109 protein-coding genes, 1 tRNA gene and 2 riboswitches (2 of these 112 running past the window's edge) are annotated in these 114,674 nt (G+C 48.4%); of the genes, 77 read left to right on the top strand and 33 right to left on the bottom strand.

Going from position 1 to position 114,674, the window contains the following annotated elements; genetic code table 11:
* Positions 1-300, bottom strand: partial view of a cupin domain-containing protein gene (locus ACM5Q9_RS03335; protein ID WP_418143306.1) — the beginning only. 735 nt of this gene lie to the left of the window's left edge; the window shows 300 of its 1,035 coding nt (coding positions 1-300); the start codon lies at positions 298-300; the stop codon falls past the left edge of the window.
* A 134-nt stretch (positions 301-434) separates the two neighbouring features.
* Between ACM5Q9_RS03335 and ACM5Q9_RS03340 the strand changes: the two genes are divergently transcribed.
* Positions 435-1,367 carry a LysR family transcriptional regulator gene (locus ACM5Q9_RS03340; protein WP_418143307.1) on the top strand — a complete coding sequence of 311 codons (933 nt, stop codon included), beginning with the start codon at positions 435-437 and terminating at the stop codon, positions 1,365-1,367.
* Positions 1,368-1,536: 169 nt separating this feature from the next.
* Here ACM5Q9_RS03340 and ACM5Q9_RS03345 read toward each other — a convergent pair whose 3' ends face one another.
* On the bottom strand, positions 1,537-2,298 hold the full coding sequence (locus ACM5Q9_RS03345; protein ID WP_418143308.1) for a sulfite exporter TauE/SafE family protein: 762 nt from the start codon (positions 2,296-2,298) through the stop codon (positions 1,537-1,539).
* Positions 2,299-2,570: 272 nt separating this feature from the next.
* Positions 2,571-2,667, top strand: a riboswitch (glycine riboswitch).
* A gap of 34 nt (positions 2,668-2,701) precedes the next feature.
* Positions 2,702-2,800, top strand: a riboswitch (glycine riboswitch).
* 25 nt (positions 2,801-2,825) lie between these two features.
* On the opposite strand from ACM5Q9_RS03345, the gene ACM5Q9_RS03350 reads away from it, so the two are divergent.
* The 8 genes from ACM5Q9_RS03350 (at position 2,826) to ACM5Q9_RS03385 (ending at position 11,141) form a co-directional block, all read left to right on the top strand.
* The gene (locus tag ACM5Q9_RS03350; protein ID WP_418143309.1) at positions 2,826-3,443 is read left to right on the top strand and encodes a trimeric intracellular cation channel family protein; all 618 of its coding nucleotides are present in this window, start codon (positions 2,826-2,828) and stop codon (positions 3,441-3,443) included.
* 168 nt (positions 3,444-3,611) lie between these two features.
* Positions 3,612-4,604 (top strand): CHASE3 domain-containing protein, encoded by a 993-nt coding sequence (locus ACM5Q9_RS03355; protein WP_418143310.1) that lies wholly within the window; start codon positions 3,612-3,614, stop codon positions 4,602-4,604.
* A complete protein-coding gene (locus tag ACM5Q9_RS03360) occupies positions 4,520-5,395 on the top strand; it encodes a sensor histidine kinase (protein WP_418143311.1) in 876 nt (291 codons plus the stop codon). The genes ACM5Q9_RS03355 and ACM5Q9_RS03360 overlap by 85 nt, the downstream gene beginning before the upstream one ends.
* Positions 5,373-7,001, top strand: coding sequence for a hypothetical protein (locus ACM5Q9_RS03365; protein WP_418143312.1), 1,629 nt, complete (start codon positions 5,373-5,375; stop codon positions 6,999-7,001). The genes ACM5Q9_RS03360 and ACM5Q9_RS03365 overlap by 23 nt, the downstream gene beginning before the upstream one ends.
* A 222-nt stretch (positions 7,002-7,223) precedes the next feature.
* Complete coding sequence (locus ACM5Q9_RS03370; RefSeq protein ID WP_418143313.1) at positions 7,224-7,598, top strand: response regulator transcription factor; 375 nt, start codon at positions 7,224-7,226, stop codon at positions 7,596-7,598.
* A gap of 56 nt (positions 7,599-7,654) precedes the next feature.
* A complete protein-coding gene (locus ACM5Q9_RS03375; RefSeq protein ID WP_418143314.1) occupies positions 7,655-8,680 on the top strand; it encodes a YaiO family outer membrane beta-barrel protein in 1,026 nt (341 codons plus the stop codon).
* 8 nt (positions 8,681-8,688) lie between these two features.
* The gene (locus tag ACM5Q9_RS03380) at positions 8,689-9,726 is read left to right on the top strand and encodes a HEAT repeat domain-containing protein (RefSeq protein WP_418143315.1); all 1,038 of its coding nucleotides are present in this window, start codon (positions 8,689-8,691) and stop codon (positions 9,724-9,726) included.
* Entirely contained in the window at positions 9,723-11,141 is a 1,419-nt protein-coding gene (locus tag ACM5Q9_RS03385) for a glycosyltransferase family 2 protein (protein ID WP_418143316.1), read from the top strand. Before ACM5Q9_RS03380 ends, ACM5Q9_RS03385 begins: the two co-directional genes overlap by 4 nt.
* Here ACM5Q9_RS03385 and ACM5Q9_RS03390 read toward each other — a convergent pair.
* Both ACM5Q9_RS03390 and ACM5Q9_RS03395 read right to left on the bottom strand, forming a co-directional pair.
* A complete protein-coding gene (locus ACM5Q9_RS03390) occupies positions 11,128-11,457 on the bottom strand; it encodes an Hpt domain-containing protein (protein WP_418143317.1) in 330 nt (109 codons plus the stop codon). The two genes, ACM5Q9_RS03385 and ACM5Q9_RS03390, sit on opposite strands and share 14 nt — an antisense overlap.
* A 5-nt stretch (positions 11,458-11,462) precedes the next feature.
* A complete protein-coding gene (locus ACM5Q9_RS03395) occupies positions 11,463-11,843 on the bottom strand; it encodes a response regulator (protein WP_418143318.1) in 381 nt (126 codons plus the stop codon).
* Positions 11,844-12,166: 323 nt separating this feature from the next.
* On the opposite strand from ACM5Q9_RS03395, the gene ACM5Q9_RS03400 reads away from it, so the two are divergent.
* Both ACM5Q9_RS03400 and ACM5Q9_RS03405 read left to right on the top strand, forming a co-directional pair.
* Positions 12,167-13,141, top strand: a complete 975-nt coding sequence (locus ACM5Q9_RS03400; RefSeq protein ID WP_418143319.1) for a glutathione S-transferase family protein — start codon at positions 12,167-12,169, stop codon at positions 13,139-13,141.
* A 120-nt stretch (positions 13,142-13,261) separates the two neighbouring features.
* Positions 13,262-14,584, top strand: a complete 1,323-nt coding sequence (locus tag ACM5Q9_RS03405) for a hemolysin family protein (protein WP_418143320.1) — start codon at positions 13,262-13,264, stop codon at positions 14,582-14,584.
* Here ACM5Q9_RS03405 and ACM5Q9_RS03410 read toward each other — a convergent pair.
* Positions 14,558-15,805, bottom strand: coding sequence for an MFS transporter (locus tag ACM5Q9_RS03410; protein ID WP_418143321.1), 1,248 nt, complete (start codon positions 15,803-15,805; stop codon positions 14,558-14,560). The genes ACM5Q9_RS03405 and ACM5Q9_RS03410 overlap by 27 nt on opposite strands.
* A 304-nt stretch (positions 15,806-16,109) precedes the next feature.
* On the opposite strand from ACM5Q9_RS03410, the gene ACM5Q9_RS03415 reads away from it, so the two are divergent.
* From ACM5Q9_RS03415 to ACM5Q9_RS03450, 8 genes are all read left to right on the top strand, one after another.
* Entirely contained in the window at positions 16,110-17,159 is a 1,050-nt protein-coding gene (locus ACM5Q9_RS03415) for an ABC transporter substrate-binding protein (protein ID WP_418143322.1), read from the top strand.
* A gap of 10 nt (positions 17,160-17,169) precedes the next feature.
* On the top strand, positions 17,170-17,985 hold the full coding sequence (locus ACM5Q9_RS03420; protein WP_418143323.1) for an alkaline phosphatase family protein: 816 nt from the start codon (positions 17,170-17,172) through the stop codon (positions 17,983-17,985).
* Complete coding sequence (locus ACM5Q9_RS03425; protein ID WP_418143324.1) at positions 17,982-18,818, top strand: ABC transporter permease; 837 nt, start codon at positions 17,982-17,984, stop codon at positions 18,816-18,818. The genes ACM5Q9_RS03420 and ACM5Q9_RS03425 overlap by 4 nt, the downstream gene beginning before the upstream one ends.
* A complete protein-coding gene (locus tag ACM5Q9_RS03430; RefSeq protein WP_418143325.1) occupies positions 18,811-19,590 on the top strand; it encodes an ABC transporter permease in 780 nt (259 codons plus the stop codon). Before ACM5Q9_RS03425 ends, ACM5Q9_RS03430 begins: the two co-directional genes overlap by 8 nt.
* Positions 19,591-19,593: 3 nt before the next feature.
* Positions 19,594-20,613, top strand: coding sequence for an ABC transporter ATP-binding protein (locus ACM5Q9_RS03435; RefSeq protein WP_418143326.1), 1,020 nt, complete (start codon positions 19,594-19,596; stop codon positions 20,611-20,613).
* Positions 20,614-20,792: 179 nt separating this feature from the next.
* Complete coding sequence (locus ACM5Q9_RS03440; protein ID WP_418143327.1) at positions 20,793-21,077, top strand: tripartite tricarboxylate transporter substrate-binding protein; 285 nt, start codon at positions 20,793-20,795, stop codon at positions 21,075-21,077.
* Positions 21,064-22,287 (top strand): CaiB/BaiF CoA transferase family protein, encoded by a 1,224-nt coding sequence (locus ACM5Q9_RS03445; RefSeq protein WP_418143328.1) that lies wholly within the window; start codon positions 21,064-21,066, stop codon positions 22,285-22,287. The genes ACM5Q9_RS03440 and ACM5Q9_RS03445 overlap by 14 nt, the downstream gene beginning before the upstream one ends.
* Positions 22,284-23,450: an acyl-CoA dehydrogenase family protein gene (locus ACM5Q9_RS03450; protein WP_418143329.1), complete on the top strand. Its 1,167-nt coding sequence runs from the start codon at positions 22,284-22,286 to the stop codon at positions 23,448-23,450. Before ACM5Q9_RS03445 ends, ACM5Q9_RS03450 begins: the two co-directional genes overlap by 4 nt.
* A gap of 82 nt (positions 23,451-23,532) precedes the next feature.
* On the opposite strand, the gene ACM5Q9_RS03455 is transcribed toward ACM5Q9_RS03450, so the two are convergent.
* Entirely contained in the window at positions 23,533-24,309 is a 777-nt protein-coding gene (locus tag ACM5Q9_RS03455; RefSeq protein WP_418143330.1) for an IclR family transcriptional regulator, read from the bottom strand.
* Between the two features lie 170 nt (positions 24,310-24,479).
* On the opposite strand from ACM5Q9_RS03455, the gene ACM5Q9_RS03460 reads away from it, so the two are divergent.
* The 14 genes from ACM5Q9_RS03460 (at position 24,480) to ACM5Q9_RS03525 (ending at position 38,088) form a co-directional block, all read left to right on the top strand.
* Complete coding sequence (locus ACM5Q9_RS03460) at positions 24,480-24,749, top strand: Flp family type IVb pilin (protein WP_418143331.1); 270 nt, start codon at positions 24,480-24,482, stop codon at positions 24,747-24,749.
* 35 nt (positions 24,750-24,784) lie between these two features.
* The gene (locus tag ACM5Q9_RS03465; RefSeq protein WP_418143332.1) at positions 24,785-26,077 is read left to right on the top strand and encodes a hypothetical protein; all 1,293 of its coding nucleotides are present in this window, start codon (positions 24,785-24,787) and stop codon (positions 26,075-26,077) included.
* The gene (locus ACM5Q9_RS03470) at positions 26,074-26,808 is read left to right on the top strand and encodes a pilus assembly protein (protein WP_418143333.1); all 735 of its coding nucleotides are present in this window, start codon (positions 26,074-26,076) and stop codon (positions 26,806-26,808) included. The genes ACM5Q9_RS03465 and ACM5Q9_RS03470 overlap by 4 nt, the downstream gene beginning before the upstream one ends.
* Complete coding sequence (locus ACM5Q9_RS03475; RefSeq protein ID WP_418143334.1) at positions 26,809-27,513, top strand: hypothetical protein; 705 nt, start codon at positions 26,809-26,811, stop codon at positions 27,511-27,513.
* A complete protein-coding gene (cpaB, locus tag ACM5Q9_RS03480; protein ID WP_418143335.1) occupies positions 27,513-28,493 on the top strand; it encodes a Flp pilus assembly protein CpaB in 981 nt (326 codons plus the stop codon). Before ACM5Q9_RS03475 ends, cpaB begins: the two co-directional genes overlap by 1 nt.
* Before the next feature lie 12 nt (positions 28,494-28,505).
* Positions 28,506-29,975, top strand: coding sequence for a type II and III secretion system protein family protein (locus ACM5Q9_RS03485; RefSeq protein ID WP_418143336.1), 1,470 nt, complete (start codon positions 28,506-28,508; stop codon positions 29,973-29,975).
* A 28-nt stretch (positions 29,976-30,003) separates the two neighbouring features.
* Entirely contained in the window at positions 30,004-31,752 is a 1,749-nt protein-coding gene (locus tag ACM5Q9_RS03490; protein ID WP_418143337.1) for an ATPase, T2SS/T4P/T4SS family, read from the top strand.
* A 26-nt stretch (positions 31,753-31,778) separates the two neighbouring features.
* Positions 31,779-32,624 carry a type II secretion system F family protein gene (locus ACM5Q9_RS03495; RefSeq protein ID WP_418143338.1) on the top strand — a complete coding sequence of 282 codons (846 nt, stop codon included), beginning with the start codon at positions 31,779-31,781 and terminating at the stop codon, positions 32,622-32,624.
* 9 nt (positions 32,625-32,633) lie between these two features.
* Positions 32,634-33,512 (top strand): type II secretion system F family protein, encoded by an 879-nt coding sequence (locus ACM5Q9_RS03500; RefSeq protein ID WP_418143339.1) that lies wholly within the window; start codon positions 32,634-32,636, stop codon positions 33,510-33,512.
* Positions 33,512-33,871, top strand: coding sequence for a DUF192 domain-containing protein (locus ACM5Q9_RS03505; RefSeq protein WP_418143340.1), 360 nt, complete (start codon positions 33,512-33,514; stop codon positions 33,869-33,871). The genes ACM5Q9_RS03500 and ACM5Q9_RS03505 overlap by 1 nt, the downstream gene beginning before the upstream one ends.
* Before the next feature lie 259 nt (positions 33,872-34,130).
* Complete coding sequence (locus ACM5Q9_RS03510; RefSeq protein WP_418143341.1) at positions 34,131-35,927, top strand: acyl-CoA dehydrogenase; 1,797 nt, start codon at positions 34,131-34,133, stop codon at positions 35,925-35,927.
* 282 nt (positions 35,928-36,209) lie between these two features.
* Positions 36,210-36,443 (top strand): hypothetical protein, encoded by a 234-nt coding sequence (locus ACM5Q9_RS03515; protein ID WP_418143342.1) that lies wholly within the window; start codon positions 36,210-36,212, stop codon positions 36,441-36,443.
* Between the two features lie 459 nt (positions 36,444-36,902).
* Positions 36,903-37,280, top strand: coding sequence for a 50S ribosomal protein L19 (gene rplS, locus ACM5Q9_RS03520; protein WP_418143343.1), 378 nt, complete (start codon positions 36,903-36,905; stop codon positions 37,278-37,280).
* Between the two features lie 88 nt (positions 37,281-37,368).
* Entirely contained in the window at positions 37,369-38,088 is a 720-nt protein-coding gene (locus ACM5Q9_RS03525; RefSeq protein ID WP_418143344.1) for a CoA pyrophosphatase, read from the top strand.
* A 137-nt stretch (positions 38,089-38,225) separates the two neighbouring features.
* Here ACM5Q9_RS03525 and rsgA read toward each other — a convergent pair whose 3' ends face one another.
* Together rsgA and ACM5Q9_RS03535 are read right to left on the bottom strand one after the other, a co-directional pair.
* Positions 38,226-39,113, bottom strand: a complete 888-nt coding sequence (rsgA, locus tag ACM5Q9_RS03530; RefSeq protein WP_418143345.1) for a ribosome small subunit-dependent GTPase A — start codon at positions 39,111-39,113, stop codon at positions 38,226-38,228.
* A gap of 5 nt (positions 39,114-39,118) precedes the next feature.
* Positions 39,119-40,384: a M48 family metallopeptidase gene (locus ACM5Q9_RS03535; RefSeq protein ID WP_418143346.1), complete on the bottom strand. Its 1,266-nt coding sequence runs from the start codon at positions 40,382-40,384 to the stop codon at positions 39,119-39,121.
* 57 nt (positions 40,385-40,441) lie between these two features.
* Between ACM5Q9_RS03535 and orn the strand changes: the two genes are divergently transcribed.
* The 9 genes from orn (at position 40,442) to aceA (ending at position 49,239) form a co-directional block, all read left to right on the top strand.
* On the top strand, positions 40,442-40,987 hold the full coding sequence (orn, locus tag ACM5Q9_RS03540) for an oligoribonuclease (RefSeq protein WP_418143347.1): 546 nt from the start codon (positions 40,442-40,444) through the stop codon (positions 40,985-40,987).
* 24 nt (positions 40,988-41,011) lie between these two features.
* Complete coding sequence (gene acpS, locus ACM5Q9_RS03545; RefSeq protein ID WP_418143348.1) at positions 41,012-41,446, top strand: holo-ACP synthase; 435 nt, start codon at positions 41,012-41,014, stop codon at positions 41,444-41,446.
* Positions 41,447-41,448: 2 nt separating this feature from the next.
* Complete coding sequence (nagZ, locus tag ACM5Q9_RS03550; RefSeq protein WP_418143349.1) at positions 41,449-42,504, top strand: beta-N-acetylhexosaminidase; 1,056 nt, start codon at positions 41,449-41,451, stop codon at positions 42,502-42,504.
* Complete coding sequence (uvrC, locus tag ACM5Q9_RS03555) at positions 42,467-44,296, top strand: excinuclease ABC subunit UvrC (protein WP_418143350.1); 1,830 nt, start codon at positions 42,467-42,469, stop codon at positions 44,294-44,296. Before nagZ ends, uvrC begins: the two co-directional genes overlap by 38 nt.
* Positions 44,297-44,313: 17 nt before the next feature.
* Positions 44,314-44,886: a CDP-diacylglycerol--glycerol-3-phosphate 3-phosphatidyltransferase gene (gene pgsA, locus ACM5Q9_RS03560; RefSeq protein WP_418143351.1), complete on the top strand. Its 573-nt coding sequence runs from the start codon at positions 44,314-44,316 to the stop codon at positions 44,884-44,886.
* Positions 44,887-44,963: 77 nt separating this feature from the next.
* On the top strand, positions 44,964-46,223 hold the full coding sequence (locus ACM5Q9_RS03565; protein ID WP_418143352.1) for an MFS transporter: 1,260 nt from the start codon (positions 44,964-44,966) through the stop codon (positions 46,221-46,223).
* A gap of 8 nt (positions 46,224-46,231) precedes the next feature.
* Positions 46,232-47,449 carry an MFS transporter gene (locus ACM5Q9_RS03570; RefSeq protein WP_418143353.1) on the top strand — a complete coding sequence of 406 codons (1,218 nt, stop codon included), beginning with the start codon at positions 46,232-46,234 and terminating at the stop codon, positions 47,447-47,449.
* Positions 47,450-47,467: 18 nt separating this feature from the next.
* On the top strand, positions 47,468-47,596 hold the full coding sequence (locus tag ACM5Q9_RS03575) for a hypothetical protein (RefSeq protein ID WP_418143354.1): 129 nt from the start codon (positions 47,468-47,470) through the stop codon (positions 47,594-47,596).
* A 341-nt stretch (positions 47,597-47,937) separates the two neighbouring features.
* Positions 47,938-49,239: an isocitrate lyase gene (gene aceA, locus ACM5Q9_RS03580; RefSeq protein ID WP_418143355.1), complete on the top strand. Its 1,302-nt coding sequence runs from the start codon at positions 47,938-47,940 to the stop codon at positions 49,237-49,239.
* A gap of 168 nt (positions 49,240-49,407) precedes the next feature.
* On the opposite strand, the gene mltB is transcribed toward aceA, so the two are convergent.
* Positions 49,408-50,490, bottom strand: a complete 1,083-nt coding sequence (gene mltB, locus ACM5Q9_RS03585; protein ID WP_418143356.1) for a lytic murein transglycosylase B — start codon at positions 50,488-50,490, stop codon at positions 49,408-49,410.
* Positions 50,491-50,723: 233 nt separating this feature from the next.
* Between mltB and ACM5Q9_RS03590 the strand changes: the two genes are divergently transcribed.
* From ACM5Q9_RS03590 to ACM5Q9_RS03600, 3 genes are all read left to right on the top strand, one after another.
* The gene (locus ACM5Q9_RS03590) at positions 50,724-51,650 is read left to right on the top strand and encodes a histone deacetylase family protein (protein WP_418143357.1); all 927 of its coding nucleotides are present in this window, start codon (positions 50,724-50,726) and stop codon (positions 51,648-51,650) included.
* A 133-nt stretch (positions 51,651-51,783) separates the two neighbouring features.
* Positions 51,784-52,533 (top strand): electron transfer flavoprotein subunit beta/FixA family protein, encoded by a 750-nt coding sequence (locus tag ACM5Q9_RS03595; protein WP_418143358.1) that lies wholly within the window; start codon positions 51,784-51,786, stop codon positions 52,531-52,533.
* Between the two features lies 1 nt (position 52,534).
* Complete coding sequence (locus tag ACM5Q9_RS03600) at positions 52,535-53,464, top strand: electron transfer flavoprotein subunit alpha/FixB family protein (RefSeq protein WP_418143359.1); 930 nt, start codon at positions 52,535-52,537, stop codon at positions 53,462-53,464.
* Between the two features lie 102 nt (positions 53,465-53,566).
* On the opposite strand, the gene ACM5Q9_RS03605 is transcribed toward ACM5Q9_RS03600, so the two are convergent.
* Genes ACM5Q9_RS03605 through ACM5Q9_RS03615 form a run of 3 tightly spaced genes read right to left on the bottom strand, consistent with a single transcriptional unit; the run spans position 53,567 to position 56,112 of the window.
* Positions 53,567-54,289 carry a M48 family metallopeptidase gene (locus ACM5Q9_RS03605; RefSeq protein ID WP_418143360.1) on the bottom strand — a complete coding sequence of 241 codons (723 nt, stop codon included), beginning with the start codon at positions 54,287-54,289 and terminating at the stop codon, positions 53,567-53,569.
* Positions 54,290-54,321: 32 nt separating this feature from the next.
* The gene (locus ACM5Q9_RS03610) at positions 54,322-55,137 is read right to left on the bottom strand and encodes a BPSS1780 family membrane protein (protein ID WP_418143361.1); all 816 of its coding nucleotides are present in this window, start codon (positions 55,135-55,137) and stop codon (positions 54,322-54,324) included.
* 6 nt (positions 55,138-55,143) lie between these two features.
* On the bottom strand, positions 55,144-56,112 hold the full coding sequence (locus ACM5Q9_RS03615) for a homoserine kinase (protein WP_418143362.1): 969 nt from the start codon (positions 56,110-56,112) through the stop codon (positions 55,144-55,146).
* A gap of 176 nt (positions 56,113-56,288) precedes the next feature.
* Here ACM5Q9_RS03615 and ACM5Q9_RS03620 point away from each other — a divergent pair, with 176 nt between their 5' ends.
* From ACM5Q9_RS03620 to yfaE, 5 genes are all read left to right on the top strand, one after another.
* Positions 56,289-58,091: a ClcB-like voltage-gated chloride channel protein gene (locus ACM5Q9_RS03620; protein WP_418143363.1), complete on the top strand. Its 1,803-nt coding sequence runs from the start codon at positions 56,289-56,291 to the stop codon at positions 58,089-58,091.
* Positions 58,078-59,112, top strand: a complete 1,035-nt coding sequence (gene dusA / locus ACM5Q9_RS03625; protein ID WP_418143633.1) for a tRNA dihydrouridine(20/20a) synthase DusA — start codon at positions 58,078-58,080, stop codon at positions 59,110-59,112. The genes ACM5Q9_RS03620 and dusA overlap by 14 nt, the downstream gene beginning before the upstream one ends.
* 332 nt (positions 59,113-59,444) lie before the next feature.
* Positions 59,445-61,721, top strand: a complete 2,277-nt coding sequence (gene nrdA, locus ACM5Q9_RS03630) for a class 1a ribonucleoside-diphosphate reductase subunit alpha (protein WP_418143364.1) — start codon at positions 59,445-59,447, stop codon at positions 61,719-61,721.
* Positions 61,722-61,747: 26 nt separating this feature from the next.
* Positions 61,748-62,881, top strand: a complete 1,134-nt coding sequence (nrdB, locus tag ACM5Q9_RS03635) for a class Ia ribonucleoside-diphosphate reductase subunit beta (protein ID WP_418143365.1) — start codon at positions 61,748-61,750, stop codon at positions 62,879-62,881.
* Positions 62,878-63,201: a class I ribonucleotide reductase maintenance protein YfaE gene (gene yfaE / locus ACM5Q9_RS03640; RefSeq protein WP_418143366.1), complete on the top strand. Its 324-nt coding sequence runs from the start codon at positions 62,878-62,880 to the stop codon at positions 63,199-63,201. The genes nrdB and yfaE overlap by 4 nt, the downstream gene beginning before the upstream one ends.
* Before the next feature lie 112 nt (positions 63,202-63,313).
* Here yfaE and ACM5Q9_RS03645 read toward each other — a convergent pair whose 3' ends face one another.
* The gene (locus ACM5Q9_RS03645; RefSeq protein ID WP_418143367.1) at positions 63,314-64,294 is read right to left on the bottom strand and encodes a Bug family tripartite tricarboxylate transporter substrate binding protein; all 981 of its coding nucleotides are present in this window, start codon (positions 64,292-64,294) and stop codon (positions 63,314-63,316) included.
* Positions 64,295-64,443: 149 nt separating this feature from the next.
* Between ACM5Q9_RS03645 and ACM5Q9_RS03650 the strand changes: the two genes are divergently transcribed.
* The 5 genes from ACM5Q9_RS03650 (at position 64,444) to ACM5Q9_RS03670 (ending at position 70,032) form a co-directional block, all read left to right on the top strand.
* Positions 64,444-64,995 carry a VOC family protein gene (locus tag ACM5Q9_RS03650; protein WP_418143368.1) on the top strand — a complete coding sequence of 184 codons (552 nt, stop codon included), beginning with the start codon at positions 64,444-64,446 and terminating at the stop codon, positions 64,993-64,995.
* A gap of 1 nt (position 64,996) precedes the next feature.
* On the top strand, positions 64,997-66,478 hold the full coding sequence (locus ACM5Q9_RS03655; RefSeq protein ID WP_418143369.1) for a bifunctional 3-(3-hydroxy-phenyl)propionate/3-hydroxycinnamic acid hydroxylase: 1,482 nt from the start codon (positions 64,997-64,999) through the stop codon (positions 66,476-66,478).
* Positions 66,479-66,503: 25 nt separating this feature from the next.
* Positions 66,504-67,259 carry an IclR family transcriptional regulator gene (locus ACM5Q9_RS03660; RefSeq protein ID WP_418143370.1) on the top strand — a complete coding sequence of 252 codons (756 nt, stop codon included), beginning with the start codon at positions 66,504-66,506 and terminating at the stop codon, positions 67,257-67,259.
* 39 nt (positions 67,260-67,298) lie between these two features.
* A complete protein-coding gene (locus ACM5Q9_RS03665; protein WP_418143371.1) occupies positions 67,299-68,150 on the top strand; it encodes a fumarylacetoacetate hydrolase family protein in 852 nt (283 codons plus the stop codon).
* 358 nt (positions 68,151-68,508) lie between these two features.
* Positions 68,509-70,032 carry an aldehyde dehydrogenase family protein gene (locus ACM5Q9_RS03670; protein WP_418143372.1) on the top strand — a complete coding sequence of 508 codons (1,524 nt, stop codon included), beginning with the start codon at positions 68,509-68,511 and terminating at the stop codon, positions 70,030-70,032.
* 83 nt (positions 70,033-70,115) lie between these two features.
* Here the strand turns inward: ACM5Q9_RS03670 and ACM5Q9_RS03675 are convergent, their stop codons facing one another.
* The 3 genes from ACM5Q9_RS03675 to ACM5Q9_RS03685 form a co-directional block, all read right to left on the bottom strand.
* Positions 70,116-70,358 carry a hypothetical protein gene (locus ACM5Q9_RS03675; RefSeq protein WP_418143373.1) on the bottom strand — a complete coding sequence of 81 codons (243 nt, stop codon included), beginning with the start codon at positions 70,356-70,358 and terminating at the stop codon, positions 70,116-70,118.
* 118 nt (positions 70,359-70,476) lie between these two features.
* Positions 70,477-70,932 (bottom strand): CBS domain-containing protein, encoded by a 456-nt coding sequence (locus ACM5Q9_RS03680; RefSeq protein ID WP_418143374.1) that lies wholly within the window; start codon positions 70,930-70,932, stop codon positions 70,477-70,479.
* Between the two features lie 239 nt (positions 70,933-71,171).
* On the bottom strand, positions 71,172-72,482 hold the full coding sequence (locus ACM5Q9_RS03685; protein ID WP_418143375.1) for a YihY family inner membrane protein: 1,311 nt from the start codon (positions 72,480-72,482) through the stop codon (positions 71,172-71,174).
* A gap of 117 nt (positions 72,483-72,599) precedes the next feature.
* Here ACM5Q9_RS03685 and ACM5Q9_RS03690 point away from each other — a divergent pair, with 117 nt between their 5' ends.
* From ACM5Q9_RS03690 to aroC, 3 genes are read left to right on the top strand one after another with little or no spacing between them, the layout of a single operon-like run.
* Positions 72,600-73,043 carry a DUF2069 domain-containing protein gene (locus ACM5Q9_RS03690; protein WP_418143376.1) on the top strand — a complete coding sequence of 148 codons (444 nt, stop codon included), beginning with the start codon at positions 72,600-72,602 and terminating at the stop codon, positions 73,041-73,043.
* A gap of 1 nt (position 73,044) precedes the next feature.
* Positions 73,045-74,529 carry a protein adenylyltransferase SelO gene (locus tag ACM5Q9_RS03695; protein ID WP_418143377.1) on the top strand — a complete coding sequence of 495 codons (1,485 nt, stop codon included), beginning with the start codon at positions 73,045-73,047 and terminating at the stop codon, positions 74,527-74,529.
* A 48-nt stretch (positions 74,530-74,577) separates the two neighbouring features.
* A complete protein-coding gene (gene aroC, locus ACM5Q9_RS03700; protein ID WP_418143378.1) occupies positions 74,578-75,636 on the top strand; it encodes a chorismate synthase in 1,059 nt (352 codons plus the stop codon).
* 78 nt (positions 75,637-75,714) lie between these two features.
* Here the strand turns inward: aroC and fahA are convergent, their stop codons facing one another.
* A complete protein-coding gene (fahA, locus tag ACM5Q9_RS03705; protein WP_418143379.1) occupies positions 75,715-77,034 on the bottom strand; it encodes a fumarylacetoacetase in 1,320 nt (439 codons plus the stop codon).
* Between the two features lie 227 nt (positions 77,035-77,261).
* On the bottom strand, positions 77,262-78,545 hold the full coding sequence (locus ACM5Q9_RS03710) for an aspartate aminotransferase family protein (protein WP_418143634.1): 1,284 nt from the start codon (positions 78,543-78,545) through the stop codon (positions 77,262-77,264).
* A 393-nt stretch (positions 78,546-78,938) separates the two neighbouring features.
* Between ACM5Q9_RS03710 and leuC the strand changes: the two genes are divergently transcribed.
* The 9 genes from leuC (at position 78,939) to ACM5Q9_RS03755 (ending at position 87,743) form a co-directional block, all read left to right on the top strand.
* A complete protein-coding gene (leuC, locus tag ACM5Q9_RS03715) occupies positions 78,939-80,342 on the top strand; it encodes a 3-isopropylmalate dehydratase large subunit (RefSeq protein ID WP_418143380.1) in 1,404 nt (467 codons plus the stop codon).
* Between the two features lie 5 nt (positions 80,343-80,347).
* A complete protein-coding gene (gene leuD, locus ACM5Q9_RS03720) occupies positions 80,348-81,004 on the top strand; it encodes a 3-isopropylmalate dehydratase small subunit (RefSeq protein WP_418143381.1) in 657 nt (218 codons plus the stop codon).
* Positions 81,005-81,016: 12 nt separating this feature from the next.
* Positions 81,017-82,093: a 3-isopropylmalate dehydrogenase gene (gene leuB / locus ACM5Q9_RS03725; protein WP_418143382.1), complete on the top strand. Its 1,077-nt coding sequence runs from the start codon at positions 81,017-81,019 to the stop codon at positions 82,091-82,093.
* Between the two features lie 126 nt (positions 82,094-82,219).
* On the top strand, positions 82,220-83,350 hold the full coding sequence (gene asd, locus ACM5Q9_RS03730; protein ID WP_418143383.1) for an aspartate-semialdehyde dehydrogenase: 1,131 nt from the start codon (positions 82,220-82,222) through the stop codon (positions 83,348-83,350).
* Between the two features lie 2 nt (positions 83,351-83,352).
* A complete protein-coding gene (locus ACM5Q9_RS03735) occupies positions 83,353-83,553 on the top strand; it encodes a hypothetical protein (protein WP_418143384.1) in 201 nt (66 codons plus the stop codon).
* A gap of 8 nt (positions 83,554-83,561) precedes the next feature.
* Positions 83,562-84,392, top strand: coding sequence for a tRNA pseudouridine(38-40) synthase TruA (gene truA, locus ACM5Q9_RS03740; protein WP_418143385.1), 831 nt, complete (start codon positions 83,562-83,564; stop codon positions 84,390-84,392).
* Between the two features lie 242 nt (positions 84,393-84,634).
* A complete protein-coding gene (locus ACM5Q9_RS03745) occupies positions 84,635-85,243 on the top strand; it encodes a TRAP transporter small permease subunit (RefSeq protein WP_418143386.1) in 609 nt (202 codons plus the stop codon).
* Between the two features lie 2 nt (positions 85,244-85,245).
* Entirely contained in the window at positions 85,246-86,937 is a 1,692-nt protein-coding gene (locus ACM5Q9_RS03750) for a TRAP transporter large permease (protein ID WP_418143387.1), read from the top strand.
* A gap of 164 nt (positions 86,938-87,101) precedes the next feature.
* Positions 87,102-87,743, top strand: coding sequence for a phosphoribosylanthranilate isomerase (locus ACM5Q9_RS03755; RefSeq protein WP_418143388.1), 642 nt, complete (start codon positions 87,102-87,104; stop codon positions 87,741-87,743).
* Positions 87,744-87,775: 32 nt separating this feature from the next.
* On the opposite strand, the gene ACM5Q9_RS03760 is transcribed toward ACM5Q9_RS03755, so the two are convergent.
* The 7 genes from ACM5Q9_RS03760 to ACM5Q9_RS03790 all read right to left on the bottom strand — a co-directional run bounded on the left by ACM5Q9_RS03760 (position 87,776) and on the right by ACM5Q9_RS03790 (position 94,548).
* A complete protein-coding gene (locus ACM5Q9_RS03760; protein ID WP_418143389.1) occupies positions 87,776-89,707 on the bottom strand; it encodes an ATP-binding cassette domain-containing protein in 1,932 nt (643 codons plus the stop codon).
* Positions 89,708-89,733: 26 nt separating this feature from the next.
* Positions 89,734-90,633 (bottom strand): 50S ribosomal protein L3 N(5)-glutamine methyltransferase, encoded by a 900-nt coding sequence (gene prmB / locus ACM5Q9_RS03765; RefSeq protein WP_418143390.1) that lies wholly within the window; start codon positions 90,631-90,633, stop codon positions 89,734-89,736.
* Positions 90,634-90,660: 27 nt separating this feature from the next.
* Complete coding sequence (gene dapE, locus ACM5Q9_RS03770) at positions 90,661-91,791, bottom strand: succinyl-diaminopimelate desuccinylase (RefSeq protein WP_418143391.1); 1,131 nt, start codon at positions 91,789-91,791, stop codon at positions 90,661-90,663.
* A 5-nt stretch (positions 91,792-91,796) separates the two neighbouring features.
* Positions 91,797-92,618: a 2,3,4,5-tetrahydropyridine-2,6-dicarboxylate N-succinyltransferase gene (gene dapD / locus ACM5Q9_RS03775; protein ID WP_418143392.1), complete on the bottom strand. Its 822-nt coding sequence runs from the start codon at positions 92,616-92,618 to the stop codon at positions 91,797-91,799.
* Between the two features lie 76 nt (positions 92,619-92,694).
* A complete protein-coding gene (gene dapC / locus ACM5Q9_RS03780; protein WP_418143393.1) occupies positions 92,695-93,888 on the bottom strand; it encodes a succinyldiaminopimelate transaminase in 1,194 nt (397 codons plus the stop codon).
* A 192-nt stretch (positions 93,889-94,080) separates the two neighbouring features.
* A tRNA-Leu gene (locus ACM5Q9_RS03785) sits at positions 94,081-94,165 on the bottom strand.
* Positions 94,166-94,347: 182 nt separating this feature from the next.
* On the bottom strand, positions 94,348-94,548 hold the full coding sequence (locus tag ACM5Q9_RS03790) for a hypothetical protein (RefSeq protein ID WP_418143394.1): 201 nt from the start codon (positions 94,546-94,548) through the stop codon (positions 94,348-94,350).
* 252 nt (positions 94,549-94,800) lie between these two features.
* Here ACM5Q9_RS03790 and ACM5Q9_RS03795 point away from each other — a divergent pair, with 252 nt between their 5' ends.
* The gene (locus ACM5Q9_RS03795) at positions 94,801-95,007 is read left to right on the top strand and encodes a dodecin (RefSeq protein ID WP_418143395.1); all 207 of its coding nucleotides are present in this window, start codon (positions 94,801-94,803) and stop codon (positions 95,005-95,007) included.
* A 152-nt stretch (positions 95,008-95,159) separates the two neighbouring features.
* On the opposite strand, the gene ACM5Q9_RS03800 is transcribed toward ACM5Q9_RS03795, so the two are convergent.
* Entirely contained in the window at positions 95,160-95,402 is a 243-nt protein-coding gene (locus tag ACM5Q9_RS03800; protein WP_418143396.1) for a DUF2789 domain-containing protein, read from the bottom strand.
* A gap of 522 nt (positions 95,403-95,924) precedes the next feature.
* On the opposite strand from ACM5Q9_RS03800, the gene yegQ reads away from it, so the two are divergent.
* Positions 95,925-97,286, top strand: coding sequence for a tRNA 5-hydroxyuridine modification protein YegQ (gene yegQ, locus ACM5Q9_RS03805; RefSeq protein WP_418143397.1), 1,362 nt, complete (start codon positions 95,925-95,927; stop codon positions 97,284-97,286).
* Positions 97,287-97,374: 88 nt separating this feature from the next.
* Here yegQ and ACM5Q9_RS03810 read toward each other — a convergent pair whose 3' ends face one another.
* The 3 genes from ACM5Q9_RS03810 to ACM5Q9_RS03820 all read right to left on the bottom strand — a co-directional run bounded on the left by ACM5Q9_RS03810 (position 97,375) and on the right by ACM5Q9_RS03820 (position 100,490).
* On the bottom strand, positions 97,375-98,079 hold the full coding sequence (locus tag ACM5Q9_RS03810; RefSeq protein WP_418143398.1) for a fumarylacetoacetate hydrolase family protein: 705 nt from the start codon (positions 98,077-98,079) through the stop codon (positions 97,375-97,377).
* Between the two features lie 128 nt (positions 98,080-98,207).
* Positions 98,208-99,416 (bottom strand): 3-hydroxybenzoate 6-monooxygenase, encoded by a 1,209-nt coding sequence (locus tag ACM5Q9_RS03815; RefSeq protein WP_418143399.1) that lies wholly within the window; start codon positions 99,414-99,416, stop codon positions 98,208-98,210.
* Positions 99,417-99,446: 30 nt separating this feature from the next.
* Complete coding sequence (locus ACM5Q9_RS03820) at positions 99,447-100,490, bottom strand: cupin domain-containing protein (RefSeq protein WP_418143400.1); 1,044 nt, start codon at positions 100,488-100,490, stop codon at positions 99,447-99,449.
* A 186-nt stretch (positions 100,491-100,676) separates the two neighbouring features.
* Between ACM5Q9_RS03820 and ACM5Q9_RS03825 the strand changes: the two genes are divergently transcribed.
* On the top strand, positions 100,677-101,606 hold the full coding sequence (locus ACM5Q9_RS03825; protein ID WP_418143401.1) for a LysR family transcriptional regulator: 930 nt from the start codon (positions 100,677-100,679) through the stop codon (positions 101,604-101,606).
* Here the strand turns inward: ACM5Q9_RS03825 and ACM5Q9_RS03830 are convergent.
* Positions 101,592-103,535, bottom strand: a complete 1,944-nt coding sequence (locus tag ACM5Q9_RS03830) for an LTA synthase family protein (protein ID WP_418143402.1) — start codon at positions 103,533-103,535, stop codon at positions 101,592-101,594. The genes ACM5Q9_RS03825 and ACM5Q9_RS03830 overlap by 15 nt on opposite strands.
* Positions 103,536-103,794: 259 nt before the next feature.
* On the opposite strand from ACM5Q9_RS03830, the gene nadC reads away from it, so the two are divergent.
* Both nadC and ACM5Q9_RS03840 read left to right on the top strand, forming a co-directional pair.
* The gene (nadC, locus tag ACM5Q9_RS03835; RefSeq protein ID WP_418143403.1) at positions 103,795-104,694 is read left to right on the top strand and encodes a carboxylating nicotinate-nucleotide diphosphorylase; all 900 of its coding nucleotides are present in this window, start codon (positions 103,795-103,797) and stop codon (positions 104,692-104,694) included.
* A 23-nt stretch (positions 104,695-104,717) separates the two neighbouring features.
* Entirely contained in the window at positions 104,718-105,443 is a 726-nt protein-coding gene (locus ACM5Q9_RS03840; RefSeq protein WP_418143404.1) for a glutamine amidotransferase, read from the top strand.
* Between the two features lie 92 nt (positions 105,444-105,535).
* On the opposite strand, the gene ACM5Q9_RS03845 is transcribed toward ACM5Q9_RS03840, so the two are convergent.
* Both ACM5Q9_RS03845 and ACM5Q9_RS03850 read right to left on the bottom strand, forming a co-directional pair.
* Entirely contained in the window at positions 105,536-106,759 is a 1,224-nt protein-coding gene (locus ACM5Q9_RS03845) for a ferric reductase-like transmembrane domain-containing protein (protein ID WP_418143405.1), read from the bottom strand.
* Between the two features lie 154 nt (positions 106,760-106,913).
* Positions 106,914-107,228 carry a PepSY domain-containing protein gene (locus ACM5Q9_RS03850; RefSeq protein WP_418143406.1) on the bottom strand — a complete coding sequence of 105 codons (315 nt, stop codon included), beginning with the start codon at positions 107,226-107,228 and terminating at the stop codon, positions 106,914-106,916.
* Between the two features lie 154 nt (positions 107,229-107,382).
* On the opposite strand from ACM5Q9_RS03850, the gene ACM5Q9_RS03855 reads away from it, so the two are divergent.
* The 5 genes from ACM5Q9_RS03855 to ahpF all read left to right on the top strand — a co-directional run bounded on the left by ACM5Q9_RS03855 (position 107,383) and on the right by ahpF (position 112,243).
* Positions 107,383-107,742 carry a PepSY domain-containing protein gene (locus ACM5Q9_RS03855; protein WP_418143407.1) on the top strand — a complete coding sequence of 120 codons (360 nt, stop codon included), beginning with the start codon at positions 107,383-107,385 and terminating at the stop codon, positions 107,740-107,742.
* Entirely contained in the window at positions 107,742-108,395 is a 654-nt protein-coding gene (locus tag ACM5Q9_RS03860) for a response regulator transcription factor (RefSeq protein ID WP_418143408.1), read from the top strand. The genes ACM5Q9_RS03855 and ACM5Q9_RS03860 overlap by 1 nt, the downstream gene beginning before the upstream one ends.
* Positions 108,396-108,400: 5 nt before the next feature.
* Positions 108,401-109,798: an ATP-binding protein gene (locus tag ACM5Q9_RS03865; protein WP_418143409.1), complete on the top strand. Its 1,398-nt coding sequence runs from the start codon at positions 108,401-108,403 to the stop codon at positions 109,796-109,798.
* A gap of 169 nt (positions 109,799-109,967) precedes the next feature.
* Complete coding sequence (ahpC, locus tag ACM5Q9_RS03870; protein ID WP_418143410.1) at positions 109,968-110,531, top strand: alkyl hydroperoxide reductase subunit C; 564 nt, start codon at positions 109,968-109,970, stop codon at positions 110,529-110,531.
* 125 nt (positions 110,532-110,656) lie between these two features.
* The gene (gene ahpF, locus ACM5Q9_RS03875) at positions 110,657-112,243 is read left to right on the top strand and encodes an alkyl hydroperoxide reductase subunit F (RefSeq protein ID WP_418143411.1); all 1,587 of its coding nucleotides are present in this window, start codon (positions 110,657-110,659) and stop codon (positions 112,241-112,243) included.
* A gap of 61 nt (positions 112,244-112,304) precedes the next feature.
* On the opposite strand, the gene mdeB is transcribed toward ahpF, so the two are convergent.
* On the bottom strand, positions 112,305-114,674 hold the 3' portion of the coding sequence (gene mdeB / locus ACM5Q9_RS03880; RefSeq protein ID WP_418143412.1) for an alpha-ketoglutarate dehydrogenase. It continues 294 nt past the right edge of the window; 2,370 of the gene's 2,664 nt are visible here — the last part of the coding sequence; its start codon lies off the right edge, out of view; it ends in the stop codon at positions 112,305-112,307.

Consider the following 114,674-nt stretch of genomic DNA (forward strand, 5'->3'; position numbering starts at 1 on the left):
TAACAGCAATTGCATGCCCACGTACATGGCCGGACTGACTTTCATGGCATCCAGGCCATGTCCCGGATTGCTCATGACAAGTACGCGTCTTTCCGCTTTTTCAATCGGGGTCAGCTCACCGGCTTGCAGCAATAGCGGACGAATCGTGTTGTAAGACCAATGTGTGGGTTGGGTGTGTCTGGTCGGAATGTCTGCAGGTAAAACGGCCCCCAGGCTTGGCCATAACGGGACCAGGTTTTGCGCATTGAGAGCCTGCACGTATTCAGTTGGTAAGTCTTCCAGTGTTCCAAGATTATCCATAATTAATGTCTCATGTTTATGTTTTTATACGGTGTTCAAACAGATGAAGGGTAACTATAGAGCAGGCGCAATTATTCCTACAATAGATTATGATTAATACTTGTCATCGGTTTTGTTAATAATGGGGGGCTTTCTTGAACGAACTGGATATACGACATCTTCGGATCTTTTTGGCCTTATATGCAAGCAAAAACGTAACCCGTGCTGCTGATTCCGTTGGTCTGAGCCAGTCATCGGTCAGTGTGGTGCTGGCACAATTGCGTCAACATTATGGCGATCCGCTTTTTGTACGCACTTCGGGGGGCATGAAGGCCACACCCCGGGCAGAAGCACTGCGCCCGCTAGTATACCAGGCACTTAAACTGCTGGAGCAATGTCTGGAGCCGAGTACGGTGTTTGATCCTTTAACCTCGAATCGCTGTTTTCGGATTTGCATGCCCGACCTGGGTCAAACGATATTGCTGCCAAGGCTGTTATCGGTCATTGATAAACAGGCGCCCAATGTGAATATCGAGGTTTCTAATTTAAGCTATGAAACTGCACGAAAACTGGAAACCGGTGAGGCTGATATTGCTTTGGGATTTACTGAGGAAATGAAGGCGGGTTTTTACAAGCAGAAACTCAATAATGAAAGGTTTGTATTGATTGCCTCAAAAAATCATCCGGATATTGATGGAAAAATGTCCTTGGCCCAGTTGCAGCAACAAAAATTTGTGAAAGTGATGTTAACGGGCACATCCCATTCGATTATCGAGAAATTCCTGGAGCGTAAAGGGATTGTTTGCAATTATGTGGCTAATGTTCCCAATTTCATCGGTCTGGGACAAATTGTGGCCAGTTCAAGCCTTGTCGCTATTGTGCCGTTACGGCTTGGCATTATTTTTGAATCGGAAAATGCGGTGAAAATGGTGCAGTTGCCATTGAAATTCCCTTCCTATACCGTCAACCAGTTCTGGCATGAGCGGTTTCATCGCGACCCGGCCAACATGTGGCTGCGTTCCCTGATTCATGACACCTCAGAAACACTGGAAATGGAAAACAAAACCAATCAGGCTTATTTGTGGTGAACAGCCCGTTCCCATGCTCTGTGAACTGACCCTAATAAGTTGAAGAGGTGTCCAACTTTAGCGGGTCAGTTCACTCCTGCGTGGGAACGCCTATTTGACTAGGCTATACAGCCAGTAATATCCGCTACGCTTCAGCTTGCACTGGCAGGTGGGTATAGCAGGTGCGTTCTTACGCGCTTAAACGTTCCAGCAGTGATGGTACCGAAGAAAGCAAAAGCGCAATGCCCGAGCAGGTTAATAGGGTTAGTATGATTTTACGGAATGCCACATCATTTATTTTCGTGTAAAAACGGGTTCCCAATAAGGTGGGTATCAGCATGGCAGGCAGCACAATGGCAAACAAGGGCAGCATTTCTGTCGTAATCATACCTGTAGCCAGATAGGTGCACATGGTCACCAGCAGCATGGACAGGTTAAAGTTCTGGATAACCGCCCGCTGGGCATCCCTGTTATAGCCACGTATGGTGCACCACAGTGTGGGCAGGGTGCCGGTAAAACCGCCAATGCCACCCATGATGCCACCGGCAATACCAACTATGCCATCGGCAAGACGCCCGCCAATGGTAATGCGGGGAAGTTGTTGGGAAAATAACATGGCGGGGCACCACAGCACCAGCAATGCCCCCAGTATTACTTTGAACCAGTCCATATCCAAATAAGGCAAAACCGCCACGCCCATGGGAATGCCAGCCAGACCACCAAGAATGAAAGGCCATAATAAATTCAGATTGAAGCCACGCCTAACGGAAAATGCGGCAAGAATCTGGCCGGTAAGAGCACCAAAAACCGCTAGTGTGGCTGCCAGCCTGGGATCTAATACCCAGGCCCAAAATGACATGGATACCATACTGAAAGCGAAGCCGGATAAGCCCTGTATAAAACCGGCAACAATTGCGCCTATGGCGATAATATATATTGCGTCTGTTGCCATTTTGTCTCAGCTTAATTTTTAATAATAACAGTGCTGGGGTACTTGCATGCTTAGGCAGAATAACTATATGCCATAGTATACAAACAAACCATTCACTGTATGGTTTTGTAATGATAACAACACTTCTGTAATATCATCCATAAAACACCCGTATCAAAATCCTTCAAGCAGGAACCATTGCATGAATAAATACTCGTTCACACGCTCCCGCGTGGGAATGCATATTTAAATAACCACCATTTCACAAATCACGATCTGCTTGCAGTATAATCCCTCGCTTCGCAGGAGAGAGGGACCAGCATAAAGCGTGGTTCCCGCCGAAGGCGCAAACTCCCATAATCGCTCAGGCATAGTTACTGCGAACCGTACTCGGAATGCTGCTATTACCTTAAATAGCGCAACCGTAACGCCAGCTGGAGAGAGGTTGCTTTGCAACCCACCGAAGGGGCAAGCAGTTTTCATGACTGCGTAAACTCTCAGGTAAAAGGACAGGGGGAGAGGCAGCATAAAACAACAAGGATTCAAGTTTGCTTCTCTATATTTATATCGTGGCAATTACTGCCGAGGCCATGTCGGGCGCACTTGCCGCTGGCCGACGTAATATGGACATGTTTGGCGTGGCTTTTGTGGCCTTCATTACCGCTTTGGGTGGTGGCACGGTACGTGACATGTTGCTGGGGAATTACCCGGTTTCCTGGACCCAGCACCCTATGTATATTCACCTTACCATTCTGGCCGGCCTGTTTACCATGCTGGTTGCCCGTTACATGCATCGCCTGCATTCTATCTTCCTGGTGCTCGATGCCATGGGCCTGATTGCTTTTACCGTGATTGGTTGTAACGTAGCCCTGAAATTGGACTATAGCCCTACGGTGGTGATTATGGCAGGTATTACCACGGGTATTTTTGGCGGTATTTTGCGTGACCTGTTGTGCAATCGCACGCCTATGGTGCTACGAAAAGAATTGTACGCCAGCGTGTCGCTGCTAGTTGCCATTTTATATTTGTGTCTGCGGCACTGGGGTGTAAGCCATGACATTAATTTATTGGCTTCTTTCGGCTTTGGCCTGGCATTGCGCCTTGCGGCAATTCGCTGGGGCTGGTCTTTGCCGGTGTTTACTTATGCGCCTGGTCGCTGGAGTTAGTGTCGGCTGCCTGTAAACGACAACACTGAACAGAACAAGGCCCGGTGTAATATCGGGCTTTGTTTTACAGGTCTTCAAGGCTGTTTTTCAAAAATAAGTGAGTCTGTTTGCAGGATGTGGGTTTTGATTGCCATTCAGGGGTAAATAAGACAAAATCACTGGGTAAAAATGATTAAAAATTTTATTGCTGGAATGCCGTTTGATATGTCGCCTCGTCCTCCCAAAAAAAACAAACCTTTGTTTTTCATCTACTCCGCTGTTGTTGGTATTTGTATTCTTGTTCTTGGGTTGGCTGCCCTGGACTGGAAGCTAACCACCGACGAAGCAAAGATATCTGAGGAGCTTAACCAGGCATATGTTACAAGAGCGGTATTATCCAGATTGATGGCTGATCTGTCTTATGCTGAAACGGCTCAGCGCACTTATATCCTTACGAAAGATCATGCCTTTTTTAATACGTTTAAGTCGGTTCAACTTAGTCTTTTGCGTCAGTTAGAGGAGTTTGAGGTAGCCCGTTTTGATGATGACAAGATAAACGTTGAGAAGGCAAGGCAATTACTGGATTTGGTCTATCAGCGCTTGCAAACATTGGTTATTAGTATTCAACGTGCCAATCAGGAAATGAGGACTTCTTTTTATGACAGTTTAGTTTCAGGAACCGATCTTATGGAGCAGGTCCGTATGGTTTCTTCAGAGCTAAAAGTACGTCATGACCAGAATATTGAGGCATTAAGTCAGGAACACGCCCGGCAAATATTTCGTGGACGCATCATAATGCTTGTGCTTATGGCAGGCATTATTTTGCTGATTGTTGCGCTGGTTTGGCTTGTTTCGGTTAACTTGCGTCATCGAGACAAGATAGAGCGGCAATTACGATTGCAAATGACCCGTCAGCAGGCCATGTTTTATGGGTCTATTGATGCTTTGGTGATTGTTAATGCCGAGGGAATCATAGAAGCCATGAATCCGGCAGCTTTGCGGATGTTTAAAATAGAACGGGGTAACTTTTCTCAAAACCGTCACTTTGCTACCTTACTGGCTGATGATTGTCCCTGCGCAAAGCTGCACTTTTGGATATGCACAAGCTTGAATACGAGAAAGGTGGTGTTATTGAAGTTAATGCCGTTCAACAGGATGGACAGGTTTTTCCAGTTGAGTTAGCCATCAGTGAGGCTGAGCAAGGTGAGGATACTTTTTATCTGACTTCGTTCAGGGATATTACAGAGCGTCGGCGGGTGGAACAGATTAAAAATGAGTTTATTGCTACGGTCAGTCATGAGTTACGTACACCGCTAACGTCGATTGCAGGTGCACTTAAACTTTCGATTCATAATTTTAGCAAACATATGCCCGCAAAATGCCTGCAATTGATTGATATTGCCGAGCGTAATACGCAACGGCTGATCAAGCTGGTGAATGATATTCTGGATATCGAGAAGCTGGAAGCGGGAAAAATGGTCTTCAATAATGCTGATTTCATATTGAGAGATGTGGTTGTTGACGCCATAGATGGTATTTCTCCCATGGCCAAGGATAAAAAAGTGATTGTCCAGCTTGAGGATAAGACGGAGTCAGTGGCTTTACATACCGATGCCTTCCGTCTGGGCCAGGTTCTCAATAATTTGTTATCTAATGCCATTAAATTTTCTCCTGTAGATGCATCGGTTCTAGTCAGGATTTTGCCTGGTGAAATCGGCGTGCGGATTGAGGTTTCCGATAATGGCCCAGGTATTCCCGAGAACTTTATTCCCTTGGTGTTTTCCAAGTTTTCCCAGGCAACGGGAGTGGGTTTTGCAAATAAAGGGGGCACGGGCCTGGGCCTGAGTATTGTGAAGCAAATTATCGAGCAAATGGATGGTCGGATTGGTTTCACAACGTCATCTTCAGGGACTATATTTTATATTGAGTTGCCAATCATAGGTGGTAGAAGTGATGCTCCTGTCGAGGCTTGATTTTCCAGGTAGATGTACGGCATTTGTCGTCATGGTGTTTTTACTGGCGTGGGTGTTTTTTTCAACGACCCGTGCGGCTACTCTATCACCTATGTGGCAACTTGATATCCTCGAAATGCCGACAAGTCCCGGGCAGCGGATTCAGGTAAATGGTGTGATGAAAGACAATCAATTTGCTCCTTCTAGCGTAGAGTTCAACATACAAGAAAGTACAACAACGGTTCTTCCTGCTTTGCCCCTTGGGTCTTCTTTGCTTGAATTCTTGTCGGTACGCGCATTTGGGGTAGAAGAGCGTGTAGAGGTGGTACAGGGCAAGGATAATGAGTTAACGATTGATTGCCGGGCGGGTAGTCAGACCGCGGGGGTGTTATTTACGCCAGTGTCTGCCAGGATGCCATTTGGGGCAAAGGCGGCTTTGCGCGTGTTGGCACAAGGCGATGCCGGCTTTGAGTGGGGTGTTTCACCAGCGGGTAAAGATGCGCGGCTTCTGGTCCCTGTTGCGGTAGCTAATGGTAGCCTTGCGGCTGACATCTCGCTTGATCGCGTGGCTACACTAATGCCAGACTATAGGGTTGAAAAACCATCCCCAGATGTGTCACTGCTTTCATTTACCATAATCTGTCCATTGAATACGGCCAGTCTGCAAATTCGGTCCATTGAGCTGGTGCCTGCCCCGGTGGCACCTTCCGGCTTGCGGGCTGCCTGGGTCTGGAACGCCAAACGCTGGCTTGAGGCCCCTGGTAAGTTGGTGAATGAAGCCAGAAAACTTGGCTTGCAGCGTCTTTATATTGCCCTGGATGTTCCTGCCAGTGGCGGGGACGTGGTAAATAAGGAGTTGCTTTCCGGCTTTATTGCCATGGCAAAACGCCATGATATTGACATATGGGCCGTTGAAGGTGATCCTGCCATGGCTTTACCCAGTGGGCGTGAGCATGCATTGCAGCGCTTACAGTCCATCCATCGCTATCAGGACAGCGTACCGCAGTCGTCTCGCCTGGGGGGTATTCAATATGATATTGAACCTTATTTATTGCCAGATTACCGTGCCAATCCACAAGAAACAGGCCGGCAGTGGGCGCAAACGCTTCAAGTATTGGCAGCGCAAAGTGAATTGAAACTGGATATGGTGTTGCCATTCTGGTTGCCACAATCACCCATGGCTACAGCGGTGCTTGGGGGGCTAAGTGAAACGGCCGACTCCATCACTATCATGGCTTACCGTACAGCGGAACCGGTCATTCAACAAGTGGCAGAGCCCTTGCTGTCATGGGGGTCAGCAAAGGGGGTACCGGTTTATGTGGCCCTGGAGGCAGGCCCTTTGCCTGATGATTTGATCCAGTCTTATATTGCCGCAGAGGCCGGAAAGCCTGCCACGTTATGGTTGCTTGCCAATGCCGGTAAGGGGAACGCCTTGCGTTTTGACAAGCCGGTTTTGTTGGAGCAGGGTCTTGGCTATTTGGAAGCAGGGCAGGTAACCGTACCAGCATCCCGGATTAGTTTTTTGGGTGAAACGGCTGCTATGCTGAATACAGGGCGTCAATTACAAGCTGCGCTAAGGGCATGGGCCTCATATGCAGGGATGGTTTTTCATGGCTTGTTTGATTAATCGTTATTGTTTAGAGTGTTAGTAAATCGTTTTAACATCTGGTGATTAAGTATTGGTTTATGAGGTTTATAGATAAAAAGAATCAACGCCAATCAATCAATATGTTTAAATAATAGATTAATCGTTTTATTAAAATACACTCAGGCTCCTGATAACAGTTGAGATCATTACCTTTACATAATGAAATGGCAGGCAGTGTCGGGTATAAAAAAGGAGTTATGCATGAATGAGTCCCCTATGATTCTTATCGCCGATGATGATGAGCTTTTGCGTGAATTACTGGAATATAAGCTTTCTGCTCGTGGTTATTCGGTTATATCTGTGGCCGATGGCCTAGCGGCTTATGAAGCGTGTTTGCAACATAAACCCGCTTTAATCGTGCTTGATGCAATGATGCCAGAGCTGGATGGTTTTGCTTTGCTCAGGCGTTTGCAGGCTGAAGGAGCACTGGCTGATACACAAGTATTAATGTTAACGGCAAAGCGCCAGGAAGAAGATATTGTGGGCGCATTCCGTTCGGGGGCGGCTGATTATCTGCAAAAGCCTTTCAAGCCCGAAGAGCTGATGTCCCGTATTGCGAATATTGTGCCATTGTAAGAGTCACCTTGATGAAGCACCTAAGGCATGCTGCTTGCGCGGGATCTGGGTTGTTAATGCTTTTATTTGGTGTCATGGCATGGGCTTCCACTACGCATAATATAGACCGGCTTTATCAGGAAGGTGTGCGGGCCCGTCTTGATGGCCGCCCGGCCGAGGCCATTGTTTTTTTTAGTCAGGCTTTGGTCTTGCAGCCTGATCATGTTGATTTGCTCTTGCAGCAGGGTCTTGCGCTTTCTGCCAGTGGTCGGGATAACGAAGCCGAGCCAGTGCTGCAGCGTGTATTGCAATTGGCACCCAATTATACGGATGCCCAACAAGCGCTTGAACGAATTCAGGCCAGGCGTAGGCAAGTGCCGGAAAAGGTCTTGCCTGATTCCATGGAACCCCGTTACCGGCTTGATTTGGGCGTCACCCGCAGTCATCTTTCAGGAGACAGGCCATACTGGAAAGAGGGTGGTTTCCGGCTATCCTATAAAGCAAATGAAGAGACCACGATTTCGGGTGGCATGGATATCAGTCGTCGCTACAATAAGACTGACACTTATGGTGAGTTAAGAGTTGATCATCGGTTTGCAGACCGGTTAACAGGCTATTTGTATGTGGGTGGCACACCCAGTGCCGATTTTCTTCCTAAAGCGGCCGTGGGCCTGGGGGGGGAATATCGCCTGAATAATTCAGCGGGTCCGAACGCGACCTATGCTTTGCTGAATCTGCGTTTTAGCCGTTATAACACCGGCAATACCTGGTCTGCTTATGCGGGTATCAGACAGTATCTTGGCGATGATCATGTCTGGATCACGGTCAATTCGATTAACGCAAGGGATGAAAAGCAGCGGTTCCAAAGCGGTTTTTCCTTGCGGATGGATTGGCAAGCCAAGCCTGATCTGCGCTTGCTGGCGGGTTTTGCCAATGCGCCAGAATCCAGCGATGGCCTCACGTTGCGCACCCGTACGTTTTTCATGGGAGGCGTGTATGATGTCAGTCCTGTTTTTGCACTTAACCTGAATCTGGCACATGAAAAGCTTTCAGGAATTTATGATCGTAACAGCGTCCGTGTCGGGCTGACTTACCGGTTTTAATTGCTGATATGCTATATGCCATTTGGGCCGTCTCTCTTGGATTGTTTCTGGTTTCAATTCTGGCCATGGTGGTGTTGTTGTGCCTGCGGTTTATAAAGCAGCGTCAAGATAAACGTGATCAGGTTTTGTCGGCACAATTAAAAAAAGCCATTGTTATCTGGCTTCATACACCCGATGCTGATGTAAGCATGTTACAGCAGGCAGCTAAAGCAAACCCACGCCAGATGGTCCGGCTGCTAACGCATATGGCTTCGCTGCTAGAGGGCCAGGAACATGCCCGTCTGGTTGGGTTATGCAAAGATCTGGGTTTACAAACATATATGCTGACCGAGTTGTTTCGGGGGCGTTCGGGCCAACGCATAAAATTCGCAGAGGCATTGGCTTTTTTTAATACTGATGAAGTTGCCGAGGCTTTGAGCGCGTCCCTGACGGCCTCAAACCCCGAGTTGCGTCTTGCAGCAGCCCGCTCTTTGGCTCACCAGCAACGTCAGGTGCCCGCATCAGCGCTACGCGATATGCATTGGGAAGACTCTGCCCTGGTTGATGGTCTGTTCAAACAACTGGCCTTACACCAGACCGATGATTTACTTGCGTTGGTGCGGGACACTTCAGTGTTGCCAGAGCGCCGGGTATCAGCGCTTAGTGCTTTGGCTAACACCGGTGACTTAACGCTATTGCCCATATTTATTGAAATGACCAGCGACGCTTTGGCGCCATTACGTGAAGTCGCCGTGCAGGGCCTGGGAACACTAGGGCATCCAAGGGCTAAAGAGGCCATTGAACGCTTGCTTGACGATGAGCAATACCGCGTGCGTGCTGCTGCCGTCAGGGCAGTTGGGCAGATACAGCTGGAAGCGTTGTATGATCATGCGGCCAAACTGTTGGCCGATGATTCCTGGTGGGTGCGTTTTGCGGCGGCCGAGGCATTGGCCGGCTGTGGTGAAAAAGGCTTGTCAGTCTTGCGTAAGGTGCAGGCCAGCGGTGCACTTGAAGCCAGTGATATGGCTTCTATGGCGTTGCTTGAATACACCAGGGGAGTTGAATGATTGCAGAAATCGGATGGTTTCACTACTTGGTAGAGATACTTGCCATTGCATTGATTACGGTTGGCTTCTCACAGAACTTGCTGTATTTTTTGCAAGTGACAATCGCAATTCGAGCCCTGAAACCGGAAAGGGCAAGCATTGAGTCTACCTTGCTATGGCATCGTTACAGTGCAACTTGCCCACCTATCTCTATTCTGGCACCCGCCTATAACGAAGAGGCAGGTGTGGTGGAAAGCACTAAGGCATTGCTGGCCTTGCAATATCCAAGGATGGAAATCATTGTTATAAATGATGGCTCAAAAGATGCAACCCTTGATTGTTTGATTAATGAGTTTGGGATGAAACCATCCTATCGTATTTTTCAGGAGGTGGCTCCCCATCAGCCCATCAAAGGTGTTTACCGTTCGGCCAGTTACCCGAATCTGGTGGTGGTGGACAAGCATAACGGTGGCAAGGCGGATGCCCTGAATGCAGGTATCAATGTGTCACGCTCGCCTTTATTTTGCGCCATGGATTCCGATTCGATTATTGAGTCCGATGCATTGCTGCGAATGGTGCAACCTTTTGTCGACCAGCCCGGCCGTACGATAGCCGTGGGCGGTTCGGTACGGGTAGTTAATGGTTGCAGTGTATCCAGTGGGCGTGTTGTCAAGGTATGCACCCCCAAACGCCTGGTTGCGCTTTTTCAAGTGCTTGAATACATGCGTGCCTTTTCAGTTGCCCGGGTTGCCTGGAGCGAACTGAAAACCCTTACGCTTATTTCTGGCGCATTTGGCGTGTTCAAGCGGGATGTAGTGGTGGATGTGGGCGGCTACAGTACCGATACCGTGGGTGAAGACCTTGATTTGGTATTGAAGATGCATGCGCTGATGATAGAGCGCAAGGTTAAATACAATATTGTTTTTTTGCCAGAACCCTTATGCTGGACCGAGGTGCCGGAAACACTTACTGTGCTCAAGCGTCAGCGAAGCCGGTGGCAGCGTGGGGCTTTGGAAGTTTTTTTCAGGCATCGCCATATGCTGTTCAACCCGCGTTACGGCCGAATCGGTATGCTTGGCATGGGACAGATTTTTTTGGTGGATGTGATTGGGCCACTGGCTGAAATCCTGGGCTACGTGCTGTTACCGGTTTTTTGGTGGATAGGCACTTTGGATGTTGAGTACATGTGGGCATTTATGGCGCTGATATTCCTGGCGGGTACTTTTTTCAGCGTTGCCTCAATGGTACTGGCTGAACTGGATGTCCGCCGATATCCTAGAATGGCTGATTTGCTAAGGCTGGGCCTGGCAGCGCTGATAGAAAACCTGGGTTACCGCCAATTGAATGGCATTTGGCGTTTGCGTGGCTGGTGGCAATTCCTGCGCAAGGATTCACGCTGGGAGGCCATGCCACGGGTTGGTTTTAAACGGGACTAACCGGGCTGTCATTTTGCAGGATGGCCGAGATGGTGGCTATTAGCGTTTGCAATGCCGTATTGATGTCCTGTGTATTTTGTCTTTGCATGATGCATGCTTCCAGGGCCAGGGAACAAGTGCTGATCTCGTCATAGCCAAATACGCCGCCAATACCGGCCAGTTTATGGGCTTGATGCAAAAGGGCCTGGTAGTCCTCTTCCGTACGAAGGTTAATGGTAGATGGTAAGTGCGTTTGCAGTTGTGCCAGCTCGCGCTGCAAGCGTTCATGAAAGCGTGCACGTAATTGCAGCCACTTGGTATTATCTTGTGAACTCATTAGTATTACAGCTTGCTTGGAATAAAGTTGCGCACCTGTTCAGGCAGAGTGATGGGGTCGAATGGTTTGGCAATGACACCTACGGCCCCCATGGCTAACAAGGTTTGCACGTAATCTTCTTGGGCCCTTGCTGTAATGAAAACAACAGGAATATCCGCGCAGCCTGGCAATTGCCGGATATGGGCAAAGGTTGTGGGTCCATCCATGTCAGGCATCATGACATCCAGCAGGATAATATCCGGCTTCCATTCTGGAATCAGTTCCAGGGCCATTTTTCCGCATTCACATGAGCGAACCTCAAGGTCCGGATCCATTTCTAGCGAGAAAACGGCGACTTCCCGAATATCAGGTTCATCGTCTATGTAAAGAAGGCGTATTGAAGACATGGATTATTCCGTATGACTGTTGCCTTGGTATTATAGCAACCTGATTAAACAGCAAATGGTAGGGGTTGGGCCTCTTGCCGTCAAGAATTGGTTTGTCATGATTTGTTCTTGGGTTTGTTACAACTTCTGTGTTTGTTCCATTTATAGAACTATTCTGTCCAGATAATGGATTTTTTAATTAATTTGTTTCAGTTAAGATGACAATATCAAACGCTTTTCCGTGATGGTTTGTTTAGATCCATTTTTTGAATCCTGGCCAATCTAAAAATTCGTTTTTTAACGGAGAGCTGTCATTCATGATTTAGCAATGGAAAGGAGGAATAATGGGTTTATTGGTAGAAGGAAAATGGCTTTCTCAATGGTATGACACAGCCAGCAACGGGGGTAACTTCATTCGCACTGATGCCCAGTTCCGTCACTGGATTACTCCGGATGGCAGTGCAGGCCCAAGCGGAGAGGGGGGCTTCAAGGCCGAGGCAGGACGTTATCATTTGTATGTCTCTCTGGCTTGTCCATGGGCTAATCGGGTGTTGATCATGCGTAAGCTAAAAGGCCTGGAGCAAATGATTTCGGTTTCAGTCGTAAACCCATATATGGCTGAAAACGGCTGGACATTTGAGCCGGGCCCGGGTGTGATTGCTGATCCGGTAGGTAATGCCAAGTATTTATATGAGGTTTATTTACGGGCCCAGCCAACTTACAGCGGACGAGTGACGGTGCCGGTACTGTGGGATCTTCAGCAAAATACGATCGTGAACAATGAATCATCGGAAATTATCCGCATGTTCAATTCGGCGTTTGACGGGATTGGTGCAAAGCCTGGCAATTATGCGCCTGCAGAATTGCTGAATGACATTGATAAAATCAACGCATGGGTGTATGAGGGTATTAATAACGGGGTTTATCGAACCGGGTTTGCCACCGTCCAAACGGTATATGAAAAAGAAGTCAGCCATGTATTTCACTGCCTGGATGAACTGGAACATATACTGGGACGCCAGCCCTATTTGTTAGGCGACCTGATAACCGAAGCCGACTGGCGCCTGTTTACCACCCTGATTCGTTTTGATGCGGTTTATCATGGCCATTTCAAATGCAATCTGAAACGTTTGGTGGATTATGACAATTTATGGAGCTATACGCGGGAACTGTATCAGGTTCCGGGTATTGCATCCACGGTAAATTTTGATCATATCAAACAGCATTATTACCGTAGCCACGATATGATCAACCCTAATCGCATTGTACCCATGGGCCCGTTGCTGGACTTGATACAGCCTGCCAGCAGGGTGTTTTAGGGCGTTCATTAAACTGGTTCGTGCTAAATGCCCATTTCTGCCCGGCGTAGGGTATTCATGATTGCCATTTCCGGGCAAATGGTACAAAATCAGGGGGTTATAAATCCTTAATGGTTTTTTATGTTGGCTGGTGATTTGCTCGTAAATGTGCTTTTTATTTTACTGCTGGTTGTGATTAGCGGTTTTTTTTCCATTGCAGAAATTTCCCTTGCCGCTTCGCGCAAAATAAAGCTTCGCCTGTTAGCCAATGATGGCAATGCCAAAGCGCTCCAGGTACTGGCATTGCAGGACAACCCCGGCAATTTTTTCACCGTGATCCAGATTGGACAAAATGCCGTGGCAATCATGGCGGGTATTGTCGGTGAGAGTACCTTGTCACCTTATGTGGCCAATTTAATTTCAGTCGTATATAACGGCCCTTTGCTGGGTACCTTGTCATTTTTATTGTCTTTTTTGTTGGTGACATCATCGTTTGTGATGTTCTCTGATCTTGTGCCGAAGCGGCTTGCCATGGCCCAGCCAGAAAAACAGGCCATGGCTGTGGTTAAACCGATGAAATTTTGCATGCTGCTGTTTGCGCCTTTGGTATGGCTGTTTAGCGGTTTGGCCAATATCATTCTTCGTTTGATGAGGGTGCCGCAAGTGCGCGAAGAAGAAATTACCGGTGATGATATTGTGGCGCTGGCCGAAGCCGGTGCGCAGGGTGGTGGGGTGCTGCAGCAAGAACAATACATGATTCGTAACGTATTCGAGATGGATTCACGCACGGTACCGTCAGCCATGACCCCGCGTGAAAGTATCGTGTATTTTTCCCTGAATGAGACAGAAGAAAATATCCGCACGAAAATTGCCGAGTTTCCCCATGGTAAATTTCCGGTTTGCCAGGATACGCTAGATCACGTCATTGGTTATGTCGATTCCAAGGATATTTTGCCCCGTATATTGCAAGGCAAGGATTTATCGCTCAGGACCGCGCCCATTGTACGAAAGGTTCTGGTATTGCCCGACACCCTGACCCTGTTTGAAGCACTAGAACAGTTTCGTGCCGCCAAAGAAGATTTTAGCCTGATCATGAATGAATACGCGATGGTGGTGGGATTGCTCAGTTTGCAAGATGTCATGAATACTGTCATGGGTGACCTGGTAGGTTCCCTTCAGGAAGAGTGGATCGTGCAACGTGATGACCAATCGTGGCTGGTAGATGGCATGACCCCTATTGAGGACGTGATGGCGGCGCTTAAAATAAAAGAGTTTGAGGGGTTTGAAAATTACGAAACCGTCGCCGGATTCATCATGTATAAGTTGCGCAAAGTGCCACGACCCACTGATTTTGTTCTGTATAACCGCTACAAATTTGAAGTCGTGGACATTGACAACTACCGGATTGACCAGGTGCTGGTAACCCGGCATGACGGATCAATGCAAGGTCCCGTTAATCTTTAATTTATCTTGCCGTTTTCTGGTGATTGCGGTAAGTATTGCTGCGCTTGCCATAATGCCGGCCGTCATGTAGAACACGGTATCAATGCCATACAGGTTGCCAACCATGCCCCCGGCAAGCGGGCCAAGAACCATGCCCAGATACTGGGCCGAAGTGGAATACCCCAGGACAGTACCGGCAATATTGCCGGCTACGTTATGCCGGATAAGGGCTGTAATGGCCGGCATCAGGCCGCTTAAGCCGACTCCCATCAAAAACCTTAACGCGATGAACTGCCAGTCTGCAGTGGCAAATGCCTGCAATAGCAAGGTGAGGGCGGTAAACAGAAAACAGCCAATAAGCACCGGAAGGTGCCCTTTGCGGTCACCCAGCCGTCCGATTCTGGCTGATCCCAACAGGCTGCCAAAGGCGGTGACTGAAATGGCAATGCCGGCCAGCAAGGGAATGTTTGCCGTGATGGTGTGAAGGCTGGCCATATAAATGGTGATGATGGGTTCTACTGAATAATTCGCAAACATTAACAAGGAGGCGCAGGCCAGCATCAACAGGACCAGATTGCGGCTAGGGGCGTTGTGCCAGAAGCCATGTGACGGGTGGGCGGTTTGGCTTGCGGCCGGTTTTCTTTTAAAGCTGGTTTCCTTGATCAGCAAGGTGGTGGCCAGAAAGGCAATGAAGATTACCCCTGCCGCCAGAAAAAAAGTATTGCGAATACCCATATAACCGGGTAAAAAACCACCCACCAACGGCCCTAGCAGGTTGCCTGCCAGCATGCCTGCGGCATGGGTGCCTACTGCCCAGCCGGTGTGTGCTTTAGGGGTTTGTGTGGCAACCAGTATGGTGGCCCCCGAGGCATACCCGCCCAGAATGCCAATCAAAAGACGCAGGCCGACCAGTTCTTGCACGTTGCTGACCATGCCCATCAAGGCGATGCAAAAGGCCATGCCCAGGCTGGCGCGGATCAGGATTGGCTTGCGGCCAAAATGGTCGGCAAATTTACCCCAAACCGGTGCCATCAGGCCTGCACTCAGGAAGGTGGCACTAAAGGCATAGCCAGACCAACGGATGATTGATGCCGGATCAGTTTCGCCCAGTTCTTCAATATAGATAGGCAGGAACGGCAGCACCAGCGTCATGGCCATCAAGGTTGTAAATGAACCGAATACGCACACATACAAGTTGCGTTTCCAGTGTTGTTCCTGGTTTTCTTCTTGGATTGTTTGCACTTTATTGCCTTGTTCTGCTGAAAGGATTGAGGTGATTTTTTATGAACTATCTTTATTATTATGGGAAACATGAATCCTGAACAAGACCATTTCTTATACTGGTATAGCTTATACCTGATACTGGTAATAATAGGCTTTTGGGTTTATGAATAACCATGTTAGCCGGGACAGTGCGCATGACCCAAGGCTTGGGTTTTGTAGCATATGTCATCAATTCGCAATAAAGCGCCCCTATACTCGTTTCCTCCTTACTCTTACGTAAAAGGCATATTTTGTGCCTTGTTTATTTTCCCAAGGAAGAAAAATGAGTTTGAAAAAAGCATGGCTGGCTGTATGCCTGGCATCGTTGCCATTGGTGGCACAAGCGCAATCCGCAGATTTGGCTTCTCTGGTTGAAGCAGCAAAAAAAGAAGGTCGAGTTGATAGTGTGGGCATGCCTGACTCATGGGCCAACTGGAAAGACACCTGGGCTGACCTGAAAACCCAATACGGACTGGAGCATCAGGATACCGACATGTCTTCTGCCCAGGAAATTGCCAAGTTCGCGGCAGAAAAAGAAAATGCCACCGCCGATATTGGTGATGTTGGCCAAAGCTTTGGGCCCGTCGCTGTTCAAAAGGGCGTAACGCAAGCTTATAAACCCACTACCTGGAATGAAATTCCTGAATGGGCGAAAGACAAGGACGGTCATTGGGCGGTTGCCTATACCGGAGCCATTGCCTTCATGATCAATAATGACACCGTAAAAAATCCACCCAAAAGCTGGAAAGACCTGGCTACGGGAAATTACAAGGTAACCTTGGGTGATGTGGGTGTGGCTGCCCAAGCGAATAATGCAGTGCTGGCTGCGGCTGTTGCCTTGGGTGGCAATGAAAAGGATGTGATGCCTGCGCTGAAACTGTTTGGTGAATTGGCCAAGCAAAAACGCCTTTCTTTAAGCAATCCCACCTTGGCCACCCTTGAAAAGGGCGAGGTTGAGGTTGGGGTACTGTGGGATTTCAATGCACTGAACTACCGCGACCAGATTGACCCCAAGCGCTTCACGGTTGTGATTCCTGAAGATGGCTCTATCATGGCTGGCTATGCCACGATTATCAACAAATATGCCAAACATCCTAATGCGGCCAAGCTGGCGCGTGAATACATATTCAGCGATGCTGGCCAGAACAATCTTGCCAAGGGCTATGCACGCCCGATTCGTGACAAGGTAGTGCTGACAGAAGAGGCAAAGGCAAGGTTGCTGCCTGCTGAGGCTTACAAAAATGTTCAGCCCATCAAAGACCAAGCCGCCTGGGATGCCGTATCCAAGCAGTTGCCTGAGTTGATGCAGGAACACGTGTTGATCCATCAATAATCAAGCTGCCATGAATCATCATAAAGTTATTCTGATCCTTATTGATGGCCTGGGCTGGCACGTTGCCAAGCATGCGATGGGTTATCTGCATGCTTTGTGTGAAAGCCGCCAGGCTTCAGTGTTCAAGTTGCAGTGCGAGCTGCCGTCATTGTCGCGCCCCTTATATGAGTGTATTTTAACGGGCAGCAACCCGGTGGTTTCGGGCATTCGGCACAATCAGATTGTGCAGCTTTCCCAACAGCAAAGCATTTTTCATCTTGCCCGTCAGGCCAAGCTGAAAACCGCAGCTGCCGCTTATAGCTGGATCAGCGAACTTTATAATCGCGCGCCGTATGATGCGGTGCGCGACCGTTTTACCGACGATGAGTCGCTGCCCATCCAGCATGGTATTTTCTATCACGAAGATACGTATCCTGATTCCCATCTGTTGCTGGATGCAGAGCATCTGCGTACAAGCCATAATCCCGATTTTTTGTTCATTCATAGCATGAATGTGGACGATATGGGTCATCGCTTTGGCGGAGACAGTGCAGATTATCGTAATGCCGCCCGCCATGTGGATGTTATTCTGTCGCACTATCTGCCAATCTGGCAGGAACAGGGCTATCGCATTATCGTGACGGCTGATCATGGCATGAATGCCGATTGTTCCCATGGCGGAAATTTACCTGAAGAAAGGGAAGTGCCTTTGTATCTGGTGGGAGACGGTTTTGACCATACGGCCCGTGCCATGGAGATCAAACAGATTCAGATACGTGATTTGTGTGCCTTGGCCTTGGGTATTCCTGTCACGCACAACGATGAACTGAAAGCTTTTCTGTCATGATCCCACCCAAGCCTTCCAGGGCCCATTTGTGGGTCTTTTTGCCTTTTGCATTAATGCTGACAGCGTTTTGCCTGGCCCCCACTTACTGGGTATTGGTTAACAGCTTTATGGAAGAGGGAGGTGGTTTTTCCCTGGCCAATTATGAAAAAGTGTTAGGCAGCAAATTCTACCTGATTGCGATTGAAAACAGTTTCTGGCTATCGCTGTATTCCAGTTTCCTGGCGTTGCTGATCGGCCTGCTTGCCACTTCTTCATTACGGTTTGTGCAGGGCAAGGTTAGGCGTTTTGTGATTGCATTTGTGAATATGAGCAATAACTTTGCCGGCGTTCCGCTGGCTTTTGCCTTCATTATCATCTTGGGAACTAATGGTGCCATTACGTTGTTGTTGAATAAAATGGGCTTTCTGGGCGGGTTTGACTTATATACCCGTGCAGGGCTAACGGTGGTTTATACGTATTTTCAGATTCCATTGGCTATTTTGCTGTTGTACCCCGCGTTTGATGCCTTGCAAGATGACTGGGAAGAAGCGTCCCGGTTGTTGGGGGCCAGTACGTTTGATTATTGGCGCAAGGTGGTGTTGCCTATCCTGATGCCTTCCTTGCTGGGCACATTTGTTTTGCTGTTGGCTAATGCATTGGGTGCCTATGCCACGGCGTTTGCGCTAACGGCCAGTAATGTGAACCTGATTCCGATCCGCATCGGGGCTTTGGTGGCGGGCGATATTTCCCTGAACCCGAACCTGGCGGCTGCTCTTTCAATTGTATTAGTGGCACAGTTGTTGATGGTGACGGTGGTAAACCAGTGGCTGATGCGCAGGAGGCGTTATGCATAAGCATGAGTCCAGGCAGGGCTTGCATCTGCTGGTGATTGGCGTGGTCATGTTGATCTTACTGGTTCCTTTGCTGGCTACGTTTCTGTATTCCATTTCTACGGCTTGGGGAGCAACCATCCTGCCTGATGGATTAAGTTTGCAATGGTATATCCAGCTCTGGAGCGATTCGCGCTTTTTAATGGCTTTTGGGCGGTCAATTTTTCTTTGTATAGTGTCTGTGGTTGTAAGCTTGCTGGTGATTGTGCCCATGGCCTTTATGATGGAATACCGTTATCCGCAATTGCAGAAAATCATGGACCTGGTGATTCTGGTTCCATTTGCCATGCCGCCAATTGTCGCATCTGCCGGACTGCTGCAAATTTATTCAGGCTCACCCATGATGGGCACGCCTTGGATTCTGGTGGGCTGCTATTTCACGATTGTTTTGCCATTCATGTACCGATCCCTGGTTAACAACCTGCGCGCCCTTAACCTGCGGGATTTGATGGATGCCTCCAGTTTGCTGGGTGCCAGCGGTTTCCAGGGTTTCATGCAAGTGGTGTTGCCCAATATACGCAAAGGTATTGCTTCCGCCTGGTTTATTGCCTTTTCCCTTTTGTTTGGCGAGTTTGTGTTTGCCAATATGCTGGTGGGTACCCGCTTTGAAACCTTGCAGATATACCTGTTTAATATGCGCCAAACCAGCGGTCACTTTACCAGTGCAATCGTGATTAGCTATTTTGTGTTCATTTTGCTGTTTACCTTGCTTGCCAACCGATTCAATAAAACCTAAGTTATGTCCTATTTAACCGTTTCCAACCTGGCCAAGCGATTTGGCGACTCTGTTATCCTTGATGAGTTGAGCTTTACCATTAAAAAGGGTGAGTTTGTAACCTTGCTCGGACCCAGTGGTTGTGGCAAGTCTACCTTGTTGCGGTGTATTGCGGGGTTGACCCAGCCTGATAGCGGTTATATTCAGGTGGAAAATGAAGATATCACTTTTACACCGGCCCAGCATCGCGGCATTGGCATGGTGTTTCAAAGTTATGCCCTGTTTCCCAATATGACGGTGGAAGGCAATATTGCTTTTGGCCTTAATTTGCGAAAAATGGACAAGGGCTTGGTACAAGACAAGGTCAAGCAGGCAATTGCACGTGTTGAATTGAACGGCAAGGAAAAGCATATGCCGCATGAACTGTCTGGTGGCCAGCGCCAGCGGGTTGCCTTGGCCCGGGCGCTGGTGATGGAGCCACGCATTTTGTTACTGGATGAGCCCCTGTCTGCCCTGGATGCCCGCATTCGCCGCCACCTGCGTCAGCAAATTCGCCAGTTGCAGCAGGAGTTGCAGTTAACGACAATCTTTGTGACGCATGATCAGGAAGAAGCCCTGACGATGTCTGATCGTATTTTTCTGATGAATAGCGGCAGAATAGAGCAATCCGGTTCGCCTGAGCAATTGTATGCCCGTCCCAATAGCAATATGGTGGCCCAGTTCATGGGTACCTATAATTTCCTGGATGCCGTTAATACAAGGCGCTGGTTGGGCATGCAAACACCCAACGGGGTGGCCATCAGGGCCGAGGCGATTATCCTCGATCATCCATCGCTGTCTTTTGGTGAGAAGGTATCCAGTCCAATTCCCGCTTTGATCACTGAAAAACATTTGCTGGGCAGCGTGGTGCGGTGCAAGGTAAGGACAGAAGATACAGAACTGACGGTAGACAGCCTGAACAACCGGTTTCTACCCGATCTGGAAATTGGCAGCAAAGTTTACCTGCGCCTTGATCCTTGTGAATGCGTTGTTCTGGATGATTGAAGGCTATTTCGTTTCCAGTAAATAGCATACCTCTATTCGTGGCTTTTTGATGACATTGATACCGGCTTAACAAGGCCGGTATTTTTTTTCTCTGTCGAAATCAGTAGAATCCCTAAAATACAAATAAATTCATATGTGTGAAAATTAATTCATTATAGTGAATTGAGTAGGGGGTCTTAATGGCAAAGTGGATTGTGAGAGAAAGTGAAGTAGCGGGGGTGAATAATTTTGATATTAATTCATGGAATGGATTTTTAGGCCCGGCAAACATGCCTGATGATGTGGTGACAAAACTGAATGCCACGATTAATGAAGTCGTGAAAGATGAGCAAATCCGGTTAAAACAGGCAGATTTGGGTTTTGATGCGTTTAGTGGCACACAGCAAGAGTTTGCCGAGTTTGTGAAACAGCAATACGGCTTGTGGGGTGATTTGATTAAGGCGGCTGGCATTGAGCAAAAATAATGAACATTCACCCAATCCTGGGCCCTTGAGCGGTATCCGTGTGCTGGATTTAAGTAGTGTGGTAATGGGGCCATTTGCCACGCAGATGTTGGCAGACCTTGGGGCAGATGTCATCAAGGTGGAGCCTCCTGCAGGCGACGGGATGCGTAAAGTGGGTCCGATGGTGCATGATGACATGGGAGCACTTTACCTTCATCTTAACCGTAATAAAAGGTCGGTTGTACTGGACCTGAAAACAGAACAGGGTAGGAAAGCCTGCCTGGCGCTGGCCAAAACGGTTGATATTTTCTTGTATAACGTACGGCCGCAGGCCATGGCACGACTGGGCCTGTCTTATGAGGAGGTTGCTGCGGAGAACCCTGCGATTGTTTATGTAGGGGCTTATGGTTTTGGCAATGATGGCCCCTATGCCGGAAAACCTGCCTATGATGACCTGATTCAGGGCATGACGGGTATTCCTGTTTTATATGAGAAAAATTCGGGTGATGAGCCCCGTTATACACCACTTACCCTGGCTGACCGCACGATTGGCCTGCAGGTTGCCATTGCCTGCCTGGCCGGGGTATTACAAAGCAAAATGTCCGGCAAGGGGCAGTCCATCGAAATTCCCATGTTTGAAGGCATGGCCCAGTTTGTGCTGGGCGATCATCTGGGTGGAAAAACATTTGTGCCTTCCCAAGGGGATATGGGTTATGCCCGCTTGCTGGCACATCACCGTAAACCTTACAAAACCCGTGATGGCTATATCAGTGTATTGATTTATAACGATAAGCACTGGAAGGGTTTTTTAACACTCATCAACCGGGAAGACTTGCTGGAAGGCTCTATTTTTTCTACCCATACGGTGCGGGCAGAAAATATTGGCGACGTTTACAGCTTTGTGGCACAGGTGCTGGAAAGCAATAGCAGTCAATATTGGCTGAACCTGTTGGCCAATGCGGATATTCCAGCGGCGCCCCTATACAGCGTGGAAGATTTGCTTGAAGACCCGCATCTCAAGGCGGTTTCTCAAGTGGTGGAGATGGATCATCCCACCGAAGGTCGAATCAGGACACCGGGTACCTTGGGTACTTATTCAAAAACGCCGCTGAAGATTTATCGTCATGCACCCAATTTGGGTGAGCATACTGAAGAAGTATTGAAAGAATCCGGACTGGATCAATCGCTTCTTGATGAATTGATTAAAAATGAAAGGAAATGGGCAAGATGAGCTTCAAGTTGACAGATGACCAGCAAATGCTGGTTGCCGCAGTACAAACCCTATGCAATGATTTTGATGATGAATACTGGCTGGCCCGGGATGCTGATGGTGAATATCCCGAGGCCTTTTACAAGGCCCTGGCCGAAGCCGGCTGGCTGGGTATTGCCATGCCTGAAGAATATGGCGGGGCAGGGCTTGGCATGACCGAAGCCGCCTTGTTGATGAAAACCATCTCCCGTTCGGGGGCGGGTTTTACCGGGGCATCGGCCGTTCATATGAATATTTTTGGCCTGAATCCGGTTGTGGTGTTTGGTTCGGAAGACCTCAAGCAGCGGGCCTTGCCTCCTTTGATTCAGGGCAAGCAAAAAGCCTGCTTTGCCGTTACCGAACCCGATGCCGGGTTGGATACTACCAAACTTAAAACAAGGGCAGTAAAACACGGAAACAATTATGTGGTTCATGGACGTAAAATCTGGATTTCCACCGCCCAAGTGGCCAACAAAATGCTGTTGCTGACCCGTACCACACCGCTAGAGGAAGTGAGTAAACCCACCCAAGGCCTGTCCCTGTTCTATACCGACCTGAACCGTGACTATGTAGAGGTGCGGGAAATTGAAAAAATGGGCCGTAAGGCCGTAGACTCGAACATGCTGTTTTTTGACGGGCTTGAAGTTCCTGAAGAAGATCGTGTTGGTGAAGAAGGGCGCGGCTTTGAATATATTTTGCATGGCCTGAATCCAGAGCGGATTTTGATTGCTTCCGAGGCCGTTGGCCTGGGGCAGGTAGCGCTTTCCAAAGCGGTGCAGTATGCCAAGGAAAGGACTGTCTTCAACCGTCCCATTGGTACCAACCAGGGCATACAGCATCCGCTGGCACAGGCCTGGATGCAACTGGAAGCAGCCGACTTGATGGTAAGCAAGGCAGCACATTTTTATGATAGCGGCGAGCCTTGCGGTGAGTTTGCCAACACGGCCAAATATCTGGCCGCTGAAGCGGCTTTTAATGCTTGCCAAACGGCCATTCAAACCCTGGGTGGCATGGGATATGCCAAGGAATATCATGTAGAGCGCTATTTGCGCGAAAGCTTCATTCCCCGGATCGCACCGGTAAGCCCGCAATTAATCATGTGTTTTATTGCTGAAAAGGTACTGGGGCTACCCAAATCTTATTGATTCAGGCTGGAAGTTGTATTTTGGCGGCTGTTTGTTTGGAGCGCTGGTTTTGCGCCACCATCAAACAGCTGCCATCTTGCCTTCAGGCAGATTTTTCAATAAAGGTGCTGATAACCCGCAGCTTTTGGGCAAAGTCTTCCAGATTTTCCTGGATTCTATACAAGGGGCCGGCTATTGAAATGGCGTAATGGCTGCCTGAAAGCATCACTGGCCAAGCCAGTGCACCGACATCGGGCATGGATTCGCCAAAGTTGGCAAACCATCCTCTTTCAAGCGAAGCGTCAATATCCTGCAAAAAAGCTTCTTTGCCAGACAGGGTTTTTTTATTGAACGCATGGAAGGGGATGCTGTTCAAAACGTCCTTTTTTTCATTATCGCTTAAGGTGGAAAACAGGGCCTTGCCCAAGGAATTGGCATTGATTTCTTTTTGTTCCCCGGCAATTGCCACGTAATGAATCGGGTTTAAGGAAGGCAATACCTCAAGGTAAAGCACCTTGTGATTGGTGTTCAGTTTGCCAATCACAACCGTTTCATTGGTAATGTTGCGCAGTTCTTCAAGACTGGGGTAAATACGTTCCAGCACGGGGTCTGCGGCAGATATTTTTTGTGCCATGGCCAGCAAGCGTCCGGTTGGATAATAACCAGTGCGACGGTTGGTTTCATAAAGATAACCCAGGCTGACCAGTGTCCTGATTAGCGCAAGGCAGCTGGACATGGGCGCGTTCAATAGCTTGGCCAATTCTGACAGGGCCAGGGGCCGGCATTCCTTGGCATAAATTTCAATAATTTCAATTACCCGCAGAGCCGTTTTGACATTGGTTTCTTTGGGCGCTTTATCGGAAGTAGGTTTGGTGGTCATGGCTGGGGGTAATTGTTCAACTGATCAGGGCAAATTATAGGGGCTGTGCCGCAATTTGCAAAATGCGCCCTTTTGTCCATGATGCTTTTGGCTACTTCGGTTTCTGCGAATTGTTGATTCATGAGGGTAGTAGCAAACTATGCCTGTTGCTATTTATAAGGAGAGTCTTCATGAAAACAGCCAATTTCAGGCAGCGCGGCCAAGGGATGACGGAATATATTATTATTGTTGCCCTAGTCGCCATTTCAGCCATTGCCGTGTACCAATTGTTTGGTCAGGTCATACGCTCGCAAACTGCAGCCATGGCCAGCGAACTGGCTGGTGAAGACGGTACTGAATATTCCGCCTCAGCACAAAATGCCGCGCAGGCTGCATCGGCACAAACCACCGCCAAGTCCTTGAAAAGCTTTACCGGCAACGCAGGTACGGGCGGCCAATAATGAGGGTTAGGCGACCGGGGCGTGTGGAAAGGCAAATGCATTGGCAATCAGGCCAGGCGCTTGTGCTGGGAATCCTCCTGCTGGGGGTGATTGGCATTGCCCTGAATGCGTTGTTTAGTACCGGCCGGCTAATTGGTGTCAAGGCACGTCAGCTTAATACGGTCGATGCCGCGGCGTATTCCGGTGCACTTATCCAGGCCCGTGCTTTGAACATGCAGGCTTACATCAATATTGCGCAAACCGGTCATCAAATGGCCATGGCGCATTTGGTCACACTGGGTTCCTGGGCAAAATTCAGTGCCACCCAGGGGCAGCAGGCAAGTGCCGGTAACCCACCCGCTTATTTAATTGGCATGATGTTTGGGAGCGGACATATGCAGGCATATCAATCGGCCCGTAAGGCCCGTGCCATAGCAACCCTTGCCAATCCGGGTAATGAATTGTTTCGGGCCTTTGATGCGCATGATAGGGCCGTGCATGAGGTTTTGCAGGCAGCCAGCATGGCGATTAATCAATCCCTGGAAGCGGCGCGTGACAAAGCGATTGAAAAAGTGATTATGGCAAATTATCCAGAGCCGCAAATCCGTAAGGAGCTGAGCTGGGCGGTGCTCAAGGACAATCTGCAAGGGTTTTCTTCCATCTTTGAACCCACTGGCAATTACCGTTCATTAATTGGGCAGGTAGCCAATGTGTATCGCTTTCTTGATGAACGTAATCATGTTCGCAAGAATCTTTGGATTGTGAATGAAAAGTGTCCCTGGAAACGCCATGAATTAAGACGAAAGGGCCAGACGGTTTTGGATGAAAATGGCAATTGGCAATCGATTGATACCGAGTCTTATCATGCCTTGCGTTCCAATCGCTGGATCGGTTGTTATTTCAGGGAGTACCCCATGGGCTGGGGGTGGGTGCCCGGCAATGCAAACAGTATCGCCATGGATCTGCCTTATACGCAGGCTCCGCCCGATGATTTTTCAGGGGTTGATTTCTGGCGTTGGGCAAGTAAAACCACCCAATGGGATATCTATGGTGGCAACAATAACCCGCTGGCCAATTCCCGTGCAATCGCTGCCCGCCAGCACTGGCAAGGAGGTGGCCTGGCCAATTATGTGGATATTGCCAATGCCGCCAAGCAGTCTTCGGTCGCGTTTACGCTTTCTATAACCCGTAAAAACGCATGGGGACATGATTTTACGGTCAGTAGTACTGCACAAACCTTTTTTGAAAGGCCGCAGGCACGGGTAGACAGGCGTGTTGAAAAAGCCAATTTCTGGCATCCATACTGGCAGGCACGTTTGGTTGATGCCAGGCAAGAGGTGTGGCAATGAAGCGGAAATTGCAAAGTGGCCAGGCTTTGGCTGAAGGTTTGGTTGTGATGTTGGCCTTGCTGCTGTTCTTTGTGGCCATTGCCTGGTTGGGCCGATTGCTGAGCATCAGCTTGCAGGCATCCCATGCCAGTCATTATGGCGCTTTTCAATTGAGCCGTGACATTCCTGACATTAACAAGGCGGAACTGGACGAGCGTTTTCTGCTGGGCCCTGAAAATAACTGGCATGACCGGCGGGCAAATGAATTGCTGGATAGCCATGCCATTGCCGTGAAAGTTGAGCGGGCTGAAAAACTGGATGCAACCATGCAGCCGGGTGCAAATCATGAGCAGGCTACCTTGCTGCGCAAGGGCTGGAAAATTGAAGATCAGGGCATTGCGCGCATGTCGCTGGCTGTGACGCCTTTGTTTACTGCAGCACGCAAGCAACCGGAAGCAGGCGTGGCACTTGGTCTGGGACTGGATTTTTTTGATCACTTTTCGCTAACCATCAGGCGACAGACAAGCATCCTGACTGGGGCTGCTCATGCCGCAAGCGACCAGGAAGCTCATAAGCATGTTTCGCTTAGCCCTGAAGGCTGGCAAAACGCTGCTGGCCTGTCGTATGAAAGCGGTCGCAAGGTCCAGTCTTATGCGCAAAGTGTTGATGCACCGTGGAATCGGCCACAGCCCGTTTTTGACTGGCTGCAACCGTGGCAAGGCCAGTTGCCTGCCCATCACCTGGAGAAATGAATGCACGGGCAATCAATACGAATATTGGTCTTGATAATGGCCCTGGTTTTAACCATGCCGGTGTTTGCAAAAGAAAGATTGCAGCAGGTTGCCAGCCAAATTTTGCGTTCATTAAAGTTAGAGCCATTGGTACTCGCACAGGAAATGAAACTGTTTGGCCAAGCGGCATTTACCACGGTCTTTACACAAGAGCAGCCACTGGATGTCTTTATGCAAGAGGTTCAGAACGGGAAGACGGTTTTCAATTATGCCGATGTGATCGGTGGGCATGTTTTTTTGCATGCCGGCTTGGACAATGCACATGCCTTGCTGCATCTTTTCGCTACCTCTGAAAATGGTTTCAGGGGTGAATTAAGTCTAATTGAAAAGCCTCAATCAGGCGGTCCAGGCTTGTCTGCTTTCAATGAGATGGTGGCCAAACGCTATTTGCCGTGGATGCCGGCAGGGGCGCAATTGCTGATGGATATTGAATTGCCAGGCCCAGATTCGGTGTTGCAGCAGCTTTATCAGCTAGAACACAGTGAGTCGGAAACCCGGCGCCAGATCAAGGCCCGTCTCCTGAACAAGCAATGGGTGCCTGACAGGGAGGTTTCATTGGGTATGGATTGTTGGCATAAAGGCAATGAGTCACTTTACCTTTTTATTTATGGGCTGCAGACAGGCACAGGCTTATATCTGATGAAAAAAAATAAACAGGCAGAATAATGAAAAAGAGAAAGTGGTTGAATAAAACGTTCTTGATGGCAGGGGTAGCCGTATTGGCTGGCCTGTTTGCGGCCTGGGCTGCGAGGGAATATATCCAGGACACCATCAGGCAGATAGAAAGAAAGGCCCAGGTCAAGACAATTCAAAGGGTGGTGGCGGCTTATGATTTGCCCGAGGGGACCCGGATTGAGGCAGTGCATGTGGCGGTCCGTGACATACCCGAGCCCTGGGTGGTGAGTGGCAGCCTGGCCCCGGAAGCGTTTATCCAGATAGAGGGACAGGTGATTACCACAGCCCTGAAAACAGGCGATCCGGTCTTGTGGGCAAATGTGGCAAAAGCCAGTAATGCACCGTTTTCCGCCAAAATCAATCCGGGCAGAAGAGCGGTAACCATACCGGTGGATGCCATCAATTCAGTGTCGGGCATGCTGGTGCCCGGTGACTTGATCGACCTGTATGTGTCTTTCGAATATCGCAAGCGGCAAATTACTGCTCCATTGCTCCAGGGCGTATTGGTTATGGCAACCGGCCGGCAAAGTAAAAGCGGCTATGCCGATGGCGTTGATGAAAGCGGAGGGGACCAAGGCTATTCCACGGTTACGCTGGATACCGCCCCTGAAGAAGCGGCCAAATTGGTGGCTGCTCGCCAGGCAGGCATGATTACGGCCTTGTTAAGAAACCCCGAAGATAACCAGGCAACCCAGAAAGCGGTGCGGGGAGATCTGGCCAGCATTCTGGGTATTGCCACGCCACCGCCACCGGTCAGGAAAAAGCCAGCGGTTATTTATGGTGATGATGCGCTCAGAAAATTGCCAGGGCTGGCGATGCCACCCAACCCTGAAACGGTTGGCAAACGGGATGAGCGAGGCGTGTTTGAGCTGCCGGTGCAGGAAGATATTGTGAGTGCCTGGATTAATTCCTTGCCCAAGTCAGTGCAAACGGCCTCTGAGGCACAGACGGATTTTATGGTTGAACAGTAAGCAGGATGGATGATGAGTCAAATGGAAATGAGGGTAAGAAAAACAATCGCAGTCATGCAGATAATGGTTCTTGGTTTGTTAGGGGTGTTTGGTCACATGCCTGCTTTGGCTGCGGGGGATCCGGTGCATTTGACATTGAATATTGGGGATATAAAGGTTTTGCCCATTCCTGATATTGCCCGTATTGCGGTGGGTGACAGCAAGGTGGTTAATGCGGTCAGTGACGATGATCGCGAAGTGATTTTATTTGCCAAGGACCAGGGGCAAACTACGCTGCAAATCTGGGATACTCACGGAGATCGCAAGATTTACCAGCTTGTGGTGCAGGCAGCGCAAGAGCAAAAACTGATGCAGGATATCCGGCGCATTCTGGTGCGTATTCCCAAGGTAAGGGCCAGCATTGTGGGTGACAAGGTGATTGTAGAGGGCGATAGCCTGACTGATGCCGACCGCGAGCGGGTCGGCATTCTGGCCAAGCATTATCCACAAATTATTGATATGACCAGCCAGGTAGGGTGGGACCAGATGGTGTTGCTGGATGTGCAAATCCTTGAATTGCCTCGCAATTACCTGCAGGATTTGGGTGTGCGCTGGAGTCCTGCCTCGGCCGGTGGGTTCAATGCCGGCATGACCTGGGATGCCGCTTCGTCCAAACTCCTTGACAGGGTGGGTGAGCAGGTCATGAATGTGCCGTTTCCCATGAATAATCCGGCTGGGTATTTTGGTGTCAGTGCGGTTTTGTCTTCTACCATTCAGGCCATGGCAACCCAGGGCGAAGCTGTCATTCTGGCCCAACCGCAACTGATGGCGCGAAGTGGTGCAACTGCAGAGTTCCTGGCAGGTGGTGAGGTTCCTTATTCGGTTACTGACAACAATGGTAATACCCAAACCATTTTTAAACCCTATGGCGTCAGCCTGTATATCACGCCAAGGATAGAGAAAAATGGTACTGTGCGCTCAAAAATCCATGTCGAAGTCAGTTCGGTAGATGCATCCATGAACCTGGCTGGTGGCCCGGCACTCAAGACCCGCCGCACATCTACGGAGTTTAACGTACGCTCGGGTGAAACGCTGGTGCTGGCAGGCTTCATATCCCGTGACCAGGTTCAAAGCAGTGACAAGGTACCGGGTTTTGGTGATACTCCCATTTTAGGTGCCTTGTTCAAGTCCCGTAAATTCCAGAATAATGAATCGGAACTGGCTGTTTTTGTACGGCCGGTGGTGGTGTCTGCCGATAACAAGGATCTGCAAAAACGGGTCAATCGTTCGAAGCTTATCCTGGACAGTACCTTTGAGGCGGGTCCTGTGCTTAATGTGCATGTTCAAAGCGAGCCGCAGCAAGACAAACCGGTGTTGACTGAAAAACCTGCCAAAGACCAACCGGAAAAACGAAAATGGCAAGGTAATGAATTGCAGGCCTCTGTCTGGAATCCGGTACTGGATGCGCCAGTAACCGGCATTCGCTTCAGGAAGCCCCGCTAATTCATTTTGCTCTAAAAAGGATAAAACCATGCTTAGAATTGAAATGCAATTTGAAGATGGCAAAAAGGAGATCAGAGACATCTCTTTGCCAGTTGAGATTGGCCGTCTGGCGGGATGTGGGCTGCGTTTGCGCAGCTGGCGGGTTGCGAAAAAGCATGCCCGGCTGGAAGCCCGCGAGGCCGGGATCTTCATTGAAGATCTGGGAGCGATTACGGGCACCTTGCTGAATAGCCAGCGGATAAGCTGTCATGGTCCTTTGCAGGAAGGGGATGAGATAATTATTGGCCCTTGCAAGATGCAAGTAAGGCAAATAGGTATCACCCATGCGAAACATGAACAGCAAGATGAACCTGATTGTACATTTTCAGGCAGCCAGACAGGGGATTCAGTGGCCGGTACATGGGCAGACAAGGAGGATATGTCACCTGTGCCACTGCAGGGCCAAGCATTGAGGGCTGCAGCAGAGGTATCCCGACAAGACCTGACACGACATCTGTATATCCGGCGTCGTCTTCATGGTGCTTTGCTAGAGGCGCTGGATTTACGCCGCAGGGATGTCTCCACGATGAGTGATGAGGCACTCAGGAGCGAAGCGGGCCAGTTGCTTGATGAGATTATTCGAAGCGATGAGCAGATTCCTCCCGATACGGACAGGCAGCGGCTTATGCAAGAGGTGCTGGACGAGGCGGTAGGCCTTGGGCCACTGGAGCCGTTGTTGCAAGATGCCAATATTACCGAAATCATGGTGAACCGGTATGATGAAATTTATGTGGAGCAAAACGGCCGTCTGCAGCGGCATCATGCCGCGTTCAGTTCAGAACGGGCGGTCGTGGGGGTTATTGACCGCATCGTGGCACCCATTGGACGACGTATTGATGAAAGTTCGCCAATGGTGGATGCCCGCTTGGCTGATGGTTCCCGTGTAAATGCGGTTATCCCTCCTTTAGCTCTTAAAGGCGCCAGCATCACGGTCAGGAAATTTCCCCTGCACCGCCCATCCATGCAGGATTTGTTAAGGCTGGGGTCGCTGGATACCTGCATGAGTTGCTTTCTTGAGTCGTGTGTGCGCCTGAGAAAAAATATTATTGTTTCGGGAGGTACCGGTTCTGGCAAAACCACCCTGTTGAATATTCTGTCCAATTGCATTCCTGAGCATGAAAGAATTATCACCATCGAAGACGCAGCGGAGTTGCGGCTTAATCATGAGCATTTGGTGGCGCTAGAGGCGCGTCCGGCCAACCTTGAGGGCAGGGGGCTGGTGATGATCAGGGATTTGGTGCGCAATGCCTTGCGCATGCGACCGGACCGGATTGTGGTAGGTGAGTGCCGTGGGGCAGAGGCCTTTGACATGCTGGGGGCCATGAATACCGGTCACGAAGGCTCCCTAACCACCTTGCATGCCAATACACCGCGTGATGCCTTGTCGCGGCTTGAAACCATGATCCTGATGGCGGGTATGGATTTGCCTTTGGTCGCGGTGCGTGAGCATATCGCCGCCAGCATCGAGTTCATTATCCAACAAACCCGCCTGTCCAATGGTCGCAGGGTGGTGACGTCAATTGTTGAGGTGGGAGGGCTGGAAAACGGTGTGATCAAAACACAAGAAATTTTTGCTTTTGAAAGAAAAGGGGAAGGCGTTTTTGCCGGTGCGGGAATTATTCCCGATTGTTTCGAGCGCATGAGAAGTGAAGGGTTTGATTTTGATCCTGCCCTGTTTAGCCAGCGTACTGTTGCCAAGGCTGATGCCATTTCTTTTAATGATACCGCGAGCCGTTAATGGAGCCGGTTGAAATGGAAAACAGCATGAGTTGGTTTGTGTTGATGTGGGTTGGAATCGCAGCCGCCATTCTTTTCTGGTTTATCTTGAAATGGGCGATGGCTGCCTTCAGGAAATATGAGCATGATTTCAAGCATCTGACGCAAAAAAGCATGAGTGATTTTTTTCTCTTTTTTGATCCGGTGCAGTTATGGACGGTTGCAGTGTTAATGGGGCTGCTGGCTGTTATGCTGCTCTGGTTCCTGTCTGACAGCCTTCCGGTTGCGTTGCTTGCCGGTTTGTTGGTTTTGCTGGCTCCCCGTCATGTGCTGTCGGTATTAAAGCAGCGTCGCCTTAATCTTTTTGACCGGCAATTGCCCGATATGCTGCTATCCCTGTCGGGGGCGCTGCAGGCTGGTACGGGCGTGCAAAATGCCCTTAAATTGCTGGTTGATGAGGCACCGTCCCCTTTGAGCCAGGAAATAGGCCTTATGCAGCGTGAGCAACGGCTGGGTTTGTCTTTTGAGCAGGCGCTGGATAATCTTGCCCAGCGGATGCCATCAGAAGCGACCGGCCTGGTAGTGTCTGTCCTGAAAATTGCCACGCAAAGCGGAGGAAACCTGTCCGAGGCACTTGACCGGATATCCCTTACCTTACGGTCACGCATACAGATTCAGGGGCGTATCAAGGTGCTAACCTCTCAGGGAAAAATGCAAGCCTGGGTGATGTCCAGCTTGCCTGTTGGCCTGATGCTGGTATTGAACCTTATTGATCCGGATTCCATGCGGTTTTTATGGGGAACCCCTATCGGCTGGGCCGTGCTGGCTATTATTGTGGTGCTTGAAGTTGCCGGTGCCTGGATGATCAGGAAAATCGTGTCCATTGATATTTAGGAGCAGGCCTTGAAGTTTTGGTTAAGTATTGGGGCAGCGGGTGTTTGTTTGTTTCTGTGCGTGTTTTTGCTGCTTCGGCCTGGCATGCATGGCGCAACCTTGCCTTCCGGGGCCACTCATCCATGGCTGTTAAGGCTGTTCTGGCCCTGGATTGATCTTGTCGGGCGGTTTGTGCAACCATTTTTACCCTGGAAGTACCGGCTTAAGATGGACAGGGAATTACGCTATGCGGGTCTGGACCGTAAACTGAATTGTCTGAATATGAGTGCATTGCAGCTGCTGGCTGGACTGACCGGAGCTTTTTTGCTCGTGCTGGCCGGCCATGGTTTATTGTCCTGGTCTTTGGGTCTTTCTTTGACCGTAGCGGTGGTGCCGGCCCTGTTTTGCTCCTGGTTACCACGGCACTGGGTGCGTTTGCAGGGCAAGCATAGGCAGCGCCAGATATTAAAGGCCTTTCCTTTCATGCTCGATATGACGACTCTGTGCGTGGAGTCCGGGCTAAACCTGCAAGGGGCGCTGATCCAGACTGCCCGCTTAAGCCCGGAAGGCCCATTGCGCCAGGCACTGGCACATTCGCTTAATGATATGCGTGCAGGCATGCCAAGGCTGGATGCCTTGCGCGCCATGGCAGACCGGACCGGTGTGCAGGAGTTGAGGCAATGGATAACCGGCATGGCCCAGGCCGATGCCTTGGGAATGGGATTGGGTCCCATATTGCGGGCTCAAGCCGACCAGCGTCGCTCAGAGCGGTTTTTGCGAGCCGAGAAGCTGGCCATGGAAGCGCCCGTGAAAATGTTGCTGCCTTTGGTGTTATGTATTTTTCCTTGCACTTTTATTGTGATTGCTTTTCCGATAGGCATGAAGCTGCTTAACTCAGGGCTTTCCTGATGCAACTGTATAAAGCAAGCACATTTTGGCGGCGCCTTAAAGGCCTGCTTGGTAAAAAAGCCTGGCCTGCCAACCGGGTGTTGTTGATTAGGCCATGCAACAGCGTACATACGTTTGGCATGCGGTTTTCCATTTGTGTGATTTTTCTTGACTACGATTACCGGGTTCTTAAAGTGGCGCCTTGCTTGAAACCATGGCGGTTTGCCATTTGTCACAATGCATATTGTGTACTGGAGCTGTCAAGCGGTGTTTTATCGGGTGGAGAAGCTGCCTGTTTTGAGCAGGCTTGTTGCATAGTTGAGAAAATTTTCCCAGGCAGTCGTCATGAAGATAAATGTGGATCTGCTACAACACCCTGAAGCGTGAGTGCGTGTGCTCTTAAGTCAGCGTTAGGTCTCATTGGCCAAAAAATGCAAATATATTGTTTTATCTTAAAAATTACCCGGTGGTTTGTAACAAACTTTAATGGCTTTGTCGTAGAATAAATCGTTTGTATTCATTAGCCATGGTTTTATGCCGGGTAACAAGAAGCAAGTCACGTTCTGTTTGCTTTTTTGAGTCAGTGATATACGCCAGATTGGTTTTTTAATTTATAACTATTTAGCAGGGACAAAAAAAATGAGCTATAAAGCGCCAATTGAAGATATTTCCTTCAATCTGAAAGATATGGGATTACTGGACGATGTTTTGTCATTGCCTGGATTTGAAGAGGTTTCTGAAGATGTCGTAGAGGCGGTTTTAGAAGAAAATGCCCGTTTTGTAGAAGAAGTGGTGGCCCCGCTTAATGTGATTGGTGACCGTGAACATTCTGTATGGAACGATGGGCAGGTAAAAACCCCGCGGGGTTTCAAAGAGGCTTTTGAAATTTTTGCTGCGGGTGGCTGGCAAGGCTTGCAGCATGATGTCGAGCATGGTGGACAGGGTTTTCCTAAAGTAGTGGCTGCCGCTACTTCTGAAAACCTGAATGCGGCCAACCTGTCTTTTTCTTTATGCCCACTGCTTACCGATGGTGCAATTGAAGCCATTACCCAGGCCGGTTCCCAGGCACAAAAAGAAATCTTTATTCCCCCCATGCTTGAAGGTCGCTGGACTGGCACCATGAACCTGACCGAGCCCCAGGCCGGTTCTGACTTGGCCTTGGTGAATGCCAAGGCGGTTCCGCAAGATGACGGTACCTATCGGATTTTTGGACAGAAAATTTTCATTACCTACGGAGAGCACGATATGGCAGAAAATATCGTGCATCTGGTGTTAGCTCGAACACCCGGCTCACCGGCGGGCATCAAGGGCATTTCCCTGTTCATTGTGCCCAAGTTCCTGGTTAATGAAGATGGCAGCTTAGGTAAACGAAATGACGTCTGGTGTGCTTCAGTGGAAGAAAAACTGGGCATCAATGCCAGCCCAACTGCGGTATTGCTGTTTGGTTCGGGTAAGTCTGAAGTGGGTGATGGAGCCATTGGTTACCTGGTGGGGCAGGAAAACCAGGGGCTGCAATACATGTTTATCATGATGAATTCTGCCCGTTATAACGTGGGTATCCAGGGTATTGCCGTTTCCGAGCGTGCCTTGCAGCATGCCCAGGAATATGCACGGGAACGGGTTCAAAGCAATGCGCTTGAAGGCTCTGCTGGGCCGGTGCCAATCGTGAATCACCCTGATGTCCAGCGTATGCTGGCAACCATGCGTGGCCTTACGGAAGGTGCCCGTGCAGTGGCCATGTATGCGGCCCGGGCCAATGATTTGTCATTGAATCACCCTGATGAATCCATTCGGGCAAGTAATAAGGCGGTTTATGAGTACCTGGTGCCTATCGTTAAAGGGTTTTCTACCGAAAACTCAATAGAGGTGGCGTCACTGGGCGTGCAGGTGCATGGTGGCATGGGGTTCATTGAAGAAACCGGTGCTGCCCAGTATTACCGCGATGCCCGCATTTTGTCCATCTATGAAGGTACAACGGCCATTCAGGCTAACGACTTTGTTGGTCGAAAAACATTGCGTGATGGCGGCTCCGTTGCCAAGGGGTTTGTCAAAGCAATGCTTGAAACTGTTGCTGAACTTGAGCAGCAGGTAGGCAACCAGCAACTGGCCTTTATTGCTGCTCAGCTGAAAATGGCTGTCCTGGCTTATGAGGCCAGTATTGATTATGTGCTTGAAACTGCCAAAGCAGGCAATGTGCGTGCCGTTTTCATGGGTAGCGTGCCATTCTTGATGCTGTCCGGTTATGTGCATGCCGGTTGGCAATTGGCCCGTGCCGCCCTTAAATGTCAGGGTCGTAACGAAGCTTTTTACCAACAAAAACAGGGCACGGCCATTTTTTATGCTGCGCATTTGCTGCCGCGTGTATCAGCCTTGTCGGCAGCCGTACTGGCCGGAGACCTGGCCCAGGAAAGTCTTGCTTATTTGAAAACGGTTTAACTTTTTTGTTCTGCAGGCTGTTGATCAGCCAGAAAGATGAGGTTTGCCAGTGATGAAACCGCTTGCTCTGCTAAGGGGCAGGCGGTTTTTTCATGTTTGCACAAAGATGCTTTTGTTGTGTTTGTGCCAAGGATAAAACAATCACTTGCCAAAAGTACTGTATAAATATACAGTATCAACTATCGCAGGCATAGTTGCGATATTCCAGGTTAGGGTCCTGGTACTTCTGCCGGGTGTGGCTAATACCATATCCGGCAGTTCCGAACTTTCAGGAGGCTTTAAATGCAAGCAGGTAAACTTTCTTCATCGGGTTCAATCCAACGTCACATGGCCAATGACATTTCCTGGTCTCCCTATGATCAAACATATGCCATGTTGAACAATCCAAAACTTCCTTGCCATTCGCGTACAAACCATTTGTCTTTCGGCCGAATGTTTATGGATGTATGTGCTGCATTGATATGGGCAGTAACCATACCGCTGGTGCTGTTTATTGGTACCATGGCGGGTTATTAATCGGTTTGTTAAATAAAATACTGATTATTTTTACAGTATAAAGCCTAAGGCTTGTATTACGCAAACAAGGTTTTTATCTGCTCCAGGCAAAAAAAGCGGGTATTAGCAAGCAGGTATTAGCTCTTGTTCTTGGGTAAATAGTAAGTGAAAATATAACTGAAGAGGCCTGTTTAAAGGGGGCTTTGCTTTGGGGGTTTAAAATTAGTCTGCCAAACCCCACTGTCAGAAACGTTTTGCTTGTTGTTGCGCAAAGATCACTTATTCCTTGGGTTGAAACGGTTTTAAATGCCATAAATATAAGAAAACACTGGTATTTAACCATTTTAAGATATATAATTTTCTGCTTTATTGTATTCATCCTCTGGCGGCTTTGCGGGTAAAGGGTTACTTGCAAGTACGGCATAAAAACAAATGCTTTGTATCAGTTTTTAGTCGCGTATGATGATTTAAGGAGTTCTCATGAACCTTATCGAACAACTCGAGAAAGAAGAGATTGATCGCCTGACTGGCGGTACACCTGTTGTTGAATTTGCACCTGGTGACACTGTTATTGTTAACGTAAACGTGGTTGAAGGTACACGTAAACGTGTACAGGCTTACGAAGGTGTTGTTATTGCCAAGCGTAACCGCGGTCTGAACTCAGCTTTCACCGTACGTAAAATTTCTTCTGGCGAAGCCGTAGAGCGTACATTCCAGTTGTATTCTCCTACGATTGCTTCTATCGAAGTAAAACGTCGTGGTGATGTACGTCGTGCCAAACTGTACTACTTGCGCAACCGTTCTGGTAAAGCTGCTCGTATTAAAGAAAAACTGGTTCGTAAAACAGTAGCAGCATAAATTTCATTCTTTTATGAAATTCAGTTGTTTCTGAATAAAAAAGCACCTATATTTATAGGTGCTTTTTTTATTTCCAAAGGACTTTTATTTGTCGAAAGAAATTCTCAGGCCCAGAAAAAAAATAATACTGCCTTTCGATCCCGTCATTCAGCCTTGGTCCCCGGCTAGCGAGAACCTGTCACCTGTGCCGGGCTCCTTGCTGACACCTGATTTATTTCTCAAGGCATTTGATCATCGCTTTGTCTGGCAGGCTGAGTCCTTGTTGCACGACTGGAATGATGCGAAGTTCATCGAGAATCAAGCGTATATTGATGCAGCTGTCCTGTTACCACTGGTCTATGTTAACGGTGAAATCCATGTCATTTTAACCAGACGTTCTTCACGCCTCAAAAAACATGCCGGGCAAATCAGCTTTCCAGGAGGCCGGGTGGAAGAAAGTGATCCTTCTGCCCAAGAGGCTGCCTTGCGTGAAACCGAAGAAGAAATCGGTATTCCGGCCTCCAGCATTGAAGTGGTGGGCCAGTTGCCAGATCTTTTTACCGGTACGGGTTTTCTAATGAAGCCGTATGTAGGTTGGGTTGATGAGGGTTTTTCAATTCGTACAGACAGCAATGAGGTGGAAGAAGTGTTTTATGTTCCGCTGTCTTTTTTAATGGATCCACGTAACCACCGTTTACATAATGCGAAACTGCCTGATGGCACGGTACGCAATTATTTTTCAATGCCATGGAATTCCTATTTTATCTGGGGCGCAACTGCATCGGTTATCAGGAACCTGTACCATCGCCTGCGTCAGGCGGCTATTTAAGCCGGTATTCAGGCTATTTTGGCTTCGTTTAACAGTTGGGCGAGTTGATAGCGGCAGCCTGGCTTTACATGGCAAGTAGCACATTATCGGGCTATTCCGATAATGCACCTTAGCCGTTAAATATGCGTTCGATAAAATCAGTAACGCGTTGCAGACTGGTTTTCAAGCAGGATTCGTTCATAAAGTTCATGGCGTTTTCTGCTGATCTTGCCTTCTTCAAGGGCGGCAAGCACGCCACATCCTGGTTCATGCAAATGGGTGCAATTATAAAAACGACATGACTCAATATGCTCCTTGAATTCGGGGAAGCCATTCGCAATCTCTGTTTGTGTCAAGTGGTATAGGCCAAATGCCTGAAAACCCGGTGAGTCAATGAGGCAACCCGTTTGGTCGGGCAAATGATACAGCCGCGTACTGGTCGTGGTGTGTTTGCCGGTTCCCAATGCTATTGAATGCTCTTGGGTATGAGCCCTGGCATGTGGAATAAGTACATTTAAAATGCTGGATTTGCCCATGCCGCTTTGCCCAAGCAGCAAGCTGGTTTTGTCTTTCAGTAATGGCAATAGATCCCGTTTTAATTGTTCGGGTTCATGAATGCTGCATGAAATGATGGGAACGCCCATTTCACGGTAAGTTTGAAGTGATTCCTGCGCACGGGCCAGGCCATTGGTCAGGTCGCATTTGTTCAGCAGGATAATCGGGCTGATGTTTGCACTCCAGGCACCGGTCAGGGCGCGTCCGGTAAGATCATCGGAAAAAACCGGTTCGGTGGCTACCACAATGAGTAACTGGTCTACATTCGCGGCAAACTGCTTGGAACGCATTTCGTCCGAGCGGTAGAGCAGGTTTTGCCGTTCCAGTGTTTCTTCAATGCTTCCTTCATCCTCTCCTTGAGGTTGAACGCGTACAAAATCACCCACACAAATACCGGTTTTTTTTCCCCGTGTGTAGCACTGCCGTATTTGTCCGTTTTCAAGCTCAACGTGGTAATGTCGTCCATGAGCGGAAATAACGCGTCCTTTCATCGTGGTTACACCTTTGCGCCGGTTAATAAATGCCGAATGCGTACAGAAGCCGGCGGATGACTGTCATAAAAGGCCGAATGTACCGGGTCGGGTGTTAAGGTAGCGGCATTGTCGTCATAAAGTTTGACCAAGGCAGAAACAAGGGACTGGGCTTCGGCCTGTTGGCTGGCATACTGATCGGCTTGGAATTCGTCTTTGCGGGAAAACCAGCTGGACAATGGCGACAGCAGGAAGGTAAATACCGGCACAGCCATGAAAAACAGGAGTAGTGCCAATGCGTCATTGCTGCGTCCCATTGCAGGAATGACTCCCAGTCCTTCGTAAAACCAAATGGTGTTCTTGACATAACCCAGGATGGCAAAAAACACCAGGGCAATAAAGAAGCTGATCAGCATCCGCTTGATAATATGCTTGTGCTTGAAGTGACCCAGTTCATGAGCAAGTACCGCTTCAATTTCGGGGCCATTAAGCTTGTTGAGCAGCGTATCGAAAAACACGATGCGACGTGATTTGCCAAAGCCGGTAAAGTAAGCGTTGCCATGAGCCGAGCGTTTTGAGCCATCCATCACAAACAGGCCGTTAAGGGTAAAACCGCAGCGGGCAGCCAGTTTGTTGATGCGTTCTGCCAGCTCTGGATTATCCAGCGGGGTGAATTTATTGAACATTGGCGCAATAAAGGTAGGAAATAAATACAGGATCAGTACATTGAACCCGACCCAAAGTGCCCAGGCCCAAAGCCACCAGGCATTGCCCGCTTCGGCCATTAGCCATAAAATGGCGGCCATGAGCGGCAGGCCAAGCATCAGGCTGATAATAATTCCCTTGATGGAATCGCTAATGAACAGTTTAAGGGTCATGCGATTGAAGCCGTATTTGGCTTCAAGCTTGAACTGGCGCCATAAACTGAAGGGCAGGTGGAGCAGGCCGGTAATAATGCTGACCGAAGCCAGTAGTACCAATTGGCGCCACATGTCTCCTGAAAATTGTTCTCGCAGGAAGAGGTCTAGCAACTGCAAACCACCTAGCAAGGTGAAGCCGACCAGTACCATTGCGTCGCATATCCACTCTGTCATCCCCAGTTTCATGCGTTCAACCGTATAATCAGCTGCCCGCTGGTGGCTGTGCAGGCTGATTTTTTCAGAAAATTCTGCGGGAACAGCATTGCGGTGTTGGCTGACATAACGTACTTGTCGATTTGAAAGCCATAGCTTGACAATGGTTTCAATACCAAGAAACAGGATAAATAAGAGTGTAAACAGCGTAGTTGTCATATGTTAATGATTGCTCTGTGCGAAAATAGCGAAACTCAGTATTAAGGATAAATGAAAATGGCAGTAAATGACTTGCGTCTGGTCTGGTTGGATATGGAAATGAGCGGCCTTGATCCAGAAAAAGAAAAAATTCTGGAAATAGCCGTTGTTGTCACCGAACCGGATTTGACTATTGTTGCAGAAGGGCCTGTTTTGGTCATTCATCAACCTGATAGTGTATTAGATGCCATGGATAAATGGAATACGTCCACCCATGGTAAAAGCGGATTAATTCAAAAAGTTAAAGACTCCACTTTAACAGAAGCGCAGGCGGAAGATATTTTGATTGAATTCCTGTCGAAATATGTCCCTAAAGGTGCATCACCGCTATGTGGCAATACCATTAGCCAGGACCGCCGTTTCATGTTCAAGTACATGCCCCGGTTTGAGCAGTATTTTCATTATCGCAACCTGGATGTCAGCACCATGAAAGAACTTTCCCGTCGCTGGCGGCCCGAAGTTTACAAAGGCTTTGCCAAGAAAAGCAAGCATGAGGCACTGGCGGATATTCACGAGTCGATTGAGGAAATGAAGTACTATCGGGAACACTTCATTAAATTGTAAACCTATAGGGGCATTGGCTAAGACATGAATACATTAGTCGGGCAGGATGGCCTGCAGGGAATAGCCGGAATTGGTACAGACTTGATCTACATTCACCGGGTCCAGGCGTCTTATGCACGTTTTGGCATGCGCTTTGCGAGGCGTATTTTGGGGCCTGAAGAAATCCTCAAGTTTGAAGGGCGCTACCGGCGTGATCCAGCCCGGGGCATTCGTTTCCTGGCCACCCGTTTTGCCGCCAAAGAGGCTTTTTCCAAGGCCATCGGGCTGGGCATGCGCATGCCCATGTATTGGTCTGGTATGCAAACCCTCAATGCGCCCAGCGGCAAACCCATGGTGGTGTTGGCCGAGCCGCTTAAACATTGGTATGAACAACGGTTCGGGACGGCACATGTTTCCGTTACCGACGAATCTGATCTGGCCATGGCATTTGTCCTGGTTGAGTCAAAAAAAGGACAGTAAAAATGCAGTCATTGGCAGTGCCTTTATTACCGCCCGGACCAGTTATGGTTGATGTGCAGGGCTTGGAGCTTACCAGCCAGGAAAAAGAACGTTTGCGCCATCCCTTGGTGGGGGCGGTTATTTTATTCTCCCGCAATTATGAAAGCCCGGAACAGCTGCAGGCGCTTACCCGTGACATTCATGCAAGCCGGCAAGCACCCCTGTTAATTGCCGTTGATCATGAGGGCGGACGGGTGCAGCGTTTTAAAACCAATGGTTTTACTCATTTGCCCAGCATGCGTGAACTGGGCCGGTACTGGGAGCAAAGTCCGCAGCAGGCCCTTCGTGTTGCTACCGAACTGGCGTATGTGATGGCGGCCGAGTTGCGTGCTTGTGGCGTTGATTTCACTTTTGCACCGGTGCTTGATCTGGATTATGGGGTTAGCCAGGTGATTGGCAATCGTTCTTTTCACCGAGATCCCAAAGTAGTTGCTACATTGGCACGGGCTATTATTCAGGGGCTTTCATTGGCAGGTATGGCTGCCTGTGGCAAGCATTTTCCGGGCCATGGTTTTGTTGAAGCCGATTCCCATTTGGCCATTCCGGTTGATGAGCGTTCCCTGGACGAAATCCTGAACGAAGATGTCATGCCTTACCAATGGTTAGGTGATATGGTATTACCCGCGGTCATGCCTGCCCATGTTATCTATCCCAAGGTAGACAGCTCACCAGCCGGGTTTTCGCGTAAATGGGTGCAGGAAATTCTTCGCCAGCAACTTGCTTATAATGGAGTTGTATTCTCTGATGACCTTACCATGGAAGGCGCTTCGGTTGCGGGTGATATCGTAGCGCGGGCGCAGGCAGCCTTGCAGGCCGGATGTGATATGGTGCTGGTTTGCAACCGCCCGGATCTGGCCGATGATTTGCTGGAACGGCTGGAATTTTCCATTTCCAGCCAGTCTGTTCAGCGGATCCAGCACCTGATGCCTTCAACGCCTTTCATGAATTGGGAAGCCCTGCAATTGAATAAGCGGTACCAAGATGCCCGAGCCTTTCGACATAAAATCGTTTCTGAATGACTTGCCTCATTTGCCGGGTGTTTACAGGCACCTGGATGAAAATGATGTAGTGCTTTATGTGGGTAAGGCGCGTGACCTGAAAAAAAGGGTTTCTTCCTATTTTCAGAAAACCCCGTCCAGTCCGCGGATTGCCCACATGGTAGCCCGTGTGGTGCGGCTGGAAGTGACTGTTACGCGCTCCGAGGCCGAAGCCTTGATCCTGGAAAACAACCTGATCAAGTCACTGCGCCCGCGCTACAACATCCTGTTTCGGGACGACAAGTCCTATCCATACTTAATGATCAGCGATCACCGGTTTCCGCGGATCGTTTACTATCGTGGCAGTACTAGCAAGAAAGGGCGTTTTTTCGGTCCTTATCCAAACTCCTGGGCGGTACGGGAAACCATTCAGATCCTGCAGAAAGTGTTTCGTTTGCGCACTTGTGAAGACACGGTATTTACCAATCGCTCCCGTCCCTGTTTGCTGCACCAGATCGGGCGCTGTTCGGCGCCTTGCGTACAGGCCCAGCCTGAAGAGGCTTATCACCAGGATGTTGAAAGAGCGGTGCGCTTTCTTGATGGCCAGGCCAGTGACGTGATTGGTGATATCGAAAAACGCATGATGGCGGCTTCCGATGACCTGCAGTTTGAGCAGGCGGCCGTTTTGCGTGACCAGATGCATGCCCTGGCCACCGTGTTGCACCAGCAATCCATGGAAGAGGCGGGTGGTGGTGATGTTGATATTATTGCGGTAGAAATGCTGGGTGGCAAGGTCTGTGTCAATCTGGCCATGGTGCGTGGTGGCCGTCATCTGGGTGACAAGGCTTTTTTTCCTGCCCAGACCGATGGCGATACGCCTTCTGATGTGTTAAATGCCTTTGTGGCCCAGCACTATCTTGATAATGTGATGCCTCCCTTGTTGATTTGTTCCCACCCTTTGGCTGAGCCCGAGCTGCTGGACATGCTTAATGAGCATGCCGGTGGCAAGGTGAAAGTCCGTTTGCAGACGCGGGTACAGGGCGTCAAGAAAGCCTGGCTGGAACAGGCGATGAAAAATGCCAGCCTGGCGCTAACCCGGGTTCTTTCCGAATCTACGGCAAAGGCAGCGCGTACGCTGGCCCTGGCAGAGTTGCTGGGGTTGGATACTGATGAAAAGGCGCTGGATGAAATGCGTATTGAATGTTTCGACATCAGCCATACGGCTGGCGAAGCTACTCAGGCCTCATGCGTGGTTTATCTTCATCATGACATGCAACCATCGCATTATCGTCGGTACAATATTGCGGGTATTACCCCGGGTGACGATTATGCCGCCATGCGCCAGGTGCTTGAGCGCCGTTTTTCCAGGGTGGCCGATGCAGAATCACCGATGCCCCATGTCGTGTTAATTGACGGAGGCAAGGGGCAGGTGGAAATTGCCCGTCAGGTATTTGAGGAGCTTGGCCTGGATACCAGCGTGATTGTGGGCGTGGCCAAGGGAGAAGGGCGTAAACTTGGCTTGGAAACCTTGGTGTTTACCGATGGCCGTGTACCGGTCGCATTGGGATTGGGGTCTCCTGCCCTGATGCTGGTGGCCCAAGTGCGTGATGAAGCGCACCGGTTTGCCATTACCGGCATGCGGGCCAAGCGTGCCAAAACCCGTAATGTATCCAGGCTCGAGGAAATTGAAGGGGTGGGTATGAAACGCAGGCAAAAGCTGTTGGCCCGCTTTGGCGGATTTTCTGGCGTGGCATCAGCCAGTATTGATGATTTACGGTCAGTGGAAGGAATTTCACAGGCTTTGGCAGAACGTATCTACGAATCACTAAGATAGTGGTAGGATTACACTTTATGAAAACAATGAATTTACCCATTATTTTGACTTGGATGCGGGTTGCGATGATCCCGCTGGTCATTGCCCTGTATTACCTGCCAACCGAGTGGATGGGTGTTCATCTGCGCGATACGATTGGTGCCATTGCTTTTATTGTGGCGGCGCTAACCGATTGGTTTGATGGCTGGCTTGCCCGGCGCTGGAACCAGACCTCTTCCTTTGGGGCGTTTTTAGACCCTGTGGCTGACAAACTCATGGTTTGCGCGGCATTGCTCATATTACTTGATTTAAGCCGTCTTGATTCATTTATTGCACTAATTATCATTGGTCGTGAGCTTACCATTTCTGCGTTGCGTGAATGGATGGCCACCATAGGAGCCCGTGACAGTGTGGCCGTCCATTGGCTGGGCAAGCTGAAAACCACGGCACAAATGGTTGCGATTCCCTGTTTGATGTTTGCCCAAACCTGGCAGGGTATTCCATTTTACCAAGTGGGGCAGGTGCTTATTTACGTGGCGGCTATTTTAACCGTGTGGTCCATGTTTTATTACATGCGCAAGGCATGGCCCATTATCCGAAAACAGGCCTGAAAGGCTACTTGAAAGAATTAATTAACCACTCGCACCAGGGTGGTTAATTTTTTAAAAAAACAAAATAAATTTGAGACATGAACACGAATGTATTATCTCCAGACACATGTCAGGATGAAAAAAAATCGGCAAGCCGTGATTGGCAAATCATTTCCCTGATCGGGTTGGTGCATGCCGGCTCCCACTTTTTTCAGTTGGTGCTGCCCTCCCTGTATATTTCCCTTAATCATGAGTTTGGCTATAGCTTTGTAGAGCTTGGGCTGGTGACCACCGTTTTTTTTGTGGTTTCCATGTTGGGTCAGGCCAGTTCGGGTTTTATTGTGGATAAAAAAGGTGGCCGGCCGGTGTTGCGGTTCGGTTTGGCGTTTATGGCGGTTTCCGCTTTCCTGATTGCCGTAGCGCCGGGATATTCGGTATTACTTTTGGCCGCCATGATTGGTGGCATGGGTAATGCTGTGTTTCATCCCGTAGATTTTTCCCTTCTCAATCAGCATGTTGGACCAAAGCGGCTGGGACATGCTTTCAGCGTGCATGGTGTATCAGGAAATCTGGGGTGGGCATTTACGCCGGTTTTCATGACATTTATGATCGTTGTCACAGGTTCATGGCGCATCGCGGCTGCGGCTGCAGGTGTTTTGTTGCTGCTTTTGCTGTTGCTGACGTTCATTAAAGCCGAACTGATTGCACCCGTAAGGCATGTTAAGCAGCTTAACCCGGCTGAGGCCCAGCAAACCATGCATTTTTCCCAAAAGCTGCTGTTTCTTCTCAAGAATCCGGCCTTGTGGGGAGCATTTGTTTTTTTTGCATGTGGCACAGTGGCCATGTCATCGGTACAAAATTTTACGGTGCCTATCATGGGGGCCTTGTATGACATTGGCAAGGAAGTGGCCAGTACGGCATTGTCGCTGTATATGTTATCAGCAGGGGCGGGTTTGCTGGCTGGCGGTTTTCTGGCCGGCACGACGCGTCAGACTGAAAAAATTGTCGGGGTTGCCTTGTTTTCTTCCGGGCTGGTATTTTTATTATTGGCCACGGGTCTGGTTCCTTCTTCTTTCGCAATATTTGGCCTGTGTGTAGCCGGTTTCCTGTTTGGTCTGGCAGGACCTTCGCGCGATATGCTTATCAGGCGGGTAGCGCCCAAGGGGGCGATGGGCTCGGCCTACGGATTAGTTTATTCAGGCATGGATATCGGTTCTGCGTTGGGGCCTGTTGCCTATGGCGTCATGCTTGATTACGGGCAGTTTTCCGGGCCATGGATTGGCGCCGGACTGGCTTCTTTCGTGGCCGTTGCGGCTGCATTTTGGGTTGCATATTGTGCAAAAGTAAAAGGATTGTAATGACGGCCATGCAAACAGAAAAACAAAAAGTCCTCACAATGGCGCCGCTGTTGTTTTGTGGTGCATTTATCGTCACCATGTCCATGGGAATCCGTCACGGTTTTGGCTTGTGGTTGCAGCCCATCACCCAGGCAAATGAATGGGACAGGGAAACTTTTTCATTTGCCCTGGCCATGCAAAACCTGGTATGGGGCTTTACGGGTATTTTTGCCGGGATGGTTTCAGACCGGTTCGGTGCGGTCAAGGTAATTATCCTGGGCGGCGTTTTATACGCGTTTGGTTTGCTCGGAATGGCTTATTCAACCACTGGCTTGGGTTTTATGCTGTCCAGCGGTTTTTTAATTGGCATGGCGCAGTCAGGTACTACCTATGCGATTATTTTTGGTGTCATAGGCCGTAATATTCCGGCTGACCGTCGTTCATGGGCCATGGGTGTTGTCGCGGCGGCTGGCTCTTTTGGCCAGTTTTTAATGGTGCCGGTAGAAAACTTCCTGATTGACTTTTTCGATTGGCAAATTGCGTTGGTCGTATTAAGTGGCTTGGCCTTGACGATTATTCCCTTGGGAATAGGATTGCGTGAGCCTTCTCCGATGACGAGTGTTGCGCATGTTGCACGGCAGGGTATTATTCCTGCCATCAAAGAGGCTTTTGCCTACCCCAGTTTCCGTTTGCTGGTTGCGGGTTATTTTGTATGTGGCTTCCAGGTTGTGTTTATTGGTGTCCACATGCCCAGTTACCTGAAAGATGCAGGGATGCAGCCAGAGGTGGCAAGCTATGCGCTTGCCCTGATTGGGCTGTTTAATGTGTTTGGCACTTATGCAGTGGGCTTGTTGGGACAAAAATATCCCAAGCGATATTTGCTGGCAGGTATCTATACGATTCGCGGGATCGCCATTATTCTTTTTTTGATGGCGCCATTAACACCCGTCAGTGTGTACGTGTTTTCGGCGGTAATGGGATTGCTTTGGCTGTCTACGGTACCGCCCACCAATGCCATTGTGGCACAAATATTTGGTATCCAGCATTTTGCCATGCTGGGCGGATTTGTCTTTTTCAGTCACCAGATTGGCTCTTTTCTGGGTGTCTGGCTGGGCGGTATCATGTACGATATATATGGCAGCTATGATCCGGTGTGGTATTTGGCCATCGGGCTTAGTGTTTTTGCCACCGCCATGAATTTACCGGTTAAAGAACATGCTATTGTGCGTACTGCCACAGCCAGTTAGTCCAGGAGTAAAAACCACATGAATCCAACCTTGAAAAAATTGCTTGCTTATAGTGGGGTATTACTGGCGCTGGCGTTGGTATTTGTCATGTATACACAGCCCAGCCTGTTTGTTACCCTGTCCAACCAATTTTGGTCTTGCTTTTAGGTTTTCTTTTTTTTCATTTTTACAACACCGCTGTGGCGGTGTTTTTTTTATGGCTTGCCAATGTTGCTCATAGCCCGGCTTTGTTCAGTATTTTTTTATATGGTGAATTTTGTATTTCACAATATGAAATTATGATGTTGCAGTGTTGAAAAAATAATTTCACAAACAAAAAAATAGTTTCATAATATAAAATTAAAATTATAAATAATTGAATTATAAGAATAAAATAAATAGTCTTATATAAGATACAAGTGTGTTTTGCGCTGCCGCAAAAGGATAGAATTTATTCAACTGATTCGCAATTTTTTATCTTTATTTTTCACTTATTTCAGGAGACAGATATGTCAAATCGTGAAACCGCAATCCGTAACTTGCAAAAAGAATGGGCAGAGAATCCACGCTGGCAGGGCATCAAGCGCAATTACAGCGCAGAAGATGTTGTCAGGCTGCAAGGTTCCCAGCAACAGGAATACACACTGGCCCGTCGTGGTTCAGAGAAGCTGTGGAATTTATTGCACACCGAGCCTTTTGTTAATTCTTTGGGTGCACTTACCGGTAACCAGGCCATGCAGCAAGTGAAAGCCGGCCTTAAAGCCATTTACCTTTCTGGCTGGCAAGTAGCCGGTGATGCCAATATTGCGGGTGAGATGTATCCTGACCAATCCCTGTATCCGGTTAACTCGGTTCCAAGTGTTGTTCGTCGTATTAACAACTCTTTAACCCGTTGTGACCAGATTCAATGGATGGAAGGCAAAGAGCCAGGTGATGAAGGTTTCATCGATTACTTTGCGCCTATCGTTGCTGACGCCGAGGCCGGTTTCGGTGGTGTCCTGAATGCTTATGAATTAATGAAATCCATGATCGAGGCAGGCGCCTCTGGCGTTCACTTTGAAGATCAGCTGGCTGCCGCGAAAAAATGTGGCCACATGGGTGGCAAGGTTCTGGTTCCAACCCGTGATGCCGTTGCTAAACTGGTTTCAGCACGCCTGGCAGCCGACGTGATGGGCGTTCCTACCTTGTTGTTGGCTCGTACCGACGCAGATGCTGCTGACCTGATCACCAGTGATATTGATGAAAACGACCGTGAATTCATTACTGGTGAGCGTACCGTAGAAGGCTTTTTCCGTACCCGTGCTGGTGTTGACCAGGCCATTTCCCGCGGTTTGGCTTATGCCCCTTACGCAGACCTGTTGTGGTGTGAAACTTCTACGCCAAATCTTGATGATGCCAAGAAATTTGCCGAAGCCATTCACAAACAGTTCCCAGGAAAATTGCTGGCTTATAACTGCTCACCTTCTTTCAACTGGAAGAAAAACCTTGACGACGTTACGATCGCCAAATTCCAGAAAGAGCTGGGTGCCATGGGTTATAAATTCCAGTTCATCACCTTGGCTGGTTTCCATGCACTGAACTACGGCATGTTTGAGTTGGCTCACGGTTATGCACGTCGTCAAATGAGTGCCTTTGTTGAGTTGCAACAAAAAGAGTTCGCCGCAGCAGACATGGGCTTCACTGCGGTTAAACACCAGCGTGAAGTGGGTACCGGTTATTTTGATGCGGTTACACAAATCATTGAAGGTGGCCAATCTTCTACAACAGCCCTGACTGGCTCTACCGAAGAAGCCCAGTTTGCCACACACTAAGCAAGCAGGATTGAACTTCAGCTTGTAAAGGCTCCGTTTGGGTGTCTCGCAGGATAGGATGCGAGGCACTCATTTCTTTAAAATACAAGCATTTGATTTTATTCTGTTTTTTTCTGCCTAAGGGCAGCAAGCAGGGTGCCACCTTGCTTGCGCTTGAGTCCGGGGGTGCTAAGGGTAGGTTACCGCATAACCCTTGCTGCGCTGTTTTTGGGCCAGTGCCTGGGCTAGATCGGCAACGGCGGTAGCATAGAAGTAGCTGCGGTTGTATTTGGTGATGGCAAAGAAGTTGGGTGTGACGGTGCGGTATTCGGTTTGTCCTCGAATTTCATCGGGTAGATTGATGACGCCAAGCTGCTTGCCTGATTTCCAGTTGTTGTTACTGTTACCACTAAGTGATGCACCCGAAGATTGCAATTGTGACCAGCTTAAGTAGGGCTCCAGTCCGCCATCAACCAGGCCAGCGGCATTGGCAGGCAGGCGAATGGGGGCAAACACCGGGGTATTGCTTTGCCAGCCGTGTTTTACCAGGAAGTTGGCGACTGACATAATGGCGTCTTCCTGACTGCTGCGTAAGTCTATTTTGCCATTTTTGTCGCCATCAATGGCGTAGTGCAAAATGCTGATTGGCATGAATTGGGGCAGGCCGGTTGCGCCGGCAAAAGAGCCTTCTTCGCGCAAGGCACTAAGCTTGCCTTGGTAATCAAGGTTAATCAGGGCTGCCAGTTGGTTTCTGAACATTTGGCTTTTTTCTGGGCGCGAAGCATCTGGGTGGTTAAAACCAAGGGTATACAGGGCATCAAGCATGCGGAATGAACCCATGTAACGGCCATAAACCGTTTCTACGCCAATAATGCCGGCAATAATGGCGGCAGGTACACCGTATTGGCGTTCCGCCTGGTTAAGTGCGCTGCGATTGGCATCCCAGAATTCGGTGCCATACCGTAAACGAACCGGTTCCACATATCGGGCCCGGTAACTGGGCCAGACGCGTTTAATACGCCCTTTAGGGCCTTGCGGCATAATAAGATTGGCAACTCTTTCGTTATATTGGGCTTGGTCAAGCAGGTTTTTTATGTAAGCTTCAGGGATGCCGTAACGCTGGGACACTTGTTTGGTAAACAGTGATGGGTTGGCAGATAATGCTGAGTTTTCGACTTCCCAGCCGGTTTTTGCTGAAGCGGCAGAGGTATTTGTGGGGCGGGTTGTGGTTTTGCCTGTTGGCTCTATGGGGGCGCCTGCGCACGCTGTCAAGATTAAGGAGCTCAGGGCAAGCAAGATTGGGTTTCTGGTTTTTAACATCAGGATTCGGTATGGTTGTTTGCAGTAAGGCGCGGTTTAAGGGGGTTTATGACGTGCTGGCTTTGATTTGGGTTCAAATGTAAGGGTTGAGCATGCATTTGAAAGAAATATGTTAGATTGTAATGATTCAGCAAGATAAATGGCAGCATTTTTAGCTAAAACGATATTCAATCAGAGAGTTGAGCGTGGAGACTTTATATATTACACATCCAAACTGTCGTTTGCACATGATGCAAAAGTGGCATCCCGAGGCGCCTGCCCGCCTGGATGAAATTAATGACCGTTTGCTGGCGAGTGGTGTGTCACCGTGCCTAAGGCATCTTGATGCCCCCAATGCTTCCGATGCCGATGTGTTAAGGGTACATACACCCGAATATCTAGCTTATCTCAAAGAGCACGTGCCTCCGGAAGGGTATTTCAATATAGACAATGAAGAAACCAGCATGAATCCGCATACTTTGCGGGCCGCTTATTCTGCGGCAGGAGCGGGTCTTCTGGCGGTTGATGAAATTATGGCGGGCAATGCGCTTAATGCTTTTTGTGCTGTCAGGCCACCTGGACATCATGCCGAACGTGGCCGGGCCATGGGTTTTTGTTTTTTCAACAACCTGGCCATTGCCGCCAGTTATGCCATTGAAAAGTACCACTTGAAAAAAATTGCCGTGATTGATTTTGATGTGCATCATGGAAATGGCACCGAAGATATTTTTAAAAATGATCCACATGTCATCATGTGCAGTTTTTTCCAGTATCCGTTGTATCCTAATTGCGGTTTAACCGAGGTTGCACCCAATATGTTCAATACACCGGTACCTGCCTTTACCAAGAATGAGGTGGTCAAGGATATTGTCCTGAACAAATGGTTGCCTGTCCTGGATGATTTTCAACCCGAGCTCCTGCTTATATCCGCGGGTTTTGATGCCCATCGGGAAGATGAAATGGGACAGATGGATCTGGTGGAAAAAGATTATGAGTGGATTACGAAACAGCTTATGGATGTAGCTAACCGGCATGCACAAGGTAGAATTATCAGCTTTCTTGAAGGCGGATACAGTTTATCGGCATTGGGACGGAGCGTAACTGCACATATTAAGGCACTGGCTTCTTTATGAAAGCTGAATCAGGTCTTCAGTAAAGAAAAATAGTCAGTTATATTAAAATAGCTTACCTTTATCATAACTACATTGTAGAATTGAAAGGTTTTGGTTTATGGCAGTAAAGTTGCCAATATTAGGAGATACTTGGATGAAGGTATTAGTACCTGTAAAACGTGTCGTTGACTATAACGTCAAAGTGCGCGTCAAATCAGATCAAACTGGGGTAGATATTGCCAATGTAAAAATGTCAATGAACCCTTTTGATGAAATTGCTGTTGAAGAAGCAACTCGATTGAAAGAAAAGGGTGTTGCTACAGAAGTAGTCGCCGTTTCTTGTGGCGTTACCCAATGCCAGGAAACATTGCGTACAGCAATGGCTATCGGTGCTGACCGTGCCGCTCTGGTTCAAACAGATGTCGAACTCCAGCCTTTGGCCGTGGCAAAATTGCTTAAGGCAATTACCGAAAAAGAACAGGCTCAACTGGTTATCCTGGGTAAACAGGCTATCGATGATGATGCAAACCAAACCGGCCAGATGTTGGCTGCTTTGTTGGGTTGGCCTCAGGCTACTTTTGCCAGCAAAGTTGAAATTGAAGGCGATAGCGCCAAGGTTACCCGTGAAGTTGACGGTGGCCTGGAAACCATTTCAGTTAAGTTGCCAGCAATTATCACAACAGACTTGCGCCTGAATGAGCCACGTTATGTAACGTTGCCCAACATCATGAAAGCAAAGAAAAAACAACTGGATACCTTCACACCCGAAGACCTGGGTGTTGATGTGACTCCTCGCATCAAAACACTAAAAGTCACAGAACCGCCAGCACGTAAAGCCGGTATTACTGTTCCTGATGTGGCTACCCTGGTAGATAAATTAAAGAATGAAGCAAAGGTGATTTAATATGACGATCTTGGTTATTGCTGAACATGATAATGCAGAATTAAAAGCAGCCACATTAAATACCGTTGCTGCAGCAGCAAAAATTGGTGGTGACATTCACGTTTTGGTTGCTGGTAGTGGTGCTCAGGCTGTTGCCGACCAGGCCGCCAAAGTAGCCGGTGTTAGCACTGTCTTGTTGGCTGATGCTGCACAATTGGCCGATTCTTTGGCTGAAAACATTGCCGAGCAAGTTATTGCCGTTGCCGGTAATTACAGCCATATTCTGTTTCCTGCCACAGCATCTGGTAAAAACGTGGCTCCCCGCGTTGCTGCCAAACTTGATGTTGCCCAAATTTCAGACATCATTGCCGTAGAGTCTGCTGATGTGTTCCAGCGTCCTATTTATGCAGGTAACGCCATTGCAACAGTAGAATGCGCTGATGCGAAAAAAGTCATTACCGTACGTACGACCGCTTTTGACGCAGTTGCCGCTGAAGGCGGTTCTGCTGCGGTACAAAACGTTGACGCGGTTGCTGACTCAGGCCTGTCTTCTTTTGTGGGACGTGACGTTGCGAAGAGCGATCGCCCAGAATTGACGGCTGCCGCCATTATTGTATCTGGTGGACGTGGCTTGGGTAGTGCCGAGAACTTCAAGATTCTTGATCCTCTGGCAGACAAACTGGGGGCAGCACTGGGTGCTTCACGTGCAGCGGTTGATGCCGGTTACGCGCCTAACGATTGGCAGGTTGGTCAAACTGGTAAGATTGTCGCGCCACAACTTTATGTTGCGGTGGGTATCTCCGGTGCGATTCAGCACCTGGCTGGCATGAAAGACTCCAAAGTTATTGTTGCCATCAATAAAGATGCAGAAGCACCTATTTTTGGTGTGGCTGATTATGGCCTGGTCGCTGACTTGTTCACTGCAGTTCCTGAATTGGTTGGTGCCCTCTAAGGTATCGTATAGGCAGGGCACAATAACCTTCCGGTTGTTTTGCCCTGCTAATGCCATAAAAAAAACGCTTCTTGTGAAGCGTTTTTTTATGGATGGCACTTATTACATACTTTCTATCCGGTCTGCCCGCTTGGCAGAATCGGGGTGACTGGAGAAAAATCCACCGCCACCGCCGCCAAGTTTGCGCAGGGCCGATACGGCGTGGGATTTGTCGTAATTATTTTCCTGCAGGATTTTCAGGCCGTAAGTATCAGATTCCAGTTCGTGAGTTTGTGAATACTGGGCATTAACCAGGTTATGAGCCAAAGTGCCAATTTCATTTCCTGACAGGGATGCAATCAGTGAGTTTCCGCTGGCTACACCAGCCTTACGGGCAGCTAGGGTAAGCAGGTTTGTGCGTGCCTGTGATTTGGAATGACCATTCATGACGTGGCCAATTTCATGACCAATAACGAACAGTAATTCAGGATCGGTCATTTTATCCATCAAGCCGGAATAAACCCGGATGCTGCCATTGGGTAATGCGAAGGCGTTGACTTCGGGATTAAGATAAACCTTGTAGTCAAGTGGTTTGCCATTGTAGCTGCGCAGGTTGCGGGTAATGTTGTTAAGGCGTTTGGTATAGCTGTTGTCGGCACTGGCAACCGTATTTTGCTGGTCCAGTTGCACTTGCGATTGCACTGCCAGTGCCTGGATTTCGGCATCATTTATGGTGGCTGCCTGGAATAGGGAAGAGGCGGCATCAAACATTCCAGCCGTGTTCATGCCCTCACAGCCGCTTAATGAGCCAACCAGAAGGCCGGAAATAATGATTTTTTTAATCATGACGACTCCCAGAAAGTTAGGGCTTATTTACATCAGGGCGCTATGGTGCGAACGTTGGGTTTGCCAAAAATGGCAATATAGCTGGAATAAAAACCGCAATACATGCTAACGGCAATAACCATTACAAGTATTTGGGCAATAAACGCGACCAGTACAAGTGGAAGCCCCATTAGCAGCAGCAGGTCTGTAAGAAGAAACTGGCTGACATAAAACAAAATGCCCCAAATAGAAAAATAAACAATAAATGCAAGTTTATTACGCCAGGAAGCAACCAGTGAATAAAACAGCGCTTTTTTAACGCTCATGTTTTCCCAGCCAATTAATTGAGGCACATGCCAGAAGGTAATGGCGGTTAAAAATGTAAGTATTGCCCATAAAGCGTACTGAAAAATGCTGATGGAAAAACTGGGGATATCATCCAGCGTCAGTTTGTATTCAGGATCAGAGAGCAGCCTGGATATTTTTTCCATATCTTCATGGCTGAGGGCACTCATGGTTGGATAAAACGAAATGAATGTAATCAGAACGAATACGCTGGCGTATAAAAAACCAATGACGGCCAGGCGCCGTATCACATCGGGCTTTTTAAGGGGCATGACCCATTCTGCAGGAATCACTTTATTGTTGCTGTCTATGGAGCGACAGGCGGTTACCATGAGCAGGCTTGATACGGGTATGCTGATGATAAACAGCGGCAAACCGATGAGCGGTAGAATGATGAGGATTTGGCTCAGGAAATTGATAATAAAGGTGATTGCCAGCAGCGCCAGAGGCTGCTTCCTGAACAGCGCAAAAGCTGCCTGAACCCATTGTAATCCTGCAGAGAAAGGTAGTTTGGCTGCTTGCATGATTGGTTATGGCAATTGTGGGATGGTTGAATCGGTGCGCAGTTTAAGAATGCGTTCGAAATGGGTCGGGTCGTGCGGTTTCAGGGTTTGTGCAGGCCGCGGGATGAAAAAATCATACAGGCGAGATGTCCAGAAACGCAAGGCCGCGGCCCTGAGTGCTACAGGCCATACCTGCCGCTCTGCATCGGTGAAGGGACGGATGCGGTTATAGGCTGCCAGCCAGGCTTTTACATGCTCTTCAAGAAAGGCACCGGTTTCGCGTTCTATGCACCAGTCATTGACAGCAACGGCCACATCAAAAATCCACTTATCGCAACCGGCAAAGTAAAAATCAATCACGCCACCCATGCTTGGATTTTCAAAGGTACCGTCAAACAGCACGTTGTCCCGGAACATGTCGCAGTGGCAGGGGCCTTCGGGCAGGTTTTGCCAAAGGGCCGACTCCTGGACGCGGACTTGTTCGTCCAGGGAGGTTTGGTAAAGATGGTTTAAATCATTGTTCAGGAAAGGCTGGATGCTTGGATAGGTCGTTTGCCACCAGTTGAGGCCACGCAAATTGGGTTGCCTGATGGGAAAATCTACTGCCGCAAGATGTGCCTGGGCTTGGGTTTGCGCTGCAATAATGCAGTGGTTTACACTAGGGGATGGCTCATAGCCACCAGCCAGGCGGGTAACGATGGAAGCGGGCTTGTTTTTCAGGGTGCCTATGCGCTTGCCATCTTTGCGTGTTTGCGGCATGGGTACCTTCACGCCCTTGCTGGCCAGATGATGCATTAATTCAATGTAAAAGGGCAGCTGTTCGTGTGTAAGTACCTCGAATATGGTCAGTACATATTCGCCTTGGGTGCTGCTCAGGAAATAGTTGGTGTTTTCGATGCCGGCTGTAATGCCTCTTAAAGAAACAAGCTCACCCAGCTCATATTCAGCAAGAAATGCTTCGGCTTCAGAGGTAGTCAGATTCGTAAAAACAGCCATATCAGGTATATATCATAATTAGGTTAACGCGGATGCCCTGTATTTTAGTCCAGGATGAAAGGTGAATGATACATTCATTTGAGACATATAAAAATAAACCATCGGCTTTGTATTGATAATCCCAAATGATGTTTGGATATAATGATTTTTTTATCCTGGCATTTCTTGAGCAGACAATGATTTTCAGCAAAGGCCTGAGTGTACTCAGGGAGCAATGCAAACAGGCGCGATGGCTTTCAGGACAGCCTGCTTTACTGGTATGGGCATTGCTAATGGGGGTGCTGGGTGCGATGGCTACCATTTTTTTTTACTGGGGTATCCATCAGGTCCAGTTGTTGCTGTCGGGGCAGTCGGGATCTATTGTTTCGATCACGCGCGGCTGGTCAACCCCTGAGCGAATTCTTTATCCTGCGCTGGGAGGCCTTGTGGCCGGCCTGCTTTTGTGGTGGGGAAGCAAACTCAAGGTGGATAGCAATGCCGACTATATGGAGGCCGTTGCCATCGGTAATGGGCACCTGTCACTGCGGCAGGGGTTTTTAAGGATCCTGTCTTCCTTAAGCGTGATTGCTACCGGCGGATCGGTGGGGCGGGAAGGCGCCATGATTCACTTAGCCGCCATGGGGGCCTCGGCAACCGGACGTTTTTTTTGTTTTGAGGTTGTTTCTTTACGATTGTTGGTGGCTTGCGGGGCGGCGGCGGGTGTCTCGGCGGCGTATAATGCGCCGATAGCCGGTGCGCTGTTTGTTGCGGAAATCGTCTTGGGCAGCATGTCCATGCAAAGCCTTGGTCCGTTGCTGCTGTCTGCGGCAACGGCAAACATTACCATGCGCACGCTGGGTTATTACCATGTCATGTATGACTTGCCCGAGCTGATGCCGGTTTCTCCCCATTTCCTGGTTTTTGCCATTTTCCTGGGCATTGTTTCGGGTTTGCTGGCCCCCCAGTTTTTACGCTTTCTTGATTATGCCAAGCGCCTGTTCAAAAAAACCGGCCTGGGGCTGCCGCTGCGGCTGGCCTTGGGTGGCTTTGTTCTGGGCTTGTTTACGTTGCTGGAGCCCCGAGTGGCTGGCAATGGCTATAGCGTCCTGAATTCTTTTTTGCATGAGCCCTGGGCCTGGTCGGCGGTGGCCGTGATATTGCTAACCAAGGTTTTATCTACGGGGATTACGGTAGGGTCGGGGGCGGTTGGCGGAGTAATTACCCCTGTGATGTTTGTGGGTGGTGCCTTGGGCCTGTTGTCTGTACAGCTTTTAAGTTTGCTATTGCCTGTGGTGCCAGACCATCCCGCGCTGTTTGTATTGCTGGGCATGGGCTCATTTCTGGCGGCGGCTACCAGCGCACCTTTAATGGCAATAATCATGATTTTTGAAATGACGCATAGTTATACTATAATACTGCCCCTTATGCTGGCTTGCGTGTTTTCCTATTTCACGGCCAGATCCATAGCGGGTGCAGTCATGTATGCAGTGACCGAGTCGCGGGATAAAGATTTGCTATTGCGTCACCGTCTGCGCCAGCTCAGGTTGGCTAATCTGGTGAGCCCGGTAAGTACGGTCATCAAGCACAATCAAACGGTACAGGATGCCCTGAACATGTTTATTGAATATGGTGTGCGTTTTATTTATGTCGTGAATGAAATGAACGAATACCAAGGCGTGATTGCCCATAAGGATATCAGCAGCTTTCTGCTGTCGGGCAATGACTTGCGGGCGCCTGTTTCTGGAGAGCTGATTAACCGGTCTTATGTGACAGCGTTACATCCTGATATGACACTGGATGAAGTGCTGGACTATTTTGTGTCTTTCAGTGGTGAGCGTCTGCCGGTCTTAAGCGCAGATGAAAGGCCGATCTTGCTGGGTGTGGTGTATAAATCGGATGTACTTAAGAAGTTTAATGAATTGAAACGATTGCTGGATGCCAGCAGTGAAGCTATTTTGGATGTAAGAGCGAGAAAATTATATGACAATGGTCGAAAATAAACAGCCGGAAAAATTGGCGCCAGTGGGGCTTTATGCGCGTGCTGATACCCCATGGCGTCTTTCGGTTGCGCCCATGATTGATGTTACAGACCGTCATTGCCGTTTCTTTCATCGTCTTTTGGCCCCTAAGGCCTTGCTGTATACAGAAATGATCACCACTGGTGCCCTGATTCACGGGGATATTGCCAAGCACCTGAGGTTTAATGACGAAGAGCATCCGGTTGCTTTGCAATTGGGGGGCAGTGAACCAAAAGACCTTGCGCATTGTGCCCGTTTAGGCCAGCAATGGGGTTACGACGAAATCAATCTTAACTGCGGTTGCCCATCCGAGCGTGTGCAAAAAGGCGCTTTTGGGGCATGTTTAATGGCAGAGCCCCAGTTGGTGGCTGATTGCGTCAAGGCCATGCAGGATGCTGTTGATTTGCCGGTAACGGTCAAGCATCGCCTTGGGCTGGATTACGATATATCTTACGATTTTGTTCGGGATTTTGTTGGCAAAGTCTATGATGCTGGTTGTCGGGTGTTTGTTACGCATGCCCGTAATGCCGTGCTTAAGGGGTTGTCCCCCAAAGATAACCGCGAAATCCCGCCTTTGCGTTATGACTTGGTTAGCCAACTCAAGCAAGACTTTCCCGATGCCCTGTTTGTCCTGAATGGCGGGCTTAAGGAAGTGCAGCAAATGCAGGCTATGGCCAACGAGTTTGACGGGGTCATGATAGGGCGTGCTGCCTGGCATGATCCTTACGTGCTACGTGAAGCCAGCCAGCTGTTATGGCCTGAAGTTGCCGTTCTTTCCAATGAAGCCATTGTTGAGGCTATGATGTCTTATATCGACAGGGAGCTTGCGGCGGGGGTGCCTATGCGCTTGACAGTCAGGCCTATGCTTGGGCTGGTCAATGGCCAGAAGGGTTCGCGGCTGTGGCGCCGGACTTTGTCTGATCATCGCTTGTTGGCCTGTAATGATTCAGCTTTCATAAGGCAGGCTTTTGAGCAGTTTACAGACAGTCAAACTGTGGCGTGAACAGTAAAAAATATAAATTTTTTACAATGATTTTTTTTATCTCATGGTTGGAAAAATTGGCTTTTTTATCAATTAACTACATGGAATATTAAGGCTTTCAAGCCGCATTTTTGAACTTGATATTGTTTTTGAAATACTATATATTGTGGTTCTCCCTAAAGCACTAACTAAATATAGAATTTATCTAATGGCTGTCTTTACTGTTTTTTCATAAAATACAATGAAGATGGCTGTTTTATTTTTATAAATCCACTCCAAAGCATCCGCTTGCATTCCTGTATCAGACAGGTTGATAGGCGGAAAATGTTGTTAAAATTATTTCGGAAAAGCAGATGAACAAGAACCTATTAGTCACCAAACGTAGCGGGGAGAAAGAGCCCCTGAACTTGGATAAAATTCACCGTGTCGTTGCATGGGCTGCTGAAGGCTTGGATCATGTTTCTGTGTCGCAGGTAGAGTTGCGTTCCCATATTCAGTTTTATGATGGTATCCGTACTGATGATATTCACGAAACCATCATCAAGGCCGCAGCCGACCTGATTTCCGAAGAATCGCCTGATTATCAGTATTTGGCCGCACGCCTGGCCATTTTCCATTTGCGCAAGATCGCCTTTGGCCAGTTTGATCCGCCCAAACTGTTTGATCACGTGACTAAAATGGTGGACATGGGCAAGTATGATGCCCATATCCTTGAGGATTACACTCAAGAAGAATTGGACGAGGCCGATTCCTATATCGACCACTGGCGTGACATGTCGTTTTCTTACGCAGCGGTCAAGCAGCTGGAAGGCAAGTACCTGGTGCAAAACCGGGTAACCCAGGAAATTTATGAAAGCCCGCAGTTTCTTTATATTCTGGTTGCGCTTTGCCTGTTTTCCAAATATCCCAAGGCAACCCGCTTGCAGTACGTGAAAGGCTTTTATGATGCCATTTCCACCTTCAAGATTTCCCTGCCAACACCCATTATGTCGGGCGTCCGTACGCCGACACGCCAGTTCAGCTCATGTGTATTGATTGAGTGTGGTGACAGCCTTGACTCCATCAATGCGACCACCAGTTCAATTGTCCGTTATGTATCGCAACGGGCAGGCATTGGCATTAACGCGGGCCGTATTCGTGCGGTTGGCAGCACCATTCGTGGTGGAGAAGCCAAGCACACCGGGTGCATCCCTTTCTACAAACATTTCCAGACGGCGGTTAAATGCTGCTCACAGGGTGGTGTGCGTGGTGGGGCGGCAACCCTGTTTTATCCTATGTGGCACCTAGAGGTTGAATCCTTGCTGGTGTTGAAAAACAATCGTGGTGTGGAAGAGAACCGTGTGCGTCACATGGATTATGGCGTGCAAATCAACCGTCTCATGTATCAACGCCTTATAAAAGGCGGGGATATCACCCTGTTTTCTCCTTCAGATGTACCAGGCCTGTACGATGCTTTCTTTGAAGACCAGAACCGTTTTGAAAAATTGTACGAACAATATGAAAACGATCCTGATATTCGCAAGCGTAAAGTAAAAGCGGTAGACCTGTTCTCTCTCATGATGCAGGAACGGGCGGGCACCGGACGTATTTACATCCAGAACGTCGATCACTGCAATACGCACAGTCCGTTTGATCCTGCCGTGGCCCCCGTTCGCCAAAGTAACTTGTGTCTTGAAATTGCCTTGCCAACCAAGCCATTGAATGACATCAACGATGAAAACGGCGAGATTGCCCTTTGCACCCTGTCTGCATTCAACCTGGGTGTGATCGAGTCGCTGGATGAGTTGAAGTCTTTGTCTGACCTGGTTGTGCGTGCCCTTGATGCCTTGCTGGATTATCAGGACTACCCGATCAAGGCGGCTCAAATTGCCACGATGAACCGTCGCACTTTGGGTATTGGTGTCATCAACTACGCCTATTACCTGGCCAAAAACGATGCCAAGTACTCTGATGGCAGCGGCAAGGCGCTAACACACCGTACTTTTGAGGCTATTCAATATTACCTGCTGCAGGCATCGGTAACGCTGGCCAAAGAGTATGGTGCTTGCCCGGCCTTTAATGAAACTACCTATTCAAAGGGCATTTTGCCCATTGATACCTATAAAAAAGACCTGGATGCGATTTGCAACGAGCCCCTGCATCTGGATTGGGAAGGCTTGCGCAAGGATATTGTTACTTATGGTTTGCGCAACTCCACCCTGACGGCCTTGATGCCTTCGGAAACCTCCAGCCAGATTTCCAATGCTACCAATGGCATTGAGCCACCGCGTGGCCTGGTGAGCGTGAAAGCATCCAAAGACGGCATTCTGAAACAGGTTGTGCCTGAATACGATCGCCTGAAAGACAAATATGAGTTGCTGTGGGATATGCCGGGTAATGACGGTTATTTGCAACTGGTGGGCATCATGCAAAAATTTGTTGACCAGTCAATTTCGGCCAATACCAATTATGATCCGGCCCGTTTTCCAAATGGTCGCGTGCCCATGAACCAGCTTTTGAAAGACTTGTTAACCGCTTATAAATTTGGCGTTAAAACGCTGTACTATCAAAATACCCGCGATGGTGCTGAAGATGCACAAACCGCTGACCAGGGTGCCGATGATTGTGCCGGTGGTGCTTGCAAAATTTAAGCGGTGCATTTAATAGAGTAAAAATTATGTCTTATAGTACTTTTTGTCAGATAGCCAATGATCCATTGAAAGAACCCATGTTCTTTGGCCAGCCTGTTAACGTGGCTCGCTATGATCAGCAAAAATACGAGATTTTCGAGAAACTGATCGAAAAGCAATTGTCTTTTTTCTGGCGCCCCGAGGAAGTGGATGTCTCCCAGGACCGGATTGATTATGCCGCGTTGCCCGATCATGAAAAGCATATTTTCATCAGTAACCTGAAATACCAGACCCTGCTGGATTCCATTCAGGGGCGTAGCCCTAACGTGGCATTGCTGCCCCTGGTTTCCATCCCTGAGTTGGAAACCTGGATAGAAACCTGGTCTTTTTCTGAAACGATTCATTCCCGGTCTTATACGCACATTATCCGCAATATCATCAGCAATCCTTCCACGGTGTTTGATGATATCGTTGTGAATGACCATATCCTTGCCCGTGCGCGTGATATTTCAGTTTACTATGACGAGCTTATCAAACTGACGCAGTATTATGATTTATTGGGCGAGGGTGCCCATACGATTGGCGGCAAGACCGTTACTGTCAGTTTGCGTGAGTTGAAGAAAAAGCTTTACTTGTGCATGATGGCGGTGAATGCCCTTGAGGCGATTCGTTTTTATGTCAGCTTCGCTTGTTCTTTTGCGTTTGCCGAGCGTGAACTGATGGAAGGCAATGCCAAAATCATCAAGCTGATTGCCCGTGACGAGGCGTTGCATTTAACCGGCACACAGCACATCATCAACATTATGCGAAATGGCGAAGATGATCCTGAAATGGCCGAAATTGCCAAAGAGCTTGAGCAGCAATGTTTTGACCTGTTCAAAAAGGCTGCCTTGCAGGAAAAGGAATGGGCCGAATACCTGTTCAGGGATGGTTCCATGATTGGCCTGAACAAGGATATCCTGTGCCAGTATGTGGAGTACATTACCAATCTGCGCATGCAGGCTGTTGGCCTTGCACCTGCCTTCGACGGAAATAAGCAGAATCCTATCCCATGGATCAATGCGTGGTTGTCTTCTGACAATGTACAGGTTGCACCACAGGAAGTTGAAATCAGTTCTTATCTAATCGGTCAGATTGATGCGGAAATCAATACTGATGCATTGCAAAATTTTGAGCTATGACCCTTGTCGCAACACTGGATACCAGTTTTGATTTGCTTGAAGGTGAAACTCTGCTTGAAGGGCTTGAAAGAACAGGACATGAAGTAGAGTATCAGTGTCGCTCGGGTTATTGCGGGTCTTGCCGGACCCGGCTGATTTCCGGTGAAGTCAGGTATATCTCTGATCCACTTGCCTTTATTTCCCGTAACGAGGTATTGCCTTGCTGCTGTGTACCGGTTGATACCGTGCATCTGGAAGTGGCCCGGACTTATGAGCCTGAACAACCTTCGTTAAGTGAAGAGCTGGAGCCGCAAAGTAGCCTGGATTTCAATAAATCCTGATTTTTTCCCGGAAAGGTGATGACTGCGCTTCCGGTTTATTCGTTCGTGAGATTTTTCCCACGCTCTAGCGTGGGAATGCATACGGAATAAAACAAGACGCTTTAGATACTAATCAGTCCAGTTTGATGTCTGCTTGTTTAATCACTTTTTGCCATTTGCCGCTGTCTTCAGTAATGAAGGATTTGAACTCTTCGGGTGTGCTGCCAACCAGCTTACCGATATAGGTTTTTTCCCAGCGGTCAGCCAATTCCTTGTTATCGTTCACCTTACGCATGGCTTCTCCCAGTACTTTCAACGCTTCTGGGGGCGTGCCTGCAGGCGCCAGCAAACCTTGCCATCCAAATGGGCTAAAGTCTTCCAGACCGACTTCTTTGAATGTGGGAACCTCGGGGAAACTGGGGTGGCGCTCATCGCCGGTAATGGCCAGTAATTTCAGTTTGCCTGTTTTAATGCCGCCGGCTGCTGCTGGCAGGGCATCAAATAGAAAATCCACCTGACCGGCCATTAAGTCGCTAAACGGGCTGGTGGTGCTGTAGGGAATGAAAACTGGTTTGGTTTTACTGTCAAAGCCAAACCATTCCCCTGCAAGGTGAGAGTAGCTGCCAACACCCATGCTGGCAATATTGAATTGGCCTGGTGTTTTTTTAAGCTTCTCAATCAAATCCTTCACATCGGTAACGGCTACAGTAGGGCTGGCAATCAATCCGGTGTTCATTACACCAAGCAGGCTGACGGGCACAAAATCCTTTTCAATATCATAGGTTTTGTTATTGTATAAATGCGGCTGGATTGACAGCGAACTGGTTGAACCAATCAATAATGTGTATCCATCAGGTTTTGCCTGGGCAGCGGCGGCATTGCCAATTGCACCGGCAGCGCCGGGTTTGTTCTCGATAATTACGCTGACGCCCAGGTTTTTCTGAAGCTCAGCGGCAACTTCACGCGCATTCGTATCAGGGCCGGTGCCTGGGGCAAACGGCGTAATAATGCGAATCGGGCGGTCCGGGTAAGCGGCTTGCGCACTGAAAGCGATCAGGCTAAGGCTTAAGCCGATAGCAATTTTCTTTGTCAGTATGTTGATGTTCAAACTCATGGATGTCTCCTCAGGGATGTAATTGTCAAAACAAAATCGAATAAAACTTGATATTTGTTAAATTATCATAATATAATAAAAACATCAAATAAATTTTGCTTAATATTAATCAAATTATCTTTAAATGATATTTGTATTTAGGAGACATAATGACGCAAGCCAAAGACAATATTCAGCTTTCATTAAGCCATCTTGGTATTTATGTACAAGACCTTGAAAAAATGAGTGCCTTTTACAAGGAAACATTTGAATTCACCCAAACTGACAAAGGGGATCTGGGGCATACCCAATTGGTTTTTTTAAGTCGTGATCCTGCGGAGCATCATCAACTTGTCCTGGCAACCGGACGCCCTGAAAACCTTCAATTCAACCTGATTAACCAGATTTCTTTCCGTGTGCCCAATCTTGATAATCTTCGCCGGTTTTATGAGCGTGTGAAAAAACATAATGAGGTGAATGATATCCAGTGTGTGACGCACGGTAATGCGGTATCCATTTACTGCCGTGACCCGGAAGGCAACCGGTTGGAAATTTTCATGGATACGCCCTGGTATTGTGACCAGCCTTTGCGTGAGCCTATCGATCTTGAGCTGAGTGATGAAGAAATCATGGCCAAGGCAGAGGCAATCGCCCGCCAATATCCAAAATTCAAATTGCGTACCGAATGGCATGAAGAAATGCGTAAGCTGATGGGAGTGTAATATGGTGACAGAACAAGAACTGTATGACGTCGCGATCGTTGGTTATGGTCCGGTTGGCGCGACACTGGCCGGTCTGTTGGGCCAGGAAGGCTTGAAGGTATTGGTGCTGGATCGTGAGGCCGCTATTTATCCATTACCGCGTGCGATTCATTTTGATGGTGAAGTCATGCGTATTTTCCAAAGCCTGGGCCTTAAAGGAAAAGTACAGCAAATCAGTCGGCCTGGCATTCATGGCATGCATTTTGTGAATGCCGAAGGTGAAACCTTGCTGGTTCGCGCAGGCAGTGCCGAGAATGGTCCCAATGGTTGTGCCAACAATTATTATTTTCACCAGCCCGAGCTGGAAGTTTTATTGCGGGAAAAGGTGGCTGGCCATGAAAATGTGACTGTACGGCTTAGAACCGAACTGACCGGCATTGTGGAAGAGGCCGGCCATGTCGTATTAACAGTACAAAATCATATCACCAACACGGCTGAAAACTATCAGGCCAAATATGTGGTGGGTTGTGATGGTGCACGTTCGCTGGTGCGCAATACCATGAACAGTCCCATGGAAAACCTGGGTTTACGTCAACAATGGCTGGTGTTCGACGTTTTGCTTAAACAGGATGTCCAGTTGCCGCCTTACACGATCCAGCATTGTGATCCGGCACGTCCCATGACTTATTGCAATGTAGTGGGTAACCGTCGACGCTGGGAAATCATGGTAATGCCAGACGATAACCAGGAAGAATTGGTCAAGCCTGACAATATCTGGAAAATGCTGGAGCGCTGGATTCGTCCTGAACAGGCCGATCTGGAGCGTGCGGTTATTTATACCTTTAATTCCTTGATTGCCCAAGGCTGGCGCAAGGGACGCCTGATGTTGGCCGGAGACGCGGCTCACCAAACGCCTCCTTTCCTGGGCCAGGGTTTGTGTGCTGGCATTCGTGATGCAGCCAACCTGTACTGGAAACTTAAAGCGGTTATTAGTGGCTCGGCCAGTGATGCCTTGTTGGATACCTATGAGACCGAGCGTTCTGCTCATGTGCATGAAGTGATTGGGCTGGCGGTCTATCTTGGCAGTATTATCCAGACTACTGATCCGGAACAGGCAGCTGAACGCGACAGAAAATTCCGCGAAGAGGCCAGCCGTGAATTTTTCATGCCGGTTTCTCAATTGGGTGAAGGGTTGTGGGATGCCCAGAGGCAAGCAGGAGGGCAATTGTTTTTCCAGCCTAAAAACAAGGCAGGCATTGCGCTTGACGATCTGGTGGGTAACCGTTTTGCGATTGTGCATACGAACAAAGACCAGCTCAACAGGCTAAGCGACCTCTTGCCGGCAAGTGTTGATATCGTGCCGGTCGAAATAGACACCGAGGAGGTTGGCAATTGGCTGGCTGAAAAAGATGCTGAATTTGTTGTGCTGCGTCCAGACCGTTATGTGCTGGGAACGGGTAAAAATGAGGCACAATTACAGGCGTTGTTGTCGTTAGTGTCCTGATGTGTCTTAAGTGAAAGGTTTTATGATGAGTGAAAAATCCCCCTCCAGCCTGGCCCGTATGTTAATGGTGCTGGATTTCTTTACCGAAGCCACACCTGTATGGAGTGTCGAGGATATAGCCCAGAAACTGGAGGTTTCCATTCCTACCTGTTATCGCTACATGAAGATGCTGGTAGAGGCAGGGTGGCTTGCTCATCAATCTGAATCTTGTTACACCTTTGGTCCCCGTATCCTGGTTATGGATTATTACGTACGGCAGTCTGATCCCGTCTTGCAGGCTAGTGTGCCGCTGATGCAGGGACTGGTGGCCAAAACCGGATTTGAATGTGTCCTGTCCGCTTTTTATGGTGACCGGGTGCTGGATTCCCATCATGAAAAAAGTGATGGTAAAACTTTCCTGAGTTATGGCCGGGGCATGCCGCGTCCCTTGTTTCGAGGCGGTGCACCCAAGGTGATTTTGTCCCATTTGCCCTCCCGACAGTTGCGCAAAATTTATGATGGCCATATTAATGAGCTCAAAAACGCCGGCATGCCGGAAGATTGGAATGGCTTCAGGACTTATTATCAGGGAATTAAAAAACAGGGGTTTTATTATTCTGCCGGAGAGCTCGAGTCCCATTTGGGTGCTTTGGCAGTGCCCATTGAAAAGCAGGGGCAGCCCGGTGTATGGGGAGCCATGTCATTGGTGGCGGAAATATCGCGTTTTGATGTGGTTGATCTTCAAAAAATGAAAGTCATGCTTGAGGCCGCCACATTAAGTATTGCAGAAAGTTTGGTTTAATTATTTTCAATAATATAGAAACAGGAAGAAGGAAGGGATATGAAGTTAATCAGTTTTGTTTTGAATGGCAAAAATACGTATGGCGTCGTTACCGATGAGCAGAAAGTGCTGGATCTGGGGCCATTGCTGGGGGACCGTTTTGCTGACTTGGCCAGCCTGTTGGGCAATAATGATCTTTCACCGGTACAAGACGCACTAAAAAACAATCCGGCCACTTTGGACTATGAGGCTCTGGAATTGTTGCCCGTTATTCCTAACCCGGGCAAGATTTTTTGTATTGGCCTGAATTACGCAGATCATGTCAAGGAAACCAACCGTGAAGTAACCGAGTCACCCACCATTTTCTTGCGTGTGGCCGAATCGCAGGTTGCGCATAAAGACAGTATTGTTTTGCCTCCGGAGTCCGTCAAGCTGGACTATGAAGGTGAAATTGCGATTGTTATCGGCAAGGGTGGCCGCCGTATTTCGGAAGCAGAGGCTTGGGATCATATTGCCGGGTATGCCTGCTATAACGATGGCAGTATCCGTGATTGGCAAACCGCTACTTCACAGTGGACTCCTGGCAAAAACTTCTGGAAAACAGGTGGATTTGGTCCTTGGCTGGTAACTTCAGACGAAATCAAGCCTGATCAGGAATTAACCCTGGTTACCCGCCTGAATGGTCAGGAAATGCAGCGCACCACCACCGAATTGTTGATTCACAGCATTCCAAGGCAGATTGCCTATATTTCTTCTTTCCTGCCCTTGAATGCCGGCGATGTGATTGTGACTGGTACGCCTGGTGGCGTAGGTGCCAAACGCAATCCGCCCGTGTTCATGAAAGAGGGAGATATCGTGGAGATTGAAGTGGATGCCATCGGAGTATTGCGCAATACGATCAGTGCCGAATAAGCAAGAGATCGTGTAGTGCCCCTGAAGCGCAGGGTCATTCACCTTAAGAAAACCCGGTCTGGTATTTTCAGCCGGGTTTTTTTGCGTGCGTTTGATGGGGTTATGCCAAGTATGGATTTTCTTTGTGTGCCAGGCAAAGCAGCTGTTTTTATTGGTGTTTTTACGTCTTGATTGTGCAGGAAATTCTTGTAATATAAATGGCATAAGAGGAGTGACAGTATGTGCCGGGTTTGGATGGCATTAATCTTGCCTAGTGGCATGCTGGACATTCTTTAGCGCGGGCATTAGCGTCTCGAAGAAGAAATCCTGTTTTCAGGGCAGGAAAAGTGCCAATACCTATAATCACCAAGGAGATGACATGGATCTTTCAGAATTGAAGCAGTTTGGCCTTGATGTTGCTTATCCCTATAAAAAAAAGTATGACAATTTCATCGGAGGGCAGTGGGTTGCACCTTTATCCGGTGAATACTTTGAGAATATTTCTCCCATAACCGGCAAGCCATTTTGCCAGGTAGCCCGCTCCGGAGCACAAGACGTTGAATTGGCACTGGATAAGGCGCATGCTGCGCGGAAAGCATGGGGTAAAACGTCTGTTATGGATCGTTCGAATTTATTGCTTCGCATGGCAGACCGGATGGAGCAGAACCTGAAGCTATTGGCGGTTGCCGAAACCATTGATAACGGTAAGCCGATTCGTGAAACCATGGCTGCCGACTTGCCCTTGGCGATAGATCACCTGCGTTATTTTGCCGGATGTATCCGTGCCCAGGAAGGGGGTATTTCAGAAATTGATGAAACCACGGTCGCCTATCACTTTCAAGAGCCATTGGGCGTGGTTGGCCAGATTATTCCCTGGAATTTCCCGATACTGATGGCTATCTGGAAGCTGGCACCAGCGCTTGCTGCGGGGTGTTGCGTTGTACTGAAACCGGCAGAGCAGACACCGGCTTCCATTCTGGTTTTAATGGAATTAACCGCTGATATCTTCCCGCCCGGGGTGATCAATGTCATTAACGGTTTTGGTAAAGAGGCCGGCAATGCCCTGGCAACCAATAAACGCATTGCAAAAATCGCGTTTACCGGATCAACCGCAACGGGCAAGCATATATTGCATGCAGCGGCAGAAAACCTGATTCCTTCCACGGTAGAGCTAGGAGGCAAAAGCCCGAACATTTTCTTTGCCGATGTGATGGACCAGCAGGATTCCTTTCTCGATAAGGCGCTTGAAGGCTTGGCGATGTTCTCGCTGAATCAGGGCGAAGTATGCACTTGTCCGTCCCGAATCCTGATTCAGGAGTCCATTTATGAGGCCTTTATTGAAAAGGCCATCAAGCGGGTGCAAGCCATCAAGACTGGCAATCCGCTAGAGGCCGGCACAATGGTGGGGGCCCAGGCATCCCAGATGCAGATGGATAAAATCATGTCTTATATTGATATCGGACGGGAAGAGGGGGCTGTTTGCCTGACGGGGGGTGACCGTCATCGTCCAGGAAACCTTGAGGATGGCTATTATATTAATCCAACCATGCTGCTGGGTAAAAATGACATGCGCATTTTCCAGGAGGAAATTTTCGGGCCGGTTGCTTCGGTAACCACCTTTAAGGATGAGGAAGAGGCGCTTGAAATTGCCAATGCCAGTTATTATGGACTGGGGGCAGGTGTTTGGTCGCGTGACGGGACACGGGCCTATCGGATGGGCAGGGGTATAGAAGCAGGCAGGGTCTGGACAAACTGTTATCACCTGTATCCGGCGCATGCGGCTTTTGGCGGTTACAAACAGTCAGGCATTGGACGGGAAACCCATAAAATGGCCCTTTCAAACTACCAGCAAACCAAATGTTTGCTGGTAAGCTACAGCCCGACCGCATTGGGTTTTTTCTAGAATGCTGAAACGCCATGGCCAGGTTATTTGACCAGGCCGTGGCTTGGCTTTGTCCCTGTCTAAAGACAGTCCGGGAAGGATGATTAATCTTTACCGGCTATTCTGGGCAGGGATTTTTTTTGCAGAATCAGGGAAAGGGTAAAGACGATACATAAAGACCAGATTGCAAGCCAGATGCCATGTACCAGTAATAACAGGGTTTCTTTGCCTGTTAGTACGTTTTTCTGATTAAGGTAACCGGCAATTTCTGACACTGAAAAGCCCATGCTGACCAGGGCAAAGAATACAACACCAGCCAAAATCTGGATTTTTTGAACTGTATGCATGGTAAACCCCCGTGTTTCTTGATGTGAACAGTGTAATGGGGGTTCCTTGCAAGGCAAAATACAAAAATCGAATTAATATATATGCCCTGTGTTATTAAGCAGGCCTGAATAAGAAGGTTTATTCTTCCTCTGGTGTGCCAGATGGCCAGTCCCTGATGTAGGCCTTGAGCATGGTATTTTCAAATTTTTGGACTTCCAGGATGGCGCGGGCCATATCATAAAAAGAAATAACCCCTAGCAGGGTAGGGCCATCCATGACGGGTACATATCGGGCGTGATGCTCCAGCATTAAACGCTGTACCTCATTGGCATTGGTATTCGGTGAGACGCTGACAGGGGCATCGTCCATGATTTTGCGAATGGTAGTGTTGCCCGCCTGGTTGCCGTTGTCGCTTAGGTGGCGGATGATTTCACGAAAGGTAAGCATTCCGGCCAGCTGACCCTGTTCCATAATGACTAAAGAGCCAATGTCATGAACGCTCATGGTTTCAATTGCCTGGGCAACGGTTTGGTCTGGTGTGGCAGTATAAAGGGTGTTTCCTTTAACACGCAAGACTTCGCTGATTTTCAACATAATGCTCTCCCTGATGCTTGCTAGCCGTATTTTTATATTTTCAGTGCTTTTTAAAAACCCCTTAACCGGACCTAGCTGCTTTTACTGAATAAATGAAATTTGATATATAGAAATGTACACTATACAAAGGGTCTTTTAAAGTTAAATTTTCATGTATGGCCTGCAGGCAGCAGTCTTGCCATTATTTTCAGTGTTAATACCTACCTAGCAAGTGTTGTGGGCGTTGCAGCGGCCAGGCATTATTTCTTGAGGATTTCACCTAATTTGACAGCATCCTCATTGATGATGAGGGCTGGAATTGCCTGGCGGATTTCAGGCTCGTCCTTCAAGGGGTTGGCATCTTTGTCAAACAGAAAATAATTGGACAGGGCTGTCAGGCTGGCATTTTCACTGCTGGCCAATGCCCAGCGTTCAGATCTTTTTCCTGTCGTGTTAACGATGTAGCCCATTGATGAAAGGGGGTCAAGTACTTCCAGTAATTCATCCTGGTTGATCTGTAATGATGAGGCTAGAAAGACCGTGCTTCGGCCGGGCGGATTGTCGTCGCGATTGGCATGTAACAGGCGCAGAACCTGAATTGCCGTGACAAATTGCGTTCCAGGTAAAGTATTGTAATGGAATCTTCCCAGCCTGATTTGAGGGGCGATGGCGGTCACCGAAGCACCTAACAGCACAACCAGCCATGACAGGTAAATCCATAATAAAAAAAGTGGGATCGTGGCAAACGTGCCATAAATAAGGGTGTAAGAGGGGAAGCGGCTAATGTAAAAAGTGAAGGCGACTTTCATGATTTCCAGCAGTATGGCCGTCGTGAAGCCGCCAATCAAGGCGTCTTTCAGGGAAACTTTGCGATTGGGTGCTACCAGATACAGTAAGGTAAATCCCAGCACTGACATCAGGACGGGAATCATGGGAACCAGAAGACTGCTAATCAGGGAGAGTTCATCGGTCAGGCCGAATTTTTCCCGGGCCAGGTAGGCCGTAGCCCAGAGGCTTGCCCCCAGCATGATAGGGCCTAATGACAAAATCGCCCAATAAACCAGAATGCGTTGGGAAAGTGGGCGTTGACGCCTGATATGCCATATCTTGTTCAATGCCTCGTCGATCGTCATCATGAGCATGATCGAAGTGACAATCAGGAATCCAACACCAATGGCAGTAAGCCGGCTGGCCTGTTGCGCAAAGGTGTTCAGATACTCCATGATGTTTTCTGACATGGAGGGGGGCATCAGGTTGTTGGTGAGGAAAGTCTCAAGGGATAGTTTGAAGTCGGTAAACAGCGGGAAGGCTGTAAAAAGGGATAAGACAACCGCCAGCAGGGGAACAACGGCCAGTACGGTGGTAAAGGTCAAGCTGGAAGCGGCTTGGGTCAGGTTGTCTCGCATCAGCCGGGTGAAGGCAAACACGAAAGCATCCTTGTAAAACAGCAGGCGGGATTTGCCGGTAGACCGGGAAAGCTGTTCTTGTTCTTCTTGTGCCTCCAGGGCTTCCTGCTTTTGTTCCAGGTGGGTTTCCTGATCCAGATAATTCTGTTTGTCTTTGGGTTTCATGAAAAAGTCGGTGGATTGGCCAATTTAAGGGCAGTATAGCAAGATTATTCCCATGCTTTAAGTCAGGCTGCGCTTATAATAGCGTTATTAGCGTCAACATGATGATTGAGTATTTTTGTGCCTGCACCTGTAATTTCTTCTCCAGACCGGGATTCACCGGTCTACTCTGTCAACCACCCTATGACAGTAACCCTGAATCCAGTCTATCGTTATATTTGTTTTGCCAGTTTGCTTGCCTTGCTGGTGTTATGTGTAGCCTGGGAGCTGTTTCTTGATCCGTTGGTGCCGGGGGGCAGTATTTATGTCCTTAAAGCCTTGCCACTTATCTTTCCGCTGTATGGCGTTTATAAAGGGAATTTGTACACCATGCAATGGTCTTCCATGCTGGTCCTGCTTTATATGATGGAAGGTTCCGTGCGCTGGTATTCGGATTTAAGTACAACCTCCATGTATTTGGCCATGGCAGAAACCTTGCTTTCATTGGCAGTTTTTGTGAGTGCGATTCTTTATGTACGCCCGGCCAAAAAAGTGGCCCGTGCCACCAAAAAACAGGGTAAATGAAATGTTGAATTCATTGCTTGTAAGCAATAGCTTTGCCCAACTGCCTCCCGAGTTCTATACCCGGCTGCAGGCGCGCGGCCTGAATAATCCTTCATTGCTACATGTCAATAGTGATGTGGCTGGTTTGCTTGGCTTAAGCCCTGAACAAACTGCGAGTGAAGATTTCCTGCGCATCATGTCTGGTAATGCACCCTTGCCGGGAGGCGTTACTTTGGCTGCGGTATACAGCGGTCATCAATTCGGTGTCTGGGCCGGGCAGCTGGGCGATGGCAGGGCACATTTGCTGGGTGCGGTAGCCGGTCACGATGCCAGTGGCAATCCCTGTGACTGGGAACTTCAATTAAAGGGTGCGGGGCTAACCCCGTATTCGCGTATGGGAGATGGCCGTGCCGTTTTACGCTCTTCGGTGCGTGAATACCTGGCCAGTGCAGCCATGGTCGGTCTGGGCATCCCAACCACATTGGCCTTGTGCATTACCCAATCAGATGATCCGGTTTATCGGGAAACCACTGAAACAGCGGCAATTGTGACACGAGTGGCGCCCAGTTTTATTCGTTTCGGTTCTTTTGAACACTGGTATGCCAATCGACGCCCGGACTTGCTGCGCGAGTTACTTAATTATGTGGTCTGCCGTTTCTTTGCCGATGAAGTCAAGCTTGCACAAAATGATGCAGAAGTGCCGGCTATGGTTTGTGGGTTTCTGGATAGTGTCATCAGGCGTACCGCTTTGTTAATGGCTGACTGGCAATGCGTGGGTTTTTGTCACGGTGTGATGAATACCGATAATATGTCCATTCTGGGCTTGACGATTGATTATGGTCCGTATGGTTTCATGGACGGTTTTCAGGCCAATCACATTTGCAACCATTCTGATACCGAAGGCCGTTATGCCTGGAATCAGCAGGCATCTATAGGATTGTGGAATTTGTACCGTTTAGCCAATTGCTTTATTTCATTAGGTGTAACCCAAGATGCCCTGGTCCAGTGTCTGGATCGCTACGAACCTATTTTTACCGAGGCATTTCGCGAGAAAATGATACGCAAAATGGGTTTGGTTCAGTGGCAAGACGGTGATGAGGAACTTATTGACCAATGGTGGCAATTGCTGCACGCCCAGAAAGCAGATTTTACCTTAAGTTTCAGGTATTTGTCTGAGGTCATGCACGATGATTCCCGCTTCCTTGCGCTTTTTACAGACCGGCCTGCGGCAGAACAATGGTTGCGCCAATACAAAGCGCGTATTGCCCTGATGGAAGGAAACGGGCAAGAGCGGGTGGATAGCATGAATGCGGTCAATCCCTTGTATGTCTTGCGCAATTATTTGGCTGAAAGGGCCATTTGGGATGCTAAGCTTAAAAATCCGTCAACAATAGAGAAATTGTTAACGGTATTAAGAAACCCGTTCGTGGAGCAGGCTGGCATGGAGCAGTTTGCCGCCTTGCCACCCGAGTGGGCCAATGAGATCGCGGTAAGTTGTTCTTCTTAGCAAGATACATAAACAGCATAAATAAAAACGAGATGGGTAAGAGAAAAAATGTCAGGTAATACATTAGGAAAAATTTTTACGGTCAGCAATTTCGGTGAGTCACACGGGCCGGCCATTGGTTGTGTTATTGATGGTTGTCCGGCAGGCATGGAACTGTCTGCTGAAGATATCCAGATAGAACTGGACAGACGCAGGCCCGGTACCTCGCGGCATGTTACCCAACGGCAGGAACCTGACCAGGTTGAAATCCTGTCAGGGGTTTATGAGGGCAAAACCACAGGCACGCCGATTGGTTTGCTAATACGTAACCAAGACCAGCGTAGCAAAGATTATTCGGCCATTTCGGAAACTTTCCGTCCCGGGCATGCCGATGTCACTTACTGGAAAAAATACGGTATTCGCGATCCACGCGGTGGCGGGCGTTCATCAGCCCGTTTAACCGCGCCGACGGTGGCTGCCGGTGCGGTTGCCAAAAAGTGGCTCAAACAAGAGTTTGGGACCCTGATCCGTGGTTACATGAGCCAATTGGGCCCTATCGAAATTCCCTTTGTTTCATGGGATCATGTTGCTGATAATCCGTTTTTTTCCGCTAATCAAAATCTGGTTCCCGAGTTGGAAAGCTATATGGATGAGCTGCGTCGTGATGGTGATTCCATTGGTGCGCGTATCGAAGTAGTTGCCCAAAACCTGCCTGCCGGCTGGGGCGAGCCTATTTATGACCGGCTTGATGCTGATATTGCCCATGCCATGATGGGGTTGAATGCCGTCAAGGGCGTCTCTATTGGCGCCGGCTTTGAATCTGTGGCGCAACGTGGCTCCGAGCATGGTGATGAATTGACGCCGGATGGCTATTTAAGCAATCATGCTGGTGGTATTTTAGGAGGAATTTCTACAGGACAGGACATTACGGTGTCCCTGGCCATCAAGCCAACTTCCAGTATCCGTATCGAGCGAAAATCGCTTAACAAGGCCGGGGAGCCGGTAATGGTGCAAACCCTGGGCAGGCATGATCCTTGCGTTGGCATTCGTGCAACACCTATTGCCGAAGCGTTGCTGGCTCTGGTGCTGATTGATCACGCGCTCAGGCAACGGGCCTATCGCTGTTGATTGCCTGCGTTAAGGGGTTTTCTGATAATAAAAAAGGACGGTTTGCTACCGTCCTTTTTTTGTTAAACCGAAAAGGGCTTAGAACAATGCTTTCAGCACGGTTCCTGAAACAGCGCCCAGGCTGATATCTGGATAGCCTTCTTTCTGGCAAACACCTTTGATGATGATTTCATCACCATCTTCCAGGAATGTGCGCTTTTCACCCCAAGGCAAGTCGATGGGCTTGGTGCCACCCATGCTCATCTCTAGCAATGAACCGGCTTCTTCGGGTTTGGGGCCCGAAAGGGTACCTGAACCGAGCAAGTCACCAGGTTGCAGATTGCAGCCATTGACGGTGTGGTGGGTAACCATTTGGGCAATGGTCCAGTAAGCATCCTTGAAGTTGCTGCTGGCAAGATGGGCAGGTTCTTGATTGTTATTGCGGGACTGTTCAGTAGTTAGCAGAACTTCAAGTTTAAGATCGTAGGCACCGGCCTTGCTGTTTTCTTCAGAGCTCAGGTATTCCAGTGGCTGTGGATCTTCTGCTGGATGTGAAAAGGCGGTCTGGAAGGGAGCCAGGGCTTCTGTGGTAACGACCCACGGAGAAATCGTGCTGGCAAAGTTTTTGGCCAGGAATGGGCCTAAAGGCTGGTACTCCCAAGCCTGCAAGTCACGGGCAGACCAGTCATTCAGGATGCATAAGCCAAAAACGTGCTTGGGTGCATCTTCGATGCTGATGCGATGGCCAAGCTGATTGCCGCTGCCAATGAAAACACCCAGCTCCAGTTCGTAATCAAGACGTTTGCAAGGGCTTAAGCTTGGTTGACCATTTTCGGTGGCTGGGCGTAGTTGCCCAACGGGACGATGAAACTGTTGGCCTGAAACACCAATGCTTGATGCGCGGCCGTGATAGCCGATGGGAATCCATTTGTAGTTGGAGAGCAAAGGGTTGTCTGGGCGGAATTGTTTGCCCACGGCAGTCGCATGGTGAACAGAAATGTAAAAGTCTGTGTAGTCGCCAATTCGTGCTGCTGTGGTGTATTCGGCATCAGCTTGTGGTACCAGCAAGGGCTGTATGCTTGCTTGCAGTTCGGAGCCACTTCTCAGGGCGCGAGACAATGCCAGACGCAATGCAGACCAGTACTCTTGACCCAGTGCCATCAATTCGTTCAGGTGGGTGCCACGGCAGGCATTCAGGGCTTCCTGGGCTTTGCCTTCGAATAGGTTCAGGTTTGCCAAGGCGGCAAGGTCAACAATTTGGTTACCAATGGCAACGCCGGGGCGGAAGGACTCTGTTGAACCGGCCTTGCGGAATGAGGCAAAAGGCAGGTTTTGAATAGGAAAACCGTTGCCAGGTACGTTGGCTGATTCAACCCAGCTTTGCAATTGGGGGTTATGTGTCTCGTTCAATATTGTCATGCGTTTGAATAATTTAAAAAAGAGTTTGAAATTATAGTTGAAAACGCAACCATTATAAGGGCGTATCGTTAATAAAAGCCATCAAGGGTTTTCCAGCATAGCGCCATGTATTATTAGCTTGTTTGCGTCAACGGGTAATACTTTACTGTATAAGAAAAAAAACAGCCAGACATATGTCTGGCTGGCACTGTAAAAATTTTGCTTTTGTTTGAAATTGTTTTAATTTTTCATGCAACCTGCTTCAGGACCTTACCAATGACATCGAATATTTGCCGGATTTGTGCCTCGTTAATGATAAGCGGGGGAGAAACGGCAATGATATCCCCGGTGTAACGTAACAGGACACCTTGTTCGTAGCATTTCTGGAATACTTCTGCGGCACGTGTGCCAGGTGCACCGGTTCTGGGTGTAAGTTCTATACCCGCCACCAGGCCAAGGTTTCGGATGTCCGAAACATGGGGGAAGCCTTTTAAGGCATGTGCAGCCTGTTCAAATACCTCGCTCATTAGCTTGGCATTTTCAAATATACGATCTTTTTTATAGACTTCCAGTGTTGCTTTGATGGCAGCCGCTGCCAATGGATGGCCAGAGTAGGTGTAGCCATGGAACAGCTCAATGCCGCCGCCAGAGCCATTAACGACCGTATCGTAAATGGCATCTTTGACCGCTACAGCACCAGCCGGTACGGCGGCATTGCTCAAGCCTTTGGCCAGCGTGATAAGATCTGGTGTCACGCCAAAATACTCACTGGCAGTCGCCGTTCCCAGGCGTCCGAATCCGGTAATGACTTCATCGAAAATAAGTAAAATACCGTGTTTGCGGGTAATCTCCCGTAGGCGTTCCAGATAGCCCTTAGGGGGTATCAGGACACCGGTCGAACCGGCAATCGGTTCTACGATAACCGCGGCAATGGTGGAGGCATCATGCAGGGCGATAATGTTTTCAAGTTCATCGGCAAGGTGTGCTCCCCAGGCGGGCTGTCCCTTGCTATAAGCATTGTGTTCAGGGTGGTGGGTGTGTGGCAAGTGGTCTACCTGGGGTAACAGGCTATTAGAAAACGTTTTGCGATTGGGGCTGATGCCACCCACAGAAATACCGCCAAAACCAACACCGTGGTAACCCCGTTCACGACCAATCAGGCGTGAGCGGGTGGGTTCTCCGTTGGCACGATGGTAAGCCAGGGCGATTTTCAAGGCGCTGTCTACGGCCTCTGATCCCGAGTTGGAAAAGAATATTTTGTTCATTCCGTCAGGCATGAATTCGGCTACGGATTGGGCAGCTTCAAACGCAATCGGATGCCCCATCTGGAAGCCGGGGGCGTAATCCAGTACGTTTATTTGTTCAATCATCGCCTGCGTTATTTCTTCGTGGCCATGGCCGGCATTTACACACCACAATCCTGCGCAACCATCCAGTATCTGTCGATCATCAGTCGAGGTGTAATACATCCCTTTGGCGGCCTTTAACAGGCGCGGGGCCGCCTTGAAATTTTTATTGGCGGTAAATGGCATCCAGAAATGGGAGAGATCGGGTGTCTGGCTCATAGCTAACTCCGGAAAGGACAGGATTTTTTAAGGTGGTTTTGTCTGATACGAAATATTTTTTATTATCTGCAACTAATTTACGCATTATTACATGTTGTTGATATGAAAAAATAGGCGGGTTTATCCTAGAAAAATTGCCTATATGATTGTTTTACAACAGTTTGATACCGAAGATAGCGATTGAAAATGGTCTGTACCCGTTTGTTTTATCAATTTTTAATGTTTTTTATAGTAGTACCAATACTAGTATAAATAATTGGCTTGTTAAGCAATGGCAATCAGCGATAATTATTGCATCGTTGGCAAAAAAGGCTTTTGTCAACCCAACAAAACTATTCATTTAGTTGTGCGGAGAAAAAAATGGCGCAAACACTTTACGATAAACTCTGGGATGCCCATGTTGTAGACCAGGGAGAAGACGGTACCTGTTTATTGTATATAGACCGTCAATTGTTGCATGAAGTAACCAGCCCCCAGGCATTTGAGGGCCTGAGCCTGGCCGGGCGCAAGCCATGGCGTTTAAGCGCTAACCTGGCGGTGGCGGATCACAACGTACCTACCAAAGACCGGACAGAAGGCATTGCAGACCCGGTCTCCAGGCTGCAGGTTGATACCCTTGACAAAAACTGTGAAAGCTTTGGCATTACCGAGTTCCGCATGAATGACATGCGCCAAGGTATCGTGCACGTTATTGGTCCTGAACAGGGCGCAACCTTACCTGGCATGACGGTAGTTTGTGGTGACTCGCATACCAGTACCCATGGCGCAATGGGCGCATTGGCTTTTGGTATTGGTACTTCTGAAGTTGAGCACGTGCTGGCGACCCAGACGCTGCTGATGAAAAAAAACAAAAACATGCTCATCAAGGTAGAGGGTGAGTTGCCTTTCGGTTGTACCGCCAAAGACGTGGTCTTGCATATTATTGGTGTGATTGGTACTGCTGGTGGTACTGGCCATGCCATTGAGTTTGCCGGCAGCACCATCCGTGCCTTGTCGGTAGAAGGCCGCATGACTGTCTGTAATATGGCCATCGAGGCAGGTGCCCGTTCAGGGATGGTGGCAGTCGATGAGAAAACCATCGAGTATTTCCGTGGCCGTCCTTATTCTCCTACCGGTATTTTGTGGGATGAAGCGGTCAAGTACTGGAAAACCTTGCATTCCGATGAGGGCGCAAAGTTCGACACGGTTGTGGAAATCAATGCCAAAGATATCAAGCCACAGGTAAGCTGGGGTACCTCACCTGAAATGGTGCTTTCTATCGAGGACCGCATTCCTGATCCCGACAAAGAAAAAGATGATGTGCGTCGCAGTGGTATGGAACGTGCCTTGTCGTATATGGGTTTAAAGCCCAATACGCCCATCCAGGATATTCGCATCGACCGTGTGTTTATTGGTTCCTGTACCAATTCTCGCATTGAAGACTTGCGTGCCGCTGCCAAGGTCGCCCGTGGCAAACATGTCGCGTCCAATGTTATCCAGGCAATGGTAGTGCCGGGTTCAGGCCTGGTCAAGAAACAGGCCGAGCAGGAAGGCCTGGATAAAATTTTTATCGAGGCGGGTTTCGAATGGCGTGAGCCTGGTTGTTCCATGTGCCTGGCCATGAATGCAGACCGCCTTGAGCCCGGAGAGCGTTGTGCCTCAACCTCTAACCGCAACTTTGAAGGCCGTCAGGGCCAGGGTGGCCGTACCCATCTGGTTAGCCCTGCCATGGCCGCAGCTGCCGCAATTGCCGGTCATTTTGTTGATGTCAGAAAATTAGGATAATTGAAATGGAAGCTTTTACAACACATGAAGGCCTGGTAGCCCCTCTGGACCGCGAAAATGTGGATACAGACCTGATTATTCCCAAGCAGTTTCTGAAATCCATTAAACGAACCGGTTTTGGCCCTAACCTGTTTGATGAATTGCGCTACCTGGATCATGGTGAGCCAGGCATGGACAACAGCAAGCGTCCGTTGAATCCTGATTTTGTCTTGAATCAGCCTCGCTATCAGGGTGCCTCAGTTTTGCTCGCCCGCAAAAATTTTGGTTGCGGATCAAGCCGTGAACATGCACCCTGGGCGCTGACCCAATACGGTTTCAAGGCAATTATTGCCCCGTCTTTTGCTGATATTTTCTTCAATAACAGTTTCAAGAATGGCTTGTTGCCGATTGTACTGTCCGAGCTGGAAGTGTCCCGCTTGTTTGATGAGGTCAAGGGCTTTGCCGGTTATAAGCTGCGCATTGATCTGGAACGTCAGGTCGTGATTTCACCTGATGGTCGTGAAATGTCATTCCAGATTGACGAGTTCCGTAAATACTGTCTGCTAAACGGTTTCGATGATATTAGCCTTACCCTGCAAAAAGCAGACAAAATCAAGGCATTTGAAGCAGAGCGGCTGGCCCGTCATCCTTGGCTTGAAGGCAATGCTGGCTTGGTTAAATAACAGGATACTTACATGACTTATAAAATTGCAGTATTGCCAGGTGATGGCATCGGAAAAGAAATTGTCGATCAGGCAGTGCGTGTTTTAACAGCACTCAAGCTGGACCTTGCGCTTGAAGAGGCGCCGGTTGGTGGTGCGGCTTATGACCAATTGGGGCATCCTTTGCCATCATCAACACTGGAACTGGCCAAAAACTCAAACGCCATCCTGTTTGGTGCCGTGGGCGACTGGAAATACGATAGTTTGCCTCGTGAACACCGTCCCGAACAGGCCATTCTTGGCTTGCGCAAAAACATGGGCCTGTTTGCAAACCTGCGTCCCGCCATTCTTTATCCGCAACTGGCCAATGCCTCTTCCCTTAAGCCTGAAGTGGTCTCTGGCCTGGATATCCTGATTGTTCGTGAACTGACCGGAGATATTTACTTTGGCACGCCACGTGGGGTCCGTACGGCAGAAGACGGGGCTTTCAAGGGTGAGCAGGAAGGTTTTGATACCATGCGTTATGCCGAAACCGAAGTTCGCCGGATTGCCAAAATTGCCTTTGAGGCAGCCCGCAAGCGCAATGGCAAACTGTGTAGCGTCGACAAAGCCAACGTTCTGGAAACTTCCCAATTCTGGCGTGACATCATGATTGATGTTTCTAAACAGTATCCTGATGTGGCCCTGTCTCATATGTATGTCGACAACGCCGCCATGCAATTGGTTCGTGCGCCTAAAGAGTTTGATGTTATCGTGACGGGTAACCTGTTTGGCGACATTTTATCTGATGAAGCAGCCATGTTGACCGGTTCTATCGGCATGTTGCCGTCAGCTTCCCTGAATGCTTCCAACCAGGGCCTCTATGAACCCAGTCACGGTTCGGCTCCGGATATTGCCGGCAAGAACATCGCCAATCCGCTAGCGACCATTTTGTCTGCTGCCATGATGTTGCGTTATTCATTAAATGAAACCGCAGCGGCAGATAAAATTGAAGACGCCGTTCGTCAGGTGTTGGCACAAGGGTTGCGTACAGCCGACATTTATGAAGAAGGAACGGAAAAAGTTTCAACTTCTCAAATGGGTGATGCTGTATTGAAAGCATTAAGCTGATATAGTGTTGTCATATAAGCACTAAACAGTAAAGAGGGGCTTGTTGCGCAAGAGATGGTTTGCTTGCGTGACATTGTCCCTTTTGTTGTCTGAATTTTTTGTAATTTGTAATTTTGTGAGTTAAAAATGACACAATCTGTCGGTTTAGTCGGTTGGCGCGGGATGGTTGGCTCTGTTCTTATGCAGCGTATGCGTGATGAAGGAGATTTCAAGCTTATCAATCCCGTCTTTTTCTCAACCAGTAATGCTGGTGGTGCTGCTCCCGCTTGGGCGGAAGGTGCCGGTCCTTTGCAAAACGCCTACGATATAGAGGCACTGAAGAAGTTGCCTATTATTTTAACGGCACAAGGCGGAGACTATACGACAGAAGTATTTCCAAAGTTGCGTGCAGCAGGCTGGGACGGCATCTGGATTGATGCGGCCAGCACATTGCGCATGAAAGACGACGCTATTATTGTGCTTGACCCGGTTAATCGTGGCGTAATTGATGCCGCGCTTGGCAAAGGCGTTAAAAACTTTATTGGTGGCAACTGTACCGTTAGTTGTATGCTAATGGGCCTGTCCGGTTTGTTCCAGCAAGACCTTATCGAATGGATGACCAGCATGACTTACCAGGCTGCTTCTGGTGGTGGTGCCAAGCACATGCGCGAACTCATTACGCAGTTCGGCTTGCTGAATGCATCCGTCAAGCCCCTGCTGGATGATCCTGCCTCTGCCATCCTGGAAATTGACCGTCAATTGCTGGCTGCCCAGAAAGATGACGCATTACCTCATGAAAACTTTGGCGTGCCTTTGGCCGGTAACCTCATCCCCTGGATTGACAAAGACCTGGAAAACGGGCAATCCCGCGAAGAATGGAAGGCCGAAGCCGAGACCAACAAGATTCTTGGCCGTGGCGAGTCTTTTGGCAGCGACCCGGTCCGTATCGATGGCCTGTGTGTGCGTATTGGTGCCATGCGTTGCCACAGCCAGGCATTAACCATCAAGCTCAAGCGTGACGTGCCTCTGGATGAAATTACCGATATCCTCAAGCAGGGTACGCAGTGGGCCAAGGTAATTCCCAACACTAAAGAAGCCTCCATGGCATCTTTAACACCGGTAGCAACAACCGGCACACTTGATATTCCTGTCGGCAGGCTGCGCAAGATGTCCATGGGCCCTGAGTACCTCAGTGCCTTTACCGTGGGCGACCAGCTGCTATGGGGGGCTGCCGAACCTTTGCGCCGCATGCTGCGTATTGCCATTGGTGAGCTGTAAGCATGAGTTTGCCTGCCTGGCTTGCCAATGAAACGGCTGTGTTGATTATTGCGGTTTGTCTTGTCATGCTAATCGTTCCTGCGGTGGCGATTGCCGTCCTTAAAAAAAAGGCCGCGCAACAGCCTCGCATGATGTCTGATGAGGAATTAAAGGCAAAATTGGAAAAAATCAATCTTGATCTTGATTCCCCAGAGAGCAAGTAAACCCGTGTATGGATCTCCAAGCTGAAGTGCCATTAAAAAGAATAGCCTTGGGTGTTGCCTATAACGGCACACCCTATTATGGCTGGCAAACCCAACCCAATGGCCAAACGGTTCAGGACCGTCTTGAGTCGGCATTGCGGCAGTTTACAACCCAGGTAACGCCTACCATTTGCGCAGGACGCACTGATACCGGGGTGCACGCACTTACTCAGGTTGTTCACATTGATACCTTGGCTGAACGACGTAATGAGTCCTGGGTCAGGGGACTTAATGCCTTGTTGCCCGATAGTATTTCGATACGTTGGGCCAAAGAGGTTGCGCCAGATTTTAATGCGCGCTTTTCCGCTCGCTCCAGAACTTATGTGTATGTGCTCAGGAATGAACGCATCATGTCACCACACTGGGTGGGCAGGGCTGGCTGGGATTTCCATCCGTTAAATCTTGACGCCATGTGTGCGGCAGCCGAATACCTGGTGGGTACCCATGATTTCAGCAGTTTTCGCTCCTCCCAGTGTCAGGCGGCCAGTCCGGTCAGAACGATGGAATTGCTCAAAATTGAAAAGCAGGGTGCTTTTATTGTGTTTACTTTAAAAGCCAATGCTTTTTTGCATCATATGGTGCGCAATATTATCGGTTCATTGGTATATGTAGGCAAAGGACGTTTTCCAAGCGACTGGGTCGAATCGTTGCTGCAAGAAAAAAACCGCAAATTTGCGGCACCCACTTTTATGTCTGATGGCCTTTATTTGGCCCAGGTTGATTATCCTGAAGAATATGGCCTGAATCTGTTTAGCCAGTTCGATATTAACCAGCCCTTAAATTCGCTGCTTCAATTCTGAGTCAATTTATAAAATGACGTAAATTTGCACAGATAATTCTTTAGCGATTTTTGTTTTGTCAAACTAAAATTGCCTAAAGGGTTAATATTAGCTCACAAGATGTGGTTGATCAGTTATTATCTTGCATCTTCGAATAGATCCGGATCATTCAGATAAAAATTTTATATTCAGCGGACATCCCTTAATTGCGAGATGCCCATGCCTGAATATCAATTGGTTTATATTTTACGATTGAGAATCTCATGGGTTTTTTACTTTCCATTTCACGGTTAATAGACTCGCTGAATACATTTACAGGCAAGTTTGTGACCTGGTTAACGCTTGTTGTGGTTGTCATCAGCTCTGGAAATGCTGTTTTCCGAAAGGTTTTTCACATCAGTTCCAATGCCTGGCTTGAAATCCAGTGGTATTTGTTTGGCGCCATCTTTTTATTGGCTGCCGGCTATACCTTCCTGAAAAATGAACACGTTCGTGTTGATATTCTTTCACAGCGCATGTCCGAACGTAAACAGGTCCTGATTGACCTGATTTGTGTGATTTTATTCTTGCTTCCGGTCTGTGGTTTGATTATCTACTTATCGTGGCCATTTTTCATGTTGTCTTATGACACGCTTGAGCAGTCTTCCAATACCGGAGGTCTAGTGCGTTGGCCGATAAAACTCTTGATTCCGGCGGGTTTTTTGCTGCTGGGATTGGCCGGGATTTCACATATCATCAAATGCCTGGCCTTCCTTACCGGCAAGGGCCCGAATCCGCTTGCACGACAAGCGACAAAATCATCTGAAGAATTGCTGGCTGAAGAAATTGCCCGTGAAGCCGCCAGACGTGAACAGCAGGCAGGAGTTAAATAAGCATGGAATTCATCATTAACAACATGCCACCCATCATGTTCCTGACCCTGATCGGCTTCCTGCTATTAGGGTTCCCGGTGGCGTTTTCGTTGGCCGCTAACGGCATTCTGTATTGCCTGTTGGGCATCTTCATGGGGGAATTTACTTTTGCATTCCTTCAAGCCTTACCTGAGCGTATTTTTGGTATTGTGCAAAATGACTCTCTGCTGGCGGTACCGTTTTTCACCTTAATGGGGCTTGTGCTTGAGCGATCGGGCATGGCCGAAGACCTGCTGGAAACCATAGGCCAGTTGTTTGGCCCAATTCGTGGTGGCCTGGCGATTGCTGTTGTGCTTGTGGGGGCCATGCTGGCTGCCACAACCGGTGTGGTTTCTGCTTCGGTTATTTCAATGGGGCTTATCTCCTTGCCGATCATGTTGCGTTACGGCTATGACCGTAAGCTGGCAACAGGGGTGATTGCTGCATCAGGAACCCTGTCGCAGATCATCCCACCTTCCCTGGTGCTGATTGTTCTGGCAGACCAACTGGGTCGCTCTATTGGCGATATGTACCGTGGCGCTATTGTGCCGGGTTTCTTGCTAACGGGCGCATATATTGCATACATCATTATTTCCTCAATTATCAAGCCATCTTCCGCGCCTGCTTTGCCAGAAGAGGCTCGGGTCTACAATGAGCCTAATGGTAGTCGTGGACTTAAATCCTTGTTGGTGGTCACACTCATTGCCGCTGCTGCCGCTTATTATCTGGACAGCATCCTGGTTAGTGAAAGTGCACCGGTAGATGAAAAAGTAGTGGTTTCCCTGTTGTTATGGGGGGTCATCGCTTTTATTATTGCCCTGGGCAATAAATTTCTGCGTTTGGGCCTGCTGTCACGTATTGCCGAGCGGGTGATCTTTGTGATGGTTCCTCCCATGTTCCTGATTTTCCTGGTGCTGGGTACGATCTTTATTGGTGTTGCCACACCAACAGAAGGTGGTGCAATGGGTGCGGTGGGTTCCATTTTGTTAGCCATGTCACGCGGCAGGTTAAGCCTGAACCTTCTGAAACAGGCCATGGAAACCACAACCAAAATCACCAGTTTTGTTGTGTTCATCCTGGTGGGTTCAACCATCTTTACACTTACCTTTACCGGGTTTGGCGGGCAGGTATGGGTTCATAACCTGTTTGAGTCTTTGCCAGGTGGTCAGTTTGGCTTCCTGATTGTTGTCAGTATTGCCGTTTTCTTCCTGGCCTTTTTCCTGGATTTCTTTGAATTGGCCTTCATTGTGGTGCCATTGCTTGGGCCAGTGGCTGAAAGCATGGGTATTGATTTGATCTGGTTTGGTGTCTTGCTGGCCGTGAATATGCAAACCTCGTTTATTCACCCGCCATTTGGCTTTGCCTTGTTTTACCTGCGTTCTGTGGCCGCCAAGGATGACTATATAGACAAGGTTACCGGCAAGCTTATTCCCAAAGTATCCACCGGTGATATTTATAAGGGTTCAATTGCCTTTATCATTATCCAGTTGACGATGGTGGCCTTGGTCATGTACTGGCCTGGTATTGTGATGCATTACAAGGATCAGGGTACGGGTGTTGATCCCAACACCATTATTATTGATACCGGTTCCGGCTCATATGGTTCAGATCCTTACGGTACACCCAATCCATTTGGCGGAGACGGTTTCTCTGATCCGGCCGATTCTTTTAAATAAATAAAAGCCTTTGTGTCAGTGTTGTGACTGTTCGAGTCACTCCGCTGACACCGGCAGCAACGATTTAATATTAAATCTGCTTAACGTCTTTTAAAATCAAGATAGCTTGGTTACTATAAAACCCTGTCACGAATAAAGTGGCAGGGTTTTATTTTGGAAAATTCATGAGAACAAGAGTAAAGATTTGCGGCTTGCGCAGTAAAGAGGATATTCATATGGTCGCCGATGCAGGTGCCGACGCCATTGGCCTGGTTGCCTATGCCGGTAGCAAGCGTGCGGTTAGCATATCGCAAGCGGCCCAATTGCGCCGTGAGATACCTGCTTTCATTTCCGCGGTGGTGCTGGTGGTTAATGCAAGCCAGCAAGAAATAGCACAAATCATCAAAGAGGCCAATCCATCTTTGCTGCAATTTCATGGTGATGAAAGCGCGGAGTTTTGTGAGCAATTTCAGTTTCCGTATATCAGGGCGCTCAGGGTGGGAGGCGGCGCCTTGCTTTCGGGTGAAGATGTTGCCCATGAAGTGCAAAAATATCCTAATGCCAGCGGTTTTTTATTTGATGCTTATAGTGCGGGCTACGGAGGCTCGGGACTAACCTTTGACTTGGGCTTGTTGGATAGGGTGCGTGAAATTTTGCCCCATCAAAAGATGATTATTGCGGGTGGATTGAATGCCGGTAACGTGCAGGAGTTGATAAGAAATACCAAACCTTATGCGATTGATTTGAGTAGCGGGGTTGAGTCTTCGCCAGGCGTAAAGTCGGCAGAAAAAACCAGGGCATTCATGCAGCAAGTCGCAAACGCCTGAGTCAGCAAAGGCAGACTCAGGCGTGCAAGAGGCTAGGCCATGGTCAGGGCTTCAATTTCTTCTTGAAGCATCAGCCATTCTTCTTCAAGTTCATTGGTTTTTTTGCTTAATTCGCCGTGTTCGCTCAGGATCTTGACGCGTTCGTCACGGCGTTCATCGGAATAAAACGTTTCATCAGCAATCAGCAGGTCAATTTCTTTGAGGCGTTTTTGGCTTTTATCCAGTTCCGCCTCAAGCTTTTTCAGTTTTGACTCAAGCGGCTTGCGTAAGCCTGAAAGACGCTGGCGTTCTTCGGCCTCAAAGCGTTTTTGCGCCTTGCGATCGATGCTTTCCTTGCCACTGTTTTCCACCGCTTCCTGACGTGCTTCGCTACGCTGCGCCTGGTTGCGCTGGTTCAGCCATTCACGGTAATCTTCAAGGTCACCGTCAAACTCTTGTACTTTGCCATCGGCTACAATCCAGAAGCTGTCTACGGTGGTTCGCAAAAGATGGCGGTCATGGGAAACCATCAGCATGCTGCCGTTGAATTCCGCCAGTGCTGCTGCCAAGGCCTCACGGGTCTCAACATCCAGGTGGTTGCTGGGTTCGTCAAGCAGTAGCAGATTGGGTTTTTGCCACACAATTAATGACAGGGCCAATCGGGCTTTTTCGCCACCGGAAAACGGGGCCACCTTGGCGTTGACACTATCACCGCCAAAACCGAAGCCACCCAGATAGTTACGCAGTTCTTGTTCACGGACGTCAGGTGCGATTCGGGCAAGATGCTGCAAGGGCGTGGCATCCAGATCTAGCATGTCCAATTGTTGTTGGGCAAAATAGCCGATTTCCATTCCTTTGGAAGGCTTGAATTGACCGGCGAGTGGGGGCAGTTCTCCGGCAATCGTTTTGATCAGGGTACTTTTACCTGCTCCGTTAACACCTAGAACACCAATGCGGGCACCACCCCGAACCATCAGTTCAACACCGGAAAGAATGGTTTTTGATTCTCCCTGTTCATTGGTATAGCCGGTAGACACCTTATCCAGCACCAGCAGGGGATCGGGCATATTAGCCGGAGACGGAATATGAATGCTGATGCCTGACTCCATTTGCAGTGGTGCCAGTTTTTCCATGCGGGCAAGTGCCTTGACGCGGCTTTGGGCTTGTTTGGCCTTGCTTGCCTTGGCTTTGAAACGGTCAATAAAACCTTGCAGGCGTGCGCTTTCCCGTGCCTGGCGGTCAATCGCAATTTGTGCCTGCTTCAGGCGTTCTGCGCGTTGCGTCAGGAAATCTTCATAGCCACCTTTATATCGAACTAGCTTGCACTGATCGAAATGCAGGATAACTTTGGCGACGGCATCCAGAAACTCGGTATCGTGGGAGATCAGGATAACCGTGCCTTGATAAGCCGCAAGCCATTTTTCAAGCCAGAGCATGGCATCCAGGTCAAGGTGGTTGGTGGGCTCGTCTAGCAGCAGTAATTCGGAAGGGGCCATTAGGGCACGAGCCAGTGCCAGTCGCATTTGCCAGCCCCCTGAAAAGCTGTTAACCGGGTTCATCCATTGGTCTGGCTTAAAGCCCAGTCCGGCCAGCAATTGTTCGGCGCGTGAAGCTGCGCTCCAGGCGTCGGCTTCTATCAGGGCCGACTCCAGTTCGGCAATCCGTGTGCCGTCATTCTCATCAACTTGCGCACGCGCAGCCTGCAGGGCACGCAGATGGGTATCGCCGTCAATGACGAATTCCCTGGCGGGCTGGTTGCTTGAGACGACCTCTTGCCGGACACTAGCTATACGCCAGGTTTCTGGCATGCTTAGCGAGCCGGCATCCTGGTCCAGCTCACCCTGCAGCAGGGAAAATAGCGTGGATTTTCCGGCACCGTTTTTGCCGACGATACCAACCCGTTCTCCGGGATGTATGACAAATTCGGCGTTATCCAATAATACTTTTGTGCCTCGTCTTAGTGTGAGGCCGGTAGAACGAATCAAAATAAATCCAGATAAAAAGAAGTTACTTATTCCAGGGTAAGCAACTGGGTTCGGTTCAACAGCAGAATGCAGTGTGAGGTGGTTTCCGTTTCAAGAAAAACCGGATCCAGTGTGGGGAAGGCATTAATGAAGTTTTCGTATTCATTGCCAATTTCCAGCACAATAAAACCATCGTCTTTAAGATGACTGGGGGATAGCTTCAGGATACGACGGATAAGCGCCATGCCATCTTCTCCGCCATCAAGGGCCAGCGCCGGCTCGTTTTGGTATTCAACCGGCAAGGCTTTCATGGAGGTGCTGTTTACATATGGAGGGTTGCAAATGATAAAGTCATATTGTTTATTGCCCAGCGACTCAAACAAGTCGCTTTGGATCACATTAACTTGATGCTCAAGACCATACATGGCAACGTTCACGTTTGCAAGCCGGATAGCGTAATCGGAAATATCAACGGCATCAACGGTTGCATTTGGAAAGGCCAGTGCCGCCAAAATGGCCAGGCAACCCGATCCGGTGCACATATCCAGAATGTCCGCAGTGTTTTCAGGATCCACCACCCAGGGATTCAGTTGCTCTGAAAGCAATTCTGAAATCGGTGAGCGGGGGACGATCACGCGTTTATCGGTAATGAATTTGTGTCCTTGCAGCCATGCCTCGCCAATTAAATAGGCCAGGGGAATTCGTTTCTTGACGCGCTGGTCAATCAGTTTGAGGCAGCGTTTTTTTTCTTCCTCGAGGAGGCGTGCATCCAGAAACGGGTCTAGCGTATCAAGAGGCAGGTCCAGGGTATGCAAGACAAGGTAAACTGCCTCATCCCAAGCGCTGTCGGAGCCATGGCCAAAAGACAGCTTGGCTTGGTTGAATTGGGAGACCGCAAAGCGGATCATGTCCCGGACTGTTTTGAGTTCATTATAGGTTTTTGTCATGGCAGGCAGTTAAATGCAAAAAAATGATTAAAGCAGGAGGTGTTCTAGTGTACGACGATAAATATTTTTCAGGGGCTCTAGCGTATCGATTTCGATATGTTCATTTACTTGATGAATACTGGCATTGATGGGGCCGAATTCAATCACTTGAGGGCAGATTTTGGCAATGAAGCGGCCATCCGAGGTACCACCGGTCGTGGAAAGCTCGGTATTTATGCCGGTTTCGTCCAGAATGGCCGTGGCAATTGCATTGCATAATTCTGCCCGGGGCGTCAGAAAGGGTTCACCGCTAAGCGTCCAGTCTAGGCTATATTCTAACCCATGCCTTGTTAAGATTGTATGAACCCGGTTTTTCAGGCTCTCGGCAGTGCTGGCAGTTGAAAAACGGAAATTGAACAAGATGCTGGCCTCGCCGGGCACCACATTGCTGGCCCCGGTGCCGGCGTGAAAATTGGAAATCTGGAAGGTGGTGGGGGGGAAGTACTCATTGCCTTGGTCCCATTCAGTGCGGACTAATTCATCAATGGCGGCTGCACACAGGTGAATCGGGTTGCGGGCCAGGTGAGGATACGCAACATGGCCCTGTTTTCCCTTGATAATCAGCTTCCCGTTGAGTGAGCCTCGTCGCCCATTTTTGACTACATCACCAAGCTGGCTTCCTGAGGTGGGTTCGCCAACAATGCAATAGTCCAGGGTTTCATGGCGTGCTTTCAGCGCATCGCAAACCTTGACGGTACCATTGATGGATGGGCCTTCTTCGTCAGAGGTGATGAGCAGCGCGATGGAGCCTTTATGGTCAGGATGGGCCAAGACAAATTCTTTAGCAGCAACCACAAATGCCGCTATCGAGCTTTTCATGTCAGCCGCGCCACGTCCGTATAAGATGCCATTTTTTTCAGTGGGTGTGAAAGGATCGGTGTCCCATTTTTCAAGCGGACCAGTCGGTACGACATCGGTATGTCCGGCAAATACCAGGACGGGAGAGGTCGTGCCGCGTCGAAGCCATAGATTGTCCACCTCTTCAAAGCGCATTTTTTCTGCCTTAAACCCTAGTGGGGCCAAATGGGAGGCAATCAGATCCTGGCAGTTCAGGTCTTGTGGTGTTACCGAAGCACGGCTGATAAGGTCTTTGGTCAGGGCAAGCACGTTTGTATTCATATTGCTCAGGCTCTTAATAGGTCGTTGATGCTGGTTTTGGAGCGTGTTTTGGCATCAACCCGTTTGACGATCACCGCGCAGGCGAGGCTATGGGAACCGTCGGCAGCTGGCAGGGAACCGGGGACCACTACTGAACCTGATGGTACGCGACCGTACGTGATTTCGCCTGTTTCGCGGTTGTAAATTTTGGTGCTTTGGGAGATAAACACGCCCATGGCCAAAACGGAGTTTTCTTCAATAATGACACCTTCCACTACTTCAGAGCGGGCTCCAATAAAGCAATTGTCTTCAATAATGGTAGGGTTGGCCTGCAGGGGCTCAAGTACGCCACCTATGCCAACACCGCCGCTAAGATGAACATTCTTGCCAATCTGGGCGCATGAGCCAACGGTTGCCCAGGTATCCACCATGGTGCCCTCATCGACATAGGCGCCGATATTAACATAGGAGGGCATGAGCACAACATCTTTACCAATAAAAGCCCCGCGTCTGGCAATGGCCGGAGGAACTACCCGAAAACCGCCATTTGCAAAGTCCTGCGCGGTATTATCTTGAAACTTAAGTGGAACCTTGTCATAAAACTGCATCGGAGCATGGTTCATGACTGCATTGTCTTGAATACGGAAAGACAATAAAACAGCCTTCTTCAGCCACTGGTTGACGACCCAGTTGCCTTCTTTTTTTTCTGCCACGCGAAGAGTGCCGCTATCTAGGCCTGATATGGCAGTTTCGATAGCATCTCTGGTTTCTGGGCTGACATGTGAAGATGACAGTTCATTACGGTTTTCCCATGCTTGTTCAATTGTGTTTTGCAATGCGCAGTTCATGATGTTTTTCCCGGTGGGGGGGTTAGATTGGAAGGTTTTGTTGAATAAATTGATGTTCATACCCGTAGGGTAGGGGTTAGCAGTTGTTTTTTATAAAGCGGGCAATTCTTTGTGCTCCCTCGACGCATTGTTCAAGCGGGGCAACCAGGGCAATGCGAATACGGTTTCTGCCAGGGTTGGTGCCATGGGCATCCCGGGCCAGGTAGCTGCCGGGTAAAACAGTGACATGTTCCTGTTCATATAAGCGCAACGTGAATTCGTCATCGGCCATTGGTGTGCTAGCCCAAAGGTAAAAAGAAGCATCTGGCATTTTTACGTCAAGCACCTCAGCCAGAATGGGATAAACAGCTTCAAATTTTGCTTTATAGAGCGCGCGATTTGCTTTTACATGTTCCTCATCATTCCAGGCTGCAATGCTGGCCGCACTGAAAACCGGGCTCATTGCGCTGCCGTGATAGGTTCTGTAAAGCAGGAATTTTTCAAGCAGGCGGGCATCGCCGGCGACAAAACCGGAGCGCATGCCGGGTACATTGGAGCGTTTTGATAAGCTGGAAAAACATACCAGGTTATGGTAGTTGGGGCGCCCAAGTAATTGCGCTGCCTGCAAGCCGCCAATTGGTTTTTCATTATCTGAAAAATAAATTTCAGAATAGCATTCGTCTGAGGCAATGACAAAGCCATGCCGATCGGATAATTCAAACAGGGTTTTCCACTCTTCAAGGGGCATTACATTGCCAGCGGGGTTGCCAGGAGAGCAAACAAAGACCAGTTCAGTATTTTCCCAGACATCGGCCGTAATGCTGGACCAGTTGCTGCCGAAATTTTTTGATGGGTCGGCATTCAGGAAGTAAGGGGTAGAACCGGCCAGCAGGGTTGCCCCTTCATATATCTGATAAAAAGGATTGGGGCAAATGACCAGACTGTTTGGGCCGCCCTTGATGGTTGCCTGAACAAATGAAAAAAGGGCTTCACGCGAACCGGTGCAAGGTAAGATTTGAGTTTCGGCATCGGGTGGCGGGATGTCATAACGGCGGGCAATCCAGTTTGCAATAGCCTCTCGTAAAGCAGTGTCGCCCTTTGTGGGTGGATATGATGACAGGCCTGAGAGATTGTTTTTAATGGCTTCTTCTATTAACCTGGGTGTGGCATGTTTAGGTTCGCCGATAGACAGGTTAATGTGAGGATGATGTGAAGTGATGACTGCATTGGCAAGCAGTGCCCTAAGTTTTGTAAAGGGGTAGGGTTGTAGTAAATCTAATCTGGCATTCATCTGATTGAAATGTCCGTTTTGGTTGCAAGATTTTTTTTATTATGCAGGACAAATCATTTTTTCACTGGATTTGCTTGGGTTTTGATGGAAAAAATGAATATGACCTCAATAATAGGCAATCAAAAACCGGAAGCATATGGGAGAGATTCAGTAATGAATATACTGATTTAGATGGGTATTTATTGTTGTTTTTGGTGCGAGCGGAGAGACTCGAACTCTCACACCTTTCGGCGCTGGAACCTAAATCCAGTGCGTCTACCAATTCCGCCACGCTCGCATCAAAGAAGAAGTAATATACCTCATATATCTTATTTGTTGCAAGAGAAATTGGCGTTAATATCAAAAATTTGTGTAATTATTAAAATTTTTGTTGTTGGGAGTCAACGTAATGGCTTTTATTTGATGAGTCCCGGTTTGCACCGGGTCCATGGGGTTTGCTTAAATGTTCCTGATTGGCTATCAGTTATCGTCAAACATTTTTTCGGTATCAATAACATTGGCTTCTTTTTCAAGCAAGTTTATATATCTTTGGTATTCAGTTTGACTTAGCCAGCTCAGGTTGTTTTTGGCCCATTCTTCTACGTTTGGTTCTAGTGGTGCTTCTTGTTTTTGTATCTTAGTTGCTTCATCCATTTCCTGGTTATTGATATCAGGCCTCATAAGTGATTAGTTTCCGGTTTAGATAAGTTTTATTGGTTTTGTAACAAGTAACAATGCTTTGCAGGTATTTATTGGCGCTACGGTCACTTGAGTCTATCATGCCTTTTTACCATCAAAAAAGCATGTTAATAAATATCAAATCTTTTCAAAAATTGATTTGCGTTATCAAATTTAAAACAAGATTTTTCATTGAATAAATAAGCGCAACAGCATACCATATCTTTAGCTATTCATAACCTGAGGAGATATGCAATGAGTGAGCATGTATATAAACAAATTGAATTAACCGGATCATCAAAAACATCGATTGAAGATGCAATTAGTAATGCACTTGCAAAAGCCCATGAAACCATCAGGAATATTCAATGGTTTACCGTAACAGAAACACGTGGCCATGTGGTGGAAGGAAAGGTGGCCCATTGGCAGGTATCCATTAAAGTGGGATTTACGCTAGAGTAACAACAATTGGCCTGGCCGTATAAGAAGGTAATGGTTCCAGCATAATTGAACAAGTTGGAAAAAAACTGAGTCCGGTGTGATGCCTGGCTCAGTTTTTTCATTCAGTGAAGGCCAACTTGCAGGTAAGTTATCTGCGTCATGGCTGGCAGTGGTCAGTTGGTTTTTTTTCTTAGCGCATTATTAAGCTGATCAATGACTTCTGCCCAGTCGGCATCGTCAATCTTTTCTTCTTTAAGCAAGGCTGATTGTGATTCGCTCCAGAATGGGGCATCTTCCAGAAGGACATCAGGCGGCAACGGAGAGTGCTGTATCAGAAAGTTACGTATGCCTGCTTCATCGGAAGGCAAGCCAAGTTGGGCAAAAAGCTCCGAAAAACGATGATATGACTTATCCATGTTGATCCCCTGTGAAGTTTGTGGTCCCATCTCCTTTTTAATACCATTATTGGGTTTTGACAATAGCCTTTATTATTTATTATTGAGCGTCGCCGGAAAGCGGCGGGTTGGTGGCGATAAGTGCAGGGGCATGTTTGGCTGAAGTGACATCAATCCCGTTGGTTGTCAGGGATAAGTCCCAAGAGAATTATCTGTTATACATTAAATGTATCAATATACTTGTAAATCAATGCTTTGTGGATCATTGTAAATATCAAGCAAGTGTTGTGAACGGCAGACGTTAATTTTCATTTACTGCCATATATATCAAGAGCTCAATAAAAAATTTCTTGTTTGTCTTGAATTTATTGGATTTTAGTGACAGGTCAAATAAAATAGCGGATTATATTTATTAATTCTCTGTTAATAAAACCGTTTAGCCTAAAATATTGGCGTTTCCCTTAGTTGCCAACAATCTGGCGCATGTGCAATGAGGTCCTGTCCTCACACATGGCAAATACACAAATACAATTGTTAAAAATCATGAAATCTCCCGAATTATTACTGCCAGCCGGTGGTCTTGAGCGTATGCGCGCTGCTTTTGATTTTGGTGCCGATGCCGTTTATGCCGGCCAGCCCCGTTATTCACTGCGGGCTCGTAATAACGAATTTGTCCGCATTGCCAAAATGCAGGAAGCGATTGATGAAGCGCATGCCCGTGGCAAAAAATTCTATGTAGCCAGTAACATCCTGCCGCATAACTCCAAACTGAAAACCTATCTGGATGATATGGTGCCCATCATGGAAATGAATCCGGATGCGATTATCATGGCAGATCCCGGTCTGATCATGAAGGTCAAGGAACGCTGGCCTGATGCCGTCATTCATTTATCCGTACAGGCAAATACCACTAACTACTGGGGTGTGCAATTCTGGCAGAAAGTAGGGGTTGAACGCATCATTCTATCGCGTGAATTGTCCCTTGACGAGATTGCTGAAATACGCCAGGAATGCCCCGATATGGAGCTGGAAGTGTTTGTGCATGGCGCCTTGTGTATTGCTTATTCAGGCCGTTGCCTGCTGTCAGGCTACTTCAATCACCGTGATCCCAACCAAGGTACCTGTACCAATGCCTGCCGCTGGGACTATAAAGTTCACGAGGCAGGTGAAAGTGACACCGGTGACGCGCAACTTTTATCCGGTTTTAATTTCCAGCAGTCCAAAGAAGAGGCAGACGCCAGTTTTGCTTCTTGTGGTGGTGCCGAGCGCCATCCGCTGGCTGATAAGGTTTACCTGATTGAAGAGGCTAATCGTCCAGGCCAGATGATGCCCATCATGGAAGATGAGCACGGTACCTATATCATGAACTCGAAGGATTTACGTGCGCTTGAACAGATAGAAAAGCTGGTAAAAATTGGCGTTGATTCCCTGAAGGTGGAAGGCCGGACTAAATCTATTTATTATGTTGCGCGCGTGGCGCAAACTTATCGCAAAGCCATTGATGATGCCGTGGCTGGCCGTCCCTTCAATCCTGAATTGCTGGCTGATCTTGATGGTTTGGCTAACAGGGGTTATACACCTGGATTCCTGGAGTTGCACCAAACCCAGGATTACCAGAATTACCTGCATGGTTATTCTATTTCCAAGCAAAGCCAGTATGCTGGCCTGGTGACAGAAGTGGATGAAAATGGCTGGGCAACCATTGATGTAAAGAACAAATTCTCGGTGGGTGACACCCTTGAAGTTATTCATCCAGACGGTAATCAGTTGATTCGCCTTGAAAGCATGCGCAATAACGGTGTAGCGGTTGACGTTGCACCTGGTAATGGTATTTTTGTGCAGATCCCCAATATGCAAGGCAAGGAAAAGGCCTTATTGGCGCGCATTATTAATCCTGCCGGCTAGCCTTCAAGATTGATCCCGATGCAGGTTTGTATCGGGATTTTTTTTCAAGCGTGGCACGGGAAGCAATGCCCGTGCCATTAAAGACCTGTTACTTAACGGCAACAGTGATTGTTTTAAGGCCTTCAATGCTGGCAACCATGGTGTCGCCGGCAACAACAGCGCCTACGCCTTCCGGTGTGCCTGTCATGATCAGGTCGCCTTCTTTCAGTTCAAAAAGAGTAGACAGATTGGCGATGGTTTCTGCTACCGACCAGATCAGGTGTGTGATATTGCTTTTCTGGGTGGTTTTGCCATTGACGGTCAGGTGGATTTCACCGCTGTTGAGTTCGCCAGTTTGGGCAATGGGTGTAATTTCGCCAACAGGGGCGGAATAATCAAAGGCCTTGCCAATTTCCCATGGGCGGCCAGCTTCACGCATTTTCATTTGCAGGTCACGGCGTGTCATGTCCAGGCCAACTGCATATCCAAAGATGTGTTTGGCGGCATCTTCAACAGAAATGTTCTTGCCGCCTTTGCCAATTGCAACAACCAGTTCGATTTCATGGTGGTAGTTGCCGGTTTGGACGGGATAGGGGATTTCGGTGGTTTTACCCTCTGCCACCGGAACGATGGATTCGGCATCGTTAGGTTTGCAGAAGAAAAATGGTGGCTCACGATCAGGATCAAAGCCCATTTCACGGGCGTGGGCCGCATAGTTGCGTCCTACGCAGTAAATACGGCGTACGGGAAAAAGATCTTCTGATCCGGTAACAGGGATGCCAACTGTTTTCATCGGCTCAAATACGTAAGACATATTAAGTTCCTTCCTAGTTAATGTCAGGGTTTTTAAGGTTTTTTAAGAGATAGAGTTTACAGGATTACAGGGTAAGCCTTTAGAGTAAGGCTTACCCTGTATTTTTCCATTACTGAAAATGGTGGTGGTCAGGAGGCAGCGTAATTTTTTGCTGCATCCAGGCAGTTGGAGACATTCCAGCCATACAGCCACTCCATGGCATCATAGAAACGTTCGGTAGAGCGGCCTCGCCACAGGTCATTGCGAATCATGCGTTGTACACCTTCTGCATGATAAAGGCGACCCATTTCTCGTGAAGACAGAACAATACGGGCTGTTCTCGCAACGCGGGCACGCTGGTATAAATCAAATGCCTTTTCAATGTCATTGTCGCATGTCCGTAGGGCTTCACCCAGCGTAACGGCATCTTCCATCGCCATGCAGGCACCTTGTGCCATGTATTGCGTGGTTGGATGGGCGGCATCACCTAACAGGGTTGCCCGCCCATGGGTCCAGTTGCTGATGGGTTCGCGGTCTGCCGTAGACCAGCGTTTCCATGACTTGGGTAAAGAAAGCAATTGTTTAGCTTTTGGGCAGATATCGGGGAAGTAACTTAATACTTCTTCTTTGCTACCGTCTTTAACACCCCAGACTTCCTGTTCACGGCTGTGGAAAGTCACTACTACGTTGTACTGTTCTCCACCACGCAGGGGGTAATGTACCAGATGACCTTTTGGTGCAGCCCATAGACTTGCCGCGTTCCAACGCAAATCTTCGGGGAAGTCTTCCTTTTCAACCACCGCACGGTAAACCACATGACCGGTAACAAGCGCAGGATCACCTACATACTTTTCACGAACTACTGATTTGACACCATCAGCAGCAATCAGGGCCTGGCCGGTGTACTTAGTACCATTGCTATCGGTAACCGTAACGGTTTTGCCATCCTGTTCAATCCCTTCAATGCGAGTATTGGTATGGATTTCAACTTCACCGGTTTCCTGTGCACCTTCTACAAGGGATGCATGGATATCAGCACGGTGAATAACGGCATAGGGATTGCCAAAACGCTTGCGGAAATTTTCATCGGTGGGTATTTTGCCAACGACATACTCATTAAGCGCGTCATGCATGACCATGTAGTCGGTGTAGACGGCACGAGCACGGGCCTTGTCGCCAATGCCCAGTGCATCAAAGGCATGAAAGGCGTTGGGGCCTAACTGGATGCCAGCCCCGATTTCGCCAATTTCGGGAGCCTGCTCAAATAGTTTTACCTTGAATCCCTGGCGTACCAACGCCAGCGCAGCGGCAAATCCTCCAATGCCGCCACCAGAGATCAGAATAGGTAATGGTTCCATGTTGTTTCCTTGAATTAAAATTATTTAAAATTATTTTTGGTTTGGCCTTTCTGAATACAGGCCCAGTTTTTTCTGTACCGGAGATTCATCGGCAATGAAAATGAAGCTTGGCTGTTCACCATTTTTGTTCACGAAAGTAACGGGCGCAAAACAGGGAACGCAACTGGTATCGGATTGCTTCATGTCAAAGTTGTGACCAGTGGTTTGCACTTCTGCATGACCCTCAATAACATGAAATACCATGGCACTTGAGCGTAAAGGCAGTGTCAGGGTTTCGTTCGGGCGCAGCATCAATGCAGAATAACCAATGATTTTCTGGCAATCTTCACCATTTTCAGGGTTAACGTACGTTATCTGGATGGATTTTGCCTCTGGCTGGTTCCGTGCCATGTTTTCCAGTGCCTTGCGTGCATCTTTCCATGCATAGCGTAACATCGGGTAGTGTGAATTGCGGCGTTCAAAAACCGGGCTGGGTACAATGCCTGGACCGTAATCGGTTTCGTCCGAGCTTCCTTTGATGTTCTGGTGCGCTCCGGGTTGTACGTATGAAGCCTCCATGAAATAGACCAGCGGCAGATCAAGCACATCTAGCCATACTACAGGCTCGCTCCCTTCATGGGTGTGTTCGTGCCACATGCCGGTTGGTGTCAGGATCAGGTCACCTCGCTCCATTGGGCATTTTTGGCCATCAACAGTCGTGTAGGCATCATTGCCTTCAACAATCATGCGAACGGCATTGGGGGTGTGGCGGTGTGAAGGAGCCCATTCACCAGGCAGCAAAAGTTGCATGCCCAGGTACATGACAGAACTGGCACGCATGTTTTCCAGGCCATGGCCCGGGTTGGCCAGCACTAATACACGGCGCTCGGCTTTTTCAATGGGGGTTAATTCACCGGCTTGCAGCAACAAGGGACGCAACGCTTCATAGGACCAGAAAACCGGCCTGGTTTTGGGCTGTGGAATTTCTGGCGGCAGAACATCACGCAGGCTTGGCCATAGCGGTACCAGATTCAGTTTTTCCAGATTGTCCCGGTATTCTTGTGGCAGGTCTTCAAGTTTGGCTAATTGATCCACGATAGTTTCCTAGTAAATAGTGATGAATTTTTTTGTTTTTTTGATTATTGTTAATGAAATCGATTGGTTTTTAATTTAACAAGCCTAGGCTATTTGATCTATACAATAATATAAATAATCTCTATTCGAAAATTTAATAGTGTTATGATTGATAACCGTTGTAATCGAAAGTAGATGCACTAAAACATGACAGAGTTGGGAAAAGTGGATATTCGCCAATTGCAGGTTTTTCATGAAATTTATCGCGAAAAAAGCGTTTCCAAAGCTGCAGAAAATCTGGGGATGGGTCAACCTGGAGTAAGCATAGAGCTTAACAAGCTGAGAAAACATTTCAATGACAGTTTGTTCGTAAGAGTCGGAAATACAATGCAGGCAACAGCAGTGGCCGAATCTTTGTCTGGGTATATTATTGACTTGCTGGACAAATGGAAACGCATTGCCGAATTTAGCGAAGAATTTGATCCTGCCATTTCAACCCGGCGCTTTACCATCAGCATGATGGATATCAGCCATATAGAAATTTTACCTAGGCTGGTTGCTTACCTTCATTCAAATGCACCCAAAATCGCGCTTGAAATTGTACCTATTACCCCTGAAACGCCTATGCAAATGTCCAATGGGGCGATTGATCTAGCTATTGGCTTTGTTCCACAACTGAAAGCCGGTTTTTACCAACAGACCTTGTTTCGCCAACAGTATGAATGCCTGGTTAGCAGCCAGCATCCCCGTATACAAGGCAAGTTAACACTGGAAGATTTTCAGCGTGAAGGGCATGTGGTTTTTTATCACCAGGGAACCGGTCATTCCATTTTAGAGCAGCAAATCCGCAGACTGGGCATAGAGCGGCATATATACCTGCAACTATCCTCATTTTTGGGTTTGGGGCTGTTGATAGAAAAATCAGATTTAATTACCAGCATACCAACTCGCTTAAGTAATATGTTTGCGCGTAATCCCAACCTGCGTTCTTATGCATTGCCATTTGAGTCCCCCCGATATGCGATCAGACAGCATTGGCATGCCCGCTTTCATCAAGATGCGGGCAGCCGCTGGCTTAGAAAAATCATTTACGAGTTTTTCAATACATCCGAAAGCGTTACTTCAAACGACGATTGAAGGGTGATTCTGCACGTTCACTCCCTTGGTCATGTCATGGGTGGAAAACGCCTTGTAGCTTTTGTCCCTGTATACGCTAAACGGCCAGATGGCGTGTGCCAAGGCTTCTTTTGCCAGCTTGTCATCCAGCGATGATGGCTGGAAGATATCGGGCGCCTGGTAAGTGAACTGTTGCGGCTGCATGTGCGGTTCTAGTACAAGCAATTGGTCTGCCTTCAGGTAGCCATACCGATTATCGTATTGCATCATGGCCCGGTTTGGCGTTTGGCTGGTCAGGTCTTGGCCAATCATGGGATGTACACAAGAAACACCTGCCAGGGAAAGCAGGGTGGTGGGTAAATCAATCTGGCTGATAATTCGATCATCAAGCCGCGGAGTGATGCCACCACCAAGTATCAGGGCCGGTATATGAAAATGCTGCAGAGGTATCAATTCGGCACCAAATACGCGTGAATCGTGGTCGGCAACTACCAGAAACAGGGTGTCTTGCCAGTAGTCACGTGTCTTGGCAGTTTCAAAAAATTGGCCTAAGGCATGGTCTGCATAGCGTACGGTATTATCAACGCTGGCTGGATCACCCTGGGTCTGGATGCGGCCTGAAGGATATTCCCATGGGGAATGGTTGGAAACACTAAAAGCGAGCGTGAGCGTAGGTTGATTTCTGTTTTTGTCTTCTTGAAGCAAGCGGTCAAGTTGATTGAACATGTCTTCATCACTATAACCCCAGGTTCCCTTGAATTGCGGATTCTTGAATAATGGGCCATCAATCACTTCCTTGAAACCATTTCCAAGGAAAAAGCCTTTCATATTATCGAAATGTGCCTCTCCGCCATAAAGGAAGCGGGAATGATAATTATATTGCTGGCTTAATGCCTCGGCGATGGTAAAGAAGCCGCTTTGTGAGTTGGGTAACTTGAAAACGGATTGCGTAATCGTGGGTGGAAAACCAGCAGACAGGGCTTCAAGGCCACGAACGGAACGGGTGCCGGTTGCATAGGCACGCAAGAAACCCCAGCCTTCTTTATATAGTTGGTCCAGGTTAGGAGTCAGGCAGGTGCCACCCAGGGTTTCGACATACTGTGCACCCAGACTTTCTTCAACGATCAGTACAATATTCTTAGGGGAGGCAGAAAGATTGCCAGCAATTTGTTTATGCATGGTGGCAATTGCACCCGAATCGAGGGGTATGTTGATGCCGGCTGTTTCGCACACCAATTGATTCATTTCAACAGCGGGCATTTTGCCATAGACATCTTCGGCCGACATTTCATATTTCATCGCATAAATGGCGTACAAAAGACTGTAAATCGAATTCAGGGCAAGGCTGTTTACAAGACCATCACCGGCAAACGCAACGGTTGAAGGATTGATGGGCCGTTTTTTAAGTGTGCCACGAATGCAGAGGAATGAAATTAGCGTATAAACAAATGATTCGATGATTCTAAGCCAGATAGGGCCAAGGGGAGATGGGCTATAGCCAAAAAACAGAACTTTGCTTATGGTTGCCATGACGGCAAAAAGCAGTAATCCGGCGGCCAGTACACCTTTATAACCACGCCACAACATGCCGAAAACCTCTTTGGGGTGTTTCAGGTATTCTACAAATAATCGGTTGGGACGGGTGTCGTATTCTGCAATGAATTGGGGGGTGGCAATTTCCATGAAGGCGGACGTTAGCCACCAGAAAGTGAACCAGATAGCGGTAATGCCGATGAAATAGGTATTGTTTTCCAGCCAGGGCACGAGCAAGGCTGGCACAGAGGCGTAGGTGGCTATCTGGTTAAGGTCTATGCGCACGCCACCCCGGAGGATAGGCCATAGGCCTTTAGCTTGTTGTACGCGTTGATGTTGCCATGCTATAAGCAAAAGGCGGCTGAAGGTGAAAAGGGCAAAAAGAGCAACAATAAAGGTGATTAACTGAATTCTCAAGACATAACCTGCATGACAAAGCCTGAAATATATTCAGGGGAGTTTATTGAGTTTGGTCATCTCTTGATAGTAGATTGATTTGCCTCAATCAAATATCAATTAAATATCAAGAAAATATCAAAAAAGGCTTTCTGCCAAGCTTAGTAGTTCAGGCGATATCTTACATGGATTCGGGCTGCTTGTTGCAAATATATTTCAGGCTGACAGTATGCGAATATAATAGTTTTTTTGAACCCCTTAAAATTTCAAGCACAAAAAAATGAATATTGCCCAATCTTTGCATACGGCTTCCGGTAACCTTCATGAAGTCAGTGTCCCTCCTTTGCCAAAAGTAATGCTGGAACCTGTTGTTCGCATGGCCTTGCTGGAAGATCTTGGCAGGGCAGGTGATTTGACCAGCGACAGCATTATTCCTCCGCAAACACAAACAACCATGCATCTGGTTGCCCGTCAGTCCGGGGTGCTGGCGGGCCTTGATCTGGCTTGCCTGGCATTTGGCATTCTTGATGAAAACATTAAAGTAACGGTTTGCCGCAATGATGGCGCCCGACTGAATCCTGGCGATCTCGTTGCCAGGATCTCTGGCCCGGCCGGTGCCATCCTTACCGCAGAGCGTACGGCGCTTAATTTTTTGGGCCATTTAAGTGGCGTTGCTACGGCAACGGCTTCCATCGCCGATGCCATTCGTGAATATGGCACCAAAGTTACATGTACCCGAAAAACGCTCCCTGGCCTGCGGGCCTTGCAAAAATATGCGGTACGTGTTGGTGGAGGCAGTAACCACCGGTTTGGATTGGACGATGCCGTTTTAATCAAAGACAATCATATTGCCGTAGCAGGCAGCTTGCGTGAAGCTGTTCTCAGGGCGAGAGCCAATGTAGGGCATATGGTACAGATTGAACTTGAGGTGGATACCCTGGAGCAATTGGCTGAAGCCCTTGAATTGGGTGTCAATGTGATTCTTTTGGATAATATGAATCCTGAAACGCTGAAAAAAGCGGTGGCTATGGTTGATGGTCGCGCTGTTACAGAGGCTTCAGGCAGAATCAATGCGCAAACTGCCCCCCTGATTGCCCAAACCGGTGTCGATCTGATTGCGGTTGGCTGGATTACCCATAGCGTGTCTGTTTTTGATTTCGGCCTCGATGCCGCAGTATAAAATTTAAGGGAGTCATAGGTAACATGTCCGATCAAGCCGTGCTGCATGTTATTCAGATGGGCGCTCCGCCAGAGGGCGTACGTTCTGTCTATGGTGATCAATACCAGTGGTTTCAGTCAGCCCTTTCAGGCATCGATAAACCTTTGCCACTGGAACTTCGCGTTACCAGACCTGATTTGGGTGAAGCGCTTCCTGATCCAAATGCTTTTGAGGCCGCCGTCATTAGTGGTTCTTGGTCGATGGTGACAGACCGTTTGGACTGGAGCGAGCGTACCGCCGAATGGATTCGGCAGGTTATTGGAAAAAACCGGCCCTTGCTTGGGGTATGTTATGGTCATCAGCTTATGGCGCATGCCATGGGAGGTGTTGTTGATTATCGGCCTGATGGCCCTGAAATTGGCTGCAAACCCATTATCCTGAATACAGCAGGCCAGTCTGATCCTTTGTTTGCCCAGTTTCCCCCGCAATTTCAGGCTCATTTGACCCATGAGCAAAGCGTCTTCAAAGTGCCTGCTGATGCTGTTGTCCTGGGTTCGTCAGAACATGATCCCCACCAGATCATTCGCTATGCAGAGAAGGCGTTCTCAGTACAGTTTCATCCTGAATTCATGCAGGACTTGATGCGGCACATAATCGCTGGCAAAAACAAATTGTTTTCACCAGAACAAAAGGCTTCTTTACTTGAGTCGGTTGTTGATACGGCATTGTCCAGAAAAATATTCCAACAGTTTGTGTTGCAGGCTATTTGAACTTTTCGGTACGATAAGGCCGACTTGCTCATGCTGTGGTAAGCAGAAAAAATTGCCGCCCCGTTTGGGCGGCAATTTTTTTACTGATTGGCTCAACGCATTTCAAAAGCTTCTTGATGAAAGGTGAACTTGCCGTGCCACCATTTTCCCAGGTTTAGTTTGATGTTTTTTGCCAGGCTGGTTGGCCCACAATACCAAATGGATGTACGGTCTGTTTCAGCCAGTGTTTTGGCCAGTTTTTCAGCACTGAAACGTTCACCTTTTTCGCTTTGATGTATATGGAGACGGACTTTTGGAAGTGTTTCGCAAAGGGACATGATGCGTTTGAGGAATGGGTCATTATCGACACTTCTTATGCAATAATGCAAATCTGTTGACGGCATATTGAACGGATATTGGTTCGCATTTTCAAGCCAGGACAGAAACGGGGTAATGCCAATGCCGCCAGCAATCATGGTATGGTGCGTATTAGCATCAAGCTTGTCAAGGTCAAAACAACCATATGGACCTTCAGCTTTGATTTGCTGGCCAACTACAATATGTTTTGACAATTGTCGGGTATAGTCGCCCAGTGCCTTAATCTGAAAACTGATGCGTTTGTCATTGCCAGGAGCGCTGCTAATGGTGAACGGATGTGCGCCTTCATGGCGGTCAAACGTAAGGAAGGCAAATTGTCCGGCATGGTGTTCAGGCCATGTTGCATCCATTTTGCAGGTGAGCTCTGTAATGCCACCAGGGTGGGACTGGATGGATTCTATGATGCCATTTGACTGGCGTTTTTTGCCAATCTGGCCTGCCAGACAAATGATACTAGCTATGCTGGCCGGAACAAACAGGATCACAAGCAGAATGCCAACCGGTTGCGTCCAATAGTTTGCTGGCGCAAGCACAATGGTATGAAATACCAGCAATAGATAGAAAACCGGCATTGCCTTATGCACGTAACGCCAAAATTTATAGGGGAATTTTTTCCATAGGGTTAGCACCAGCATGGCGAGCAGTGCATAGACAATCAGTTCGCCACTGTCTTTGGCAAAAGAACGGAACATCATGGCAAAATCGGTAAGATCGCCTTTGGGGGGACGTCCTGTTGTACCAATCCATGACTTGAGCAGATCACTGGACATGTCAAGCAACCAGTGCATGGCGGCTGCTGTAATGCCCAAGATACCCGCCCATTTATGCAGGCGGTACATTTTATCCATGCCGCCCAGCGGCTTTTCAAGCCAGGCCGGGCGAACGGAAAGTACCATGACCAGTGACATGAGCGCGATTGCCCATAGGCCACTTAAATAAAGTCCTTGTCTTTGAATCAACCACGGTAAGGTTCCTTGTAGGGGCGGGTTTAGATAAAATACATCATATCCCCAGGCAAGAGTAATGAGCGACACAAAAGAAATCAACAGCGTTTTCATGCTTAACCTTTAATATGATTATTCAAGACAGGGCTTTTTAAGGTTTAATGAATCCTTATTTGGTTTTCGTCTTGGTATTAATGATTTCTCCAGTTTTTGGATCAAGCTTGAGTTTTATATAGTTTCCTTTTTGGTCTTGCGCCTTTACTTCATACATATTGTCGTCAAGATCAATTTCAGTAATGTTGGTATAACCGGCAGCCTCTACCTTGTCGTAAATTTGTTTGATATTCAGGCGTGATTGGGTTGCTGCGCTTTGTACTGCCTGTTCTGTATTGGTTTGGGCTAAAGCTGTATTCAGGGTAGTAGCTGAAAAAAGCAAGCTGGAACCAATGGCAAGTGCAGTCATAAAACGAGTTGTGTTCATCATAATTCTCCGTGATTAATGAATGACCGGTATTGATCATGGAGGCATTATGCCTGGACGTAAATGAACAGGATCTGAAGCATTTGTTCATGTACTGTTCATCTTCCTTGTGTTATAAAACATTCATTTATTGATTGACCCAAGCACGGGAGGCAGAATGTCAGGAAAAAAAGTTTTTAACTGGATGCTGGCTAGCATACTGGCTTGTGGCACATTGGTTTCTACACCCGTGCGCGCAGATATGGATGATCATGAGCAGGCCCGTATGGCATTGGCAGAGGGCAAGATCATGCCTTTGCGTGCAGTGCTGGAAAAAGTCGAGAAAGAATACGGTGGACAGGTTGTCAAGATAGAGTTTGAATCAGAAGATGAGGACGAAAAAGTTCGTTGGCTTTATGAAATCAAGCTGCTTCAAGACTCGGGCAATATGCTGAAATTGTTGGTGGATGCCGAAGATGGCAAGATCCTGAAGGAAAAGGGTAAAACACAGCATAAAAACAGGCAGGAAAAGGACTGATGCGAATTCTCGTTGTTGAAGATGAGCCTACACTGTCTGCTCAATTAAAAGATTCACTGGTGGATGCCGGTTATGTGGTTGATGTTGCCATGAATGGAAAAGATGCCTGGTTCATGGGAGAGGTGGAAACCTTTGACCTGGCAGTTCTTGACCTTGGCCTGCCGCTTATGGACGGTATTTCAGTCTTGAAAAAGTGGCGTGAAGCCGGATTGGACATGCCGGTTTTAATATTAACGGCACGTGACAACTGGCATGAGAAAGTCATGGGTATTGATGCTGGTGCCGATGACTATATGACCAAGCCATTTCACATGGAAGAGTTGCTGGCACGGGTCAGGGCATTGCTGCGGCGGACCAGTGGCCATGCCAATGCAGTCCTCAAAAGCGGTTCCATAGAGATGGATACACGTAATGCCAGGGTTAGCGTGAATGGCGTTCCGCTTTCCCTGACCAGTCACGAATTCAAGGTCCTGGAATACTTTATGCACCATCCGGGTGAAGTAATTTCCCGTACTATCCTGACCGAGCATATTTATGCCCAGGATGCTGATCGCGATTCAAATACCATTGAGGTTTTTATTGCCCGACTGCGCAAGAAGTTGCCTGCGGGCACCATAGAGACTGTACGTGGCATGGGTTATCGCCTGGGTTAAAAAGCATGATGCTATCCAAACAATTTTTGTCATTCTGGTCATCGTTAAGGTTTCGCTTACTGGCAGGTACCCTGGCATGGGTCTTGCTGACGATTGTGATTGCCGGTTGGGGCCTTGATAGCTTGTTCAAGCAGCATATGATGCAGCAGGCCAGGGCAGAATTAACCTTGCATCTTAACCAGTTGCTGTCATTTGTTGTGGTTGATGCCAATGGCAAGGTTAGTGTTCCTTATGAGATGAGTGATGCACGTTTTGACCAGCCTTTGTCAGGTCTTTATTGGCAAATAGACCAAGCTGATTCCAATGGACAGGAAGGCAAGACTGGCCTGCTGCGCTCCCGTTCACTTTGGGACAATGTTTTACCTACAGCGGGTTTGGGTAACGCCAGTGCGGCACTGCAGGATTTTATTATTACAGATAGCGAAGGGAGTTTGCTGAATGCGGTGGGCAGGATCATTCAGCCTGAAGAAGAATCATCTCCACCATTAAGGTTGCTTGTTGCCATCAACCATGATGTGATGGCCTTACCCGCCGAGCGGTTTCGTAATATGCTGATACTGGCACTTTCGGTACTGGCAGTGGGCTTGATGGTGGCCGTAACGACTCAGGTAATCCTTGGGCTGCGTCCTTTTGGTCGTCTCAGAAAAAGCTTGGCCGCAGTTCATGAGGGCAAGTCTTCGCATATTGAAGGAGACTTTCCTGCCGAGCTCAAGCCGCTAGTTAATGATTTCAACAAGGTGTTGGATGTAAATGCCGAAGTGATTGAGAGGGCCCGGACACAGGCCGGAAACCTTGCCCATGCGCTCAAGACCCCGTTGGCGATCTTGTCCAATGCTGCTGCCAGAGAGCAAAATGCCTTTTCGGCACTGGTTCAGGAACAGGTTGCCATGGCACAGCGTCAGGTAAATTATCATCTGGCCAGGGCCAGGGCAGCCGCGGCCATGCAAGCCAGCAGCAGCCGCACCCCAGTAAAAAAACCGCTTGAAGCGCTGGTAAGAGTGATGCAACGGTTATATGCGGAGCGAGATCTTGAGATCAGGTTGCAAGTACAAAATGACGATTGCACATTCAGGGGAGAAGAGCAGGATTTTCATGAAATGCTGGGTAACGTTCTTGATAACGCCTGTAAATGGGCGCGCCATGAAATTCAGGTAACCGTTGCCCATGAACAGGATGAAATTGTCATTACCATCGATGATGATGGCAAAGGATTGCCCGATATCCAAAAAGACCAGGTTTTTCAAAGAGGCGTCAGGGCAGATGAAAAAATGCCGGGTACCGGGCTAGGGCTGGATATTGTCCGTGATCTTACCGATCTGTATGCAGGGACCGTAATGGCAAGCGCTTCACCTTTGGGCGGGTTGCGGGTGGTTTTACGTTTACCCGCGGTAAGCCAGGGTTAAAACATTAATTTGTAATCATGTTCTGATATAGTATAACTATGTGGCAGTTAAATTCGTTATAGCTAAAATTTAACTTGTTTATAAAAACAATAAATTATACATATTATCTATGCGGGGCTATACTGATCACATATTAAGTTTCTAACCCAACAAATAAAGGAAGAAAGAAATGTCATTAATCAATACAGAAATCAAACCTTTCAGCGCAACCGCTTACCACAACGGCAAATTCGTCGATGTAAACCAAGACACCCTGAAAGGCAAATGGTCTGTTGTTGTATTTTATCCTGCTGACTTCACATTCGTTTGCCCAACAGAACTGGAAGACTTGGCTGATCACTATGCAGAATTCCAAAAAATGGGTGTAGAAGTATATGCAGTATCTACAGATACACACTTCTCACATAAAGCATGGCACGATACTTCCGATGCGATCTCTAAAGTTCAATACCCAATGATTGGTGACCCAACTCATGTATTGGCTAACAACTTCGAAGTGCTTATCGCTGAAGAAGGTATGGCTCTGCGTGGTACATTCGTGATCAATCCAGAAGGCCAAATTAAAGTTTGTGAAGTTCACGATAACGGTATTGGCCGTGACGCTTCTGAGTTGCTGCGTAAAGTTAAAGCAGCCCAGTACGTTGCTGCTCACCCAGGTGAAGTTTGCCCAGCCAAATGGGAAGAGGGTGCTGCTACATTGACTCCTTCACTGGACCTGGTTGGCAAAATCTAATTAGCTGCCGATTAAGTCAGTAAATTATAGCAACGCTAATTTTTATTAGTGCTTGCAGGGTTCGGGCTTTGCCCGAACCCTATCCCCCAAAGCTATATAAATCAAGATCCGGAGAGCTCATCATCATGTTAGATGCAAATATCAAGACACAATTAAAAACTTACCTTGCAATGGTTTCACAGCCTATCGAAATTGTTGCTTCACTAGATGATGGCGCCAAATCGAAGGAACTGAAAGAGCTGTTGCAGGAAATCGCTTCAGTTTCAGACCGTGTTACTTTAAACGAGCAAGGTACTGATTCACGTAAGCCATCTTTTACCATTAACCGTCCCGGAACCGATATTAGCGTTAATTTTGCCGGTATTCCGATGGGCCACGAATTTACATCACTCGTACTTGCCCTGTTGCAAGTGGGTGGTCATCCGATCAAACTGGATGAAGCCGTTATCGAACAAATCCGCAATCTGGATGGCGATTACAAGTTTGAAACTTATTTTTCATTGTCATGCCAAAACTGCCCGGATGTCGTCCAGGCACTAAATGTCATGTCAATTATCAATCCTCGTATCAAGCACGTGGCTATTGATGGCGCCTTGTTCCAGGAAGAAGTAGAGAGCCGTCAAATCATGTCTGTACCTACTGTTTACATGAATGGTGAGGTATTTGGCCAGGGTCGTGCTGGCGTGGAAGAAATTTTGGCAAAACTGGATACTAATGCCGGTAGCCGCAAAGCAGAAGAGTTGAATGCCAAAGACGCCTTTGATGTCTTGGTGATTGGTGGTGGCCCTGCCGGTGCTGCTGCCGCGATTTATGCTGCCCGTAAAGGCATTCGTACAGGTGTTGCTGCCGAGCGTTTTGGTGGCCAGGTACTGGATACCATGTCTATCGAAAACTTCATTTCTGTCAAAGAAACCGAAGGCCCCCGTTTTGCAGCCCAACTCGAAGAGCACGTTCGTGCCTACGAGGTTGATATCATGAATCTGCAACGTGCCGAAGAGTTGATTCCCGGTGATAAAGAGATTTCTGTCAGAATGGAAAACGGTGCCGTCCTGAAAAGCAAAACTGTTATTTTGGCAACCGGTGCCCGCTGGCGCAATATCAATGTTCCGGGTGAACAGGAATACCGTACCAAGGGTGTCGCATACTGTCCTCACTGTGATGGTCCATTGTTTAAAGGCAAACGTGTTGCTGTCATTGGTGGTGGTAACTCTGGTGTTGAAGCAGCAATTGACCTGGCAGGTGTGGTGGCACATGTAACCTTGATTGAGTTTGGCGATCAATTGCGCGCAGATGAAGTATTGCAGCGTAAATTGCGTAGCCTGCCTAACGTTAACATCATTATGTCTGCCCAAACCACTGAAATCCATGGTGATGGCAGCAAAGTAAATGGCTTGTCTTACAAAGATCGTACCACTGATACCATCAATAAGATTGACCTGGAAGGTGTATTCATCCAGATTGGTCTGGTACCCAATACTGAGTGGCTGAAAGGTACAGTTGCCCTGAGCAAGCATGGTGAAATTGAAATTGATGCCAAAGGACAAACATCAATTCCTGGTGTATTTGCAGCCGGTGATGTAACAACCGTTCCTTACAAGCAGATTGTTATTGCGATTGGTGAAGGTGCAAAAGCTTCTTTGGGTGCTTTTGACCACATCATCCGCACTTCAGTTACCGAGGAAGTGACCACTGCTGAAGATGCTACTGCATAATAGCCGCTGATTCAGCGAGTGGTTTGAAATGGCACGTATTTGTTTACGTGCCATTTTTTCTTCATGTGGCTAGCTGTTTAAGTGCCATCTCCACAATTGATTTTGCATTGACACCAAAATGCGCTCTCAGTTCTGCGCGTGTATCACTGCGGCCAAATCCGTCTGTACCCAGGGTGACATATTTGCGTCCGGCAGGCATATAGGCACGAATTGATTCGGGTAACATCCTGACGTAATCGCTGGCTGCAATAATGGGCCCCTTGCTATGACTCAATTGTGATTCGATAAAGGAAACCAGTGGCTTGCCAGATTGATCGGTATCATATTCATTACGCTGCCCGTCACGGGCCAGTTCAGTCCAGCTGGTAATACTGAAAACATCACACGCAATACCTTTGGCAGAAAGTTCTTCGGCGGCTGCCAGTACTTCGGTCAAGATGGCACCTGAACCCAGCAGGGTAACCGACTTTTGTGCTTCAGGGGTATCAACGTTTTGTGCTGGGTAATGCCTGAAATGATAAGCACCCTTAATAATGTTTTCCCGCATTGTTTCGTTTAATGAGGGTTGCGGATAATTTTCATTCATGACGGTAATGTAATAGAACACGTCTTTTTGCTCCGTCATCATTTCCTTGGTGCCTTGTTCAATAATAACTGCCAGTTCACCCGCAAAGGCCGGATCATAGGATTTGCAGTTTGGAATGGTAGCAGACCATATATGGCTGGAGCCATCCTGGTGTTGCAAGCCTTCACCACCCAAAGTGGTTTTGCCAGAGGTGGCTCCAATCAGGAACCCTCGTGGGCGCTGGTCGGCCGCGGCCCAGATTAAGTCACCAATACGTTGGAAACCAAACATGGAATAATAAATATAAAAAGGCAGCATGGGGGTGCCATGGGCGCTGTAACTGGTTGCCGCGGCAACCCAGCTTGAAATGGCACCGGCCTCACTGATTCCTTCTTCAAGAATTTGACCATCAAGCGCTTCACGATAGCTCAGGATCGAGCCGATATCTTCCGGTTCATATTTTTGTCCAACGCAAGAGTAAATGCCTACTTGCTTGAAGAGGTTGGCCATGCCGAAGGTACGTGCTTCGTCAGCTACAATTGGAACGATGCGAGAACCAATTTCCTTGTCTTTCAATAGGTTACCCAGCATGCGCACAAAAGCCATGGTGGTGGACATGTTTTTATCTTCAGCCTGCAGGGCAAAGCCTGCCCATTGTGCTACCTCTGAAACCGGAAAAACAGGTGCCTGAGTGTAGCGTTTGGGTAAATAACCACCCAGTTTTTCGCGTTGTGCATTCAGGTAACGTATTTCTTCGCTGTTTTCATCTGGACGGTAAAACGCCAGATTGAGGGTTTGTTCATCGCTTAAAGGTAAATTGAAGCGATCCCTGAAAGCAATCAAATCGGCCTCCCCCAATTTTTTCTGTGAATGGGTAGTCATGCGTCCTTGGCCTGCATTGCCCATTCCATAACCTTTTTTGGTATGGGCCAGAATGACAGTCGGTTGTCCCTTGTGGTTTACGGCAGCCGCATAGGCGGCATAAATCTTGACAATGTCATGCCCTCCACGTCGCAACTGGTCTATTTGCTCATCAGTCATACCTTGGACCAGACGTTGGAGCGCTTCATTTTGTCCAAAGAAATGATCCCGGTTGAAAGCCCCATCGTTGGCGGCAAAGGTTTGCATTTGGCCATCAACCGTCTCGCCTAGCGCCTGTGTCAATGCGCCCGTAAGGTCCCTGGCGAACAGCGGGTCCCAGTCACTTCCCCATAAAACCTTGATGACATTCCAGCCAGCCCCCGTAAATAGTTTTTCAAGTTCTTGAATGACTTGGCCATTTCCCCGGACAGGACCATCAAGCCGTTGCAAATTGCAATTGACTACCCAGATCAGGTTATCCAGTTTTTCACGGGCTGCCAGTGTAAGGGCACTCATGGATTCTGGTTCATCCATTTCACCATCACCAAAAATGCCCCAGACTTTACGGTTTTCACAGTTTTGCAGTTTGCGATGCGTTAAATAGTGCATGAAACGGGCTTGGTAAATCGAACTGATGGGACCAATACCCATGGAGCCGGTTGGGAATTGCCAGAAATCAGGCATCAGGTAAGGGTGGGGGTAGCTGCATAAGCCTTGCGCCCCTTCGCGGGAGCCTCGCAATTCTTGCCGGAAAAAGCCCAAGTCTTTTTCTGTCAGGCGATTTTCCAGGAAGGCTCTGGCATAAACACCAGGTGCGCTGTGTGGCTGGAAAAAGACCAGATCGCCTTTGTGTCCATTTTCTGTATTTTCACGGGCCCTGAAAAAGTGATTGAATCCCACTTCAAATAAATCGGCGGCACTGGCGTAACTGGCAATGTGGCCACCCAATTCGCCATATGCGCTATTGGCACGAACCACCATGGCCAAGGCATTCCAGCGTATCAA

Source organism: Advenella sp. RU8, from assembly GCF_048381675.1.
Taxonomy (GTDB): Bacteria; Pseudomonadota; Gammaproteobacteria; order Burkholderiales; family Burkholderiaceae_B; genus Advenella.

Excerpts from the sequence above, each read along its gene's own strand:
- ACM5Q9_RS03345 (WP_418143308.1), bottom strand. The coding sequence starts at position 2,298 with ATGGCAACAGACGCAATATATATTATCGCCATAGGCGCAATTGTTGCC.
- ACM5Q9_RS03355 (WP_418143310.1), top strand. The coding sequence starts at position 3,612 with ATGATTAAAAATTTTATTGCTGGAATGCCGTTTGATATGTCGCCTCGT.
- ACM5Q9_RS03360 (WP_418143311.1), top strand. The coding sequence starts at position 4,520 with ATGCACAAGCTTGAATACGAGAAAGGTGGTGTTATTGAAGTTAATGCC.
- ACM5Q9_RS03370 (WP_418143313.1), top strand. The coding sequence starts at position 7,224 with ATGAATGAGTCCCCTATGATTCTTATCGCCGATGATGATGAGCTTTTG.
- ACM5Q9_RS03375 (WP_418143314.1), top strand. The coding sequence starts at position 7,655 with ATGCTTTTATTTGGTGTCATGGCATGGGCTTCCACTACGCATAATATA.
- ACM5Q9_RS03380 (WP_418143315.1), top strand. The coding sequence starts at position 8,689 with ATGCTATATGCCATTTGGGCCGTCTCTCTTGGATTGTTTCTGGTTTCA.
- ACM5Q9_RS03385 (WP_418143316.1), top strand. The coding sequence starts at position 9,723 with ATGATTGCAGAAATCGGATGGTTTCACTACTTGGTAGAGATACTTGCC.
- ACM5Q9_RS03390 (WP_418143317.1), bottom strand. The coding sequence starts at position 11,457 with ATGAGTTCACAAGATAATACCAAGTGGCTGCAATTACGTGCACGCTTT.
- ACM5Q9_RS03395 (WP_418143318.1), bottom strand. The coding sequence starts at position 11,843 with ATGTCTTCAATACGCCTTCTTTACATAGACGATGAACCTGATATTCGG.
- ACM5Q9_RS03400 (WP_418143319.1), top strand. The coding sequence starts at position 12,167 with ATGGGTTTATTGGTAGAAGGAAAATGGCTTTCTCAATGGTATGACACA.
- ACM5Q9_RS03405 (WP_418143320.1), top strand. The coding sequence starts at position 13,262 with ATGTTGGCTGGTGATTTGCTCGTAAATGTGCTTTTTATTTTACTGCTG.
- ACM5Q9_RS03415 (WP_418143322.1), top strand. The coding sequence starts at position 16,110 with ATGAGTTTGAAAAAAGCATGGCTGGCTGTATGCCTGGCATCGTTGCCA.
- ACM5Q9_RS03420 (WP_418143323.1), top strand. The coding sequence starts at position 17,170 with ATGAATCATCATAAAGTTATTCTGATCCTTATTGATGGCCTGGGCTGG.
- ACM5Q9_RS03425 (WP_418143324.1), top strand. The coding sequence starts at position 17,982 with ATGATCCCACCCAAGCCTTCCAGGGCCCATTTGTGGGTCTTTTTGCCT.
- ACM5Q9_RS03430 (WP_418143325.1), top strand. The coding sequence starts at position 18,811 with ATGCATAAGCATGAGTCCAGGCAGGGCTTGCATCTGCTGGTGATTGGC.
- ACM5Q9_RS03435 (WP_418143326.1), top strand. The coding sequence starts at position 19,594 with ATGTCCTATTTAACCGTTTCCAACCTGGCCAAGCGATTTGGCGACTCT.
- ACM5Q9_RS03440 (WP_418143327.1), top strand. The coding sequence starts at position 20,793 with ATGGCAAAGTGGATTGTGAGAGAAAGTGAAGTAGCGGGGGTGAATAAT.
- ACM5Q9_RS03450 (WP_418143329.1), top strand. The coding sequence starts at position 22,284 with ATGAGCTTCAAGTTGACAGATGACCAGCAAATGCTGGTTGCCGCAGTA.
- ACM5Q9_RS03455 (WP_418143330.1), bottom strand. The coding sequence starts at position 24,309 with ATGACCACCAAACCTACTTCCGATAAAGCGCCCAAAGAAACCAATGTC.
- ACM5Q9_RS03460 (WP_418143331.1), top strand. The coding sequence starts at position 24,480 with ATGAAAACAGCCAATTTCAGGCAGCGCGGCCAAGGGATGACGGAATAT.
- ACM5Q9_RS03465 (WP_418143332.1), top strand. The coding sequence starts at position 24,785 with ATGCATTGGCAATCAGGCCAGGCGCTTGTGCTGGGAATCCTCCTGCTG.
- ACM5Q9_RS03470 (WP_418143333.1), top strand. The coding sequence starts at position 26,074 with ATGAAGCGGAAATTGCAAAGTGGCCAGGCTTTGGCTGAAGGTTTGGTT.
- ACM5Q9_RS03475 (WP_418143334.1), top strand. The coding sequence starts at position 26,809 with ATGCACGGGCAATCAATACGAATATTGGTCTTGATAATGGCCCTGGTT.
- cpaB (WP_418143335.1), top strand. The coding sequence starts at position 27,513 with ATGAAAAAGAGAAAGTGGTTGAATAAAACGTTCTTGATGGCAGGGGTA.
- ACM5Q9_RS03485 (WP_418143336.1), top strand. The coding sequence starts at position 28,506 with ATGAGTCAAATGGAAATGAGGGTAAGAAAAACAATCGCAGTCATGCAG.
- ACM5Q9_RS03490 (WP_418143337.1), top strand. The coding sequence starts at position 30,004 with ATGCTTAGAATTGAAATGCAATTTGAAGATGGCAAAAAGGAGATCAGA.
- ACM5Q9_RS03495 (WP_418143338.1), top strand. The coding sequence starts at position 31,779 with ATGAGTTGGTTTGTGTTGATGTGGGTTGGAATCGCAGCCGCCATTCTT.
- ACM5Q9_RS03505 (WP_418143340.1), top strand. The coding sequence starts at position 33,512 with ATGCAACTGTATAAAGCAAGCACATTTTGGCGGCGCCTTAAAGGCCTG.
- ACM5Q9_RS03510 (WP_418143341.1), top strand. The coding sequence starts at position 34,131 with ATGAGCTATAAAGCGCCAATTGAAGATATTTCCTTCAATCTGAAAGAT.
- ACM5Q9_RS03515 (WP_418143342.1), top strand. The coding sequence starts at position 36,210 with ATGCAAGCAGGTAAACTTTCTTCATCGGGTTCAATCCAACGTCACATG.
- rplS (WP_418143343.1), top strand. The coding sequence starts at position 36,903 with ATGAACCTTATCGAACAACTCGAGAAAGAAGAGATTGATCGCCTGACT.
- rsgA (WP_418143345.1), bottom strand. The coding sequence starts at position 39,113 with ATGAAAGGACGCGTTATTTCCGCTCATGGACGACATTACCACGTTGAG.
- ACM5Q9_RS03535 (WP_418143346.1), bottom strand. The coding sequence starts at position 40,384 with ATGACAACTACGCTGTTTACACTCTTATTTATCCTGTTTCTTGGTATT.
- orn (WP_418143347.1), top strand. The coding sequence starts at position 40,442 with ATGGCAGTAAATGACTTGCGTCTGGTCTGGTTGGATATGGAAATGAGC.
- acpS (WP_418143348.1), top strand. The coding sequence starts at position 41,012 with ATGAATACATTAGTCGGGCAGGATGGCCTGCAGGGAATAGCCGGAATT.
- nagZ (WP_418143349.1), top strand. The coding sequence starts at position 41,449 with ATGCAGTCATTGGCAGTGCCTTTATTACCGCCCGGACCAGTTATGGTT.
- uvrC (WP_418143350.1), top strand. The coding sequence starts at position 42,467 with ATGCCCGAGCCTTTCGACATAAAATCGTTTCTGAATGACTTGCCTCAT.
- pgsA (WP_418143351.1), top strand. The coding sequence starts at position 44,314 with ATGAAAACAATGAATTTACCCATTATTTTGACTTGGATGCGGGTTGCG.
- ACM5Q9_RS03565 (WP_418143352.1), top strand. The coding sequence starts at position 44,964 with ATGAACACGAATGTATTATCTCCAGACACATGTCAGGATGAAAAAAAA.
- ACM5Q9_RS03570 (WP_418143353.1), top strand. The coding sequence starts at position 46,232 with ATGCAAACAGAAAAACAAAAAGTCCTCACAATGGCGCCGCTGTTGTTT.
- ACM5Q9_RS03575 (WP_418143354.1), top strand. The coding sequence starts at position 47,468 with ATGAATCCAACCTTGAAAAAATTGCTTGCTTATAGTGGGGTATTACTG.
- aceA (WP_418143355.1), top strand. The coding sequence starts at position 47,938 with ATGTCAAATCGTGAAACCGCAATCCGTAACTTGCAAAAAGAATGGGCA.
- ACM5Q9_RS03595 (WP_418143358.1), top strand. The coding sequence starts at position 51,784 with ATGAAGGTATTAGTACCTGTAAAACGTGTCGTTGACTATAACGTCAAA.
- ACM5Q9_RS03600 (WP_418143359.1), top strand. The coding sequence starts at position 52,535 with ATGACGATCTTGGTTATTGCTGAACATGATAATGCAGAATTAAAAGCA.
- ACM5Q9_RS03605 (WP_418143360.1), bottom strand. The coding sequence starts at position 54,289 with ATGATTAAAAAAATCATTATTTCCGGCCTTCTGGTTGGCTCATTAAGC.
- ACM5Q9_RS03610 (WP_418143361.1), bottom strand. The coding sequence starts at position 55,137 with ATGCAAGCAGCCAAACTACCTTTCTCTGCAGGATTACAATGGGTTCAG.
- ACM5Q9_RS03615 (WP_418143362.1), bottom strand. The coding sequence starts at position 56,112 with ATGGCTGTTTTTACGAATCTGACTACCTCTGAAGCCGAAGCATTTCTT.
- ACM5Q9_RS03620 (WP_418143363.1), top strand. The coding sequence starts at position 56,289 with ATGATTTTCAGCAAAGGCCTGAGTGTACTCAGGGAGCAATGCAAACAG.
- dusA (WP_418143633.1), top strand. The coding sequence starts at position 58,078 with ATGGTCGAAAATAAACAGCCGGAAAAATTGGCGCCAGTGGGGCTTTAT.
- nrdA (WP_418143364.1), top strand. The coding sequence starts at position 59,445 with ATGAACAAGAACCTATTAGTCACCAAACGTAGCGGGGAGAAAGAGCCC.
- nrdB (WP_418143365.1), top strand. The coding sequence starts at position 61,748 with ATGTCTTATAGTACTTTTTGTCAGATAGCCAATGATCCATTGAAAGAA.
- yfaE (WP_418143366.1), top strand. The coding sequence starts at position 62,878 with ATGACCCTTGTCGCAACACTGGATACCAGTTTTGATTTGCTTGAAGGT.
- ACM5Q9_RS03645 (WP_418143367.1), bottom strand. The coding sequence starts at position 64,294 with ATGAGTTTGAACATCAACATACTGACAAAGAAAATTGCTATCGGCTTA.
- ACM5Q9_RS03650 (WP_418143368.1), top strand. The coding sequence starts at position 64,444 with ATGACGCAAGCCAAAGACAATATTCAGCTTTCATTAAGCCATCTTGGT.
- ACM5Q9_RS03655 (WP_418143369.1), top strand. The coding sequence starts at position 64,997 with ATGGTGACAGAACAAGAACTGTATGACGTCGCGATCGTTGGTTATGGT.
- ACM5Q9_RS03660 (WP_418143370.1), top strand. The coding sequence starts at position 66,504 with ATGAGTGAAAAATCCCCCTCCAGCCTGGCCCGTATGTTAATGGTGCTG.
- ACM5Q9_RS03665 (WP_418143371.1), top strand. The coding sequence starts at position 67,299 with ATGAAGTTAATCAGTTTTGTTTTGAATGGCAAAAATACGTATGGCGTC.
- ACM5Q9_RS03670 (WP_418143372.1), top strand. The coding sequence starts at position 68,509 with ATGGATCTTTCAGAATTGAAGCAGTTTGGCCTTGATGTTGCTTATCCC.
- ACM5Q9_RS03675 (WP_418143373.1), bottom strand. The coding sequence starts at position 70,358 with ATGCATACAGTTCAAAAAATCCAGATTTTGGCTGGTGTTGTATTCTTT.
- ACM5Q9_RS03680 (WP_418143374.1), bottom strand. The coding sequence starts at position 70,932 with ATGTTGAAAATCAGCGAAGTCTTGCGTGTTAAAGGAAACACCCTTTAT.
- ACM5Q9_RS03685 (WP_418143375.1), bottom strand. The coding sequence starts at position 72,482 with ATGAAACCCAAAGACAAACAGAATTATCTGGATCAGGAAACCCACCTG.
- ACM5Q9_RS03695 (WP_418143377.1), top strand. The coding sequence starts at position 73,045 with ATGTTGAATTCATTGCTTGTAAGCAATAGCTTTGCCCAACTGCCTCCC.
- aroC (WP_418143378.1), top strand. The coding sequence starts at position 74,578 with ATGTCAGGTAATACATTAGGAAAAATTTTTACGGTCAGCAATTTCGGT.
- fahA (WP_418143379.1), bottom strand. The coding sequence starts at position 77,034 with ATGACAATATTGAACGAGACACATAACCCCCAATTGCAAAGCTGGGTT.
- ACM5Q9_RS03710 (WP_418143634.1), bottom strand. The coding sequence starts at position 78,545 with ATGCCATTTACCGCCAATAAAAATTTCAAGGCGGCCCCGCGCCTGTTA.
- leuC (WP_418143380.1), top strand. The coding sequence starts at position 78,939 with ATGGCGCAAACACTTTACGATAAACTCTGGGATGCCCATGTTGTAGAC.
- leuD (WP_418143381.1), top strand. The coding sequence starts at position 80,348 with ATGGAAGCTTTTACAACACATGAAGGCCTGGTAGCCCCTCTGGACCGC.
- leuB (WP_418143382.1), top strand. The coding sequence starts at position 81,017 with ATGACTTATAAAATTGCAGTATTGCCAGGTGATGGCATCGGAAAAGAA.
- asd (WP_418143383.1), top strand. The coding sequence starts at position 82,220 with ATGACACAATCTGTCGGTTTAGTCGGTTGGCGCGGGATGGTTGGCTCT.
- ACM5Q9_RS03735 (WP_418143384.1), top strand. The coding sequence starts at position 83,353 with ATGAGTTTGCCTGCCTGGCTTGCCAATGAAACGGCTGTGTTGATTATT.
- truA (WP_418143385.1), top strand. The coding sequence starts at position 83,562 with ATGGATCTCCAAGCTGAAGTGCCATTAAAAAGAATAGCCTTGGGTGTT.
- ACM5Q9_RS03745 (WP_418143386.1), top strand. The coding sequence starts at position 84,635 with ATGGGTTTTTTACTTTCCATTTCACGGTTAATAGACTCGCTGAATACA.
- ACM5Q9_RS03750 (WP_418143387.1), top strand. The coding sequence starts at position 85,246 with ATGGAATTCATCATTAACAACATGCCACCCATCATGTTCCTGACCCTG.
- ACM5Q9_RS03755 (WP_418143388.1), top strand. The coding sequence starts at position 87,102 with ATGAGAACAAGAGTAAAGATTTGCGGCTTGCGCAGTAAAGAGGATATT.
- prmB (WP_418143390.1), bottom strand. The coding sequence starts at position 90,633 with ATGACAAAAACCTATAATGAACTCAAAACAGTCCGGGACATGATCCGC.
- dapE (WP_418143391.1), bottom strand. The coding sequence starts at position 91,791 with ATGAATACAAACGTGCTTGCCCTGACCAAAGACCTTATCAGCCGTGCT.
- dapD (WP_418143392.1), bottom strand. The coding sequence starts at position 92,618 with ATGAACTGCGCATTGCAAAACACAATTGAACAAGCATGGGAAAACCGT.
- dapC (WP_418143393.1), bottom strand. The coding sequence starts at position 93,888 with ATGAATGCCAGATTAGATTTACTACAACCCTACCCCTTTACAAAACTT.
- ACM5Q9_RS03790 (WP_418143394.1), bottom strand. The coding sequence starts at position 94,548 with ATGAGGCCTGATATCAATAACCAGGAAATGGATGAAGCAACTAAGATA.
- ACM5Q9_RS03795 (WP_418143395.1), top strand. The coding sequence starts at position 94,801 with ATGAGTGAGCATGTATATAAACAAATTGAATTAACCGGATCATCAAAA.
- ACM5Q9_RS03800 (WP_418143396.1), bottom strand. The coding sequence starts at position 95,402 with ATGGATAAGTCATATCATCGTTTTTCGGAGCTTTTTGCCCAACTTGGC.
- yegQ (WP_418143397.1), top strand. The coding sequence starts at position 95,925 with ATGAAATCTCCCGAATTATTACTGCCAGCCGGTGGTCTTGAGCGTATG.
- ACM5Q9_RS03810 (WP_418143398.1), bottom strand. The coding sequence starts at position 98,079 with ATGTCTTACGTATTTGAGCCGATGAAAACAGTTGGCATCCCTGTTACC.
- ACM5Q9_RS03815 (WP_418143399.1), bottom strand. The coding sequence starts at position 99,416 with ATGGAACCATTACCTATTCTGATCTCTGGTGGCGGCATTGGAGGATTT.
- ACM5Q9_RS03825 (WP_418143401.1), top strand. The coding sequence starts at position 100,677 with ATGACAGAGTTGGGAAAAGTGGATATTCGCCAATTGCAGGTTTTTCAT.
- nadC (WP_418143403.1), top strand. The coding sequence starts at position 103,795 with ATGAATATTGCCCAATCTTTGCATACGGCTTCCGGTAACCTTCATGAA.
- ACM5Q9_RS03840 (WP_418143404.1), top strand. The coding sequence starts at position 104,718 with ATGTCCGATCAAGCCGTGCTGCATGTTATTCAGATGGGCGCTCCGCCA.
- ACM5Q9_RS03850 (WP_418143406.1), bottom strand. The coding sequence starts at position 107,228 with ATGATGAACACAACTCGTTTTATGACTGCACTTGCCATTGGTTCCAGC.
- ACM5Q9_RS03855 (WP_418143407.1), top strand. The coding sequence starts at position 107,383 with ATGTCAGGAAAAAAAGTTTTTAACTGGATGCTGGCTAGCATACTGGCT.
- ACM5Q9_RS03860 (WP_418143408.1), top strand. The coding sequence starts at position 107,742 with ATGCGAATTCTCGTTGTTGAAGATGAGCCTACACTGTCTGCTCAATTA.
- ACM5Q9_RS03865 (WP_418143409.1), top strand. The coding sequence starts at position 108,401 with ATGATGCTATCCAAACAATTTTTGTCATTCTGGTCATCGTTAAGGTTT.
- ahpC (WP_418143410.1), top strand. The coding sequence starts at position 109,968 with ATGTCATTAATCAATACAGAAATCAAACCTTTCAGCGCAACCGCTTAC.
- ahpF (WP_418143411.1), top strand. The coding sequence starts at position 110,657 with ATGTTAGATGCAAATATCAAGACACAATTAAAAACTTACCTTGCAATG.